A 114203-nucleotide genomic window follows, 5' to 3' on the forward strand; every position below is an offset into this window, starting at 1 on the left:
CGCCTTGCTGGCTTCCTGCGGCTTGTAGCCCAGGGAAATCAGCGCGCTGACCGCGTCATTTTCGGCGGTGGCGACCGGAGCCGCGTCCGGCCCGCCCGGCTGGTTTGGCACCAGGGCGAACATCGCCGGTACCGTTTCCCAGGCCTTGAAGCGGTCCTTGAGTTCCACCAGCAAACGCTCGGCAGTCTTCTTGCCCACGCCCGGCACCTTGGTCAGGGCCGAGGTGTCCTGGGACTGCACGCAACGCACCAGCTCATCGACTTCCAGACTCGACATCAAGGCCAGGGCCAGTTTCGGCCCTACACCATTGAGACGGATCAACTCGCGAAAAAAGTCTCGCTCACGCTTGCCGAAGAAGCCATAGAGTAACTGCGCGTCTTCGCGTACGACTAAATGGGTGTGCAAGGTCAGCGGTTCACCGACCGACGGCAAGCGATACAGCGTGGTCATGGGCACTTCCAGCTCATACCCCAGACCATTTACATCCAGAATCAGGTGCGGCGGCTGTTTCTCAGCCAGTGTGCCGCGCAAGCGTCCAATCACGTTTCAGATCCTTGAGCGTTGGCCAGATCAGTGCTGGCGACTGACGGAACAAGGGTTTTGCGCCGACGACCCAGGCGCAAAACCCCCGCTCCATAAAAAATGATTGTTGATGCTATCAGAGACGCAGGCGCCCGCCACGACTGCGTGCCGCGCCCAGGCCATGCGGCAACAGGCTGGAACGGGTGTGGGCATGGCAAATGGCAATGGCCAGGGCGTCCGAGGCATCGATTTGCGGCTTGCTGGTCAATTTCAACATGTGCATGACCATCATCTGCACCTGCTCTTTATTGGCCGCGCCGGTGCCGGTCACGGCCTGTTTGACCTGGGTGGCGGTGTATTCGGCGATTTCCAGGTTTTCTTCGGCACCGGCAACGATCGCTGCGCCGCGGGCCTGGCCGAGCTTCAACGCAGAGTCGGCGTTGCGCGCCATGAACACCTTTTCAATGCCCATGGTCACCGGCCCGTAGGTCTGGATGACCTCACGCACGCTGCGATAGACGATTTGCAGGCGTTCGTGCAACTCGCCGGAACCGGTGCGGATGCAGCCCGATGCCACGTATACGCAGCCACGGCCGGTATCACATACCACGCCATAACCGGTGATGCGCGAACCGGGGTCGATACCAAGAATTAAAGTCATAACGCCTGCGGGTTCAGAAAAAACACGGTATTCAATACACGAATAACAAATGTGGGAGCGGGCTTGCTCGCGAATACGGTTCCACATTCAGCAACAATGTTGCCTGAAAATCCGCATTCGCGAGCAAGCCCGCTCCCACATTGAATAATAGCTGCCCTTATCCGAGCTGTGCGGCCACTGACTCCGGGATGTCCGCGTTGGAATAAACGTTCTGCACATCATCCAGGTCTTCAAGCATGTCGATCAGCTTGAGCACCTTCTCGGCGCCTTCCAGGTCCAGTTCGGCACTGGTGGTCGGCAGCATCACGATTTCCGCGTCATCACCTTTGAAACCGGCGGCTTCCAGGGCGTTACGCACCGAGTAGAAACCGGCAAACGAAGTGAACACGTCGATGGACCCGTCTTCGTGGGTGACCACGTCATCGGCGTCGGCTTCCATGGCCGCTTCCATCAGCGCGTCTTCATCGACCCCTGGCGCGAACGAGATCTGGCCCTTGCGCTCGAACAGGTAAGCCACCGAACCGTCGGTACCGAGGTTGCCCCCGCATTTGCTGAACGCATGGCGCACAGCCGCGGCGGTACGGTTGCGGTTGTCGGTCATGCACTCGACCATCACCGCCACACCCCCTGGGCCGTAGCCTTCGTAGGTCAGTTCGACCATGTCGTCGGTATCGGCCGCACCGGCACCGCGGGCCACCGCACGGTCGATGATGTCCCGGCTCATATTCGCGCCAAGGGCCTTGTCCAGCGCCAGTCGCAAACGCGGGTTGGAACCCGGATCGCCGCCACCCTGACGGGCAGCGACCGTCAGCTCACGAATCCACTTGGTGAAAATCTTGCCCTTCTTGGCATCCTGACGTTCTTTGCGGTGCTTGATGTTCGCCCACTTGGAATGACCCGCCATATCTCGCTCCGAATTCTCTTTGAAACATTGCCCGCCACGCCATGACGCGCCAGCCGGCAAATAAAAATCTCGACCTGCCTATAAAGAAAGGGCGCATCCGAAGATGCGCCCGCAAGGTCAGCCTTACTCAGCTTTTGGCGTTTCGCGCAGACGAATGTGCAGTTCGCGCAATGCTTTGGCATCGACCAGACCCGGAGCCTGCGTCATGACGCAAGCCGCGCTCTGGGTTTTCGGGAAGGCGATCACTTCGCGGATCGACTGGGCGCCAGTCATCAGCATCACCAGACGGTCCAGACCGAAGGCCAGGCCACCGTGCGGCGGCGCGCCGTATTTCAGGGCGTCGAGCAGGAAGCCGAATTTCTCTTCCTGTTCCGCTTCGCTGATACCCAACAGACGGAACACCGACTGTTGCATTTCCTTGCGGTGGATACGGATCGAACCGCCACCCAGCTCGGTGCCGTTCAGCACCATGTCGTAGGCACGGGACAGCGCGGTTGCCGGGTTGGCTTCCAGCTCTTCCGGGCTGCACTTCGGCGCAGTGAACGGGTGGTGCAAGGCGGTGAAGCTGCCGTCGTCGTTCTCTTCGAACATCGGGAAGTCGACGACCCACATCGGTGCCCACTCGCACGTCAGCAGGTTCAGATCGTTACCGACCTTGATCCGCAGCGCGCCCAGGGCTTCGCTGACGATCTTGGCTTTGTCGGCGCCGAAGAACACGATGTCGCCGTCAACCGCGCCAACGCGATCAAGGATCGTGTTCAGGGCTGCTTCAGGGATATTCTTGACGATAGGCGATTGCAGCCCCTCGACACCCTTGGCGCGCTCGTTGACCTTGATGTACGCCAGGCCCTTGGCACCGTAGATGCCGACGAACTTGGTGTAGTCGTCGATCTTGCTGCGCGGCATGCTCGCCCCGCCTGGTACGCGCAGAGCGGCAACGCGGCTTTTCGGATCGTTGGCCGGGCCACTGAAGACCTTGAATTCAACGTCCTTGAGCTGGTCGGCAACGTCAACCAGTTCCAGCGGGTTACGCAGGTCCGGCTTGTCGGAACCGTAACGGCGCATGGCCTCGTCCCAGGTCATGTGCGGGAATTCGGCGAATTCCACGTCCAGCACTTCCTTGAACAGGTTGCGGATCATGCCTTCGGTAAGGCCGATGATGTCTTTTTCATCGAGGAAGCTGGTTTCGATGTCGATCTGAGTGAATTCAGGCTGACGGTCGGCACGCAGGTCTTCATCGCGGAAGCACTTGGCGATCTGGTAGTAGCGATCGAAGCCGGCCACCATCAGCAGTTGCTTGAACAGCTGCGGCGATTGCGGCAAGGCGAAGAAGCTACCTGCGTGAGTACGGCTCGGCACCAGGTAATCGCGAGCACCTTCCGGGGTGGCGCGAGTCAGGATCGGCGTCTCGACGTCGAGGAAGCCGTTCTCGTCCAGGTAGCGACGAATGCTGGTGGTCATGCGCGAACGCAGGCGCAGCTTCTCGAGCATTTCAGGACGACGCAGGTCGATGAAGCGATAACGCAGGCGGGTTTCTTCGCCGACGTCGGAGAATTCGTTGAGCGGGAACGGCGGGGTTTCCGCTTCGTTCAGCACTTCCAGCTCGTAGCCCAGCACTTCGATCATGCCCGACGCCATGTTGGCGTTGCCGGCACCGGCCGGACGCAGGCGGACCTTACCGGTGACCTTGACCACGTACTCGCTGCGCACACGATCGGCGGCGGCGAAGGTTTCAGCGCGGTCCGGGTCGAACACCACCTGGGCCAGACCGTCACGATCACGGATATCGAGGAAAATCACCCCACCGTGGTCACGGCGACGGTGAACCCATCCGCAAAGGGTAATTTCCTGGCCTTCCAGGCTTTCGTTCAGTTGGCCGCAATAATGGCTGCGCATCATGGTAGTAGTTTCACTTCTCGTAATTCGAAATTCGGTTGGAGACCTTGCCCGTATCCTGCCCCTGTGAAAGGCGCCAGACGATGCAAGAGCTCGCACGTGTCGTTCAACTCAGGTTCCTGACCCTAGTCGGCCTTGTCGCCGCCGGCCAGGTTCTTCTTCGAACCGGTCTTGAAATCGGTTTCGTACCAGCCGTTGCCGCTGAGGCGGAATCCCGGCATGGACAGCATCTTCTTAAGCTCTGGCGCCTGGCAGGCAGGGCAGTCGACCAGCGGTGCTGCGCTGATCTTTTGAATGGCTTCCAACTGATGACCACAGGAAGCACATTGATAGTCGTACATCGGCATGGGGGTTGTCTCGGCGATCAGATTGCTACCGCTCACGCTGGGTTTTGCGGCAAAGAGCGGGATTATATCCATTAAATGCAGCCTGTGCAGCCGTAAGACTGCACAGATCGACACTCGAGCATTCCACTGCCACCGCTAGGCCGTAGCCGGGCAACTTCCTTCCTTCAGGCTATGCACCACACAGACAACCCGTACCAGAGCGCTGAAATTCTTCACCCCGCCGTGCCGCAAATGCACTTCACGGTCCACATGAGACAGCAGCGTACTGACCGAGCAACGATTGACCTTGGCGATTTCGCCCAAAATATCCCAATAGACCTGTTCAAGCCGCAAACAGGTCGCAAAACCATTCAAGCGTACGGACCGGGAAAATGGCTCGGCCAGCCCCATATCGAATTCTCTGACAAATGGATCGATCCTTATATCCTTGGGTAGCCCCCCCCTTGCCTCGCTTTGCCTGCCTTCATTAACCATACCGGTGACACTCCTTTGCCATACCTGGTTTGTATAAGAGCCCTGTTGCGATTCTTATAAAAGCGCAGGCGCAAAGTTATCTCCAGATGACTTTATGACCATCAACGTAGGATAAGCCGACAGCTGAAGACAGATGATGGAGACCGTCCTGGTCAGAACCTTTTCCCACACAACCTGATGCCAAATCATTCAAGCGCGAACGACACCTGACGTGCATCGCCCGCGCTCGAGTCTGTTACTGATCCAGCCGCGCATAAACGGAACACCCTGGATAGCCCGGTGATCCGCGGCGCCCGTGAACCGCCGGACTCCTTGATTTGAGTAGCCTGCAGCTTTGCTGTTAAATAGGCAGTGTGTCGTCGGCCTCTATTTTTCCGGGTGCTGCGCATAGGCTGATAGCGGGTACGTGTCCAACGCCTCTTATTGTTCTGAAGCGAACCGTGCTCCGTCAGCTCTTCCTTGTGATCCGTCTTAACGTGAGTTAATCAAAATGTTGAAAATCGTCCACCTGCTAATGGGCGCAGCAGCCTTGCTGCTGTCCTTCATCCCTAGCCTGCAACCTGAAGCTGTTCCTTACCTGCAACAACCCGATGCGCTGTACCTGGCCTTTTTCGGCCTGCTCAACCTCACCCTTGCACCTGTCATTCCCTACTGGAACAAAGGTACGCGTCATCAATTGCAAAACCTGGTCAGCGCCCTGCTGGTCCTGGCTGTTGTCTTGCAAACCCTGACGCTGATCGCGAAGATGCCTGTCATCGCCGGTCAACCTGCCGTTCTGTTCAGCCTGCTTGCTGCCCTGGTCGCCGTTCTCCTGCACCTGGCCATCAGCTTCTACAAATCGTCACCGGCCGCCGCGTCGCCAAGTTATGACATGAGCAACCGCGATACGGGCACCGTCAAGTGGTTCAACACCTCCAAAGGCTTCGGCTTTATTTCCCGTGACTCCGGCGATGATATTTTCGTGCATTTCCGGGCCATTCGGGGCGAAGGCCATCGTGTCCTGGTCGAAGGCCAGCGCGTTGAGTTCTCCGTCATGAACCGTGACAAGGGCCTGCAAGCCGAAGATGTGATCGCCGCGTTGCCGCGTCGCTGATTCAAGGCTGAAAAAAACCGCGAACAGCCTGGCTGTTCGCGGTTTTTTATTGCGCGTCAATTGAACCCAGCGGGTTCAATAGTGCGGCGGGGGCGCCTCTTCTTCGAAGGATTCGAACTGGCCGACCATTTCCTCCTGGCGCTTGAGCAATGCCGCCATTTGCAATTGCAGGCGTTCAACCGCCCGCTGCTGTGCCGCCAGCACATCATTCAATGCCTGGATGGTGTCATCCTGAAATGCCATCTGGCTCTCCAGATCGGTAACGCGTGCTTCCAGGCTCATGATTCAGCCCTCCAGAAAAAACGTGAAATCATCGGTTAACACCAGACGCAGCCGCTCACGTATTGCCGCGACCTGTTCGGCACTGTAAGGCAACGCCGGGTGCTTGCCCCAGACCGGGGCTGGCCACGCCGCGTCCTCGCGCTTGCGCACAATCACATGCATGTGCAACTGACTGACGACGTTACCCAGGGCCGCGACGTTCAATTTGTCCGCGTCGAACGAGTCCTTGAGCGTTTCCGCCAGCGCAGTCGTTTCCTGCCACAGCTGCTGTTGATCTGCGACATCCAACTGAAATATCTCGCTGATATCCTCGCGGCGTGGCACCAGGATGAACCAGGGATAGTTCGAGTCGTTGGACAACAGCAACCGGCAAAGCGGGAAATCCCCGATCGGTAGCGTGTCTTGTTGAAGTCGTGGATCTAAAGCGAACATCGCGCGCACTCCCGCCTGGTCATTCATTTTCAGCTTAGCGCCCGTCCGGTGGGACGGCGCACCAAGCGACAGGACGGCAGCATACCCGCGATCGGCGCGTGCTTCACGCCGAAACCCATCAAAGCGAGCCCAAGCATGAACAAGCGACCCAAGCTGGGACATTTTTCATCGAGACGCACCAACACGGAACCGGCGCAGACGAAAAAACGCCGAAATGACTGATTAACAACGATGCGTTCGAATTTTCCAGAGGGCGGCACTGTGTGAAATCAGCACAGCGATCAGGATTTTTTGCACCAAAACCGCACAGTGCGTCTACGCTGGATGCGACGGGCATCCGCCGTTTACTCACAGGAGGGGTGAACCGGTAACGTTTTTGGTGGTCGCGTCGACGGCCAAGGTGACGCAACACCATGCAATTCATGGCGTCAAGGCCCGACAAAACAGGCTTGAACCCTAGGTTTCATGAGGTTTTTACCGCGACAGGCAGGCCTTCAGAAAAATATCGCAAGAGATTTCTGATTTGTGCACGCTTGTTGCATTCACACCCTCATCGCCTTTAAAGCGTCCGCTGGAAGCGGAAGCCTTCAAGGCACATAAAAACAGTGGCAGGGTTGCCCGATGGAGATTCAAACGTTTCACCAGGGACTCTTTTTACCGATACTCAAGCCCGGAAAAACGACGCTGAAGTTGTCAATCCACTTGCGTCGGGGTTGTAAATTTGCGACATCTACCCAGCTATTTGCGACAGGGTCGTAAAGAAGCTGAAAGGTGAGGTACGCAAGTATCGCCAACATGGTCGGCGTGATATAAGTTTGCGCCGACACAAAAAGAAAGAGCCGCCCAGATAATAAAACAGGTGGGACGGCAGTACTCTTCTAAAAACCAAAGGAGCAAATCACGATGCGCGTGATGAAGTGGAGCATGATCGCACTGGCAGTTGCAGCAGCAGCCGGTACTCAATTGGCAACGGCCGCACCTTTCGTAGGCGACCAGGCCGAAGCCAAAGGTTTTGTTGAAGACGCAAAATTCGACTTGCTGCTTCGCAACTACTATTTCAACCGTGATAACAAAGACGGCGGCAACGACCAGAAAGACTGGACACAAGGTTTCTGGGGCAACCTGAGCTCCGGTTACACCCAAGGTGTCGTAGGCTTCGGCGTTGATGCGTTCGGTTACCTGGCAGTCAAACTGGACGGTGGCGACGGCACGGGCGGCACGGGCAACATGAGCCGCGACGCAGATGGCCAAGTTAACGATAGCCAAGGCAAAGCCGGCGCAGCCGTCAAGGCGCGCATATCCAAAACCGAGCTGAAATTCGGTGAGATGCAGCCAAGCACTTCGCCAGTGTTCGCTGTTGGTGGTTCCCGTATCCTGCCGCAAACTGCCACCGGTTTCCAACTGCAGAGCAGCGAAATCAAAGACCTTGACCTCGAAGCCGGTCACTTCTACTCGGCAAGCAGCCAGGACAAAAACTCCAGCAAAGGTGGTCTGTGGGCAACCTACGCCAGCGAAGAAGCCAACAAGATCGACTATTTCGGTGGTAAGTACGGCATTACCGAAAACCTGAGCGGATCGCTTTACGGCGCCAAGCTGGAAGACATCTGGAACCAGTACTACGCCAACCTGAACTACACCATCCCGATGGGTGACGATCAGTCGGTTAACCTGGACGGTAACATTTACAACACCACCGATACCGGCGACGCCAAAGCGGGTGATATCAGCAACACCACGTTCTCCCTGGCAGCCGCTTACTCGTTCCTGAAAGCGCACACCATCACCGTCGGCTTCCAAAAGGTCAACGGCGACACTCCGTTCGACTACATCGGTGTGGGCAAAAACAACCGCGGCGGCGACTCGATCTTCCTCGCCAACTCCATCCAGTACTCCGACTTCAACGGTCCTAACGAGAAATCGGCACAAATCCGTTACGACCTGAAAATGGCAGAATACGGCGTTCCTGGTCTGAGCTTCATGACCCGTTACGTAAAAGGTTGGGATATCGACGGCACCAACACTCCAGCAGGCAGCGCTTACGCTGGTTTGTACGGTGAAGACGGCAAGCACAACGAAACCAACTTCGAAGCCAAGTACGTTGTACAGAACGGCCCGGCGAAAGACCTGTCCTTCCGTATCCGTCAGGCATGGCACTTCGCTAACAGCGACCAAGGCGAAGGCGACATTAAAGAGTTCCGCCTGATCGTCGACTACCCGCTGTCGATCTTGTAATCGAAAGCAGTTAGTTTGCGGTAATAAAAAAAAGGCCCATCTTCGGATGGGCCTTTTTTATTGCGACTGCAGTGTGCTTTACGAATCGGGTTCTGTTGAACACCCCGGACCGAAAAGCCAAACATGAACTGAACGGTTCATTACGCCGGCGCGGAGTCCTGAACGACTCGAATGACCCGCTGCGGAAACGGAATATCGATGCCGACGGCTCTCAGACGATCGCGCGATTGTTCGTTGAACATGAACATCACATCCCAGTAGTCCGCGGTCTTCACCCACACCCGCAGGGAAACAGTAATCGAACTGTCGCCCAAAGTGGAAATCACAGCTTGCGGAGCGGGTTCGGCTAATACACGCGGGTCCTTCGCCAGCTCCAGCAGTACTTCACGGGCCTTCTGCAAGTCCGCTTCGTAATCCACGCCCACATCAAACACAACCTTGCGGGTCGGCTGACGGTTAGTGTTGGTGATGATGCCGTTCGACAGATTGCCGTTCGGGATGATGATGGTTTTGTTATCGCCGGTGCGCAGTACAGTATGGAAAATCTGGATGCTATCGACGGTGCCGGCCACACCCTGGGCTTCAATCCAGTCGCCGATGCGGAACGGGCGGAACAACAGAATCAGCACGCCGCCAGCGAAGTTCGCCAGGCTGCCCTGCAAGGCCAGGCCAATGGCCAGACCCGCCGCACCGATGGCGGCAACGAACGAAGTGGTTTCCACGCCGATCATCGAGGCCACGCTGACGATCAGCAGCACCTTGAGGATAATGTTCGCCAGGCTGCTGATGAAGCCTTGCAGCGCCAGGTCGGCGTTACGCAGCGCCAGCAGCCCGCCGAGCTTTTGCGTCACTTTGTTGATCAGCCACCAGCCGATGCCCAGGGTGATGATCGCCAGCAGTACACGACTGCCGTATTCCATGATCATCGGAATCCAGGCTTGGGATGCCTTGACCAGATTGTCCACTTCAGCATTCAAATCCATCTTCTTTCTCCTGATTCCCGGCTACCCGGCACGCGAAAAATGAGCGGCAGAAAAGACCCGCCCCTGGCGGGCTCGATCGTTTCTGCCATCGGGCCTCGGACGCCGAAAACGCCGAGAGGTTCCCGCCTGAACGGTCAGTCGCGGAAGTTGTTGAACTGCAGCGGCATGTCGAAGGTCTTGGCGCGCAGGGCGGCAATGGCTTCTTGCAGGTCGTCACGCTTCTTGCCGGTAATGCGCACCTGCTCACCCTGGATCGCAGCCTGGACCTTGAGCTTGGCGTCCTTGACGTGGGCAACGATCTTCTTCGCCAGCTCCTTGTCGATGCCCTCCTTGAGGACCGCTTCCTGCTTCATCAGCTTGCCAGAGGCATAGGCATCCTTGACTTCAAGGCACTGCACATCGATTTTGCGCTTGACCAGGGCCAGCTTGAGGATCTCAATCATCGCTTCAAGCTGGAAATCGGCCTCGGCGGTCAGGTTGACGGTCAGGTCCTTTTCCTTGAACTCGAAGGTGCCCTTGCCTTTCAGGTCATAACGGCGATCGAGTTCCTTGACGGCGTTCTCGACCGCGTTGGTGACTTCGTGTTTGTCCAGTTCGGATACCACGTCGAACGACGGCATGTAATCTCTCCAATAAAAGGGCGTGCTCGATCACGATGGAGCACGCCTGGCTTGCGGTTAAAATCCGCGCTGATTATAACGGGTCTTTCCCATCATTCACTGCGAGCCTCCCATGCGCGCCTTAAACAGAGCAAAAAGCTGATGTCCACCACCTGGCATGTTCTGGGCGCCGGCAGCCTTGGCACCTTATGGGCGACACGACTGGCGCGAGCCGAGGTGCCGGTCCGGCTGATTGTGCGCGACGCCGCGCGCCTGCAGGCGTACGCCTCGGCGGGCGGGTTGACGCTGGTCGAACACGGTGCAGCGCAATGCTACCCCGTCCCCGCCGAGACGCCCGACAGCGCCGAGCCGATCAATCGACTGCTGGTGGCCTGCAAAGCCTACGACGCCGAGCAAGCCGTGGCCCGGGTGGCACCGCGCCTGGCCCCCGGCGCCGAGCTGATTCTGTTGCAGAACGGTCTTGGCAGTCAGGATGCCGTCGCAGCCCAAGTGCCGCAGGCGCGCTGCATCAGCGCTTCAAGCACCGAAGGGGCCTTTCGCGATGGCGACTGGCGCGTGGTATTCGCCGGGCATGGTTACACCTGGCTGGGGGACGCCGGTCATCCGGTGGCGCCGATCTGGCTGGATGACCTGGACGCCGCCGGCATTCCCCACGAATGGAGCACCGACATCCTGACCCGGCTGTGGCGAAAGCTGGCGCTCAATTGTGCGATCAATCCGTTGACCGTGCTGCACGATTGTCGCAACGGCGGCCTGCAGGACCATCATTGCGAAGTCGCCACCCTCTGCGGCGAACTGACGGAACTGCTCGAGCGTTGCGGCCAACCGGCAGCCGCCGAAGACTTGCAATCGGAAGTCGAACGGGTGATCCACGCCACTGCCGCCAATTATTCGTCGATGTACCAGGACGTCAGCCACCGGCGTCGGACCGAAATCAGCTACCTGTTGGGGCATGCCTGCAAAGTGGCCTCCCGTCATCAGTTGAACCTGCCGCACCTCAATCAACTTCAGCAACGGTTGCGGACCCATCTGCATAGCCTTGGATTGCCCAGCGACTGAGCAGCGGCTACGCTGGCCACTTGTTCCTTTTCAGCGATGAACCTGATGCCACTGCGCCAGCGCCTCGAAAACCTTCCAGTCGGCCAGAAACTGCTGGCCGCCTTGCTGGTGCTGTTGACCACCGTCCTGCTGGTCGCCAACCTGACATTCATCAGCGCCGCGTACTACATTTCTCAGGAAAGCATGGCACCCCAGGCCTTGCAGACCATCGGCCGCCTGGTATCCAACCCGAGCCTGGTGTCCGACGCCCTGAAGTCGCCGCAAAGCGCCGAACGCTTGCTCAACGAGCTCAACAGCTATTCCCCCCTGCGCGCAGCGGCCCTTTATGACGGCAAGGGCGAACGCCTGGCGCAGTTGCAGCATGGCGAAAAGCTGAAGCTGCCGGAGCGCTACCGGCACATCGAATCCTGGCAGGCCACCGAGTTTCGCAGCAATCAAGTGATCACCCTGCCCCGCCCGGGCACTGCGCCGGGGCACCTGCTGCTGGTGGCCAGCAGCGAATTGCCGATGGCGTTCTACACCGGCACCCTGACCGCCAGCCTCGGGATTCTGATCTTCAGCGTGCTGTTGTGGCTGATGATCGCCCGGCAGATCAAACGGCTGATCACCCGGCCGATCCATCAGCTCGAAGAGTTGTCCCGGCAAGTGACCCGGGAGGAGAACTACGCCCTGCGCGCCTCCCGCGGCAACCATGACGAAATCGGCAGCCTGGCCGAGGCCTTCAATACCATGCTCTCGCGCATCGAGGCCAGGGAGCAGCAACTCAAACGCGCTCGGGACGATTCCCAAGCCGCTTATGACCAGGCCCAGGGCCTGGCGGAAGAAACCCGTCATACCAATCGCAAGCTGGAACTGGAAGTCCAGGTGCGCAGCAAGATCGAAAAGAAGCTCACCGGGTTCCAGAACTACCTCAACAGCATTATCGACTCCATGCCCTCGGCATTGATTGCCCTCGATGAACAACTCTATGTCACCCAGTGGAATCAGGAGGCCAGCGCCCTGTCCGGCACGCGCCTGGACGAGGCATTGAACCAGCCGATTTTCCTCGCGTTCGAACCGCTCAAGCCGTTTCTGCCGCAGCTCAAGCAAACCGTCGAACAGCATACGGTGGCCAAGATCGAGCGCGTGACCTGGTTCAAGGACGAAGAACCCAGGCACTACGCCCTGACGTTCTATCCGCTGATGGGCGGCGCCGGGCGTGGTGTGGTGATCCGGATCGACGACATCACCCAGCGCCTGTCCCTGGAAGAAATGATGGTGCAGTCGGAAAAAATGCTCTCGGTTGGCGGTCTCGCCGCCGGCATGGCCCATGAGATCAACAACCCGTTGGGGGCGATCCTGCACAATGTGCAAAACATTCGTCGGCGCCTGTCCCCCGACCTGCCCAAAAACCTTGAACAGGCCGAGCAAATCGGCGTTCAACTGGAGACGGTCAACCAATACCTGCAGGCGCGGGAAGTGCCGCAGTTGCTCGATGGCATTCAACAGGCGGGCGCCCGGGCGGCGAAGATCGTCACCCACATGCTCAGCTTCAGCCGCCGCAGCACCCGGCAGATGGCACCGTGTGATCTGCCGGCGTTGATCGATCAAGCGGTGGAAATTGCCGGAAACGACTTCGACCTGGCGATCGGTTTCGATTTCAAGGGCCAGGCGATCATCCGCCAGTTCGATCCGCAACTCGGCCCGGTACCCGGCACCGCCAACGAACTGGAGCAAGTGCTGCTCAACCTGTTGAAAAACGCCGCCCAAGCGATTCACCAACGCGAAGACGATCGCGAACCGGGGCGGATCATTCTGCGCACCCGGCTGAATCCTCCCTGGGCGGAAATCCAGGTCGAAGACAACGGCATCGGCATGAGCGAGAGCGTGCGCAAGCGTACATTCGAGCCGTTCTTCACCACCAAGGAAATCGGCCAGGGCACCGGCCTTGGCCTGTCGGTTTCGTATTTCATCATCACCAACAACCACAAGGGTCAGATGGAAGTGCAATCGACCCTCGGGCAAGGCACTTGCTTTACCTTGCGCCTACCCTTGGCGGGCACCCCGCTCGTCTCTCAAGAACTCAATCAGCTATCGAGGTAACCATGGGCTTTCGCTTGTCGAAAATTTACACCCGCACCGGCGACAAAGGCGAAACCGGGCTGGGCGACGGCCGCCGCGTGCCCAAGGATCATCCGCGGATCGAGGCGATTGGCGAGGTCGACACCCTGAACAGTCAGGTGGGCGTGCTGTTGGCCGGCTTGGCGGTTGAACGTGTCACATATCCGGGACTGAGCGAGATCATTGAGGTGTTGGCGCCTTGTCAGCATCGGTTGTTCGACTTGGGTGGCGAACTGGCGATGCCGATGTATCAGGCATTGGACCTGGCAGAAATTGAACGGTTGGAAACGGCGATCGATCTGTGGAATGAAGAACTCGGGCCGCTGGAGAACTTCATCTTGCCGGGTGGTTCGGCGTTGATTGCCCAGGCGCATGTCTGCCGCAGCCTGGCGCGCACGGCCGAGCGGCGGTGCCAGCAGTTGAATGCGCTCGAGCCGTTGGCTGGCGTTGGGTTGGCCTATATCAATCGGTTGTCGGATTTGTTGTTTGTGGTGGCGAGGCTGATTGCCAAGCGGCAGGGGGTTGCGGAGATTTTGTGGCAGCCGGCGGTGAAGCCTCAAGATTAATCGGCGCCCTTCAGGCGCCCTTCGCGAGCAAGCCCGCTCCCACAGTCGACCGCGTTCTTCCCTGTGGGAGCGGGCTTACTCGCGAAGAGGCCAGCCGGCTCACCGCAGAATCAAGCTTCTGGCCAGAACGCCCGAATCCCCGCCACACCCTGCGCCCCGGCTTCCCAGGCCTTTTGCTGCTCCGCCGGGCCAACGCCACCGAGCAAAAACACCGGCTTGCTGAAACCCTCGATCATCGCCGAGGCCTGTTCCCAACCCAACGGCTGAGCATCCGGATGGGTCATGGTCGGCTGCACCGGCGACAGGGTCACAAAGTCCACACCCATCTGTTCGGCCAGTGCCAGTTCTTCAGCGTCATGGCAAGATGCCGCCAACCAGCGCGACGCCGGTAGCGGGCGGCCCGCCGCCGCGTACTTGCGCAGTTGCTTTGAGGTGATGTGCCAGCCGGCAGACGGAAAATCGCCCAGCCATTCGAATGGGCCCTTGATCATCAACTGCGCCTTGCCGGCACACAGCCCCGCTGCGTCCACCGCCAGATCGCGGTACTTCGGGTCGTAACCGTTGGGTGCCCGCAACTGGATCAGCCTGATGCCACCGGCAATGGCTTTCTGGATACCGCGCAGCAAGACCGGGGTGTCCAGGTCTTCAGGGGTGATCAGGTACTGCGCCGGCAGTCGTGCCGCCGCAACGATCGGCTGGTTGGCCGCCGGGAACTCGTAGTTCAGCAGGTCACGGTGCGCCACCCACTCCAGAGGCTGCCCCTCGGCCCCGTGAGGCTCGCCGGAAAAGTCCGAGACTTCCCAGACATCCAGCAACACCTGCTTGTCGGGGTAATCGTGCCGGACCTTGATCAACGGCCGCGCCGCATTGACCACAATGCCCAGTTCTTCGTTGAGCTCGCGGGCCAGGGCGATTTCGACGGATTCGTCGTCCTCGACCTTGCCACCCGGAAACTCCCACAGCCCACCCTGATGCTGGGTATCGGCCCGGCGGGCGATGAGGATCTTGCCGCTGCCATCGCGGATGACGGCGGCGGCTACATGGACTCGTTTCACTGCCCGACCTCCTCCAGACCTGCCTTCTGCCAAGCTTTGAAGGCTGGCCATTGGTAGATCGTATTGATGTAGGTTTCGTCCGCCGGGGGCAGCTTCACCTGATAGGTGCGCAGGCGCACGGCGATCGGCGCAAAGAAGGCATCGGCCAGGGTGGCGCCACCAAACAGGAACGGACCGGTGCCGGTCGCGACCGCGCGGCACTCGGCCCACAACGCCAACATGCGCGCGATGTCTGCCTGGACGTCATCCGGTGTCGGCGACAGCGGTGCGTCGTGGCTCAGGTCGAATGGCATGTGATTACGCATCGCGAAGAAACCGCTGTGCATCTGCGCGCATGCCGAACGGGCCTGGGCACGGGCGGCGACGTCCTTGGGCCAGAGGCCGGCGTCGGGGAACTGTTCGGCCAGGTATTCGGCAATCGCCAGGGAATCGGCGAGGGTGCCGTGTGCGGTTTTCAGCAGCGGGACTTTGGCGGTGGGCGAATGCTTGAGCAGGCGCTCACGGGTGTCCGGCTGGTTGAGCTTGATCAGTTCTTCGGTGTAGGGGGCGCCGGTCAGGTCGAGAGCCAGGGCGCCGCGCAGGGACCAGGAGGAATACAGTTTGTCGCCGATGATCAGGTGATAACTCATGTTCAGCGTCCTCGAGCAGGAAAAACTCCTGTAGGAGCTGGCTTGCCAGCAATAGCGGTAGCGGCCTCGACACTTCAATCGCGGCTGAAGACGCCTTCGCCGGCAAGCCGGCTCCTACAGATGATTCAGGTGCGATATTCAGCGTTGATCTTCACGTACTCGTGGGACAAGTCAGTAGTCCAGATGGTTTCGCTGCAATCGCCGCGACCCAGTTCGATCCGGATGGTGATTTCTGCCTGCTGCATCACCGCCGCGCCCTGGGCTTCGGTGTAGGTCGAGGCGCGGGCGCCACGGCTGGCGATGCACACTTCGCCGAGGAACACGTCGATCTTGCTCACGTCCAGGTCAGGTACGCCAGCACGGCCGACAGCGGCCAGGATACGCCCCCAGTTCGGGTCGGAGGCGAACAGCGCGGTCTTGATCAACGGCGAATGGGCCACGGTGTAGCCGACGTCCAGGCACTCCTGATGATTGCCACCACCGTTGACTTCGACGGTGACGAATTTGGTCGCACCTTCGCCGTCGCGAACGATGGCCTGAGCCACGTCCATGCACACTTCGAACACGGCCTGTTTCAGCTTGGCGAACAATTCACCGCTGGCTTCAGTGATTTCCGGCAGCGCAGCCTGACCGGTGGCAATCAGCATGCAGCAATCGTTGGTCGAGGTGTCGCCATCAATGGTAATGCGATTGAACGACTTGTTGGCGCCGTCCAGCAGCAGGTTTTGCAACACCTCGCGTGCGACTTTGGCGTCGGTGGCGATGTAGCCGAGCATGGTCGCCATATTTGGACGGATCATGCCCGCGCCTTTGCTGATACCCGTGACGGTGATGGTCACGCCGTCATGCTCGAACTGGCGACTGGCACCCTTGGGCAGGGTATCGGTGGTCATGATGCCAGTGGCGGCAGCTTCCCAGTTATTCACCGACAGGTCATCGAGTGCGGCTTGCAGCGCGCCTTCGATCTTCTCGACCGGCAGCGGTTCGCCGATCACGCCGGTGGAGTACGGCAGCACCTGGCCCGCATCGACGCCGGTCAGCTCCGCCAGTCTGGCGCAGGTGCGCTCGGCGGCGGCCAGGCCGGGTTCACCGGTGCCGGCGTTGGCATTGCCGGTGTTGGTCAGCAGGTAACGCACCGGGCCTTGCACGCGTTGCTTGGCCAGGATCACAGGCGCTGCGCAAAACGCGTTCAGGGTGAATACGCCCGCCACGGTGGAGCCTTCGGCACAGCGCATGACCACGACATCCTTGCGCCCCGGGCGCTTGATGCCGGCCGAGGCGATACCGAGTTCAAAACCGGCGACCGGGTGCAACGTTGGCAAAGGACCAAGACCAACAGCCATGAATGCGCTCCTTAAATAAGAGGTTGTCTGCACCGCCATGTAATGAACGGTGGTATTAAATGGTAAAACGCCGCGACGGCTGGAGCCGGTCGCGGCGCAGGTATTTCAGCGTATGTAACGGGGTTTACTGGATCTGCCCGTGGCAATGCTTGAATTTCTTGCCCGAACCGCAGTAGCACAGTTCGTTGCGGCCCAGCTTCTGTTCGTTGCGTACCGGCGCGGTGGCGAGGGCGACGTCGACCTCTTCACCGAGCAGTTGCGGCTGCTCAAGACCCGGTGCTTCATCGTGCTGGAACTGCATGCGCGCCGCCAATGCTTCGGCTTCCTGACGCAGGCGCTGCTCTTCTTCGATCGGGTCTTCGCGGCGAACCTGAACGTGGGACAGCACCCGAATCGAATCGCGCTTGATCGAATCCAGCAGCTCGGAGAACAGCGTGAACGACTCGCGCTTGTATTCCTGCTTCGGGTTCTTCTGGGCGTAACCACGCAAGTGGATGCCATGACGCAGGTGATCCATGGTCGACAGGTGGTCTTTCCACAGGTCGTCGAGCACACGCAGCACGATCTGCTTCTCGAAGGTGCGCAGTGCTTCGGCACCGGCCTGGTCTTCTTTCTCGTTATAAGCGGCGATCAGTTCGCTCAGCAGCTTCTCGCGCAGGGTTTCTTCGTAGAGGTGATCATCTTCGTCGAGCCATTGCTGGATCGGCAACGCCACGCCGAAGTCGTTTTGCAGTGCCGCTTCCAGACCGGCCACGTCCCACTGCTCAGGCAGCGATTGCGGTGGAATGTGCGCACTGACCGTCGCGTTGAGCACGTCCTGACGGAAGTCGGCGATGGTTTCGCCGATGTTGTCCGCGGCCAGCAACGTATTACGCATGTGATAGATCACTTTACGTTGTTCGTTGTTGACGTCGTCGAACTCGAGCAGTTGTTTACGAATGTCGAAGTTACGGCCTTCAACCTTGCGCTGGGCCTTCTCGATGGCGTTGGTCACCATGCGGTGCTCGATCGCTTCACCGGACTGCATGCCCAGGGCCTTCATGAAGTTCTTCACCCGGTCCGAGGCGAAGATACGCATCAGGCTGTCTTCCAGCGACAGGTAGAAACGGCTGGAACCGGCGTCACCCTGACGACCGGCACGACCGCGCAGCTGGTTGTCGATGCGGCGCGATTCGTGACGCTCGGAAGCGATCACCTGCAAGCCGCCCGACTCCAGCACTTGCTGGTGACGTTTTTGCCAGTCGGCCTTGATCTGGGCGATCTGCTCCGGCGTTGGATTTTCCAGGGACGCGACTTCCACTTCCCAGTTGCCGCCCAACAGGATGTCGGTACCACGACCGGCCATGTTGGTGGCGATGGTCAGTGCGCCGGGGCGACCGGCCTGGGCGATGATCTCGGCTTCCTTTTCGTGGAACTTGGCGTTCAGGACCTTGTGTTCGATGCCTTCCTTGTCGAGCAGCGTGGACATGTGCTCGGACGTTTCGATGGTTGCAGTACCCACCAGCACCGGACGGCCCTGGGTCATGCATTCCTTGATGTCGTTGATGATCGCCGCGTATTTCTCTTCGGCGGTCAGGAACACCAGGTCGTTGTAGTCTTTACGTGCCAGCGGCTTGTTCGGCGGGATCACCATCACCGACAGACCGTAGATCTGGTGGAATTCGAACGCCTCGGTGTCAGCGGTACCGGTCATGCCGGACAGCTTGTTGTACAGACGGAAGTAGTTCTGGAACGTGGTCGATGCCAGGGTCTGGCTTTCGGCCTGGATGTTCAGGTTTTCCTTGGCTTCGATGGCCTGGTGCAGGCCTTCGGACAGACGGCGACCCGGCATGGTACGACCGGTGTGTTCGTCGACCAGGACAACCTGACCGTCCTGCACGATGTATTCGATGTTGCGATGGAACAGCTTGTGCGCACGCAGACCGGCATAAACGTGAGTCAGCAGGCCCAGGTTGTGTGCCGAGTACAGGCTCTCGCCTTCCGCCAGCAGGCCGACGCGGGTCAGCATGTCTTCGATGAACTGGTGACCGGCTTCGTTGAGTTCGACCTGACGGGTCTTTTCGTCGACGGTGTAGTGCCCAGCCTTGGTGACTTCGCCTTCGACTTCTTCGACGTGCAACTCGAGCTGCGGGATCAGTTTGTTGATCTCGATGTACAGCTTGGAGCTGTCCTCGGCCTGACCGGAAATGATCAGCGGGGTACGGGCTTCGTCGATGAGGATGGAGTCGACTTCGTCGATCACGGCAAAATTGAGTTCACGCTGGAATTTTTCTTCCATGCTGAACGCCATGTTGTCGCGCAGGTAGTCGAAACCGTATTCGTTGTTGGTGCCGTAGGTGATGTCGGCAGCATAAGCGGCGCGCTTCTCTTCCGGCGGCTGGAAAGGTGTCACCACACCGACCGTCATGCCGAGGAACTCGTAGAGCGGACGCATCCAGTTGGCGTCACGGCGGGCCAGGTAGTCGTTCACCGTCACAACGTGCACGCCCTTGCCGGACAGTGCGTTGAGGTAAACGCCCAGGGTTGCCACCAGGGTCTTGCCTTCACCGGTGCGCATTTCCGCGATCATGCCTTCGTGCAAGGTCATGCCGCCGATCAACTGGACATCGAAGTGGCGCATACCCATGACACGCTTGCCGGCTTCGCGGGCGACCGCAAAGGCTTCGGGCAGCAGCTTGTCGAGGGTTTCCCCTTTGGCGATGCGGGCCTTGAACTCGGCTGTCTTGGCACGCAATTGATCGTCCGAAAGGGCCACCATTTGCTCTTCGAAGGCATTGACGAGTTGCACCGTCTTGAGCATGCGTTTGACTTCACGCTCGTTCTTGCTTCCAAAAAGTTTCTTTAACAAAGGCGCAAACATATCGGCAGGATCTTCCACACTAAAGGGATGGAGGGCGGCCCCGTGAGTCGCCCGAGCAGCCCTCATGGCCGCATGCGAACGAGCATTCTACCCGGAAACGGTGGTGAGGAAAGTGGCGTTATTCCACGATGCTGGCACAGCGCTGTGACGGGGCTTACTTAAAATAAGGGCTTTTTGCTGAACTTCAAGCCGTTGACGGCATAAGTTACTCGTTGATTTAATGGGTAAAGCGCTCGCAACGCAATGGGTCGGGCGCATGCGGTGCTTTCTGCTACCATGGCCGCTCTGTTACTTCAGGTGTCTGATCATGGCATTTCGCCCTCTTACGGCCAGAGCACCCGCCGTTCTGCTTCGCGAAGCCAAACCGCTCAAAGCCATCTTTGGCCACGCTCAACGCCTGGGTCATTTACAACGCCTGGTGGAAAGCCAGTTGCAGCCCGCTGCGCGCGAACATTGCCATGTGGCATCGTGGCGCGAAGGCAGTTTGTTGCTGATTGTCACCGACGGTCACTGGGCCACTCGTTTGCGTTATCAGCAAAAGCGTCTGCAGCGGCAATTGCAGCTGTTCGATGAGTTCGCCAGCCTGACGCGGATTCTGTTCAAGGTGCAGCCACCCACGGTCCAGCAAGGCGCGGCCGGTCATACCATCAGATTGTCGACCGATGCGGGCGCGACCATCCAGGCCACGGCCGAGGGGATCACTGATCCGAATCTGCGGGCGGCGCTGGAGCGCCTTGCGGCGCACGCCAAGCCCAAGGTTTAAAACTGCCTCCTACCGGCGTTTGCTGCCGCCGAGCAATGAACCCATCAGCCCGCGTACCAATTGTCGGCCCAACTGATTGGCCGCCTGGCGCATCGCCGATTTCAGCGCCTGCCCTGCCGCCGTGCCGAGGAATTCACCGGCCTTGTCGGTGAAACTGGGCTCTTCGGCTGCCGGTTTACCTGGAGCGGCGTCCGGTTCCGGGGCCAGTCCTTTACGCCCCAACAGCACTTCATACGCCGACTCGCGGTCGATCGGCTTGTCGTAACGCCCCTTGAATGCGGATCCGGCAATCAGCACCGTGCGCTCCGTCTCGGTCAATGGCCCGATCCGCGACTGCGGCGGAGCCACCAGCACCCGCTGGACCATCCCGGGCGTGCCTTTATCCTGCAAAGTGCCGACCAAAGCCTCGCCGATCCCGAGTTCGGTCAGCACCGACAAGGTATCGAACGCCGGGTTCGGCCGAAAGCCCTCCGCCACGGCGCGCAGGGATTTCTGCTCCTTGGCGGTGAACGCGCGCAATCCATGCTGGATCCGCAACCCCAACTGGGCCAGTACGTCATCCGGCAGGTCGCCCGGCGATTGGGTGACGAAATACACGCCCACACCTTTCGAACGAATCAGCCGCACGACCTGCTCCAATCGGTCCTGCAAGGCCTTGGGCGTATCGGCGAACAACAAATGCGCCTCATCGAAAAACAGCGCCAGCAGGGGTTTGTCCGCATCACCGCGTTCCGGCAGTTGCTCGAACAGTTCGGCCAACAGCCACAACAGGAACGTTGCATAGACCTTGGGGGCTTCGTGGACCAGGCGACTGGCATCGAGCAGGTGAATACGCCCGCGACCATCGGCGCCCGGTTGCAGAATATCTTCGAGTTGCAGCCCCGGCTCGCCAAACAGCGCTTCTGCACCCTGTTGCTCCAGGGTCGCCAGACGCCGCAACAGGGCCTGGCTGGAACCCGTGGTCATCAGCGCGGCGTCGTCGCCCAGCAATTCAGGATGATCACGCAGGTGATTGAGCAGCGCCTTCAGATCCTTCAGGTCCAGCAGCAACAGCCCTTCGCGGTCCGCCACCTTGAAGGCGGCATACAGCGCCGACTGCTGGCTGTCGGTCAATTCCAGCAGACTGCCCAGCAGCAGCGGCCCCATTTCACTCAGGGTGGTGCGCAAGGGATGCCCGGACTGACCGTGAATGTCCCACAGGGTGACCGGATACGCCTGGGGTTTGTGGTTCAGCCAAGGCATCCCCGCAATGCGCTCGGCGACCTTGCCTTGGGGCTCACCGGCTGCGCCCAGGCCGCACAGGTCGCCTTTGATATCCGCCGCAAACACCGCCACGCCGGCGTCACTGAACGCTTCGGCCAGGCGTTGCAAGGTGACGGTCTTGCCGGTGCCGGTGGCGCCCGCCACCAGGCCATGACGGTTTGTCAGACGCATGGCCTGGGCAATCGGCTGTCCCGCGAGGTCGGCACCGATAACGAGTTGCAGTGAATCAGGCATTTTGTCACCCCATGATTAAGCTTTGATCCTTCACGGCCGATATAAAAGACTGAAAAGCATCGGTAATTCCCTAAGGAGAGTACGGAAGTATCAGCTTGTTTTCACTGCCGCCCATTGCGCGTTCCTTTATAAAAGCACGCCTTTGGCACCACGACCCTAGCGGAACCCCAAGCCATGAACAAAAACCTGCGTTTCAGCCATAAAATCCTGCTTGCCGCCGCCCTCATTGTCATGGCCGCCTTTGCCTCGTTCACGCTGTACAACGACTATTTACAACGCAACGCCATCCGCGAAGACCTGGACAGCTACCTCAATGAGATGGGGGATGTCACCGCCAACAATATCCAGACCTGGCTGGCCGGTCGTATCCTGTTGATCGACAACCTCGCCCAGAACATCGCGATCAATCCTGAACCGTCCACCGTCACCAGCCTGCTTGAGCAGAAAGCCCTGACGTCGACCTTCATGGCGTCTTACCTGGGCGACGCCACCGGCAGCTTCACCATTCGTCCGGACGCCAGAATGCCCGCCGGTTTCGACCCGCGGGTGCGCCCTTGGTACAAAGGCGCCGAAAGCAGCAGCACAGCGACCCTGACCGAACCTTATATCGATGCGGCCACTGGCCAGACCATCATCTCCATCGCCACCGCCTCGAAAAAAGCCGGGCAAAACGTCGGCGTGGTCGGCGGCGACCTCAGCCTGCAAACCTTGATCGACACCCTCAGCGCCCGCGACTTCGACGGCATGGGCTACGCCTTCCTGGTCAGTTCCGACGGCAAGATCCTGGTGCACCCGGACAAAGCCCTGGTGATGAAGACCCTGAATGAAGCGTATCCGGACAATACCCCGCGTATCAGCCGCGACTTCAGTGAAGTGCAGGTGGACGGCAAGACCCGCATCGTCACGTTCACCCCGATCAAGGGCCTGCCCTCGGTCAACTGGTACATCGGTCTGTCGGTGGACAAGGACAAAGCCTTCTCGATGCTGACCGAGTTCCGCGCCTCGGCGGTCATCGCGACGGTCATCGCCGTGGCCACCATCATTGCCCTGCTGGGCATGCTGATCCGCATCCTGATCCAGCCGCTGCATGTCATGACCCGCGCCATGGCAGACATCGCCGACGGTGAAGGTGACCTGACCAAACGCCTGACCATCCAGAACAACGACGAATTCGGCGTTCTCGGCACCGCGTTCAACCGTTTCGTCGAGCGTATTCACGGCTCGATCCGCGAAGTGTCCTCCGCCACCGGCCAAGTCAACGAAGTGGCGTTGCGCGTGGTGGCGGCCTCGAACTCGTCGATGTTCAACTCCGACCAACAGGCTTCCCGCACCAGCAGCGTCGCCGCGGCCATCAACCAGCTCGGCGCTGCAGCCCAGGAAATCGCGCGCAACGCCGCGCAAGCGTCGAGTCAGGCCAGCGATGCCCGCAGCCTGGCCGAAGATGGCCAGCAAGTGGTGGAGCGTAGCATTGCCGCGATGAATCAGCTGTCGAGCATGCTCAGCGCCTCAAGTACCAACATCGAATCGCTGAACAGCAAAACCGTGAACATCGGGCAGATTCTGGAAGTGATCACCAGCATTTCCCAGCAAACCAACCTGCTGGCGCTTAATGCTGCCATCGAAGCGGCGCGCGCCGGTGAGGCCGGTCGTGGTTTTGCCGTGGTGGCCGATGAGGTCCGCAACCTGGCCCACCGTACGCAGGAATCGGCGCAGCAGGTGCAGACCATGATCGAGGAACTGCAAGTCGGCGCCCGCGAGTCCGTGAGCACCATGAGCGACAGCCAGCGTCACAGCCAGGACAGCGTGGTCATCGCCAACCTGGCGGGTGAGCGCCTGAACAGCGTGACGTTGCGCATTGGCGAGATTGACGGCATGAACCAGTCGGTGGCGACGGCGACCGAGGAACAGACGGCCGTGGTGGAATCAATCAATGTGGACATTACCGAGATCAATACATTGAATCAGGAGGGGGTGGAGAACCTGCAGTCGACGTTGCGCGCGTGTGTCGATCTGGAGCAGCAGGCGGGGCGGCTCAAGCAGTTGGTGGGCAGTTTCCGTATTTAGTGCCTGTTCCGGCCCCTTCGCTGGCAAGCCAGCTCCTACAGGGTTCACGCAAATCCCTTGTAGGAGCTGGCTTGCCAGCGAAAGCGGTCCGTCATACACCGCAAAACCCTCGCCGGCACCCCAGCCGCAAAACCCCAACCGAACAACTATCCTTCATAAAGGTCAACCAAGGGAGAACAACGGACCGGAGGGATGTTCATCGTGCATATCGCTGACATAACCATGTTCTACGCCCCTGCCAGCGGTGGCGTGCGCACTTATCTGGATGCAAAGCACCGTCGCCTGGGCATCAAGCCGGGCATTCGCCACAGTTTACTGATCCCCGGATCGTCCTTGAGCGAACAGGATGGCGTTTTCACCGTTCCGGCACCCGCCCTGCCCTTCGGCAAAGGTTATCGTTTCCCCCTCCGTCTCGCGCCCTGGCGCAATGTCCTGCAGGTTTTGCAGCCCGACCTGATCGAAGTCGGCGACCCTTATCTCACCGCCTGGGCGGCGCTGGATGCCCGCCGGCAACTCGATGTGCCGGTGATCGGTTTTTATCATTCGGACTTGCCGCTGCTGGTCAGCAATCGCATGGGCAACTGGGTCACGACCAATGTCGAAGCCTATGTCAGCAAGCTCTACGGCAACTTCGACCGGGTCCTGGCGCCGAGCCGGGTGATGGCCGACAAGCTGATTGGCCTCGGGGTGAAGAACGTTTTCGTGCAGCCCTTGGGCGTCGACCTGCAAACTTTCCACCCCTCTGCGCGGGACCCGGGCTTGCGGGCCGAATTGGGGATCGATGAAAACACTCATTTGCTGATCTTCGCCGGACGCGGTTCCAAGGAAAAAAACCTGCCGGTCCTGCTCGACTGCATGAAACGACTGGGACGGCGCTATCACCTGCTGCTGGTTGGTTCGTCGATGCCAGCCCTGGTGCCGGATAACGTCACCGTGGTCGATGAATTCTGCCCGGCGGCGCAAGTCGCCCGGCTGATGGCCAGCGCCGATGCGCTGCTGCATGCCGGGGACCAGGAAACCTTCGGCCTGGTGATTCTCGAAGCCATGGCCAGTGGCATTCCGGTGGTGGCCGTGGCGGCAGGGGCTTTTCAGGAAATCGTCACCGATCAATGCGGCCTGCTGTGCCCGCCGAACAATTCCATGGCGATGGCCAACGCCGTACGTGAACTGTTCGGTTCGGGGAGCGCCGTCCTGGGCAAACAGGCCCGCCGCCATGCCGAGCAGCATTACTCCTGGGACACGGTGGTCAACAGCCTGCTGGGGCACTATCACGCCGTGCTCGGCACCCATTGGCCGCTGATTGCCAATGGTTGAGCGCATGAGCCGGCCCAGCCTGTTACTGGTGCTGCACGATGTCGCGCCGCATACCTGGGCCGACTACCAACCCTTTGTCGCTGCCGTCGACGCCTTGGGCGTGGTGCCAATGACCTGGCTGGTGGTGCCCGATTTTCACAAGCACAACCCTCTGGACGCCCATCCGGAATTTCGACGTATGCTCACCGACCGGGTCATCCGTGGTGACGAACTGGCGCTGCACGGCCACTTTCACTGCGATGAAGGCCCCACGCCCAGCACGCCACGAGACTGGTTCATGCGCCGGATCTACACCCACGAAGGCGAGTTCTACAGCCTGTCCCAGGACGCCGCCCTCGCCCGCCTGCGCGCCGGCATCGAGGTGTTCCGCCGTTACGACTGGCCTCTGGCAGGTTTCGTCGCCCCGGCCTGGTTGATGAGTGAAGGCACACGCCAGGCCTTGCGCCAACTGCCGCTGAGCTACACCAGTGACCCGCAACACCTGTACCGCCTGCCGGATTTCTCGGCGGTCGACGCCCCCGGGCTGGTCTGGAGTGCGCGCAGTGCCTGGCGCCGGGGCGTGTCGAAACTGCTCAGCGACCAGCGCGAACTGCGCTGGCGGCAGGCACCGGTGATTCGACTCGGCCTGCACCCGGTGGACATGCGCCATCAATTCTCCCGTAATTACTGGCTGCAGACGCTCAAGCGCCTGCTCGACGAGGGGCGCATGCCGCTGACCAAGGCTCATTGGCTGTCGTTGCGAACCGACCGTGTCGGGCGCGCCGCATGAGTCGCGGGATTCTGCTGCTCGTCGCGCTGCTCGCTGCTGTGCTGATTCCGTCACTGCTGGGCGGTAACGAAACCTGGTCCCGGCTGCAAAAATTTCCGCTGCATTGGCTGCTGATCATGTTCGGCATGATCCTGCTGTGCTGGGTGCTCAATACCTTGCGCTTGCGTCTGTTGCTGGGGGATCAGCGCGACAAGGTCAGCCGGCTCAAAAGCCTCGGGGTGGTCATGGCCGCCGAGTTCGCTTATTGCGCCACGCCCGGCGGCAGCGGTGGACCGCTGACCATCATGGCATTGCTGGCGCGCAATGGCGTGCGTCCGGCCAGGGGCAGCGCCGTGTTCGCCATGGATCAACTGAGCGACCTGCTGTTTTTCCTCTGCGCACTGAGCGGGATTCTGATTTATGCCCTGTTCCAGCACTTGAGCGCACGCATGGAATGGCTGCTGACTGTCAGTGCCGTGTCGATGTTTGGCGGCTTGCTCACCTGTGTGGTGGTGGCGCGCTATCACCGTTTACTGATTCGCCTGAGCGGTCGCCTGCTCGTTCGTCTTAATGTCAAAGGCGCCACACGCCTGCGCTGGGCGCGAAAGCTGCTGCACTTCCTGGCAGCCTTCACGGACACGCTGAAGTTGCCTTCTCAGACATTGATCACGGTGTTTGTCCTGACTTGCCTGCATTGGGTCCTGCGCTATAGCGTGCTGTATCTGGCGTTGCGCGGGCTCGGAGCGGATCTGCAGTGGGCCTGGAGTTTTCTGATCCAGATGCTTTCCCTGAGTGCGGGGCAATTCAGCCTGTTGCCCGGGGGTGCCGGGGCGGCGGAGCTGACCTCAGCGGCGCTGCTGGCGCCGATGGTGGGGAAATCCACTGCGGCGGCGGCGATACTGATCTGGCGGGCGGTGACCTATTACTTCTATTTACTGGTGGGCGGGCCGGTATTTTTGTTGATGCTTGGGCGGCCTCTGTTGAAGAAATTGCTGAAGTTCAAGCAGGCGTGAATTCTGAGGCGCTGTGAAACTGCAAGACCCCATGGCCCCTTCGCCAGCAAGCTGGCTCCTACAGGGATCTCCAGCGCACAGCAAACTCAGGCTCACCCCCGATCAACTGTAGGAGCTGGCTTGCCAGCGAAGGCGGCCCCAAGATCGATACAAGTCTCCCGGGCCCCTTCGCCAGCAAGCTGGCTCCTACAGGGATCTCCAGCGCACAGCAAACTCAGGCTCACCCCCGATCAACTGCAGGAGCTGGCTTGCCAGCGAAGGCGGCCCCAAGATCGATACAAGTCTCCCGGGCCCCTTCGCCAGCAAGCCGGCTCCTACAGGGATCTCCAGCGCACAGCAAACTCAGGCTCACCCCCGATCAACTGCAGGAGCTGGCTTGCCAGCGAAGGCGGCCCCAAGATCGATACAAGTCTCCCGGGCCCCTTCGCCAGCAAGCTGGCTCCTACAGGGATCTCCAGCGCACAGCAAACTCAGGCTCACCCCCGATCAACTGCAGGAGCTGGCTTGCCAGCGAAGGCGGCCCCAAGATCGATACAAGTCTCCCGGGCCCCTTCGCCAGCAAGCCGGCTCCTACAGGGATCTCCAGCGCACAGCAAACTCAGGCTCACCCCCGATCAACTGCAGGAGCTGGCTTGCCAGCGAAGGCGGCCCCAAGATCGATACAAGTCTCCCGGGCCCCTTCGCCAGCAAGCCGGCTCCTACAGGGATCTCCAGCGCACAGCAAACTCAGGCTCACCCCCGATCAACTGCAGGAGCTGGCTTGCCAGCGAAGGCGGCCCCAAGATCGATACAAGTCTCCCGGGCCCCTTCGCCAGCAAGCCGGCTCCTACAGGGATCTCCAGCGCACAGCAAACTCAGGCTCACCCCCGATCAACTGTAGGAGCTGGCTTGCCAGCGAAGGCGGCCTCAAGATCGATACAAGTCTCCCGGGCCCCTTCGCCAGCAAGCTGGCTCCTACAGGGATCTCCAGCGCACAGCAAACTCAGGCTCACCCCCGATCAACTGTAGGAGCTGGCTTGCCAGCGAAGGCGGCCTCAAGATCGATACAAGTCTAAGGCCCTTTCGTCGGCAAGCCAGCGTCTGAATCCGGATTCAAAGCCTTCCACAACTCGGCAGCCCCAGGAAATTCCGTACCATCCTCGGCGCTCAAGTCGTGCGGATCATAACGACTCAAACACCCCTCACCCACCGTGGCTGGCGCTCTTGAAGTAGCTTTATCGAGTGGATTGGCCATAAACATATCCTCAGGTCAAAAACGACAAAGGGCCTGATGCGATTGAACGCCCAGGCCCTTCGAATTTCAACCGCGCCGTATCGCTGTCAGAACACAACGGTCTTGTTGCCGTGCACCAACACCCGATCTTCCAGGTGATAACGCAGGCCCCGGGCCAATACCATCTTCTCGACGTCGCGGCCGAAGCGCACCATGTCTTCGATGCTGTCGCTGTGGCTGACGCGCACCACGTCCTGCTCGATGATCGGACCGGCGTCCAGCTCTTCGGTCACGTAATGGCAAGTAGCGCCGATCAGCTTTACGCCACGCAGGGAGGCCTGGTGATACGGCTTGGCACCGACAAACGACGGCAGGAAGCTGTGGTGAATGTTGATCACCTTATGGGCATATTCGCTGCACAGCGCGGGCGGCAGGATCTGCATGTATCGGGCAAGTACCACCACTTCGGCATCATGCTGTTTGACCAGGCGCGAGACTTCGGCGAATGCCGGCTCTTTATCCTGCGCATTGACCGGTACATGGTAGTAAGGAATACCGTGCCACTCGACCATGCTGCGCAAGTCGTCATGGTTGGAAATCACACAGGAAATTTCGCAATCCAGTTCGTCGCTGTGCCAGCGATGCAGCAAATCGGCCAGGCAGTGAGACTCGCGACTGGCCATCAACACCACACGCTTCTTCTGCGCGGTATCGGTGATGCGCCAGTTCATCGAGAACTCTTCGGCAATGGGTGCAAACGCTTCGCGAAAGGCCTCGATGCCGAAGGGCAGCGAATCGGCACGAATTTCGTGACGCATAAAGAACCAGCCACTGAGATTGTCCGAGTGGTGGCTCGCTTCAGTGATCCAGCCATTGTGTGACGCCAGAAAGTTACTGACTTTAGCAACGATGCCGACGCGGTCCGGGCAAGCAATCACCAGCCGAAAAGTGCGCATGAGGGTCAAACTCCAGAACTTCGCAAAGGTCGCCATTCTAGCGATTGCGCAGCAAAACTGCAGTATTGATGACGTCTCGCGTTGCACGAAGGTCGGCGACACGGGTCCCGGCTGCATCCGTCACCCGCGCGTTGGTGTTCTTATTGCATTCTTCAAGTGTCAAAATGTGACTGTCTGTGATGCCTGGTTGACGATCATTTAACTGCACCTCCAACCTGGACCTGTTCAACAAAACTAAATTAAATAAACTCCGGTTAAATGTTTACTTGATGAAACAGCCTGACTATTATTGCCGCACTGTCACCTAGCACCCTGCGCCCAACATAAGGTAGTCCCCATGTCCTTGATCAACGAATACCGTGCCACCGAAGAAGCAATCAAAGAGCTGCAAGCCCGTTTGAAGAATCTGTCCCAAGACGACAAACTGCAAACCGAGCTGGAATTCGAAGGCAAACTGCGCACCCTGATGGGTGAATACTCCAAGTCCCTGCGCGACATCATCGCGCTGCTGGATCCTGAGTCCAAAACCAAAGCTCCACGCGGTGGCGCAGTAAAAACTACCGGCACCAAACGTGCCCGTAAAGTTAAACAATACAAAAACCCGCACAACGGCGAAGTCATCGAAACCAAAGGTGGCAACCACAAGACTCTGAAAGAGTGGAAAGCCAAGTGGGGCGGTGATGTGGTTGAGGGTTGGGCTACCCTGCTGGGCTAAGCCGTAGCGCTTTGTCAAAGACTCGTCCGCGACAAAAAATAACGCCAGCAGCTGCTGGCGTTTTTTTATGCCTGGCTGTCAAGCCAGCGATATTTTCGTTTTCAAAGACTCAGGCGTTTACGTAATTGCTGAACATAAAGGTGCCATTCATTGAGCACCTCTCGCTGAAACGATGTAGCGGTAGCGCTCAATTGGGCTGAGGCTTCGGCGAAAGTTTCCAGGGTATTGGGCGCCCCCCACTCGGGTGTCGTCAGACGCTTCTGACAGAATATTCGCCAGCGCTGTTGCTCTTCGGAACTCAGCGTATCGGGGAAGTTGCGTGCGCGATATCGAAACAATAATTCCGGCAAGCGTTCATCATCGAAAGGCCAGCGTGCTTGTGCCAAGTGTGCCGGGTCCGCCGCCCGGACTTGCTCACATAGACGCCGATCACGATCACCGATAAAACCATCGTATAACTGTTGCTCGGGATCCTGGCTCGGCGTGAAATCCTCGTGGGTATAAACAGCCTGAACTTTGTCTCGCCAAACTGTTTGTGCGTCAGTTAGTCGCAGCGCGCGCTGCTGGTAGAGCGCCATGTCCAGTCCCAGCCGTTGCTGATCTTCGGGACGAAGCACCGACAGCGGCGCCACCACCGGACATTTATTGATGTGGATGAGCTTGAGCGGTACAGGCAATTCGCCGTCGGCCAGCTCATCGCGACGGGTATATAACCGCTGGCGCAAGGCTTCGGCACTCAGGTCAAGCAACCCCTGGGGATCGAGGTGCAAGTCACAGACAATCAAGGCGTTCTTGTTGCGCGGATGCCAGGCCAGGGGCAATACCACCCCGACATAGTTGCGCGCCGCCGAAAAACGACCGGAGATGTGCACCATCGGCTGCAACAGTCGAACCTGATCCATTACCTTTTGTTTGCTGCGCAATTGAAACAGCCAGTCATATAACTTCGGCTGCTTTTCGCGAATCAGCCGCGCCAGGGCGATCGTGGCGCGAACATCCGACAGCGCTTCATGGGCGTGGCCATGATCGATACCGTTGGCGGCGCTCAGGCGTTCCAGCTTGAGCGTCACCCGCCCCTCGTCATCCGTCGGCCAGACGAGGCCATCGGGGCGCAAGGCGTAAGCCGCACGCACCACATCGATCAGGTCCCAGCGACTGTTGCCGCCTTGCCACTCACGCGCATACGGGTCGAAAAAATTGCGATACAAGCTGTAACGGGTCATCTCGTCGTCGAAACGCAGCGTGTTGTAGCCGGCCCCACAGGTGCCGGGCGCAGCCAGCTGGGCATGCACCCGGGTCATGAAATCGGCTTCGCTCAAGCCTTGCCCGGCCAGTTGGGTCGGCGTGATACCGGTGATCGCGCACGCCGCAGGATGAGGCAGGATGTCATCACTGGGCTGACAGTAAAGATTGACCGGCGCGTCTATTTCATTGAGCTCAAAGTCGGTGCGAATCCCCGCCACTTGCAGCGGACGGTCGCAACGGGGATTGATGCCAGTGGTTTCATAGTCGTACCAGAAGATGGAGGTCACGGGCTATTCCTGAACTGAAGATCGGCGAAGTCTAGGCGTTCACATCCCGCCCCGGCCAGTCATCTTGCCATTCAATCATCTCGGCCGCTCAATCGTGCAATACATAGTTATGTCGTTTCCCCCCGGGAGGCTGCTAGCATCCCATGGACAGAAACTCCCGATCAGGCCACATCATCAGGTTGCCCATGCTCGAGACCACAGCACCGCCAAGGAACGCAACGCTGTCCCCGCCACTGGATACGCGGTACCAGATCGAAACGCCGGAAGGCATCGACTTGCCATTGCGCCCGGCCGGGTTGATGGTGCGTGCGCTGGCGTTCTCCATCGACCTTGGCCTGCGTGGGCTGATCCTTGGCCTGCTGTTGATTGTCCTGGCATTTCTCGGCAAGCTCGGCGCCGGCCTTGGCTCGATCCTGCTGTTTGTGGTGAGCTGGTGGTACATGGTGCTGTTCGAGGTGCTCAATCAGGGCCGCTCGCCAGGCAAGCAGTGGATGGGCCTGCGGGTAGTCCATGACGATGGCACGCCAGTCGGCTGGTCGGCTTCGCTGCTGCGTAACCTGCTGCGCTTTGTCGACATGTTGCCGTTTGGCTATTTCCTTGGGGCCATCAGCTGCCTGCAGCATCCCAACTTCAAGCGCCTCGGCGACCTGGCCGCCGGCACGCTGGTGATCTACCGCGAACAACCGCTCTCCCGCCCCCAGCTACCCGCCGCCGAGCCCCGGCGCCCGGCCTTTGCCCTGGCGCTGCCCGAGCAACGCGCCATCCTCGGGTTTGCCGAACGCCAGGGTGAGCTCTCCCAGGCGCGGGTCACGGAACTGGCAGCCATTCTCGCGCAACCCTTGCAGCTTTCAGCGCCACAGGCGGTGGCCGAGCTCAACGCAATTGCCCGCGGCTTGCTGGGCCCCGCATGAAGCAAAGTCTTTTCGAGAGTCGCCACAAGGCCGAATGGGAGCAGTTTTCCCTGCTGCTGGAAAGGCTGGAACGAAAACAGCCTGCCTCGCGTGTCGCACATTTCCCAAGTGACTATCGTCGTCTCTGCCATCACCTGGCCCTGGCCCGGGAGCGCGGTTACAGCAGTTTCCTGATCGACTCATTGCAGCAACAGGTCCTGCGCGGCCATCAACAGCTTTATCGGCATCGCAGCCGACTGGGTGCCAAGGCGCTGGGTTTCATCCTCGCGGACTTCCCCCGACTGGTGCGTGAGCAGTGGCGCTTCGTGCTCGCCGCCGGCCTGATGTTTTTTGCCAGCCTGATCGGTATCGCCCTGCTGGTGTATCTGTTTCCGGACCTGGTCTACAACCTGATCCCCGCCGAGCAGGTCAGCCAGATGCAGAGCATGTATGACCCCGACGCCGGTCACCTGGGGCGCTCGGCGGAACGGGCGGCCAGTGAAGACTGGGTCATGTTCGGCTACTACATCATGCACAACATCGGTATTGCCTTTCAGACCTTCGCCAGCGGCCTGCTGTTTGGCCTGGGCAGCGCGTTTTTCCTGTTCTACAACGGCTTGATGATTGGCGCGGTGGCCGGACACCTGACGCAAATCGGCTATGGCCAGACCTTCTGGTCATTCGTGATCGGCCACGGTGCCTTCGAACTCAGCGCCATCGCCCTGGCGGGTGCCGCGGGCCTGCAACTGGGCTGGGCATTGATCGCACCGGGGCGCTTGCGCCGCGCCGAAGCCTTGCGCCTGGCGGCGCGCAACAGTGTTTTGCTGATGTGTGGGGTGATGATGTTTCTGCTGATGGCGGCGTTTATCGAAGCCTATTGGTCATCGATGACCGGGGTCGCGCCTTTGCGCAAATTCCTGGTCGGTGCCGTGCTCTGGGTACTGGTGGCGATGTACCTGCTGTTGGCCGGACGGACTCGCCATGCGCCTGAGTGACGCCAGTGTGGTGTTTCGCCCGCGTCCCGGCTGGGAAGCCATGGACCTGGGCGTTCTGCTGAGTCAGCGCCACCGCCGCCTGCTGATGACCAGCTGGGCCATCGTGACCTTGCCGGTCTTCGCCCTGCTCAGCCTGCTGCTATGGGATTCGCCCTCCCTTGCCGTGTTTATTTTCTGGTGGCTGAAACCCGCGTTCGAACGCCTGCCGCTGTTCATTCTGTCCAAAGCCATGTTCGGCGAAACACCGACTTTGAAACAGGCGTTGCGCCAATGGCCGCGCTTGCTCAAGCCGCAACTGCTGGCGAGCCTGACCTGGCGACGCCTGAGCCTGAGCCGCAGTTTCCTGATGCCGGTCATGCAACTCGAAGGCCTCGAGGGTGAAGCGCGGGAGCAGCGTTTGCAGGTGCTGTTGCAGCGTAACGCCGGCGCCGCGAAGTGGCTGACCATCATCGGCGTGCACCTGGAAGGTGCCCTGTGGATTGGGCTGATGGTGCTGTTCTACCTGTTGTTGCCGCAACAGGTCGAACTCGACTGGAGCTGGCAGACATTGATCAGCACGGCCACACAGGACTGGCGCTGGCTGGAACACCTGACCAACTTCTTCTACGCACTGGTGCTGGTGGTCTGGGAACCGGTCTACGTGGCCTGCGGTTTCAGCCTTTACCTGAACCGGCGCACGGTGCTGGAGGCCTGGGATATCGAACTGGCCTTCCGCCGCCTGCGTCAACGCCTGGGCAGCGGCGCCGTCACCCTGATACTGGCGGCGCTGCTGCTGGTGCCATCGGCGCACCCCGCTTGGGCCGCCGAGCCGCTCATTTCACCCGACAGCCCGCGTCTACAGGAGCAGCCGCTGACCAGCCAGGCGTCCCGGGACAGCATCAAGACGATCCTCGACCAGCCGCCGTTCAAGAACAAGGAAACGCTCACGCGCTATCGTTTTGGCGAAGACACCCCGACCGCCCCTCCGAACAGTGACCGCACACCCGACTGGCTGACAGCACTGCTCAACCTGTCGACCTCGCTGATCGAAGCGGTGCTGTGGGGGACAGTGGTCGGCGCCATCGGTTTTTTGCTCTGGCGTTACCGGGACTGGTTGCAGGCCTTCGTCAGTCGTCGCCCGGTGCGGCCGCCTAAAGTCGCGCGACCATTGCCCCGGCAGGCGTTCGGCCTGGACCTCGGCCGCGAAACCCTGCCCGCCGACATCGCCGCCAGCGCCGAACACCTATGGCAGACCGACCCGCGCGAAGCCCTCGGCTTGCTCTATCGCGCCCTGCTCAGCCACTTGCTGCATGACTTCGACATGGCACTGAAGCCCGCCGACACCGAAGGCCAGGTGCTGGAGCGCATCGAACGACTGCAACGCCCTGAGTTGCTGGCCTTCAGCAAGAACCTGACCGGGCACTGGCAAAACATCGCCTACGGGCATCGCCTGCCCCCGGCCTCCGTGCAACAACAGCTCTGTGACGGCTGGCGTGCCCTGTTCGGCCCGGGAGCCGCCCGTTGAATCGACGCTCCGGGATTGCAATCGGCGCCTGCCTCGCCGTGCTACTGGGCGCGCTGAGTCTTTACCTGTACCTGCAGGCGACGCCCTATCAGGAGGTGATCGATCACGGTCCCTCGCCCGAGGCCCTGGCCAATCCTTATCTCGCCGCCGAGCATTTCCTGCGCAAACAGGGCCTGACCGTCAGCCATGCCTACAGCCTCGACATCCTGCCCTCTATCGAACCGCGCCAGCACAGCCTGTTGTTGCTCGGTGACCGGGCCAACATGACCCCGCGCCAGATCGATCAAGTGATGAACTGGACCCGGGCCGGCGGGCGCCTGTTGTTCGTTGCCCAGTCGCTGTGGGATGAAAAACTCGGCCAGAGCAATGACCTGCTGCTCGACCGGGTCCAGTTGCATCAGTTGCTGAGCAAAAACCTCAAGGGCCCGCCACCCGACAGCAGGACCGATCCCTACCCCAAGTTGACCAAGCTGTACCTTGAAGACGAAGACGCGCCGGCTTACGCCAACTTCGACACCGCCTTCCATCTCGAAGACCCGAAAAACCTCGCCCAGGCCTGGGCCAACAGCGCCAAGGCCACCCACATGATGCAGCTCAATCACGGGCTCGGTTCGATCATCGTGGTCACCGACGCCGACCTGTGGAAAACCCCGGCCATCGACCAGTACGACAACGCGTGGCTGCTCTGGTACCTGACCGCGGATACCCAGGTGACCCTGCTGTTCAACACCGATCACGACAACCTGCTGACCTTGCTGCTGCGCTATTTCCCCCAGGCGCTGGTAACGCTGATTGCCCTGATCGGTGTCTGGTTCTGGCACGTCGGGGTGCGGCATGGTCCGGTGCTGGAACCGGCGCCGCGAGCCCGTCGGCAACTCCAGGAACATCTGCGCGCCAGTGCCGATTTTCTGTTCCGGCGCAAGCGTCAGGACAGCCTGCTGCACGCCTTGCAACAAGACATCCTGCGTCGCGTGCGGCGGCGTCATCCCGGCTTTGAACAACTCGGCGTCGCCGAACAATGGCAGGTGCTCGCACGCCTGACCGGCCAATCCACACGCGCTATCAGCCAGGTCATGAGCCCGCGACCGAAGCAACGGCTTTCCAGCGTTGAGTTCAGCCGTCAGGTCGCCTACCTGCAAACCTTGAGGAACGCCTTATGAGTGAACAGATCGAGCCCGACGCCCCGAGCCACGCCGACCAGCAACGCCAGCGTGCCAGTCAGTTGGCCAGGGCGTTGCGTAGCGAATTGCAGAAAGCTGTCTTCGGCCAGGACGAGGTCATCGACGATGTGCTCACGGCCCTGATCGCCGGTGGCCACGTGCTGCTCGAAGGTGTGCCGGGGCTGGGCAAGACCTTGCTGGTACGGGCGCTGGCGCGCTGCTTCGGTGGCGAGTTCGCGCGCATCCAGTTCACCCCGGACCTGATGCCCAGCGATGTCACCGGGCACGCGGTGTACGACCTGCAGACCGAGCAGTTCAAACTGCGCAAGGGGCCGTTGTTCACCAACCTGTTGCTCGCCGACGAAATCAACCGCGCCCCGGCAAAAACCCAGGCGGCGCTGCTCGAAGCCATGCAGGAACGGCAAGTGACCCTCGAAGGCCGCGCCCTGCCCATCGTGCAACCGTTCATGGTGCTGGCCACGCAAAACCCCATCGAACAGGAAGGCACTTACCCGCTGCCGGAAGCCGAACTGGATCGCTTCATGCTCAAGGTCCGCATGGATTACCCCGACGGCGACCAGGAGCTGGACATGGTCCGCCAGGTCTGTCGCTCGACCCGGGCCGACATGCTCGACGTGCAACCGTTGCGCACGGTGTTGCAGGCCAAGGACGTGCTGGCCTTGCAACGCATCGCCAGCGACCTGCCGCTGGACAATCAGGTCCTCGACTACGCCGTACGCCTGGCGCGCACCACCCGCAGCTGGCCCGGACTGACCCTCGGTGCCGGGCCCCGGGCGTCCATCGCATTGGTGCGTTGCGCCCGGGCGCGCGCGCTGTTGCGCGGTGGCGAGTTCGTGATTCCGGATGACATCAAGGGGTGTGCCCTGGCGGTGCTGCGTCATCGCGTACGCCTCGCGCCGGAGCTGGACATCGAAGGGCTCGAGGTCGATGACGTGCTGCGCCAGCTGCTCGATCAAGTGCCGGCACCGCGGTTGTGAAACCCTCGCGCCTGCTGTTGATCTGGCTCGCGATCCTGCTGGTCATCGGCATCGTCCTGGGTACGTTGCGGGCGCTGGACACCGTGATTCCAGCAAGTCTGCCGTCGATCCACTGGGGATTGCTCCTGGCACTCCTGGCCTTGGCGATACTCGATGCCATTCGCCTCAAGCGCCTGCCCTCGCCGCGCATCCAGCGACACATGCCCGGCAGCCTGGCGCTCGGCCGTTGGGGCGACGTGCGACTGGAGGTCGAGCATGACTTTGCCCAGCCACTGGACATTCGGCTCTTCGATCACGTACCCCACGGCCTGAGTTTCGAAAACCTGCCCCTGTCGGTCGAGCTTCAACCCGGCCTGCGCAGCCAGATCGACTATCGCCTGCGCCCGCTCAAGCGCGGCCACTTCAACTTCGAACGCTGCGAAATCAGCCTGCCGAGCCCATTGGGCCTGTGGTCCGACAATCGGCTGCTGAACGTGACCGACGCTACCCGCGTCTACCCCGACTTCGCCCGCCTCTACGGCGGCCAGTTGCTGGCGGTGGACAACTGGCTCAGTCAACTCGGCGTACGCCAGCGCCAACGACGCGGCCTGGGCCTGGAATTTCATCAGCTACGGGAATTTCGCGAAGGCGACAGCCTGCGCCAGATCGACTGGAAAGCCACCGCCCGCCAGCGCACACCGATTGCGCGGGAGTATCAGGACGAGCGTGACCAGCAGATCATGTTCATGCTCGATTGCGGCCGGCGCATGCGCAGTCAGGACGATGAACTGTCGCACTTCGACCATGCACTCAATGCCTGCCTGCTGCTCAGTTACGTCGCCCTGCGCCAGGGTGATGCCGTGGGCCTTTGCACCTTTGCCCATGATCAGCCGCGCTACCTCGCCCCGGTCAAGGGCGCCGGCCAGCTCAACCGGTTGCTCAACCAGGTCTACGACCTCGACAGCGGCCAACGCAGTGCCGACTACCAGGGCGCTGCAACCGAGCTGTTGGCTCGGCAGAAACGCCGGGCACTGGTGGTCGTGGTCACCAACCTGCGGGACGAAGACGACGAAGAACTGCTCACCGCCGTCAAACGCCTGGGCAAGTCACATCGGGTGTTGGTCGCCAGTCTGCGCGAAGACGTGCTCGACCGCTTGCGTCAGACGCCGGTGCAGACCCTTGCCGACGCGTTGACCTATTGCGGCACCGTGGATTTTCTCAATGCCCGGACCGAACTTCATGAGCGATTGAACGCTCATGGGGTGCCGGTGGTGGATACGACCGCTGTCGAGTTGGGTGCCGCGCTGGTGACGCGCTACCTGGAATGGAAAAAGGCCGGGGTGTTTTAGTGGCTGTGGTGCGCAGAACCCGCGTACAGCCTTTAAATATCAGTTGCTTGATCAGACGCCTGGGCGCTGCAGACTTCAGGCCGAGGCCGGCAACGGCTGAAAACTGAAGTACTGCTTCAACGCTTCAATCAGTTGCCCATACTCCGGCGGGGCCTGTTGCAGGCAGAACCCGGCGTCGTAATGGTGGGGGGTGCTGTCTTCATGGCACCACAGGCAGCAGGCATTGAGGTCGATCACCTGATGGCAGCCACCGGCCATGGGAATTTTCAGGCGCAAAGCGAAGTCAGCACCGATCATCATCGGCAACTGGCTGATGAGCATCAGCCCGTCTTCGGAGACGTTACCCAGAAAGCCAATGGGTTTGTCGGTAACGCTGTTGAACACTCGAAGAAAATACGGCAGTTGATGCCGCTCGATACGGCGGTCGGTGAACATGCTGAATTCGCTATGCAAGGCCCTTGAGCAGAGCCGCACCAATGCTTCGGAACGGGCCTTCCATTATAAAGGCGCGCTCTCCCTGATCCTGGTGCGACAGTCCTTGCACCGCTGGCACTGACGCCTGCCGATCACAGGTGTTTCCCCGGTTTGGCAAGGTACCGAAACCGATCTATACGACTATAGCTCACCCCCGCCGCTGATCCAGTCTTCAATCGGGCTGCTACCATCAGAACCGGCTCGGGCGAACGACCTCGGCACTGCGCAGCGGATAATGGCCAAGCGACTGCAAGGTTTCCAACCGGGCGCTCGCGCGAAAGGCATATTCACTCTGCGGGTACGAGGCGATGATGAACTGATAGGTTTGAGCAGCATCAACGAACAGTTTCTGCCGTTCAAGACACAAACCGCGCATCATCGACACTTCCGGCCACACATAAGGCCGCGCCCTGCTTGCGCGTTCGACTTTGGACAGTTCGAGCATCACCTGCTCGCAATTGCCGCGGTCATAGGCGCTGTAGGCGTTATTCAAATGGTGGTTCATCGACCAACGGGTGCAGCCCGTGACACTGAGTACAAGGGCTGCCATGAGCACGAATCGCATGAGGGTTCTCCTGTCTTGAGCCCTGTATCGACCCGTCGTCGGAAATCTTCAGGCTGCCCGTAACTAAAAGTATTCGTTTAAAGAAACAATCGATTAACAAAGTTCTTCAAAAAAAGTAGTGCACATGAACAATGACTACACCTCCAGAGCATAGTAGCCTCACTCAGCGCTTGAACTCAGGAGTCTTTGCATGTCCGTCCGTCGTACCAAAATCGTCGCTACCCTTGGCCCGGCCAGTAACTCGCCGGAAGTTCTCGAACAGCTGATTCTGGCTGGCCTGGACGTCGCCCGTCTGAACTTCTCCCATGGCACCCCCGACGAGCACAAGGCTCGCGCGAAGCTGGTGCGTGACCTGGCAGCCAAGCACGGTCGCTTCGTCGCCCTGCTGGGTGACCTGCAAGGCCCGAAAATCCGTATCGCCAAATTCGCCAACAAGAAGATCGAGCTGAAGATCGGTGATCAATTCACCTTCTCCACCAGCCATCCGTTGACCGAAGGCACTCAAACGATTGTCGGCATCGACTACCCGGACCTGGTCAAGGATTGCGGCGTGGGCGACGAGCTGCTGCTCGACGACGGCCGCGTGGTGATGCGCGTCGACACCGCCACGGCAACCGAACTGCACTGCACCGTGCTGATCGGTGGCCCGCTGTCGGACCACAAAGGCATCAACCGTCGCGGCGGTGGCCTGACTGCACCGGCCCTGACCGAAAAAGACAAGGCCGACATCAAGCTCGCCGCAGAAATGCAGGTCGACTACCTCGCCGTGTCCTTTCCGCGTGACGCCGCCGACATGGAATACGCCCGTCAACTGCGCGACGAAGCCGGCGGTACCGCCTGGCTGGTGGCGAAGATCGAACGCGCCGAAGCCGTGGCCGACGACGAAACCCTTGATGGCCTGATCCAGGCTTCCGACGCGGTCATGGTTGCCCGTGGCGACCTGGGTGTGGAAATCGGCGACGCCGAGCTGGTGGGCATTCAGAAAAAGATCATTCTGCACGCACGCCGCCACAACAAGGCGGTAATCGTGGCGACCCAGATGATGGAGTCGATGATCCAGAACCCGATGCCGACCCGCGCCGAAGTGTCCGACGTAGCCAACGCCGTACTCGACTACACCGACGCCGTGATGCTGTCGGCCGAAAGTGCGGCCGGTCTGTACCCGCTGGAAGCTGTGCAGGCGATGGCGCGCATCTGCATCGGCGCTGAAAAGCACCCGACCGGCAAGACCTCCAGCCACCGCATCGGCAAGGAATTCACCCGCTGCGACGAGAGCATTGCGCTGGCAACCATGTACACCGCCAACCACTTCCCGGGCGTGAAGGCGATCATCGCATTGACCGAAAGCGGCTACACCCCGCTGATCATGTCGCGCATCCGCTCTTCGGTGCCGATCTATGCGTTTTCGCCGCACCGCGAAACCCAGGCGCGCGCAGCGATGTTCCGTGGCGTGTACACCATTCCGTTCGACCCTGCCTCGCTGGAGCCACACGAAGTCAGCCAGAAGGCGATCGATGAGCTGGTCAAGCGCGGCGTCGTGGAGAAAGGCGACTGGGTCATCCTGACCAAGGGCGACAGCTACCACACCACCGGCGGCACCAACGGGATGAAAATCCTGCACGTTGGCGACCCGCAGGTCTGAGTCAGCGATTGCTGCGAAAAAAACCGCCATATCGATGGCGGTTTTTTTTCGTCTGCAAAAAGGCAAGCACCCGAGTTATATAAACGTCAACTGTCAACTCTTACAGTAGATGGATACGCCAAACCGTGACTCACTAGGGGCATGCCAAGATTGATGCTTGGCACCCACAAGAGAAAATCTTTGCCTCTAATGGAGCCACACAGATGAGCACGCAGAATGAAAAACTGTACAGCAGCACAGGTGAACTGGACCCCCACTTCGGTGAAAACGGCTTGGTCCCCATGCCTTCACCTACCCCTGACTATCCAGAGTTCGTTTCACAAGTAACCGCCATCGGCCCAGACAATATGATTTATATTGCGGGACACGCGTCGCAGGGATTGCTCGCCCCCTCGGTCTATACGTTGACCCGACTCAATGACAATGGGTCCATCGACACCAGCTTCGGCAAAGAGGGTCATTTTTATGATTATTTTTACCAGTCTGATCGCTCTTCATTCCATGCCGAACAGATTATTTTCAAAAATGACAGAATCATCCTGACCGGTAGTTTGTTTTACCGGGAAAATGGTTTTTTTATCCATGATAAAGCTGCTGTCCGCTTTCTATCCAACGGCACGCTTGACGAAGAATTTGGAGGAAAAGGGAAGTATATTTTTCACTTCCCTGACACTGATATCGCGGCATCTGCCTACAACGAAGAATGCCTGAAAAATGCCAGATCCAAATACGCAGCGCCCCCCCGTTCCAACCAATTCAAGCCCTATTCGCGGGAAGCTTCCTTGGTCCAGGGCGACAACATCATATTGCTCCATACCACAGGCACCCCTGAACGGACGGACTCGCTCATCATCCGTCTGACCGAGGACGGGGCCCTTGATACAACATTCAATGGCTCGGGTTTTGTCCGTGTCAGCCATGACCAATTTCCCTTCCTCAAACTTTATAGTGTGTCAGTCGACGACACTGGAAATTACATCAGTGCAGGCAGCGTCCGAGCGGATCACAACGAACAACCGGAATCCATTATTCTGGTAAAACACGGAAAAGATGGCAGTCTGGACACCTCCTTTCAGCAGGAAGGATTCTTGCAGATTCACGATGAAGACCCAAACTATGGATTACGACTTATAAAAACCGTAAAACAGCCTAACAATCGCGTTCTGTGCTTAGGTTTCAGGTTCTCTAAAGTTTTCGGTGAGCTTTCCGGGTTTTTGATAAGCCGGGAAGCAGACGGTGCCAGCAACATTCAGTTCAATAGCGGAAAACCTGTATTCACCAATGTAAATTCCTCCACCACCTTCTGTATCAACGTAGACTTTTTGCCCGGCGGAAATTTCTTAACCACTGCACTTGTAGATATAGTATCGCGCGAACGCCATTACGCGGTCGCACGTTTCTTTCACAACGGGGCTATTGACGAGGACTATGGAAATGGCGCCGGCTGGCTTGTTTACAGGGAGGCGAAAAACTTTACCATCGAAGCGTCAACCATAAAAAACAACAAGATCATTTTTGCAGTGAATGATGAACACGACAATATAATTCACCACGCTATTGCACGAGGCTTGATGCCCTGATTACGCGCAGCACTGTGTGAATGGAGGTCATTATCCCGGAAGGTCAAAAGCTCGCTGTCTTCGGCAGCTCCAGTGTCTGAAAGCATAAGGAACCTTTGCCGCCTACTGTCAGACCTGACAGTAGGCGGCAAAGGTCGATGGGTAGCTGCTTGAGCAAAACATCACTTCGGCCCTGCCTCCGACGCCTTCATGGTTGCCCGTGGTGACCTGAGTGTGGAAATCGGCGACGCCGAGCTGGTGGGCATTCAGAAAAAGATCATTCTGCACGCACGCCGCCACAACAAGGCGCTGATCATGTCGCGCGTTCGCTCTTCGGTGCCGATCCAAGCGTTCTCCCCGCACCGCGAAACCCAGGCGCGCGGCCATGTTCCGCAGCGTTTACACCGTACCGTTCGACCCGGCTTCGCTGGAGCCACACGAAGTCAGCCAGAAGGCGATCGATGAGCTGGTCAAGCGCGGCGTCGTGGAGAAAGGCGACTGGGTCATCCTGACCAAGGGCGACAGCTACCACACCACCGGCGGCACCAACGGGATGAAAATCCTGCACGTGGCCGACCCGCAGGTCTGAGTGAGCGATTGCTACGAAAAAAAGGCAAGCACCCGAGTTATATAAACGTCAACTGTCAACTCTTACAGTAGATGGATACGCCAAACCGTGACTCACTAGAGGCCTGCCAAGTTTGATGCTTGGCACCACACGAGAAAATCTTTGCCTCTAATGGAGCCACACAGATGAACACGCAGAACGAACAACTGTACAACAGCGCAGGTGAACTGGACCCCCACTTCGGTGAAAACGGCTTCGTCCCCATGCCTTCACCTACCGCTGACTATTCAGAGTTTGTTTCACGAGTAACCGCCATCGGCCCTGACAATATGATTTATATTGCGGGAGAGGCGTCGCAGGGATTGAACCAATCGCTCTATACGTTGACCCGACTGAATGACAATGGGTCCATCGACACCAGCTTCGGCAAACAGGGCCATTTTTATGATTATTTTTACCAGTCTGATCGCTCTCACTTCTATGCCGAACAAATTATTTTCAAAAATGACAGAATCATCCTGACCGGTAACTTGTATTACCAGGCAAATGGTGTTGTGAACTTTGACAAAGCGGCTGTCCGCTTTCTATCCAACGGCACGCTTGACGAAGAATTTGGAGAAAAAGGGAAGTATATTTTTCACTTCCCTGACACTGATATCGCGGCACCTGCCTACAACGAAGAATGCCTGAAAAATGCCAGATCCAAATCCACAGCGCCCCCCCGTTCCAACCAATTCAAGCCCTATTCCCGGGAAGCTTCCTCGGTCCAGGGCGATCACATCATATTGCTCCACACCCTAGGCACCTTTGAATGGACGGACTCGCTCATCATCCGTCTGACAGAGGACGGGGCCCTTGATACAACATTCAATGGCTCGGGGTTTGTCCGTGTCAGTCATGACAATTTTCCCTTCCTCGAGCTTCAAAGTGTGACAGTCGACGACACTGGAAATTACATCAGTGGAGGCGACGTCCGAGCTGATTATTACGAACAACCGGATTCCATTATTCTGGTAAAACACGGAAAAGACGGCAGTCTGGACACCTCCTTTCAGCAGGAAGGATTCTTGCAGATTCACGATGAAGACCCAAACTATGGATTACGACTTATAAAAACCGTAAAACAGCCTAACAATCGCGTTCTGTGCTTAGGTTTCAGGTTCTCTAAAGTTTTCGGTGAGCTTTCCGGGTTTTTGATAAGCCGGGAAGCAGACGGTGCCAGCAACATTCAGTTCAATAGCGGAAAACCTGTATTCACCAATGTAAATTCCTCCACCACCTTCTGTATCAACGTAGACTTTTTGCCCGGCGGAAATTTCTTAACCACTGCACTTGTAGATATAGTATCGCGCGAACGCCATTACGCGGTCGCACGTTTCTTTCACAACGGGGCTATTGACGAGGACTATGGAAATGGCGCCGGCTGGCTTGTTTACAGGGAGGCGAAAAACTTTACCATCGAAGCGTCAACCATAAAAAACAACAAGATCATTTTTGCAGTGAATGATGAACACGACAATATAATTCACCACGCTATTGCACGAGGCTTGATGCCCTGATTACGCGCAGCACTGTGTGAATGGAGGTCATTATCCCGGAAGGTCAAAAGATCGCAGCCTTCGGCAGCTCCAGTTGCTGAAAGCATAAGGAACCGTTGCCGCCTACTGTCAGACCTGACAGTAGGCGGGACAGGTCGATGGGTAGCTACTTGAGCAAAACCCACCATCTGAGCCGGGGCTTTTTCCATTCTGATCCGGCACGTGCGACGCCTGTCCGGCCCTCATCGCTGGCAAGCGAGCTCCCACAGGGTTTGGGGGTCGCACACAACAAATTTGATCGACAGATAAACCTGTGGCAGCGGGCTTGCCCGCGATAGGGCCGGCACTGCCGCGAAGATCAATGCCTGTTGATAAACCCCGACAACGCCGCAACCGCTTCCGGCGAACGCAGCCGCTGGGTGAACAACGCGCCCTCTTCTTCTATCACTTTGCGCAATTGCTCACGGTCCGGGGCCTTCATCAATTGCTTGCTGATCCGTACCGCTTCCGGTGGCAGGGTCTCGAAACGCAACGCCATCTCCCGCGCCTTGGCCAACGCCGCTTCGCCACTGCCCAGGGCTTCGGTAGCAATGCCCCATGCGGCCGCTTGCTCACCACTGAAACCCTCGCCCAGCAGCAACAATTGCGCCGCTTTGGCCTGGCCCAGCAAACGCGGGAGGATCAGGCTGGAACCGAATTCCGGGCATAACCCGAGATTGACGAAGGGCATGCGCAATTTTGCATCCGCGCTGATGTACACCAAATCGCAATGCAGCAGCATGGTCGTGCCAATGCCCACCGCAGCACCGGCCACGGCGGCAATCACCGGCTTGCGGCATTCGAGCAGGCTGAGCATGAAATGAAACACCGGGCTGTCGAGACTGGTCGGCGGTTGCTGCAGGAAGTCGGCGATGTCGTTGCCGGCGGTGAAGCACTCGGCGGACCCGGTGATCAGCACTGCGTTGATTTCCGGATCGGCATCGGCCTGTTCCAACGCTTCGGCCAGGTGGCTGTACATGGCGCGGGTCAGGGCGTTTTTCTTGTCGGGGCGGTTCAGACGCAAGGTCAGCAGGCCGCGTTCGCGCTCAAGTTGGATGGCATTGGTCATGGTATGTCTCAGCGGTGCGGGCAGGCAAAAATCAATTGTGGCGAGCGAGCTTGCTCGCGCTTGAGTGCGCAGCGCTCACAAGCATTTGGGGGCCGCTGCGCAGCCCAGCGGGAGCAAGCTCCCTCGCCACAGAAACTTTCAAGCCAATTAGAGTCAGCGCTCAACCGCGAGGCAGAAAAACATCGGCCAGCAGTTGATTGCGCGGCAGTCCCGCCAGGTACAGGCGCCGGGCAAAGGCGTCGACACTGTCGGGGGCCCCGCAGAGTAAAGCCTGGGTTTGCCGGGAAACAAGCCTCAGTTGTGCCAAAGCCGCGGGTAACTCGGCCGGGGTCCACAGCTCGACGCTGAGGTTCGCACGATTGGCGGCCATGGCATGCAGGGGTTTGGCCAGATAATGCGCATCGGCATCATGGGCCAGGTGAATCACACGGATCGTACCTTGGTGGTCCTGCCGCAGCGCTTCACGCAAGACGCCGAACAACGGACCCAGCCCGGTACCCGCGGCCATCAGCCACAACGGCCGGGTGTTCCAGTCCACGTCGTAATGCAAGGCCCCGCCGCGCAACTCGCCGAGACGGATCCCATCGCCGATTCTCAATTGGCGGGCCGCATCGCAAAATTCCCCAGGCTGGCGACAGTCGAGGTGAAACTCCAGGAAGCGGTCTTCGTCCGGCAGGCTGGCGAGGGAGTAAGGCCGCGCGACGTTGCCCGCCCACAACACCAGATGCTGCCCGGCGCTGTAGCGCAAAGGACGTTCAGGGGTCAGGCGCAAACGCAACACACTGGCGCTCAACCAATCGACGGCAGCCACTTGGGCCGGTCGCCCATCCTGTTGCGGGTCGAAGGCGTGCACCTGCAAGTCCTCGACTACCTGACACTGGCACGCCAGGCGCCAGCCCTGCTGACGCTGGTCCGCGCTCAAGGCATCGGGCCGGCTATCGCTCGGCAGCCCTTGTACACACTGCACCAGGCAAGCATGACAGCTACCGGCGCGGCAGCTGTAGGGCACTGGCACACCGTTGCGATTCAAGGCATCGAGCAGGTTGCTACCGGCTGCAACAGACCATTGGCGCGCGCCGACCCGTAACTCAGGCATCAACGTTCTCCCCTGCCGCCGACGGCCGCGTGGGTCAACGGCTCATCGAAGTGGCCCGTGAAAAACACCGGCCACAGCGGTAAAGCCAGGGCGCAGGTGCCGGCTTCGAGGGCAAAGCGTTTGAGCAAGAGGCGCTGGATGGCGTTATGGGGCAATCGTTGACTCACCATGGGAGGGGGGTTGTCAGAGTGTCCTACTCTACAGACCGACGGCCACTTTAGTGGGGCGACCGATAAATGACCATTCAATTTTCGGGGTAAAAAACCAACACCAAGCCATGCGCCCTTCCCCCCTGTAGGAGCTGGCTTGCCAGCGAAAGCGGCCTCAAGCCTTGCATCGCCCATGCAGACGCCTTCGCCAGCAAGCCGGCTCCTACAGGGTCCGGCGTTGAGCACCATACCCAGGTACGCAGGTGATCCCTTGTAGGAGCTGGCTTGCCAGCGAAAGCGGCCTCAAGCCTTGCATCGCCCATGCAGACGCCTTCGCCAGCAAGCCGGCTCCTACAGGGTCCGGCGTCGAGCACCATACCCAGGTACGCAGGTGATCCCTTGTAGGAGCTGGCTTGCCAGCGAAAGCGGCCTCAAGCCTTGCATCGCCCATGCAGACGCCTTCGCCAGCAAGCCGGCTCCTACAGGGTCCGGCGTTGAGCACCATACCCAGGTACGCAGGTGATCCCTTGTAGGAGCTGGCTTGCCAGCGAAAGCGGCCTCAAGCCTTGCATCGCCCATGCAGACGCCTTCGCCAGCAAGCCGGCTCCTACAGGGTCCGGCGTCGAGCACCATACCCAGGTACGCAGGTGATCCCTTGTAGGAGCTGGCTTGCCAGCGAAGGCGGCCTCAAGCCTTGCATCGCCCATGCAGACGCCTTCGCCAGCAAGCCGGCTCCTACAGGGTCCGGCGTCGAGCACCATACCCAGGTACGCAGGTGATCCCTTGTAGGAGCTGGCTTGCCAGCGAAAGCGGCCTCAAGCCTTGCATCGCCCATGCAGACGCCTTCGCCAGCAAGCCGGCTCCTACAGGGTCCGGCGTTGAGCACCATACCCAGGTACGCAGGTGATCCCTTGTAGGAGCTGGCTTGCCAGCGAAAGCGGCCTCAAGCCTTGCATCGCCCATGCAGACGCCTTCGCCAGCAAGCCGGCTCCTACAGGGTCCGGCGTCGAGCACCATACCCAGGTACGCAGGTGATCCCTTGTAGGAGCTGGCTTGCCAGCGAAAGCGGCCTCAAGCCTTGCATCGCCCATGCAGACGCCTTCGCCAGCAAGCCGGCTCCTACAGGGTCCGGCGTTGAGCACCATACCCAGGTACGCAGGTGATCCCTTGTAGGAGCTGGCTTGCCAGCGAAAGCGGCCTCAAGCCTTGCATCGCCCATGCAGACGCCTTCGCCAGCAAGCCGGCTCCTACAGGGTCCGGCGTTGAGCACCATACCCAGGTACGCAGGTGATCCCTTGTAGGAGCTGGCTTGCCAGCGAAAGCGGCCTCAAGCCTTGCATCGCCCATGCAGACGCATTCGCCAGCAAGCCGGCTCCTACAGGGGGATGTGTGTGTGTGCGTACCTATGCGACCAACGTTTGACCGACCAGGCGTGTGCAGGCCTGCGAGGCGCGGTATACTGCCGCGCCTTTTTAGCGTCGCGCCAGCTTGCCCGGCGTGCCTTGAAAGGTGCTTGCAACCGACCGATGCACCCAAGCTGCAAGCACCTTATTGAATGTTCCCGTCTTTTAGAGGAGCGCGACTCATGACCGTGATCAAGCAAGACGACCTGATTCAGAGCGTTGCCGACGCCCTGCAGTTCATTTCCTATTACCACCCCGTTGACTTCATCCAGGCGATGCACGAAGCCTACCTGCGCGAAGAATCGCCAGCGGCCCGTGACTCCATGGCCCAAATCCTGATCAACTCGCGCATGTGTGCCACCGGCCACCGCCCGATCTGCCAGGACACCGGCATCGTCACCGTCTTCGTCCGCGTGGGCATGGACGTGCGTTGGGATGGCGCCACCATGAGCCTGGACGACATGATCAACCAAGGCGTGCGCCAGGCTTACAACCTGCCGGAAAACGTCCTGCGTGCCTCGATCCTCGCCGACCCGGCGGGCGCTCGCAAGAATACCAAGGACAACACCCCGGCCGTGATTCACTACTCCATCGTTCCGGGTAACACCGTCGAAGTGGACGTGGCGGCCAAGGGCGGCGGCTCCGAGAACAAGTCGAAAATGGCCATGCTCAACCCGTCCGACTCGATCGTCGACTGGGTTCTGAAGACTGTGCCAACCATGGGCGCCGGCTGGTGCCCACCGGGCATGCTCGGCATCGGTATCGGCGGCACCGCCGAGAAAGCCGCGGTGATGGCCAAGGAAGTGTTGATGGAGTCCATCGACATTCACGAGCTGAAAAAGCGCGGCCCGTCCAACCGTATCGAAGAGATGCGCCTGGAGCTGTTCGAGAAGGTCAACCAGCTGGGCATCGGAGCCCAGGGCTTGGGTGGCCTGACCACCGTGCTCGACGTGAAGATCATGGACTACCCGACCCACGCCGCTTCGTTGCCGGTGTGCATGATCCCCAACTGCGCCGCCACCCGTCACGCGCACTTCGTGCTCGACGGCTCCGGCCCGGCCTCGCTGGAAGCGCCACCGCTGGACGCCTACCCGGAAATCGTCTGGGAAGCCGGCCCGTCGGCCCGTCGCGTCAACCTCGATACCCTGACCCCGGAAGACGTGCAGAGCTGGAAGCCGGGCGAAACCGTCCTGCTCAACGGCAAGATGCTTACCGGTCGCGACGCTGCGCACAAGCGCATGGTCGAGATGCTGAACAAAGGTGAAACCCTGCCGGTGGACCTCAAAGGTCGCTTCATCTACTACGTCGGCCCGGTCGATCCGGTGCGCGAAGAAGTGGTGGGCCCTGCCGGCCCGACTACCGCGACGCGGATGGACAAGTTCACCCGCCAGATCCTCGAGCAAACCGGCCTGCTGGGCATGATCGGCAAATCCGAACGCGGCCCGACCGCGATCGAGGCGATCAAGGACCACAAAGCCGTGTACCTGATGGCTGTCGGCGGCGCGGCTTACCTGGTGGCGCAAGCCATCAAGAAATCCCGCGTGGTGGCTTTCGCCGAACTGGGCATGGAAGCGATCTACGAGTTCGACGTGAAAGACATGCCGGTCACTGTTGCGGTGGATAGCAAGGGTGAGTCGGTGCACATCACCGGTCCTGCCATCTGGCAGAAAAAGATCAGTGAAAGCCTGGCAGTAGAAGTGCAGTAAGCGCTTCGCCTGATCCGGCAAAGGCGACAGGGGTGATCCCTCTGTCGCCTTTTTTGTTGCCTACGCAGCTGTAGGAGCGAGCTCGCTCGCGAAGGACCTGAGAACAACGCGTTCATTCAGGAATAAACGCGTTATCGTTAATGTCCTTCGCGAGCAAGCTCGCGCCTACAAGGGGACATGTTATGGTGCGGCCCCCTGCAATCATTGTGTTATGCCCCGCATGTTCGAGTCTTCCCGCCCCCTGCGCCTGACGCTGTACATCGTTTTTATCCTGGCTGGCGCAGCCCTCGCCGCCGCCTTGGCCATACGCCACGCCGAGCGCCAGGCGCTGGTGGAAGACGCTGCCCGCGCCAATCAGCAATTGGGGTTGTACGCCACGTCCCTGCACACCCTGATCGAACGTTACCGCGCCCTGCCCGCCGTGCTCGCCCTGGACCCACAATTGCGTTCCGCGCTCAAGGGCCCGCTGAGCCCCGAGCAGCAGGATGCGCTGAACCGCAAACTGGAACAGATCAACGGCGCGGCCGAGTCCTCGACCCTGGAACTGCTCGATCACACCGGTCTTGCCATCGCCGCCAGCAATTGGCGCTTGCCCAGCAGTTACGTCGGCCACAACTACGGTTTTCGTCCCTATTTCAGCCAGACCCGCACCCAGGGCACCGGGCGCTTTTATGCGGTGGGGGTGACCAGCGGAATTCCCGGTTACTTCCTGTCCAGTGCGGTCACCGATGACGATGGCCGGTTCCTCGGCGCGATGGTGGTCAAGCTCGAGTTTCCGGAACTGGAGCGCGAATGGAGTCAGGGCAGCGACACGCTGCTGGTCAGTGACGCCCGCGGGATCATTTTCATCGCCAACCAGCCGGGCTGGCGTTATCGCCTGCTGCAACCGCTGAACGACGCCGATCACGCCGAGCTGAAAGCCACCCGCCAATACGACAAGCAACCCCTGACGCTGCTGGACTATCAATCCCTGCACCGTTTCGACGAAGACAGCGACCTGACCCGGGTCGATGGCCCTGACGGCATGGCCGAATACCTGTGGGAATCCCTGCCGCTGGCCGCCGAAGGCTGGACGCTGCACTTGCTGCGCCGCCCGCAAGTGGCCTTCGAAGATGTGCGCAACGCGGCGCTGGCCGCTGCCGGATTATGGCTGACGCTGGTGTTCCTGCTGTTGTTCCTCAACCAGCGCTGGCGCCTGGCAAAAATACGCCAGCGCAGCCGCGAAGAACTCGAACAGCTGGTACAAGAACGTACCCGTGACCTGCGCACGGCGCAGGACGGTCTGGTGCAATCGGCCAAACTCGCCGCCCTCGGCCAGATGTCTGCCGCTTTGGCGCATGAAATCAACCAGCCGCTGACCGCCCAGCGCATGCAGCTGGCTACGCTGAGGCTGCTGCTCGATCACGGCCGCATCGATGATGCCTACACGGCACTCAAACCGGTGGATGACATGCTGACGCGCATGGCCGCCCTCACCGGTCATTTGAAAACCTTTGCCCGCAAAAGCCCCAGCGGTTTGCGCGAACGCCTGGACCTGGCGGCGGTGGTGGACCAATCGCTGCAACTGCTCGACCCCCGCCTGCGCGATGAACAGGTGAGCACGGTATTGCACCTGACGCGGCCCGCCTGGGTGCGGGGCGATGCGATCCGCCTGGAACAGGTGCTGATCAATCTGCTGCGCAACGCCCTCGATGCGATGCAGGATAAACCCTGCAAGCGCCTGGAAATTCGCCTGGAGGCGGACGACCGACTGTGGCGCCTGAGCGTGATCGACAACGGCAGTGGCATCGCCGAGGAAAACCTGACGAAGGTGTTCGATCCGTTCTTCACCACCAAACCGGTGGGCGATGGCCTGGGCATCGGCCTGGCGGTATCCTTCGCCATCGCGCACGAATCGGGCGGACGCCTGAGCGCCGCTAATCACGCCAACGGCGCGGTGTTCACCCTCACCCTGCCGATCGATCCAGAGGCCAACGGCGCATGCTGAATTCAGTGATAGTGGTCGACGATGAAAGCAGCATCCGCGACGCCGTCGAGCAATGGCTGAGCCTGTCGGGTTTCGAGGTGCAGCTGTTCAGCCGTGCCGATGAATGCCTGGCGCAGTTGCCGGAACATTTCCCCGGGGTGATCCTCAGCGACGTGCGCATGCCCGGCATGACCGGGCTGGAACTGCTGGCGCAAGTGCAACGCCGCGATGCCGATCTGCCGGTGATCCTGCTGACCGGCCACGGCGATGTGCCGATGGCGGTCGAAGCGATGCGCGATGGCGCCTACGACTTCCTCGAAAAGCCCTTCAGCCCCGAAACCCTGCTGGGCAGCCTGCGTCGCGCGCTGGACAAGCGCTGGCTGGTCCTGGAAAACCGGGCCCTGCACGAGCAGGCGGACAATCGCGCCAAACTCGATAACACGCTGCTGGGCGTGTCCCGTGGCTTGCAGACCTTGCGCCGGCAAGTGCTGGACCTGGCGGCGCTGCCGGTCAACGTGGTGATCCGCGGTGAAACCGGCAGCGGCAAGGAGCTGGTTGCCCGTTGCCTGCATGATTTCGGGCCACGCGCCGCCAAGCCGTTCGTGGCCTTGAACTGCGCGGCGATCCCCGAGCAGTTGTTCGAGGCCGAGCTGTTCGGTCACGAGAGCGGTGCGTTTACCGGCGCTCAGGGCAAGCGCATCGGCAAGCTCGAATACGCCGATGGCGGCACGCTGTTTCTCGATGAAATTGAAAGCATGCCCCTGGCCCAGCAGGTGAAACTGCTGCGGGTGTTGCAGGAGCAGAAGCTCGAGCGGTTGGGTTCCAATCAGAGTATCCGCGTGGATTTGCGGATCATCGCCGCGACCAAGCCCGACTTGCTGGACGAAGCGCGGGCCGGACGCTTTCGCGAGGATCTGGCCTACCGCTTGAACGTGGCCGAGTTGCGCCTGCCACCGTTGCGCGATCGTCGCGAAGACATTCCGCTGTTGTTCGAGTCCTTTGCGCAAAAGGCCGCCGAGCGTCTGGGGCGCACCTTCCCACCCTTGACCGGGCCGCAGTTGAGCCATCTGCTGAGTCACGACTGGCCGGGCAATGTGCGTGAACTGGCGAACGTCGCCGAGCGTCAGGTGCTGGGACTGGACGAACCGGAACCACCGGCCGTCGATCCCGGGCAGTCGCTGGCGGCGCAGCAGGAAGCGTTTGAAGCGCATTGCCTGCGCGGGGCATTGACCCGGCACAAAGGTGATGTGAAAGCGGTGCTCGAAGAACTGCAACTGCCGCGCCGCACCTTCAATGAAAAGATGCAACGGCATGGGCTGACGCGCGAGATGTTTTTGCAAGACAGCTGAGGCTTGCAGCGCCTGCACCGGCCTCATCGCGGGCAAGCCCGCTCCCACAGGTTTTATGAGCACCACAATCCACTGTAGGAGCGGGCTTGCTCGCGAAGAGGCCGGAACAGGCAGCGCAAATCCAAGATCCCAATAGGCGATTTTCCGCTTGCGCGCCGCTTCCAATGAGCGGAAATCCGCTCATCAAATCCCGCAACCCCCTCTAAACCGGCCCTCTCCCGATTGGCACAGCTCCTGCTATAGCCCCTGCAGGCTGCGCTTGACCGCGCTCCACAAAAACAATTAAACGAAGGATCCTTCAATGGATAACTCCAACACCCTGCCCGCAGGGTCGGCTGCCATTCCAGCCAAAGCAAGAACCACCTCCAGCCGCATCAAGTCGATCTTCAGCGGCTCTGTCGGCAACATGGTCGAGTGGTATGACTGGTACGTCTACGCTGCCTTCTCCCTGTACTTCGCCAAGGCCTTTTTCCCCAAGGGCGACACCACTGCCCAACTGCTGAACACTGCTGCGATCTTCGCCGTGGGCTTCCTGATGCGTCCGATCGGCGGCTGGCTGATGGGCCTGTACGCCGACAAAGTCGGGCGTAAAGCCGCATTGATGGCCTCGGTGTACCTGATGTGCTTCGGCTCGCTGCTGATCGCCCTGAGCCCTGGTTATGAAACCATCGGCATCGGCGCGCCGATCCTGCTGGTGTTTGCCCGTCTGCTGCAGGGCCTGTCGGTCGGTGGCGAATACGGCACCTCGGCAACTTACCTCAGCGAAATGGCGACCAGGGAGCGTCGTGGCTTCTTCTCCAGCTTCCAGTACGTGACCCTGATCTCCGGCCAGCTCATAGCACTGGGCGTGTTGATCGTCCTGCAAAATGTCCTGACCACCGAAGAGCTGTACGCCTGGGGCTGGCGGATCCCGTTCGCCATCGGCGCGCTGTGTGCCGTGGTCGCGCTCTACCTGCGTCGCGGCATGGAAGAAACCGAGTCGTTCACCAAGAAAGAAAAGGCCAAGGAAAGCGCCATGCGCACCTTGATGCGCCACCCGAAGGAACTGATGACCGTGGTCGGCCTGACCATGGGCGGCACCCTGGCGTTCTACACCTACACCACCTACATGCAGAAATACCTGGTGAACACCGTCGGCATGAGCATCTCCGACTCCACCACCATCTCGGCCGCCACGCTGTTCCTGTTCATGTGCCTGCAACCGCTCGTTGGCGGGCTGTCGGATAAAATCGGTCGTCGGCCAATCCTGATTGCCTTCGGCGTCCTGGGGACGCTGTTCACCGTGCCGATCCTCACCACCCTGCACACCGTCACCACCTGGTGGGGCGCGTTCTTCCTGATCATGGCGGCGCTGATCATTGTCAGCGGCTATACCTCGATCAACGCGGTGGTCAAAGCTGAACTGTTCCCGACCGAGATCCGTGCGCTGGGCGTTGGCCTGCCGTACGCACTGACCGTGTCGATCTTCGGCGGTACCGCTGAATACATCGCGCTGTGGTTCAAGAGCATTGGCATGGAAACCGGTTACTACTGGTATGTCACTGCGTGCATTGCCGTGTCGTTGCTGGTGTATGTCACCATGAAAGACACCCGCAAGCATTCGCGGATCGAGACGGACTGATCCTTATATCGAGGGTGGCAGTTCTGGCCCCTTCGCGAGCAGGCTCGCTCCCACAGGGTCTGTGAGTACGCAGATCCATTGTGGGTGCACGGTTCACAGCCCGGCTTCGGCCGGGTTTTTTCATGTCTGGAGGAAAACAAAACCTCAGCATCAGCGCATTCCCCTGCAGGAGCTGGCTTGCCAGCGAAGAGGTCCTTGAGAACGCCACAAGATTCAAGGCCGCTTTCGCTGGCAAGCCAGCGCCTACAGGGGATCGAGTCGACTGGAAATAACGCGCTCGTCCTTGCACTATGGCCCGGTCCGCGAATTAGCCCCAAGGAAACCTCTCCATGCCCGACGACATCCACTTCTACGAACCCGCCAATGGCCACGGCCTGCCCCACGACCCGTTCAATGCGATCGTCGGCCCGCGTCCCATCGGCTGGATTTCTTCACAGGATGCCAATGGCCGCTTGAACCTGGCCCCCTACAGCTTCTTCAACGCCTTCAATTACATTCCGCCGATCATTGGTTTTTCCAGTGTCGGGCGCAAAGACAGCCTGAACAATATCGAACAGACCGGCGAATTCGCCTGGAACCTGGCGACCCGACCACTGGCCGAGCAAGTGAACCAGAGCAGCGCCATGGTCGCGCCTGAGGTCAATGAATTCGAGTTGTCCGGACTGACACCGGCCGCCTCGAAAATCATTCAGGTGCCACGGGTGGCGGAAAGTCCGGTGTCGTTCGAGTGCAAGGTCACCCAGATCATTCAGTTGCAGCGGGCCGACGGAAACGTGGTGCCCAGCTGGCTGATCCTTGGCGAAGTAGTCGCCGTGCATATCGCCAAATGGTTGCTCAAGGACGGGGTGTACGACACCGCCGCGGCAGAACCGATTCTGCGCGGGGGCGGGCCAGCGGATTATTTCCAGCTGGGGCCTGAGGCATTGTTCAAGATGTTCCGCCCGGGGGCGGTCAAGTAATCACCAGATCAGCTCGCCGTCTTCGCCGACACCCTTGAGGCGGGTCAATTCCAGGGCGGCCGCTTCGTCCGCCTCTCTGGCGGTCTTGAACGTCTGGTCTTCCAGCAGTTTGTTGAAGCGCGGGGCGCCCGAGCCACCGATGGCTTTGGTGGCAATGGCCGCGTAGTAACCGCCCTCGCGGGGCACTACGGCCGATACGGCTTCGAAGGTTTCAAAGGCTTTGCGTGCCATGTCGCGGATCCTGGCTAATGGAGAATGGCGCCATTAAACCTTCAACCGGCCAGTTTGTGTACCGGTGCTTGTGCGTGACCCAAGGCCTGGCCCTGCGATACGTCGCTGAAGGTATGGAAATCCAGGCGGTTGACCACCAACTCCTGCACCAACTCGGCGAAGATCGCCATGGCCGGGCTGTTGAAATAGGCGGTCATGGCCTGTTGGCTGATCCAGAAACCGGACACCAGCCACAATTCCGGATCGCATTGCGAATGTTGCAAGGCAAAGCTCAAGCAACCCGGTGCGCTGCGCGAGGGCTCGATCAAGGCGCTCAGGCGTACACCGAGTTCTGCCGAACGCCCGGCGCCGGCGCGGACAAAGGCCATATGACTGACGGGGATCTGCGTAGACATGTTCAACCCTCCCAGGTAGTCGACCGCAGCCGAGGGACGGGCTGCGACAGGATCAAAGGTTAAGTGCGCCGGGGCCATTGCGGTTAGTCGATTCCTGCCGCCCTGTTGCACAATCCTGCGAGGCTTCAAAAAAAACCTGTAACAACCTGTAAATGCGTTCACACCCCTGTAATACGGGATTCAAGCAAGATTCCCTGGGGTTGCCCTGAGGTTGCCTTGTTTTAGAGCCACCGCTAATTCACCCAGTGCAGAATCAGGCAAGCTTGAGGCAGGATGTGTCTACCGCTTCGTCTTGCACAAACTTAAGCTCGGCTCATTACCCACGTCCCACCGAGGATGCCTTGCATGTCGTCGCTCGATCACTTTCAAGCCCCGCTGGACGCCGATATGGAGAAACAGCGCGCGGAACTGGCCGCCATCATCCGCCGCAACACGCAGGAAGATGGCAATTATGCCACTGCCATCGATTCGCTGTTCATGGCCAAACACAGCAAGTCCCATGACTTTGCCCCGGTGCTGGCGCAACCGGCCCTGTGCATCATGGCGCAGGGTCGCAAAGAGGTCAGGCTGGCCGACGAATACTTCAATTACGATCCGCTGAATTACCTGGTGGTCTCGGTTTCGATGCCACTGAGCGGGCGGGTGGTGAATGTCACGTCTGAAGAACCGATCCTCGCGGTGCGACTGGACATTGATCCGGCACAAATCACCGCGCTGATCGCCGACGCCGGCCCCCTCGGCGTCCCTACCCGTCCGACGGGGCGTGGTTTGTACGTCGAACGGCTGGACGCTGCGATGCTCGACGCCGTATTGCGCCTGGCTCGCCTGCTGGATACCCCAAAAGACATCGCCATGCTCGCGCCGCTGATTCGACGGGAGATTCTCTATCGATTGTTGCGCAGCCAACAGGGCCATCGGCTGTATGAAATCGCCATCGCCAACAGCCAGAGCCATCGCATCAGCCAGGCCATCAAATGGCTCAACGGCAATTATGAGCAACCGTTGCGCATCGATGATCTGGCCAAGGAAGTGAACCTGAGCGTATCGACGCTGCATCATCGGTTCAAGGCCATAACGGCGATGAGTCCGTTGCAGTATCAGAAGCAGTTGCGCTTGCAGGAGGCGCGGCGGTTGATGCTGGCCGAAGGGCTGGAAGCGTCGGCGGCGGGGTATCGGGTGGGGTATGAAAGCCCGTCGCAATTCAGCAGGGAGTACAGCCGGTTGTTCGGGGCGCCGCCGTTGCGGGATTTGGCGCGGTTGCGGTTGATGGTTTGAGCCTGCATTTGGGGTGTGGCTGATGGCCCTTCGCTGGCAAGCCAGCTCCTACAGGGGATCCGGGCTCACCACAAATCCCCTGTAGGAGCTGGCTTGCCAGCGAAGAGGCCAGCAAAGACAACCCATTTCTAAAACTGAAATCAGGCGCTGAGAACGCGACACGCCTCAGCCGGCAAGGTCACCGACACCGGATTGCCAATGCTCAACCCAAACCCCTGACACGGCGTGCTCAACGCCGTAAACGACACCCCGGAACACTCCACGGTGGTTTCGATCGTCGCGCCGATATCACGCACGAACGTCACCTTGCCGAGCAACCGATTGCCCGCTGTTGCCTGTGGCTGCGACAGTTGCAGGTCTTCAGGGCGGATCAGCATCCTGACCTTCTCCCCCACCACGATGCTGCTGCAGATCGGCACTTGCAGCGCATCGCCACCCGGCAAGCTCACCCTGCCATTGCCCAGCGCGGTGGCCGGGAAGATGTTGCCCGAGCCGATAAAGTCCGCGACGAACTCATTGGCCGGATGACGGTAGATCTCGATCGGCGTCCCCACTTGCTGCACGCGATGTTCACCCAGCACAACGACGATATCCGCCATGGTCATGGCTTCGCGCTGATCGTGGGTCACCATGATGGTGGTGATGTTCAGGCGCTGTTGCAGCTGGCGGATTTCCACCTGCATGGATTCGCGCAGCTTGGCATCCAGCGCCGACAACGGTTCGTCGAGCAGGAGGATTTTCGGGTGGCTGGCAATCGCCCGGGCAATCGCCACGCGCTGACGCTGACCACCGGAAAGTTTGGCCACCGGGCGATCAATCATTTCCTGCAATTGAATCAGCTCAAGCAACTCCACTACCCGCGCCTGCTGATCAGCCTTGCTGACCCCGCGCAGCTTCAGTGGGTAAGCAATGTTCTCCCCCACGGTCATGTGCGGAAATAGCGCCAGGGATTGAAACACCATGCCGAAATTGCGCTGGTGCGCCGGGGTGTGACCGATGTCTTCACCGTCCAGGCGAATCTCGCCGCCGCTGAGGGTTTCGAGCCCGGCGATCATCCGCAGCAAAGTGGTTTTGCCGCAGCCCGAAGGGCCGAGGAAACACACCAGCTTGCCTTCCGGCAAATGCAGGTTCACATCTTTTACCGCGCAGGCCGAGCCGTAATGTTTCTCGACGTTTTCCAGAATCAGACCAGACATATGAATCACCTCAAGAAATCAGAACGAAACGCCACCTTCACCGACCAGCTTCTCCAACGCCCAGATCAGGACGAAGTCGATCAGCACGATCAGCACGGCAAACGAGAAAACGGTAGGGTCGAGCGAAGACACGGTGCGGCTGTACATCCAGATCGGCACGGTCATGACGTCGATGGTGTAGAGGAAATAGGTCACGGTGAATTCGTTGAACGAGACGATGAACGCCAGCAGCATCCCCGCCAGGATCCCCGACTTCATCAACGGCACCACCACATCGACAATTGCCCGCAGCGGTGAGGCGCCAAGCATCTGCGCGGCCTCCTCGACTTCGCTGCCGATGGAGAGCATCGCGGCGGTGCAGTTCTTCACCACGAACGGCAATGCCAGAATCACGTGGGCAATCACCAGACGCGAAGTCGTCATCTGGAACGGCAGGCTGTCGAATACCAACAGCAACGCCAGCCCCAATACCACCATGGGGAATACCAGGGGCAACGACATCAACTGCAGCGCCACGGCCTTGCCACGGAACTCGCAACGGGTCAGCGCGTAAGCCGCCGGAACCGCGACAATCGTAGCGAAGACCATGGTCAGGCAAGCGACCATCAGGCTGGTGGTCATGGCCTTGCCCAGGCTCAGCACATCGCTGGAGTCCGGCGAGACAAAGGTGTGCCAGGCGGCCTTGTACCATTGCAGGCTGTAGCTGCTCGGCGGGAAGTCGAGGTTCGACGCTCCGCTGAACGACATCACGATCATCGTCAGGATCGGCAACACCGCCAGCAGCAGGATGAAGCCCGACAGGATGCCGGCAAACTTGCCGGTCTCGCCGGGCAGCAGCCCATAACGCTTCTTGGTCAGGGTACTCATTGGGAAGCCTCCAGCATGCGCCGACGACGGCCGGTGATGTATTCGGACAAGGTCATGATCGCGAGCGTAGTGACAATCAACACCACACCGGCAGCGGACGCGGCAGGCCAGTTCATCAGCGGGGCGATCTGGTCATGCACCATCACCGCCAGCATCGGCACGCGTCGGCCACCGAGTAGCAATGGCACCACGAAACTGCTGGCGTTGTAGGCGAACACCAACGTCGCACCGGTGATGATTCCCGGCATGCTCATCGGCAGCACCACCTGGCGGAACACTTGCAAGCGACTGGCGCCCAGGGTGGCGGCAGCTTCTTCGTAGGTACGGGCGACCCCGCGCATGGCGCTGGCAATCGGCAGCACCGCCAGCGGGAAGGCCGTCTGCACCAGGCCCATCAGCACGCCGTTCTGGTTGTACAGCAGCATGATCGGACGCTTGATCAGGCCCAGGCCCATCAGCGCCTGGTTGAGCATGCCGCCGGGCCCCAGGATCACCAGCCAGCCGTAACTTTGCAGCAACAGGTTGACCAACAACGGCAACAGCACCGCCGCGAGGAAGATCCGTCGCACAAAGGGCGAGGTCAGCCGTGACATGGTGTAGGCCACCGGGATCGCCAGCACCACCGCGATCACCGCGCTGATCAGGGCCAGGCGCAGGGTCAGCAGCAAGGATTTGAGGTAATAGGGTTCCAGCAGCTGGGCGTAACTGGCCAGGCTGAACCCGGTCCATTCCGCGCCTTTGGTGCCTACGCTCATGCGCAACACCAGGAGGCTGGCGGCAATCAGCACGCCCAGAAACAGCATCGACGGCGAGAGGAAAATCCAGGCGCGGGTCGTCGGCGAAACGCCCCGGTTGACGCGCGCGGGGGCCACGCTTACCGGGTGAGTCAGAGGTTGGTGTTCCATAGCAGTGGTCTCGTCAATGGAAAGCAGCTGGCAAACACAGCCCTCAAAACCACAACATTTCTAATGTGGGAGCGGGCTTGCTCGCGAAGAGGCCGTGTCAGTCGACATCAATGTTGAATGTCCCACCGCATTTCGCGAGCAAGCCCGCTCCCACATTGGATTTGTGGTGCTTTACGGGCTTGTGTTCGCCACTCGATCAGGAAGAAAAGATTTCCGTGTAGCGACGAATCCATTGGTCATGCACGGAGGCCAGGAAGGCGTTGTCGTGCATGATCGCCTTCTCGGCAATCTGCTCCGGCGTGAGGATGTACGGGCTCTTGCGCGCTTCGGCGGAGATGATCGCCTTGGCGTTGACCGGACCGTTGTAGATGTCTTCGGCCATCTTGCCCTGCACCAGCGGGTCCAGGGAGTGGTTGATGAAGGCGTAGACCAGGTCGGTATCGCCTGGACGATTCTTCGGCATCACCGACAGCATCAGGTCGGTATAGAAGCCTTCCTTCATGCCGAAGGTGGCGCCCAGACCGTAGGCCGGATCGCGGATCTGTTTCGGGAAAAACGCCGGTGCGTACAAGCCGCCCATGTCCAGGGAACCGGTGCGGAACAGCTCGGCGATCTGGTTCGGGTTTTCCCCCAGGGTCACCACGCGATCCTTGAGTTCGGCGAGTTTCTTGAAGCCAGGTTCGATGTTGTGCTCGTCACCACCGGCCAGTTTGGCGGCGATGATGATCAGGTCCATCGCCTCGGTCCAGTTCGGCGGCGGCAGGAAGATGTTCGGTGCCAGGTCGGCGTCCCACATCGCGGCGTAGCTGTCCGGCGCTTCTTTCACGGTGCGGGTGCTGTAGACCAGACTGTTGCACCACAGCAGGTAACCAATGCCGTGGCCACTGGCGCCGGTGCGGTATTTCTCCGGCACGTCGACCAGGTTGGGAATGCGGTTGAGGTCGGGTTTTTCCAGCAGCCCGGCGGCGGCCAGGCCTTCGGCGCCGACGCCGGCCAGGGTAATGACATCGTACTGCGGACGATCACCGGCGGCCTTGAGTTTGGCGACCATTTCCGAGGTGCTGCCGGTGCGGTCGGCGATGACTTTGCAACCGTACTTGTCCTCGAAGGTGGCTGCGATATTGCGCAGTGCGGCCAGGCCGGTGTCGTCAGACCAGGTCAGCAGGCGCAGGGTCTTGCCCTGGAAGCGCGTGTCGCTGGCATTGGCCCGGACGAAGGGCAGGCTCATGGCCGCTGCGGCTACGGACGCCACACCCACGGTTTTGATGAATTGACGTCGGTTCAGATCATGCTCGCCCATGAAGGACTCCCTTTGTTTTTGTAAGTATGAGGTGGGTCGCAACCCTTGCATCCGCGCGGTCGAACCTGCGTAAAGCCCCGGTTTCAAAGGGCAAGGGCGGCGCCGACAGCTTCATCCTGAGGTCGTGCAAAACAGCTGACTATCGATAAAAACTCATTGAAGCCATGACGCCAGTGCATGCCTCCCTGTAGGAGCGAGCTTGCTCGCGATGGACGTTAACGATAACGGGGGCTGGCTGGATAAACGCGGCGCCCTTTCGTCCTTCGCGAGCAAGCTCGCTCCTACAGGGAGGGGCCCTCAGAGCGCCCGAATCACGTGTTTGATTTCCTGAAAGGCCTGCAAGCCCCACGGGCCCAATTCACGGCCAATGCTGCTCTGCTTGTAGCCACCCCAGGCGGTCTGCGGGAAGATCACTTGCGGCGCGTTGATCCACACCAGCCCCGCCTGCAGGGCATTGGCGACCCGATCCGCAGCCTCGGCGTCGCGAGTGACCACGCTGGCCACCAGGCCGAATTGGCTGTCGTTGGCCAAGGCAATCGCCTCGGCTTCGCTGGCGAAACTGCGCACGCAGATCACCGGGCCGAAAATCTCTTCACACCACAGTGCACTGTCCAGGGGCACATCGGTGAAAATCGTCGGCTGCAAAAAATAGCCGCGTGGCAGGTCTGCCGGACGATTGCCGCCGCAAATCAGTTGGGCGCCGGCACTCAAACCGCGATCGATGTGGCCGAGCACACGCTGGTATTGCGCCTGATTGACCAGTGCGCCCATTTCCACGTTCGGGTCGAACGGGTCGGCCACGCGAATGGTCTCGGCGCGGGTTTTCAGTTTCGCCAGAAACTCATCGGCCAGTTCATCGGCGACCAGCACACGGCTGGTGGCGGAACACATCTGCCCGGCGTTGAAAAAACCGCCGCCACAGGCCACTTCCACGGCCAGTTCGATGTCGGCGTCCTTGAGCACCAGCAGCGAGGATTTGCCACCCAGTTCCAGGCTCACGCCCTTCACCGTTTCCGCTGCCCGTTGCATCACTTGCACGCCGACTGCGTTGCTGCCGGTGAAGGAAATTTTGGCAATGCGCGCATCGGCTGACAGCGGCGCACCGACCGCCAGGCCTGTGCCGCAGACCAGGTTGAACACGCCCTTGGGCAGACCCGCCCCGGCGATGATCGCTGCCAGTTCCAGCTCCGGCAGCGGTGTCACTTCGGAAGGCTTGAGCACCACGCAGCAACCGGCGGCCAACGCCGGAGCGAGTTTCCAGGCGGTGGTGACCATCGGGAAATTCCACGGCACGATCAGGCCGACCACTCCGCAGGGTTCGCGGCGCAGGCGGGCGCTGAAATCGTCGGTCGGTAACTCGACTGCGCTGTCCTGTTTCGCGTCGAGGCCTTCGGCCAGCCCGGCGTAATACTCGAACGTGGCGATCACGTCATCGACGTCGATAGCCGCTTCGAACAGCGGCTTGCCGTTGTTGCTCGACTGCAAGAGCATCAACTGCTCGCGACCGGCCTGCACGCCCGCGGCGATGTTGCGCAAAATCGCGCCACGCTCGGCGCCGGTGGTGGTCGACCAGCCCTTGAAGGCTTCGGTCGCCGCGCTGACGGCGTGATCGACGGCGCGTTCATCACCGCCGTTGACGGTGGTCAACAAGGCTTCGGTCGCGGGGTTGATTACCCGCAGATGTTCGTGGCCGGCGGACCATTGGCCATCGATGTACAGGCCATCGAGCGTCGTAGGAAAACTCATTTCGACACCGCCTGCATCCACTGGGTCTGGTCGATTTCGATCAGCGTCGGGCCTTGGCGATCGGCGGCGGCGCGCAACGCACTGCGCAGTTGCTCGACACCGTTGACGGCTTCGGCGGCACACCCCAGCGCCTTGGCCACGCCGATGAAGTCCGGGGTATAGATGTCCACGCCGACCGGCTCGATGGCGCGGTTGACCATGTATTTCTTGATCTCTTCGTAGCCCTGGTTATTCCACAACAGGACAATCACCGGGGTGCGTGCTTCAACGGCGCTGGCCAGTTCCGGCAAGGTGAATTGCAAGCCACCGTCGCCGATCAGGCACACCACCGGAGGCCGGGTACCGTTTTCAGCACTGCCGCCGAGCCAGGCGCCAATCGCTGCCGGCAACGCATAGCCGAGGGTGCCGTAGCCGGTGGATGAGTTGAACCAGCGACGCGGACGTTCCGGGTTGAACGTCAGGTTGCCGGTGTACACCGGTTGGGTCGAGTCGCCGACGAAAACCGCGTCTGGCAACTCGTGCAAGACGGTCTCCAGGAATCGCGTCTGCGCCAGGGTCGGTGCGTCCCAGGTGGCGGCGAGTTCTTCGCGCAAACGTGCAGCACGCACCTGGCCCCAATCGTTGCGGCGTTCGGCCAGCGACTTGTGGGACAACGCGCCCAGCAAGGCGTGGGCCGCATTGCGCGAGTCGGACACCAGCGCCACGTGCGGCGGATAGTTGCGCACGGTCTGGTCCGGATCGATGTCCACCCGCAGCAACTTGCCAGGAATCTCGAAACCACCGGCGAAGGTCACGTCGTAGTCGGTCTCGGCCAGTTCGGTGCCGATCGCCAATACCACGTCGGCCTCGGCGACCAACGCGCGAGTGGCAACCAGACTCTGGGTCGAACCGATCAGCAACGGATGCCTGGATTCGAGCATGCCTTTGGCATTGATGGTCAGGGCCACCGGCGCATCCAGCAGTTCGGCCAGTTCAGTCAGTTCGGCAGCCGCATCGATGGCGCCGCCACCGGCGAGGATCAGTGGACGCCTGGCGCCGGCGAGCAACTCGGTCATGCGGTTGATCGCGCTCGGCGAGGCACCGGCGCGGTCGATGTTCACTGGCAGGCTGGCGAGCAGGTCATCGGCCTCTTCGACCAGCACATCCAACGGGATTTCGATGTGCACCGGACGCGGACGACCGGCCTGGAACAGGGCAAAGGCACGGGCCAGCACACCCGGCAACTCGGATGCGGACATCAGGGTGTGGGAAAACGCCGCCACCCCGCCGACCAGGGCGCTCTGGTTCGGCAGCTCGTGCAGCTTGCCGCGACCGCCGCCCAACTGATTGCGGGTCTGCACGCTGGAGATCACCAGCATCGGGATCGAGTCGGCATAGGCCTGGCCCATGGCGGTGGTGATGTTGGTCATGCCCGGGCCGGTGATGATAAAGCACACGCCCGGCTTGCCGCTGGTGCGCGCATAGCCGTCGGCCATGAAGCCGGCGCCCTGTTCGTGGCGCGGAGTGACGTGGTTGATGCTCGAACGGGCCAGCCCGCGGTACAGCTCCACGGTGTGAACCCCGGGAATGCCGAATACCTGCTCCACCCCATAATCTTCGAGTAACTTGACCAATACTTCGCCGCACGTCGCCATGTCATTGCCCTTCTTGTTCGTTTGAGACGCCGGGCCTGCGCAGTGTTTATGATGAGTCGGCAGGTCCAGGGATGGCCTCATTGGAACGGGCGACACCTAGCCGCAACAATGGATAAAAAGTCATACTAGCCATGACCTCACGTCATACCTTGGATCCCAATGAAACGATTGCCTCCCCTGCCGGCGCTGCACACTTTCCTGATCACCGCGCAGTGCTGCAACTTCACCCGGGCCGCCGAGCAGCTGTACATCACCCAAGGCGCGGTGAGTCGGCAGATCGCCGGGCTGGAAGATCATCTGGGATATGAACTGTTCGTTCGCCAGGCCAGGGGCCTCGATCTCACGGCCGAAGGACGGGAGTGGCTGCCACGGGTCCAGCAGATTTTCGGCTTGATCGACGAGGCGGTGGAGCAGATCGGAGAGAAGCGCGAAACCTTGCAACTCAAGGCCCCGACCTGTGTCATGCGCTGGTTGTTGCCGCGGTTGTTGCAGTGGCAACGGGAACGTCCGGATGTGCCGGTAGAACTGACCACCACGGTCAAGCATGGGGTGGATTTTCATCGCGAACAGTTCGATGCGGCCGTGGTGTACGGCGTGCCACCGGACACCTCACTGGCGTCCCATCGGCTGTTTGACGAACAACTGACGCCGGTCTGCTCCAAGCCGTTGCTCGAAGGTCCGGTGCCGCTGATGACGCCGGAGGATCTGGAGCAGCACATGCTGCTGCACCCGACCCGGGATGAACGGGATTGGAAAGCCTGGCTGGCCACTGCGGATGTTCGCTTGAGCAATGTCGGCAAGGGTCAGCATTTCGAAACGCTGGACCTGGCGATGTCGATGGCGTCCCAGGGGACAGGCGTGGCGATCGGGGATTGGTCGTTGATTGGCGATGACTTGAGTGCCGGGCGGCTGGTCATGCCGTTTGAATTGAAGGTCAAGACGGGGTTGGCGTATTACCTGGTTTTCCCGGAAAAACCCGGGCCTTCGCCGAAGTTGCGTGAGTTGATGGGGTGGTTAGTGGAACAGGCTCAGGCGCGGTGATGCCGGGTACCTGATCGTTCCCACGTTCTGCGTGGGAACGATCAGGTACGGCGGGTTACCACTTCATCTCGCCCTTGGCGACTTTGGCGCTCAGTTCAAGCGAGCTTTCTTCACCCAGCTTCGGGTAGCGTTTTTTCATCGCGCCGATCAGCTCGGCAGCATCCTTTGCCTTGGCGGTTTCTTCGTCGAAGGCCTTGATGTAATCGGCGGTGAACTTCACGGCGGCCAGGGAGCGGGCGCTTTCACCGAGGTAATGACCCGGCACAATGGTTTTCGGCTTCAGGGTTTCGATGGCGTGCAGCGTGGTCAGCCAATCGGCGTGGGACTGCGGCGTCTGGGTGTCGGCCATCCACACGTGGATGTTTTGCGCGACGACCACGCCACCGACCACAGCCTTGATCGACGGAATCCAGACAAAAGTGCGATCCGGCTGCTTGCCCTCAAGCCCCACCACCTGCAATTTCTGCCCTTCGAGCATCAGGCTGTCGCCTTTGAGTACCTGCGGCACGATGGTTTTGGCCGGTACGTCGGCGCCCATTTTCGGCCCCCAGAACGCCAGCTTGCCGTCTACGGTTTTCTGGATGTGGTCCACGGTCGGCTGCGAGGCGAGCACTTTGGCGTTGGGGAATGCGGCGGTCAGGGTGTCGAGGCCGAAGTAGTAATCCGGGTCACCGTGGCTGATGTAGATGGTGGTCAGTTGCTTGCCGCTGGCGCGGATCTTTTCGACCACTTGCTCGGCCTGGGATTTGCCAAATTGGGCATCCACCAAAATCGCGTCTTTCTCGCCGCTGACCAACACCGAGGTCACCGGGAAGATCGCCTTGTCGCCGGGGTTGTAAACGTCCAGGGTCAGGGTCGACGCTGCCGCAGCGTGGGCGGCGAATCCGAGGGTGGCGGTGGCCAGCAAAATGCGCTTGAGAGAGGTGAAACCGATCATCTGTTGCTCCGTTATTGGATGGCGTCGCAGCGCCTACAGGGGACAGAGCTTAGTTGCATGACTCAGTACAAAAAATGCGATGCTGGAACATAGTTTGTTTCTGAAAGCGGGCAAATCATGGATCGTCTACAAGCAATGCGGGTCTTCGTCACGGTGGTCGACCTCGGCAGCCAGTCAGCCGCCGCCGATCACCTGGACCTGTCACGGCCGGTGGTTTCGCGCTATCTGGCGCAGCTGGAGGATTGGGTCGGCGCACGCCTGATGCACCGCACCACGCGCAAGTTGAGCCTGACCGCCGCCGGCAGTGAAATCCTGCCCCGTTGTCGGCAAATGCTCGACCTGTCCACGGACATGCAAGCCGCCGTCAGCGAACCGGACGATGCACCGCGCGGCCTGCTGCGGATCAGCGTCAGCACTTCATTTGGTCAGGCACAACTGGCGGATGCCATGGCCGCTTACGTCAAACGTTACCCCGGCGTCAGCATCGACATGCAGATGCTCGACCGCACGGTGAACCTGGTGGATGAGCGCATTGATTTGGCGATTCGCACCAGCAACGACCTGGACCCGAACCTGATCGCGCGGCGCCTGACGGTCTGCCGCTCCGTGATCTGCGCCTCCCCCGCTTATCTGCTCGAATACCCGACGCCGCTGCGGGTCGAGGATCTGAGCCAGCACAATTGCCTGACCCACTCCTACTTCGGCAAAAGCCTCTGGCATTTCGAGGAGGACGGTGAGCAGGTTTCAGTGCCGGTACAGGGCAACATCAGCGCCAACGAAGCCAGTACCCTGTTGCGCGCGGCGATGGCCGGTGCCGGGGTGGCGATGCTCCCCAGTTATCAGGCCGGCGTGCATATCCACAGCGGCGAACTGATCCGCCTGCTGCCCCACGCCGAACCCCGGCAGATGAATGTTTACGCGGTGTACACCTCACGCAAACACATGCCGGCGACACTGCGCAGCATGCTGGATTTTCTGGTCCTCAGATTTCCGGAAGAGCCTGCGTGGGATATCGGCCTGTAACCAGATCAAATTGTGGGAGCGGGCTTGCTCGCGAAAGCGGTCGATCATTCAACAATGATGGCGACTGACCCACCGCTTTCGCGAGCAAGCCCGCTCCCACAAGGGGACATCAGCGTGCTGAATACCGGGTTACATGCAAATGCCGCTTTGGTGGCAACTCACTGGCACTGACCTATGCTCAAAGTAATACCCAAGGGTATTCGTTCAGAGGTCAGCGCCATGAACATCAGAACAAGAAGGTACCTCGCCATTTTCATTACCTGCGCAGCCACGCTTGCGCTGTACGGCACGGCGGCCTGGCGCGTCGAGCAGTTGCGCCAACTGCCCCGTGAAGCCGCGAGCTGCAACTTCGAGCGCTGCATGCCCCACAACGCGACCCTCAACGCCCTCCGCTGACGAAGGGGATCAGGTCCCGTTGCCCTGATCGGCCTTCAAGCGGTCGCGAAACGCCTTGGGCGAGATTCCCAGCCGGCGGCGGAACAGGCGCGTGAAGTTGGTCGGATCGGAAAACCCCAATACGTCGGACATTTCATAAATGGTCATGCTGGTGTAGGTCAGCAAGCGCTTGGCCTCCAGCAATTGACGTTCGTGCATGATCTGCAACGCCGGTTGCCCCGCCAGCTCACGGCACGTGCCGTTGAGGTGGGACACGGAAATCCCCAGGCGATGCGCCAGGTCCTCGACCTTGACGTGCTGGCGGTAGGTTTCTTCCACCAACTGAATAAAACCGTTGAGGTATTCCCGGGCTCGCTGCGGACGCTGGCTGGCGCAGCGGCGCTCAAGCACCTGACGGCTCACCCACACCATGATCACGCTGACCAGCGAATGCATGAGCATCTCGCGTGCCGGTTGATGGCCGGTGTACTCGTTCTGCAGCGCGGCAAACAGGCTGTTGAGGTACTCGCCGTCCTTGCCCGCCGGATAACTTTCCGCCTGGGCCAGGGCGTTGACCGCATTGCCCAGTTGCGCCTGCAGATGGGCGACCAGCGGTGCGGCGAGGGTGACGACAAACCCTTCGACGTCCTCGGAAAAGCGAAAGCCGTGCACCGACAGCGGTGGCAGGACCTGGATCGCCGGTTCAGTCAGTTGCGTACGTTTGCCTTCGATTTCAAGCTCGGCCTGACCTTTGAATACGAAGAGCAACTGGCATAAATCGGCGTGACGGTGGGGTTTGATTTCCCATTGGTGTTCGCGGCTGCGCTTGGAAATGGTTTCACAGTGCAGCAAGTCCGGGGTCGGCCAGTCCAGGCTTTCACCGTAGAGCTTGAACACTGGAATCGAAGGCAGGTCAGGCTTGTTCATCACTTCAATCCAGGCCTCAGGGGTGGCGGGCGATAATCGCACCGATTGGCAGAATGTACAGGTTCGGGCTCAGTTTTCACCTTCAATTGACGGACCCGCAAGTGAAAAATGCAAGCACTCGACCCATAAATTATCAGCACATCGTCGAGTCGGCACTCCAGTATTGCGTCGACTCGGCAGCAGCTCGAACAACCATCGCAGAAAATGACCGCGGACTTCCGTATGAGGCTATCGAATAGCCTACTACCGACTTACACTGGCGAGCACTTGCCCGCTCGCCTTGCGCCTGGCGGGTGTCAATCACTGCCCGCAGGTTCTACCGTGACCAACCTCAACCAGCCTGATACGCCCAAGCCGGCCATTCGCAGCGTGTTGATCGCCCTGATGCTGGCCATATTTCTCGGCGCGCTGGACCAGACCATCGTCGCCGTTTCAATGCCAGCCATCTCCGCGCAATTCAAGGACGTCAGCCTGTTGGCCTGGGTCATTTCCGGCTACATGGTGGCGATGACCGTTGCAGTGCCGATCTACGGCAAATTGGGCGATCTGTACGGCCGCCGCAAATTGATGCTGTTCGGCATGGGCTTGTTCACGCTGGCTTCGCTGTTTTGCGGCCTGGCCCAGAACATGGAGCATCTGGTGCTGGCGCGGATTGTTCAGGGCATCGGTGCGGGCGGGATGATTTCGGTCAGCCAGGCAATCATCGGCGATATCGTTCCACCCCGGGAACGCGGACGCTATCAGGGCTACTTCAGCAGTATGTACGCGGTGGCCAGCGTCGCCGGTCCGGTGCTCGGTGGCTACCTGACCGAATACCTGTCCTGGCGCTGGGTGTTTCTGATCAATCTGCCGCTGGGCCTGGGCGCGTGGCTGGTGGCCAATCACACATTGGTGGGGCTGCCGGTGCCGCAGCGCAAACCGATCATCGATTACTTCGGCACGTTATTGATGATCATCGGTTTGACCGCCTTGTTGCTGGGCATCACCGAGGTCGGCCAGGGCCATGCCTGGCGCAGTGCCGAAGTAATGGGCCTGCTCGCCTGCTCGGTCGTGGTCCTGGGGTTGTTTGTCTGGCAAGAGCGTCGGGCGCGGGAGCCGTTGCTGCCGATGCACCTGTTCGCCAACCGCAATGCGATCCTGTGCTGGTGCACGATTTTCTTCACCAGTTTCCAGGCGATCTCGCTGATTGTGCTGATGCCACTGCGCTTTCAAAGCGTCACCGGGGCCGGGGCCGACAGCGCCGCACTGCACCTGCTGCCATTGGCCATAGGCTTGCCGATCGGGGCGTATTTCGCCGGGCGCCGAACCTCGGTGACCGGACGTTACAAACCGATGATCCTGACGGGAGCCCTGCTCATGCCGGTTTCGATCCTGGGCATGGCATTCAGTCCGCCCCAGGCCTTTTTGTGGAGCAGCCTGTTCATGTTGCTCTGCGGTATCGCCTCCGGCATGCAGTTCCCGACGTCGTTGGTGGGGACGCAAAACGCGGTGGATCAGCGCGACATCGGAGTGGCCACCAGCACCACCAACCTGTTCCGCTCGCTGGGCGGCGCCGTGGGTGTGGCGTTGATGTCGGCACTGTTGCTGGCGCTGTTGCAGGATTCGGGTTTCGCCCACCTCGCAGGCTCGTCAATAGTCGCCGAGGGCAGTTCGGGGAATGTCTTGCTGGACGGTTTGAACGCTGCACCGGGGGATGCGCAGAATGCCTTGCGGGCGGAGTTGCTGCTGACTTTCCGGCATTTGCTGATGGTCAGTGCGGCGGTGTCGCTGCTGGGGCTGGCCGCGGCGATTGCCATGCCGAACAGGGTGTTGCGGGGGCGGGGGGATAAGGTTCGGTAGATGGAGCCTGGTTCGCCTGTAGGAGCCAGGCTTGCCGGCGAAGAACGATGACGCGGTGCAGCAGATACACCGCGGCGCCTGGTTCGCCCGTAGGAGCCAGGCTTGCCGGCGAAGAACGATGACGCGTATTACAGAGATACCGCGGCGCCTGGTTCGCGGGCAAGCCTCGCTCCTACTGCCGGGCGCGCAGCTGCTGCGCCAGCGTCTGAATCTGCGCCTGCAGGGTGTTGATGTTGCGCGTGACCTGGCCACGGAAGGCGTCGAATTCGGCGGTGGTGGCGCCTTGGGCCGCGCTCGGACGATTGTCCTGCTGGCTCTTGAGGATAAGCATGTCTTGCTCCAGGCGATCGATGGCGGCGCTCGGGTTGCCTTGCTTTTTCAGCGCGACAATGTCGGCGCCGAGGCTTTTCAGCTGAGCGTCAAACTTGCTGGTGTCAGCCGAAGCACTTTTCAGCGCGGCCAATTCACTGTCCAGCGCTTTGACCTGCGCCTGCAATTGCGTGTTGGCGCTCTGATGTTCGGTGTTCTGGGCGGTCAACTGCGCCAGTCGCTTATCCAGCTCGGAGGTTTGCGCAGTCATCTGCGCCAGGCGCTTGTCCAGCTCGGAGGTCTGGCCGACGACACCTTGCTGCTGCTTGCCCTGATCCTGAAGCTTGCTTTCCAGCTGTTTGATCTGCAGTTTCAGGGCTTCGCTGTCGCTGCTGACGTTGGTCTGGCTGGCGACCACCTTGCCGGAAATGTCCTGCAGGCGCCCCGCCGCGTCCTCGCTGATACGGGCGAAGCTTTCCTGAGTCGCCACCAGTTGCTGTTCCATCAGCGAGATTTGCTGAAAGCTCCACCAGGCAAGGCCGGCGAACGCAAAGAACAAGGCGCCGACCAGCGCCCACAACGGGCCGGTGCTAGGACCTTTGACCTTGACCACCGGCGTCGTGCGCGAACGCACCGAGGTGCGAGTGGTGGGCACAAAATCATCGTCGTCGAGGTTGTCGGCTCGCAGGCTCGGTACATCGTCGAAGTCGTCGTTGGCATCGTTACGCATGGACATTGAGTCAACCTTTGTGGAACGCGGTGATGGCTTGATGCGGCGAGTATAACCCCCACTGCCGCACCGATTGACCCTGAACCCCCGGACTCGGTTCATTACCGGCTATTTCAGTGGAGGTCCTGAGCCTTCCACCAGCCACAGAATTCATCCAGTGCTGTCCACAGACTGACCTTTGGATCGTAATCCAGATAGTGCCGCGCCCGGCTGATGTCCAGGGTGAAATTTTTGTTCATGACCTGCATGCCCAGTCGCGACAGTGTTGGCTCGGGACGGCCCGGCCACAGTTTGCACACCCCTTCGTTGAGCGCCGCCACGGTGTAGGCCAGCCCGAAGGAACGGTAGCGGGTGACCTGTGGCACGTCCATCTTGCGCATCACATAATTGACCACATCCCACAACGGCACCGGCGCGCCGTTGCTGATGTTGTAGGCCTTGCCCAAGGCTGAGCCCGTCGCCAGCAGGCTGCTGAGCAACGCTTCATTCAGGTTCTGCACGCTGGTGAAATCCACCTTGTTCAAACCGTTGCCGATGATTGCCAGGCGACCTTTGCGTTGCATGTTCAGCAACCGTGGGAAAATGCTCATGTCGCCGGCACCCGTCACAAAGCGCGGGCGCAAGGCCAGGGTTTCGAGGCCGAACTCCTGGGCACCGAAGACCTTTTGCTCGGCCAGGTATTTGGTCGCCGCGTAGGGATGCCTGAAGCGCTTGGGCACCTGTTCTTCGGTCAGTCCCAGATGGTCGCGGCCATCGAAATAGATCGATGGCGACGACAAGTGCACCAGTCGCCGCACCCGCTGTTTCAGGCAGGCTTCGACCACGTTTTCGGTGACCTGGACGTTGCCTAGATGGAAGTCCTGGTAGCGTCCCCACAACCCGACAGCGCCAGCGCAATGGACCACCGCTTCGACGTCCCGGCACAGATCACGCGCCAGTTGCGGGTCACTCAGGTCGCCCTGAATGAACTCGGCGCCACGGCGCACCAAATGCTCGACACTCTCGGCCCGGCGACCGTTGACCCGCACGTCCAGGCCCTGTTCCAAGGCAAAACGCGCAAAGCGCCCGCCAATGAAACCGCTGGCGCCGGTAACCAGAATCTTCATGAATTGCTCCGAATATTTCGTTTTGCGTAGTGCGTGAGGTCTTGACGCTGGCCGTCAGTCCAACGGCACCAGCCATTGCGTCGATGAGCGCACCAATTGATCGGTGAGCAGGCCCAACAGCTGACCGCCATTGCGCCAATGATGCCAGTACAGCGGTACATCGATCGGCTTATCTGGCAACAGCTCGCGCAGCACGCCTCGTTCCAATTGATCGCGCACCTGCAGCTCCGGCACCAGCCCCCAACCCAGACCCGCCTCAGTGAGGCGGATAAAGCCTTCGGACGATGGACATAAATGGTGTTCGAAACCGCCGTCCACGCCCAGAGAAGCCAGATAGCGATGCTGCAGGAAGTCATCGGGGCCAAATACCAGCGCCGGGGTTCGGGCCAACTGATCGGCCCGCACACCGTCGGGAAAATGCCGGGCAATAAAGGCCGGGCTGGCCAGCGCGCGGTAACGCATCGCCCCCAGCAACACACTGCGCGCGCCAGCCACCGGGCGCTCGCTGGCGCAGACGCAGGCTGCCACCTCGCCTGCGCGCATGCGCTTGAGGCCAACGGTCTGGTCTTCGACCACCAGGTCCAGCAACAAATGATGCTCGGCACAGAAGTCGCCCACCGCCACCGCCCACCAGGTGGCCAGGCTGTCGGCATTCAGGGCGATGCGCAGGCGTTCCGGCAACCCTTCTTCGTCCAGGGCCGGTACCAGGGTCTGCAGATCGCGCTCAAGCAAACGCACTTGCTGCACATGGTTGAGCAGCCGCCGGCCAATGTCCGTCGGCGCCGGTGGCGTCACCCGCACCAACACCGGCTGGCCAACCCGCGCCTCCAACAACTTGATGCGCTGGGAGATCGCCGATTGGGACAACCCCAGCACCTGCGCCGCGCGTTCGAATCCGGCCTGCTCGACCACCGCGGCCAAGGCAGAAAGCAATTTATAGTCGAACATCAGTTTTCCTAATGAGCGATCAGCAATATTGGTTTTTCTTATACAACGATGCACCGCAGAATTGCCAGCAAGCACTTTGAACAAGGACCATCGACATGGCTGGCGAAACATCATTGGCAACCCTGCTGCGCAGCATGAGCCCGCAACTCAACGTCGGCGAATACGTGTTCTGCACCCTGCGCGACGGCAACCTGCCTGCTGGCCTGGAGATCGTCGGCAGTTTTCGCGAACAGGAAGGGCTGACCGTGATTCTCGAACGCGCCCACGCCGAAAAGGCCGGTTTCAGTTTCGACTACCTCGCGGCCTGGATCACCCTGAACGTGCACTCGGCCCTCGCAGCCGTCGGCCTGACCGCCGCGTTCGCCAGCGCATTGGGCCAGGCCGGGATCAGCTGCAACGTGGTCGCCGGCTACTACCACGATCACCTGTTCGTCGGCCTGGCCGATGCCGAGCGGGCCATGCAGGTGCTGCAGGACCTGGCAGCCAACGCGGAGTAAACCTTATGTGGCAAAGCTATGTGAACGGCCTGTTGGTGGCCGCTGGGCTGATCATGGCGATCGGCACCCAGAACGCCTTTGTACTGGCCCAGAGCCTGCGGCGCGAACATCACCTGCCGGTGGCGGCGCTCTGCGTGACGTGCGATGCGTTGCTGGTGGCGGCCGGGGTATTCGGCCTGGCGACGGTGCTGGCGCAGAACCCGACCCTGCTGGCTTTCGCCCGTTGGGGAGGCGCGGCGTTTCTGCTGTGGTACGGCAGCCTGGCGCTGCGTCGGGCCTGCTCGAAACAGAGTCTGCAACAAGGCGAAAACCAGACCGTCCGCTCGCTTCGGGCCGTCATGCTCAGCGCTCTGGCCGTGACCCTGCTCAACCCGCATGTCTATCTGGATACCGTGTTGCTGATCGGCTCCCTCGGTGCCCAGCAAACGGAACCCGGCGCTTATGTGGTGGGGGCGGCAAGTGCGTCGTTGCTGTGGTTTTTCACCTTGGCGCTGGGCGCTGCATGGCTGGCACCGTGGTTGGCGCGGCCGAGCACCTGGCGAATTCTAGACCTGCTGGTGGCCGGGATGATGTTCACCGTAGCGTTCCAGTTAATCAGCGCCGGTTGATTTATTCCAAAAGGCTCTGGAACCTCTATTCCACACAGTTGTTGCGTGGTTATGCCGCACCCCCGGTGCTATGATCCGAACCCTGCGCCGCAAAGAGTACAAACTCCCCGGCGCTAGTTTGGCCGCCCGTGATCGGCCTTGCGCTCACCGCAACTGACCTGATTAGGAGAATCATCATGGCTTTCGAATTGCCGCCGCTGCCGTACGCACACGATGCCCTGCAGCCGCATATTTCCAAGGAAACCCTGGAATATCACCACGACAAGCACCACAACACCTATGTCGTGAACCTGAACAACCTGGTGCCAGGCACCGAGTTCGAAGGCAAGACCCTGGAAGAAATCGTCAAGACTTCCTCGGGCGGTATCTTCAACAACGCCGCTCAGGTCTGGAACCACACCTTCTACTGGAACTGCCTGGCGCCAAACGCCGGCGGTCAGCCAAGCGGTGCACTGGCTGAGGCGATCAACGCTTCCTTCGGTTCGTTCGACAAGTTCAAGGAAGAGTTCAGCAAGACGTCCATCGGTACCTTCGGTTCCGGTTGGGGCTGGCTGGTGAAAAAAGCTGACGGTTCCCTGGGCCTGGCCAGCACCATCGGCGCCGGCAACCCGCTGACCAGCGGTGACACCCCGCTGCTGACCTGCGACGTCTGGGAACACGCCTACTACATCGACTACCGCAACCTGCGTCCGAAGTATGTAGAGGCGTTCTGGAACCTGGTCAACTGGAAGTTCGTGGCTGAGCAGTTTGAAGGCAAAACCTTCACCGCTTAAGATCGATGCCAGTCAGAAAACCCGGCTTTTTAGCCGGGTTTTTTTGTGCCCACTTGTAGGAGCCGGCTTGCTGGCGAACCAGACGACGCGGTGGATCAGAGACACCGCCTTCGCTGGCAAGCCAGCTCCTACAGGGTCTGGGTTAATCCGTAAAATCCAGGTCGGCTTTCGGGCCGCCTTCACCGGCAAGCCGGCGAGGAACGATAATGCGGTTAGCCTGCGGACTACTGCGGATCGATGTTGTCCAGCGCACGGTTCACCGCCAGTTCCGCCAGCATGACGATCTGTGCGATGGCCAGCGCAGTGCTGCGTTGGGGACCGGTCAGGTAGGTGGCGAAATCACTGGTGATGACGTTGGCAGAAGCTAATGATTCGCAGGCGTGGGCGAGGAGGGATTCGGTATCCGTGTCGGGGACGATCATGAAGAGGGTGTTGGGGCTGTAGGGTTTGGTGGTTTCGAAGGGGGGATCGGGAATTAATTTGTCCATTAAAACAATCCTTTTGCAGTGGTGCCACCCATTGCCGTTTCTCACACGGCGAAGTGGTGGCAGCTATGTGCGAGGTGAGAAAACCGGTTATGGACACCCGGCCAGACCGAAGTCTGCCCGCACACAGCCGCCATAACGCATTGACGGCCAGCGGATAAGCTGGCGGCGATTATGCGGTTACTGGCACTGGATGACCATAATTTGCCGGGTTCTCACACCCGATCGCTGAGTATTCAGCGACAGTTAGAGGCTATGGAGTCCGCTTCCGACGGGCAACCTGAAAACTGTGTGGGAAAAGTCTGGCAATTTTGTATTTACTTAAACAGGTAAAAGCGGAACGCGGAGCGTCCCTGACGGCATTCCCGCTCGCAAGCGTGGGAATGATCAATCGGGGCAGCAGGAATTGATTGGTTGGCTATCAGGCCGCCTTCGCTGGCAAGCCAGCTCCTACAAGGGGCCGGGTACATTCGTAAAATCAGGTTGGCTGGCAGGCCGCCTTCGCTGGCAAGCCAGCTCCTACAGGGGTTTCGTGTACATCTGCACAATCAGTGCGGCGGGCAAGCTTCAATGCCGGTCAGTTAAGGCGATTGTAGGAGCGAGCTTGCTCGCGAAGGACTCAAGAACGCCGCGTTTAACCAGTAAACACGCGTTATCGTTAACGACCATCGCGAGCAAGCTCGCTCCTACAGGGGTCCGGGTACACCGGCGCTTCTCACCACTCATCAGGCCGAGCGTTAGCTCGCCTGCAGCCTTTGATCTTGATCCACCCGCCCCTTCGGGAGGCTGAGTGGAGGTGTGCATCCGGGGAGTGGCGCGCAGCGCCGTTCGACGCAGTCGAACACGCTGCATGTAGGTCGTCGCGAAGCAGACCGGAGGGCAGTGTCCCCGGATGGACACCGGAGCGAAGGAACGCCGAGCCTTAGCGAGGGGCCGGACGCCGGGGCGAGCCTTTTTGGGTACTTTTTTGGCGTTTGAAAAAAGTGCCTCGCCGTAAGGGCGAAACCATAGGCGGCCGTTACCGCAGCAACGGATATGTACTCAACCACCAAGAACCTGCTGTCAGGCCGCCAAGAATCAAAAAACCGCACCCCTCGCCAATTTCCCACAATGAAACCAGCACTCCCCTCCTTGCCCCAACGCCACAGCCGTCTAACATCTACCAAAAGGAAAATAAGGCAAAATCCCCCCTCAAGTTGAAGGACTCAACAACCGACACAGTACCTATAGGGAAATTACTCCCGGAAACAGCATTTCGGCCAACCCACAGGCAAATGCACCCTGTGCCGGATTGTCCCTTTGACTGCCATCACCGGATTGCCAATACTCATGGCAACTTGATGCTACCCGCATGGAACAAGGAATGACTCTTTGAAGCTGGAACTCAAGAACAGCTTGTCGGTGAAGTTGCTCCGGGTCGTGCTCCTGTCGGCATTGGTCGTCGGCGTGGTCTTGAGCTGCGCGCAGATCGTTTTCGATGCTTATAAAACCCATCAGGCCGTGGCCAGTGATGCCCAGCGCATCCTCGACATGTTCCGCGACCCCTCGACCCAGGCCGTCTACAGCCTGGACCGGGAAATGGGCATGCAGGTCATCGAAGGCCTGTTCCAGGACGCCGCCGTGCGCCAGGCCTCCATTGGCCATCCCAACGAGGCCATGCTCGCGCAAAAGTCCCGCGAGTTGCAGCAATCCAACAGTCGCTGGCTGACCGACCTGATCCTCGGCAAGGAACGCACCTTCACCACCCAACTGGTGGGTCGCGGCCCCTACAGCGAATATTACGGCGACCTGAGCATCACCCTCGACACCGCGACCTACGGCCAGGGGTTTATCGTCAGTTCGGTGATCATCTTCATTTCCGGGGTATTGCGCGCCCTCGCCATGTCACTGGTGCTGTACCTGGTCTACCACTGGCTACTGACCAAACCGCTGTCGCGCATCATCGAACACCTGACCGAAATCAATCCGGATCGTCCCAGCGCCCACAAGATCCCACAGCTCAAGGGCCACGAGAAAAACGAACTGGGGATCTGGATCAACACCGCCAATCAGTTGCTCGAGTCCATCGAGCGCAACACCCATCTGCGTCACGAGGCGGAAAACAGCCTGCTGCGCATGGCCCAGTACGATTTTCTCACCGGTCTGCCCAACCGTCAGCAATTGCAGCAGCAACTGGACAAAATCCTGGTCGACGCCGGCAAATTGCAACGCCGGGTCGCGGTGCTCTGCGTCGGTCTCGATGATTTCAAGAGCATCAACGAACAGTTCAGCTACCAGACCGGCGACCAACTGCTGCTGGCGCTGGCCGATCGCCTGCGGGCCCACAGCGGTCGTCTCGGCGCCCTCGCCCGCCTGGGTGGCGACCAGTTCGCCCTGGTCCAGGCCGATATCGAACAACCCTATGAAGCGGCGGAGCTGGCCCAAAGCATTCTCGATGACCTGGAAGCGCCGTTCGCCCTCGATCATCAGGAGATCCGCCTGCGCGCCACCATCGGCATCACCCTGTTCCCCGAAGACGGCAACAGCACCGAGAAGCTGCTGCAAAAGGCCGAGCAAACCATGACCCTGGCCAAGACCCGCTCGCGCAATCGGTATCAGTTCTATATCGCCAGTGTCGACACCGAGATGCGGCGCCGTCGCGAACTGGAAAAAGACCTGCGCGACGCCCTGGCCCGTCACCAGTTCTACCTCGTCTACCAACCGCAGATCAGCTACTTCGATCACCGGGTGGTGGGTGTCGAGGCGTTGATTCGCTGGCAGCATCCCGAGCACGGGCTGGTACCGCCGGACCTGTTCATCCCCCTGGCCGAGCAAAACGGCACCATCATCGCCATCGGTGAATGGGTACTGGATCAGTCCTGCAAACAATTGCGCGACTGGCATGACCAGGGGTTCGCCGACCTGCGCATGGCGGTCAACCTGTCCACTGTGCAGCTGCACCACGCCGAGCTGCCACGGGTGGTCAACAACCTGCTGCAGATGTACCGCCTGCCGCCGCGCAGCCTGGAGCTGGAAGTCACCGAAACCGGCCTGATGGAAGACATCAGCACGGCCGCCCAACACCTGCTGAGCCTGCGTCGCTCCGGCGCCCTGATCGCGATCGACGACTTCGGCACCGGTTATTCGTCACTGAGTTATCTGAAAAGCCTGCCGCTGGACAAGATCAAGATCGACAAGAGCTTCGTGCAGGACCTGCTCGACGACGACGACGATGCGACCATCGTCCGGGCCATCATCCAGCTGGGCAAGAGCCTGGGCATGCAGGTGATTGCCGAAGGCGTGGAAACCCCCGAGCAAGAGGCCTATATCATTTCCGAGGGTTGTCATGAAGGCCAGGGCTATCTCTACAGCAAACCCTTGCCTGCGCGGGAGTTGAGCGCTTATCTCAAGCTGGCGCAGCGCAGTAATGCGGCGGGTTTCAAGATTTCCCTGTAGAAGCGAGCTTGCTCGCGAAAAACCCACAGACGACGTGTTCCTCCAGGCAGCACGCGCCATCGTTCACGTCCATCGCGAGCAAGCTCGCTCCTACAGGGGCGCGATGATTGTGTGAATAAGAAATATTTCCAGGTACAACCCTTTACACATAATGCGAAAGATTTGCATTATGTCGCAGTTTTGCGCCTTTATTGCGCCATTCCACCCCCTCTCGAAGCAGGATGTTCGCCATGATTCGTATGCCTCTGGCTACCGCCAGTCTGTTGGCCATCGCTATTTCCCTCGCCGGCTGTGGCGAAGGCAAAGACAAGGCTGCCGCTCCGCAAGCGCCTACGCCAGCCGCCACCATCACGGCTCCGGCTGTTGCGCCGGCTGCTGCGGGTAACGTCGACGAAGCCACTGCCAAAGCCGTTGTCGCGCATTACGCCGACATCGTCTTCGCCGTTTACAGCGATGCCGAATCCACCGCGAAAACCCTGCAAACCGCCGTCGACGCCTTCCTCGCCAAGCCTGACGCCGACACCCTGAAAGCCGCCAAGGCCGCCTGGGTCGCTGCTCGCGTACCTTACCTGCAGAGCGAAGTGTTCCGCTTCGGCAATACCATCATCGACGACTGGGAAGGTCAGGTGAACGCCTGGCCACTGGACGAAGGCCTGATCGATTACGTCGACAAATCCTACGAACACGCACTGGGTAACCCGGGCGCCACGGCCAATATCATCGCCAACACCGAAGTCCAGGTCGGCGAAGACAAGATCGACGTCAAGGACATCACCCCGGAAAAACTCGCCAGCCTGAACGAGCTGGGCGGTTCCGAGGCCAACGTCGCCACCGGTTACCATGCCATCGAATTCCTGCTGTGGGGCCAGGACCTGAACGGCACCGGCCCTGGGGCCGGCAACCGTCCGGCGTCCGACTACCTGGAAGGCACCGGCGCAACCGGCGGTCACAACGAGCGCCGTCGCGCCTACCTGAAGTCCGTGACCCAACTGCTGGTCAGCGACCTGGAAGAGATGGTCGGTAACTGGAAGCCGAACGTGGCCGACAACTACCGCGCCACCCTGGAAGCGGAACCGGCTGAAAGCGGCCTGCGTAAAATGCTGTTCGGCATGGGCAGCCTGTCCCTGGGCGAACTGGCGGGCGAGCGCATGAAAGTTTCCCTGGAAGCCAACTCCCCGGAAGACGAACACGACTGCTTCAGCGACAACACCCATAATTCGCAGTTCTACGATGCCAAGGGCATCCGTAACGTCTACCTGGGCGAATACACCCGCGTCGATGGCACCAAAATGGCCGGCGCCAGCCTGTCGTCCCTGGTGGCCAAGGCCGACCCGGCTGCCGACACCGCACTCAAGGCCGACCTGGCGGCGACCGAAGCGAAGATGCAGGTCATCGTCGATCACGCCAACAAGGGTGAGCACTACGACCAACTGATCGCTGCCGGTAACACGGCTGGCAACCAGATCGTCCGTGACGCTATCGCCTCCCTGGTCAAGCAGACCGGCTCGATCGAAGCGGCTGCCGGCAAACTGGGCATCAGCGACCTGAACCCGGACAATGCCGATCACGAGTTCTGATCAACGCAGGCTGAACAAAAGGCGACCTTCGGGTCGCCTTTTTTGTCCCTGCTGGACACAATCCCCTGTAGGAGCAGCGGTGCGGCGATCCGACTTGCCCGCGATGGCCTCGACGCGGTCTCAAGTCAAACGCGGCCCCACATCAACCAAACGATAATTCCTCTTATTCAATCCCCCCTGCCCTGTTAGACTTTGCGCCCTTGTTTTGCTCGTCTTGCAGGATGTCTGATGCCCTCGCTGCCTCTTCGCTTGTCCGCACTGTTGCTGGCCCTGGGCCTGAGTGCCTGCGATGACGCCCCGAAGTTCACCCAGGCCGAACCCGGTGAAGCCCGGTCCGGTGGCAGCGCGACCGTGCGCAAGACCGATCAGAATGCATTTTCCCTGCCCTCCGCCAACCTGCCGCCCTCCCGGCGCGTGGACTTCAGCGTCGGCAACAGCTTCTTTCGCAACCCGTGGGTGATCGCCCCGTCGACCACCACCGCGCGGGACGGCCTCGGCCCCTTGTTCAACACCAACGCCTGCCAGAACTGCCACATCAAGGACGGCCGCGGTCATCCGCCCGCGCCTGACGCGCCCAATGCCGTGTCGATGCTGGTACGCCTGTCGATTCCCGATACGCCGGCCTACGCCAAGGTCATCGAGCAGCTCGGCGTCGTCCCCGAGCCGGTCTACGGTGGGCAATTCCAGGACATGGCCGTGCCCGGCATCGTCCCGGAAGGCAAGGTGCGGGTCGATTACACGCCGGTATCGGTCCGTTTCAAGGACGGCACCGAAGTCCAATTGCGCAAACCGAGATTGCAGATCACCCAGCTCGGCTACGGACCGATGCATCCCGATACCCGTTTCTCGGCCAGGGTGGCACCGCCGATGATTGGCCTGGGGTTGCTCGAAGCGATTCCCGAAGAGGCGATCCTGGCCAATGCCGAGGCGCAGGCCCGTGAGAAAAATGGCATCGCCGGGCGCCCGAATCGGGTCTGGGATGACGCGCAACAGAAAACCGTGCTCGGGCGCTTTGGCTGGAAGGCCGGGCAACCGAACCTCAACCAGCAGAATGTCCACGCGTTTTCCGGCGACTTGGGCCTCACGACCAGCCTGCGCCCTGTGGATGACTGCACCGACGGGCAGACCGCCTGCAAGCAGGCGCCCAACGGCAATGGTCCAGATGGCGAGCCGGAAGTCAGCGATAACATTCTGCGCCTGGTGTTGTTCTACAGCCGAAACCTCGCGGTGCCGGCGCGCCGCGATGTCGGCGCGCCTGAAGTGCTGGCCGGCAAGAACCTGTTTTTCCAGGCGGGCTGCCAGTCCTGTCACACCCCCAAGTACACCACCGCCGCCAACGCCGCCGAACCTGAACTGGCCAATCAAGTGATTCGCCCGTACAGCGATCTGCTGCTGCATGACATGGGCGACGGCCTGGCCGACAACCGCAGCGAGTTCCAGGCCAGTGGCCGCGACTGGCGCACGCCGCCGCTGTGGGGCATCGGCCTGACGCAGGCGGTCAGTGGCCACACCCAGTTTTTGCATGACGGCCGCGCCCGCAACCTGCTCGAAGCCGTGCTCTGGCATGGCGGCGAAGCCAAGGCGGCGCAGCAACAGGTTTTGTCTTTCGATGCCGGGCAGCGTGCTGCGTTGCTGGCGTTTTTGAATTCCCTTTAATACCTATTCCTCAAGCGGGAGCCCGACATGTTCCGTCCCAAATTGTTGTTCACCAGCCTTGCCGCGTTAGCCCTGGGCGCCTGTTCGCCGCAGGACCCGCAGGCCGTCACCTCGGCGGCCATTGCCAAGTCGGTGATTTTGCCGACCTACACGCGTTGGGTTGAAGCCGACCGCCAACTGGCCGTCAGTGCCTTGGCCTACTGCGAAGGCAAGGCCGACCTCGACACCGCCCGCGCCGACTTCCTGCATGCGCAAAAAGCCTGGGCCGAGCTGCAACCGCTGCTGATCGGGCCGTTGGCCGAAGGCAATCGCGCCTGGCAGGTGCAGTTCTGGCCGGACAAGAAAAACCTGGTGGGCCGTCAGGTCGAGCAACTGGTCACTTCGCAGCCGCAAATCGATGCCGCCGCCCTGGCCAAGTCCAGCGTCGTGGTGCAAGGCCTGTCCGCCTACGAATACATCCTGTTCGACAGCAAGCCTGATGTGGCCAACGCCGAACAGAAAGCCAAGTACTGCCCGCTGCTGATCGCGATTGGCGAGCGTCAGCAGCAACTGGCCGAAGATATTCTCAAAGGCTGGAACAACACCGATGGCATGCTCGCGCAAATGAGCAAGTTCCCGAACCCGCGCTACGCCGATTCCCACGAAGCCATCGCCGACTTGCTGCGGGTGCAAGTCACCGCCCTCGACAGCCTGAAGAAAAAGCTCGGCACGCCGATGGGCCGCCAGACCAAGGGTGTGCCGCAACCGTTCCAGGCCGATGCATGGCGCAGCCAGTCTTCCCTGACGGGCCTGGAAGCCAGCCTCGCCGCCGCCAGGACCGTGTGGGAAGGGGTCGACAACAAAGGCCTGCGCGGCCTGTTGCCGAGCGAGCAGAAACCCTTGGCCGACAAGATCGACGCCGCGTATGCCGCCTCCCTGAATCTGTTCGCCAGCAACCAGCGCTCGCTGACTGAAATGCTCAACGACGATGCCGGTCGCCAGCAACTCAACGATATCTACGACAGCCTCAACGTCGTCCACCGCCTGCACGAAGGCGAACTGGCCAAGGCGCTGGGCATCCAACTGGGCTTCAACGCCAACGACGGTGACTGATGAGGGCAAGTGCCATGCTGCGACGCCAGGCTCTGACGTTAGGTAGTTTGCTGCTGGGAGCCGTGACACTGGGCGGCTGGACGCTGTTCAGGCAAAAGGACAAAAGCCCGTTGCTGCTCTCGGCGCGGGACGATGGCGACGGCAAGCACTACGCCGTCGGTTATCGGCTGGACGGCACCCGGGTGTTCGCCACCCGGGTCGGCCAGCGCTGCCACGACATCATCAATCACCCGACGCTGCCGATGGCATTGTTCGTCGCCCGCCGCCCGGGCACCGAGAGTTACCTGGTCGACCTGCGCGACGGCACGCTGCTGCAAACCGTGGCCTCGCAGCCGAACCGGCACTTCTACGGTCATGCGGTGATTCACCAGAGCGGCGACTGGCTGTACGCCACCGAGAACGACACCGCCGATCCGGGGCGTGGCTTGCTCGGCGTGTACAGGTTCGAAGGTGAACGGCTGGTGCACGGCGGCGAGCTGCCGACCCATGGCATCGGCCCGCATCAGGTATCGTGGATGCCCGATGGCGAAACCCTGGTGGTGGCCAACGGCGGCATTCGTACCGAGGCCGAAAGCCGGGTCGAGATGAACCTCGACGCCATGGAACCGAGCCTGGTGCTGATGCAACGCGATGGCACTTTGTTGAGCAAGGAAACCCTGGCCCAGCCGATGAACAGCGTGCGCCACCTGGGGATCGCCAGCGACGGCACCATCGTCGCCGGCCAGCAGTTCATGGGGCCGTCCCATGAGTCTTCGGAACTGCTGGCGATCAAGCGCCCCGGCCAGCCGTTCGTGGCCTTCCCGGTGCCTGAGCATCAGTTGCAGGCGATGGGGCATTACACCGCCAGCGTCGCGGTCCACAGTGACTTGCGGCTGGTTGCCTTGACCGCGCCACGCGGCAACCGCTTTTTCATCTGGGACATGGACAGTGGCGAAGTACGCCTGGATGCACCTCTGCCCGATTGCGCCGGGGTCGGTGCGGTGGCCGACGGGTTTGTCGTGACCTCGGGCCAGGGACGATGCCGGTACTACGATTGCCGCCAGGCCGATCTGGTTGCCAAACCGCTGGAGCTGCCAGCGGGGCTTTGGGACAACCATCTGCATCTGATGGCGTAACGCTGCGGCTCCTACAAACCACGCCCCCCTTGTAGGAGCGAGCTTGCTCGCGATGGACGTCAACGATAACGCTGGATGCCTGACACCCCGTGGTGTTCTCAGGTTCTTCGCGAGCAAGCTCGCTCCTACAGCGAAGGCAATCTCAAGATCACCGCAACATTCAATGGCCCCTTCGCCAGCAAGCCGGCGCCTACAGGGGGTCGGGGGAACCCGGAAACATCCATTGGAATCAACCGCGCACTCGGAGTAATGTTCCAGACTGTATGCCCTGATTTTCTCCAAGGAAGTGGAAATATGCTGCGTCGCCGCATGTTGATCATGTTGGGTGTTGTTCTGCTGATCGTGCTGGTCCTGGCCGGATACAAAGCCTTCTCCATCTACACGATGATTCAGGGCTTTTCCGCGCCGAAACCGCCGATCAGCGTCGCTGTGGCCACGGCCACCGAACAGCCGTGGCAAGACCGTCTGCCGACCGTCGGCACGCTCAAGGCCCTGCAAGGCGTGGACCTGAGCCTGGAGACCGATGGCACCGTCATCGATTTGCAGTTCGAGTCAGGACAGAAGGTCAAGGCCGGTCAACCCCTCCTGCGACTCGACAGCGCCGTGGAAAGCGCTTTGCTGGAAACGGCAAAGGCCGACCTTGGGCTGGCCCAACTCGATTACGGTCGCGGTAGCCAACTGGTCGGCAGCCAGGCCATTTCCAAAGGCGAATTCGACCGACTTTCAGCGGTACAGAAAAAGAGCAAGGCCACGGTCAATCAACTCAAGGCTGCGCTCGGCAAAAAAAGCATCGTCGCGCCCTTCAGCGGGACCATCGGCATTCGTCAGGTGGACATCGGTGACTATCTCGCCAGCGGCACCATGATTGCCACCCTGCAAGACCTCAGCAGCCTATATGTGGACTTCTTCGTGCCCGAGCAATCGATACCGAAGATCGCCCTTGGCCAACCGGTGCAGATCATCGTCGCGGCCTACCCGACGCAAACCTTCCCCGGCACCATCAGTGCAATCAACCCGAAAGTCGAAAACAGCACGCGCAACGTTCAGGTCCGCGCAACCCTGGCCAACCCCGACGGCAAGCTGCTGCCCGGGATGTTCGCCAGCCTGCAGGTGATGTTGCCTGACCCGCAGCCGCGCATCGTGGTGCCGGAAAGTGCGATCACCTACACCTTGTATGGCAATTCGATCTATGTCGTCGCGCAGAAAAAAGCCGAAGACGGCAGCCTGGAAAAAGACGACAAGGGCCAACCGATCCTGATTGCCGAACGGCGTTTCATTGAAACCGGCGAGCGCCGTGATGGGCAGGTGATGATCACCAAAGGTGTGCAGAACGGCGAAAAAGTGGTCACGGCCGGCCAGATCAAACTGGACAACGGCGCACACATTGCCATCAGCGACGACAAGACTTTAGCCGAGAAGAACAGTCCGCCACGCGCGGACTGATCAAGGAATCCCCATGGCTTTTACCGACCCGTTCATCCGCCGCCCGGTGCTCGCCACCGTGGTCAGCCTGTTGATTGTGCTGCTGGGCTTTCAGGCCTGGAGCAAGTTGCCGCTGCGCCAGTATCCGCAAATGGAAAACGCCCTGATCACGGTGACCACGGCGTACCCCGGGGCCAACGCCGAGACCATCCAGGGCTACATCACCCAACCGATGCAACAGAGCCTGGCCAGCGCCGAGGGCATCGACTACATGACCTCGGTCAGCCGCCAGAACTTCTCGGTGATCTCGATCTACGCGCGCATCGGCGCCAACAGCGACCGCTTGTTCACCGAACTGCTGGCCAAGGCAAACGAGGTGAAGAACCGACTGCCACAGGACGCCGAAGACCCGGTCCTGAGCAAGGAAGCCGCCGATGCCTCGGCGCTGATGTACATCAGTTTCTTCAGCAAGGAGTTGAGCAACCCGCAGATTACCGACTACCTGTCGCGGGTCATCCAGCCAAAACTGGCGACCTTGCCCGGCATGGCCGAAGCCGAGATCCTCGGGAACCAGGTATTCGCCATGCGCCTGTGGCTGGACCCGGTGAAGCTGGCCGGTTTCGGCCTGAGCGCCAGCGACGTCACCGACGCCGTGCGCCAGTACAACTTCCTCTCCGCTGCCGGCGAAGTGAAGGGCGAGTACGTGGTCACCAGCATCAACGCCAACACCGAGCTCAAATCCGCCGAAGCCTTCGCCGCCATCCCGCTCAAGGTCGATGGCGACAGTCGCGTCCTGCTCAGGGATGTCGCGCGGGTGGAAATGGGCGCGGAGAACTACGACTCCATCAGTTCCTTCGGCGGCACCCCCTCGGTGTACATCGGCATCAAGGCCACGCCCGGCGCCAACCCGCTGGATGTGATCAAGGAAGTGCGCAAGATCATGCCGGACCTGGAAGCCCAGCTGCCGCCGAACCTCAAGGGTGAAATCGCCTACGACGCCACGCTGTTCATCCAGGCCTCGATCGACGAAGTGGTAAAAACCCTGTTCGAAGCGGTGCTGATCGTGATTGTGGTGGTGTTCCTGTTCCTCGGGGCGCTGCGCTCGGTGGTGATCCCGGTGGTCACCATTCCGCTGTCGATGATCGGCGTGATGTTCTTCATGCAGATGATGGGTTATTCGATCAACCTGCTGACCCTGCTGGCGATGGTGTTGGCCATCGGCCTGGTGGTGGACGACGCGATCGTGGTGGTGGAAAACATTCACCGACACATCGAAGAGGGCAAGACGCCGCTGGATGCGGCCATCGAAGGCGCCAGGGAAATCGCCATGCCGGTGGTGTCGATGACCATCACCCTGGCCGCGGTCTATGCGCCGATCGGCTTCCTGACGGGGCTGACCGGGGCGCTGTTCAAGGAGTTCGCCCTGACCCTGGCCGGGGCGGTGGTGATCTCGGGAGTCGTCGCCCTGACCCTGTCGCCGATGATGTGCGCCTTCTTGCTGCGCCACGATGAAAACCCCAGCGGCCTGGCCTATCGCCTGGACCTGATTTTCGAAGGCCTCAAGCGCCGTTACCAGCGCCTGCTGCACGGCACGCTCGCCACCCGGCCGGTGGTGCTGGTGTTTGCGGTGATCGTACTGTGCCTGATCCCGGTACTGCTCAAGTTCACCAAGTCGGAACTGGCGCCGGATGAGGATCAGGGCATTATCTTCATGATAGCCAATGCCCCGCAGCCGACCAACCTCGACTACCTGAGCGCCTATACCGACGAGTTCATCACGATCTTCAAGACGTTTCCCGAGTACTACTCCTCGTTCCAGATCAATGGCTTCAACGGCGTGCAATCGGGCATCGGCGGCTTCCTGCTCAAGCCGTGGAACGAGCGCAACCGCACGCAAATGCAGATCCTGCCCGAGGTCCAGAGCAAACTGGAGAGCATTCCCGGGCTACAGGTTTTCGGCTTCAACCTGCCCTCCCTGCCGGGTACTGGCGAGGGCTTGCCGTTTCAGTTCGTCATCAACTCCGCCAACGACTACGAGTCGCTGCTGCAAGTGACTGACCGGGTGAAAAAGCGCGCGCTGGAATCGGGCAAGTTCGCTTTTGTCGACGTCGACCTGGCCTTCGACAAGCCCGAAGTGGTGGTGGATATCGATCGCGCCAAAGCCGCACAGATGGGCGTGTCCATGCAGAACCTGGGCGGTACGCTGGCGACGTTGCTGGGTGAAGCGGAGATCAACCGCTTCACCATCGACGGCCGCAGCTATAAAGTCATCGCGCAGGTCGAGCGACCGTTCCGGGACAACCCCGACTGGCTGAATAACTATTACGTCAAGAATACCCAGGGCGAACTACTGGCCCTGTCGACCCTGATTACCGTGACCGACCGGGCGCGCCCACGGCAATTGAACCAGTTCCAGCAACTCAACTCGGCGATTCTTTCCGGGGTCCCGCTGGTCAGCATGGGCGAAGCCATCGACACCGTACGCCAGATCGCCCAGGAAGAGGCACCGGTGGGTTACGCCTTCGACTACGCCGGCGCATCGCGGCAATACGTCCAGGAAGGCAGTGCGTTGTGGGTCACCTTCGCCCTGGCGCTGGCGATCATTTTCCTGGTACTGGCCGCCCAGTTCGAAAGCTTCCGCGATCCGCTGGTGATCCTGGTCACCGTGCCGCTGTCGATCTGCGGCGCGTTGATTCCGTTGTTCCTGGGCTGGTCGAGCATGAACATCTACACCCAGGTCGGCCTGGTGACCTTGATCGGGTTGATCAGTAAACACGGGATCCTGATCGTCGAATTCGCCAACCAGTTACGCAAGGACAAAGGCCTGGCGCCACGCGAGGCCGTGGAGGAAGCCGCGGCGATTCGACTGCGTCCGGTGTTGATGACGACCGCCGCCATGGTGTTCGGCATGGTGCCGTTGATCTTCGCCACCGGTGCGGGCGCGGTCAGCCGGTTCGACATCGGCATGGTGATCACTACGGGGATGTCGATCGGGACGTTGTTCACGCTGTTTGTGTTGCCGTGCGTGTACACATTATTGGCCAAACCCGACAAACCTGAAGAACACCCGTAACCCCCTGTAGGAGCGAGCTTGCTCGCGATGGATCCAAGAACACCGCGTGTTATCCAGCAAACACGCGTTATCGTTGGCGACCATCGCGAGCAAGCTCGCTCCTACAGGGGTTGGTGCAAGTCTTGAGACACGGTGTCTAGTCCTGAAATAGGTTTACACCTGTTTCACCCCAACGCCCGATGCACCGCATCGGGCGTTTTGTATTTCAAGGACAGGTGCGGGCGTTCCTGGTTGTAGATTAGGATCGCCTCTCTCACCATCTTTTCAGCCTCTGTCAGATCGTTAGGCCGATGAAGCAACAACTCAGTTTTAAGGATGCCGTTGACCCGCTCTGCCAAGGCGTTTTGGTAACAGTCATAGCCATCAGTCATTGAGCACGTTATGCCGTGTCTTGCGTGCAGTTTTTGGTAAAGCGTCGAGCAGTACTGCACTCCACGATCCGAGTGGTGAACCAATCGCTGACTGCTTCGTCGCGTCTTCAACGCCATGCGCAAGGCTTGAGCCACCGAGTCGGCATGCAGACTGCCATGCACGTGATAACCGACAATTTTCCTCGAGAAGACATCCGTCACCAAGCTCAAGTAAGCCGGGTCATCACGTTTGGTGGACAGATAAGTGATATCCGCCACCCAGACCTGCTCCGGGCCGGTGGCAACGATTTGCTGGGGGCCAGGCTTCAGGAGGTTGGGATGGCAGCGGAAGCGGTGATGGCTGTCAGTTGTCTTGTGATAGGCCCGTTTTCTGCGTACCAAATACCGGTGATCGCGCAACACTTCAAACAAGCGATCTCGGCCAACATGCAGTTCCGGCTTGTCATGCTTTGCGTGCATCAGTGAGTGCAGTTTCCGGGTGCCCAGACAGGGTTGCCGCACGCGGATTTCCTGCACAAACTTGATAAGCTTCTGATCCTGCTCGACCCGCGCCCGATAGACCCGATCACGCTTGTAATAGGCCTGTCGACTAATCCCCATAAACTGGCAAGCCCTGCAGACACTCAGGGTTTGGGTTTGCGCAACGACTTGCCTGGCCGCTTTTTTACGATAGATACGCCGTAATCGTTCTTCAGGACATCGACCACGTCTTCGAAGAATTTGGCTTTCTGATTCGCCAACGCCAACTGCTCCTCAAGCTCTTTGATTCTCTGCTCGGGAGTTAATGGCAAAGTAGGCTCGTCCATCGGTCGGACCCTCTGAGCGCGAATGGAAGCGCCTTGACTCCAGTCCTGCCGACCATACTTGCGCAACCAAACCAGCACCGTCGACCGGCCCTGAATCCCGTAGCGCCGTTGAGCCTCTTTATAACTCAACTCGCCTTTTTCTACTTGGTCGACAACCGACAATTTAAAAGTCAGCGTGTAATCTCGCTGACTGCGTTTTTCGCCCGTATCCATTGCACCTTCCTGATAAGAAGCCAGAAGGTGTAAACCTTATTCAGGACGAGTCACGGGAATTAAAAAGGCCTCGCATTTGCGAGGCCTTTTATTTGGGCTTCAATCGGTTCAACTCTTCGGCCTCAGTCCTTGAGAAAGTCCGAACATGAACAGCAATAAATCATGATCGGGTTGGGTGACCACGGTTGCCTTCGCAGCCCGTGGCAATGGACAACGCGCATCCGCGTTCATCGAGCTGAGGACGCGCGGGCGAGGCTGCTCCCAAACCGCCAGCGCCAGGGAAGCAACTGCCAAGGCTCCTATCAAAAATAAACCTCGTGCAATTTCGAGTTTCATTGCTATAAACCCTTGATAGCGCTGCCAAACGCCGTCTCATAAAAGTAGATGAGTTTTTGCCAGTCCGTCGTGCTGAACGACGAGTGGCGGCGCAATTGCTTCATGTCATGGGTGGCGGCGCTACGGGCGGTCAACCGCAGCCGGCACTTCTCCAGGTCGATCAAGGCCACCTCGACCCTGGCCGCATCGCCCTCGCCGGTGACCCGGACGAACACGTGCTTGATGTAAAGGCAGCTGTGCTGCAAACGGCCCTTGTGCATGCGGGCCAGATTCTCGGCCAGATCCTTGAGCACGCGATCATGCACCGCTTCACCGTGACGTTCACGACCGCCGCCGGCGTACCAATGTTCGAGTTCCTCAAAGCCGTCCAGTGACTTGGTCACCAGCAGGGCTCGCCATTTGTGTACCGGGTCGCGCTGCGCACCGCAGAACACAATTTCGGGAACGCGCACGTCGATCTGGCTCAGACCGATCAGTGCATCACGTTCGCGCAATACCGTCGGCCGACCGAACGGATACCGCCAGCTGCGATAAATGTGCCCGGTCTGTCGTTTAGTGTAGAGCAGGTTTCCATCGCTGCCGCGAACGCGCTGCACACCACTTTCTCCACCGCGCCGGACGTTGGGCTCTTCTACCCATTCGCCGCGCAGATTCCAAAAGTAGTCGAAGCGCTCCTGGGGAGCGATTTGCGATCCTGCTGCACATTGCACTGCCATCTGTTACCTCTTGCGTAATACGTAAACTCGCCACATGGCGTAGAGCGGTAAAAAATCCAGTCGTTGCTGGATACGAAAACCCACCTGCTCGAATTCCTTTTCAACTGTAGCAGCCGGTAACACAAAACGATTTTGGTAACTGACCTGCCCACGGGTGCCTTCAAGCCGCTTGCGTTTCCACGCTTTGAAGTTGCCGTCCACCCACACTGAAAGAATCACGCTGTCACGGGTGACGCGCTCGAATTCACGCAAAATGGCCAGTCGATGCTCGGCTTCACCAATGTGGTGGAGTAATCGCATGCAAAAAATGCTGTCGACGGCGTTATTGGGCAACGCGATGTCGAAAGCAGAAGTGTGCAAGGGTTGTACCCGTTTCACCACATCGGCAGGTTGCGCCTGCAAGGCAAGCTTGATCATCGATTCGGAGTTGTCGGCTCCGATGATGGCCCGATTGGCTTTTTCCGCCAGCAATGGCCAGAAACGCCCCGCGCCACAGGGTAAATCGAGGACCAGCCCCGGTTGCCCAACCAGTTTGAGCGCCCGTCGCGCCATTTGCTCATCACGCGAATGCGACAGGCGGCGAGCGAGGCCGGCCTGGTGCTTGCGCAAGTAGTGTTGAGCGTGTTGATCGTCGTACTTTTCGGAAAAATCCAGTGTGATCGGGCCGTCTTCCATCATCAGGTCTCCAGAACATCTGATGAACCCACGATAGGCAGCGCCGTGTCCGCGTCAGGTCATACCCTTGTGAAAAATTCGTCATGTAAAACGTCGAATTATTTCGAGGTTTTACAGGGGGACAGAGATAGCTCTGGGCCATCAGTGAAATACTTGATCAGGATGCGCCCAGGCTCAACTCCACCTGAAAGCGGCAGCCGTTGGGTTCCATGTTCGTCAGACTGACGCTCCAACCCTGGTTTTCGCAAATCCGCTGCACCAACGACAGACCCAGCCCCAGGCCCTCACCGCGTTTCTCGCTGCCCCGCACGAATGGCTCGAACATCGCTTCGCGCTTTTCTTCGGGAATGCCGACGCCACTGTCCTCGACCATGAAACCGGTGGTCGTCAGGGTCAAGCGGATGAACCCTTGATCCGTGTAATGCAGGGCGTTACGCAGCAGGTTGCCCATGACGGCGTGCAGAAGGGTGGCGTTGTAGCGCATGGTTGTCGGCTCCCCCGCTTCGAAAATCAGGCTCAGCCCCTTGGCCTCGATCGGCTCGCGCCACAGATGGAGCAGCCCGTCAGCCACCTGACTCAGAGTTTGTTGCGGCGCCATGCTGGCGTCGTCACGTTGCGCACGGGCCAGCATCAGGAAGGTTTGCACCAGCTCTCGCATCTCTTCGCAGGCTCGGGCGATTCGCTCGACCTGGGCACGACTGCGTTGATCGAGACCGGGATTTTCCAGCAACAACTCACAGGAGCTGGCCAGCACCATCAACGGCGTGCGCAATTCGTGGCTGACGTCACTGGTAAACAAGCGCTCGCGGGACAATGCCTGGCGCAAGCGGCCCAAGGTGGCGTCGAAGGCGACGGCCAGCTCCCCGACTTCATCGGCGGCGTAATCCGGTGCCAACGGTGGCGCCAGCCCCAACAATTGGTCGCGGTGACGGACCTGACGGGCCAGCCGCACCACCGGCGCCATGACCTTGCGGGCCAGTACCCAGCCGAGAAACACCGCCAGCGCCAGGCTCAGCACGAAACCGACCAGGACCACGGCAAACAGCACCCGCTCGCGCTCTTCGAAATCGCTCTGGTCCTGCAACAGCACGTAACGCCGGCCGTCGACGACTTCGACCATCGCGTGGTACGACAGTTGCTCGCGAAACACTTCGTGAAAACCAGGGTTCAGGTGGCGCAGATCCTTGGGCAATTCGAAGTCGCCCGGGCCGCCACTGAAATAGAACAGTTGGTCCGGCTCCGGGCGATGGCTCCAGTCCGACACACTGTCCATCAGCAGCAGGCGTTGCAGATCGCCGCCCAGACCTGCCGAAATGAGTTTCTCTTCCACCAGGTGCACGGTCGCCACAATGCCCATGGCGAAGGCCCCTGCCACCAATGCGCTCATCAGCGCAAAGGCGATGATGATCCGTTGCGCAAGGCTTTGTCTAAACTCCATCACGGCCCTCGGCCAAGCGATAGCCGACACCGTGCACGGTTTGCAGCAAGGGCTTGGCGAACGGCTTGTCGATCACCTGGCGCAATTGGTGGACATGGCTGCGCAGGCTGTCGCTGTCCGGGCAGTCGTCGCCCCACAACGCTTCTTCGAGAATTTCCCGGCGCAACACGTGAGGGCTTTTCTGCATCAGCACGGCCAGCAACTTCAGGCCTACCGGATTGAGTTTCAGCAGCCGCCCTTCGCGGGTGACTTCCAGGGTGTCGAGGTCGTAGCTCAGATCGCCAACCTGCAGGGTGCGGCGACCGCCACCCTGAACCCGACGCATGACTGCTTCGATGCGCGCCGCCAGTTCAGACAGGGCAAAGGGTTTGATCAGGTAATCGTCGGCACCGGACTTGAAGCCTTGCAGGCGGTCGTCCAGTTGATCGCGAGCGGTGAGCATGATCACCGGGGTGTCGCGGCGGGCGTCTTCGCGCAGGCGCTTGCACAGGGTGTAGCCATCGATGCCGGGCAACATGATGTCGAGCACGATCAGGTCGTAATGCTCGGTGGCCGCCAGGTGCAGACCTGACAATCCGTCCTGCGCGCAATCCACGGTATAACCCTTGAGCCCCAGGTAATCGGCCAGATTGGCCAGGATATCGCGGTTGTCTTCAACCAATAGAATTCTCATGGGAACCTCATGCGTACACAGTAACGGCCGTCTTGGCCCGCGCAGCTTAAGGCCAAGCGGGGCTCAGGGCCAGAACTGCGTGCAGTTGCAGATCCTGGCCACGTCCCGGTTAAAGTGCTTAACGACTTTTTCACTGGCGGTTCACAGGCTGACGACAGGAAGATGCCCAGACTCCGCGCGGCTGCGCTTTTCAGAACATTTCACTGACCAAGGAATTGCCATGGTGTCGACCATTGCCCACCCCGCCTCGCGCCCGCTCAATTTCCGGGTGTGCCTGGGTGTCCCTGCCATCGCGGCGATCATTCTGTTACTGCTGGAACTGACGTCCCTGGACATGGACCTGGCCCGGCTGTTCTATGACCCGGTCGCAGGTGATTTCACAGGGCGCCACAGTTACTTCCTCGAAGACATCCTGCACGACCGCGCCAAGCAAGCGGTCATTGCCTTCTCGGTGTTGGCCATCGTCGGTTTTGTCGGCTCTTTTTTCATCGACAGGCTCAAGCCGATCAAACGGGAACTGGGCTGCCTGGTGCTGTCCCTGGCGCTGGCCACCTCCTTTGTCACGCCAGTCAAGGCGCTGACCGCGGTGCAATGCCCGTGGAGCCTTGAACAGTTCGGCGGTCATGAAACCTACAGCGAGCTGCTCAGCCCACGGCCGCCAACCGACAAACCCGGCCGTTGCTGGCCTGGCGGGCATGCCGCGACCGGGTTCACGCTGTTTGCGTTGTTCTTTGTGCTGCGTGACCGTCGTCCGCGCCTGGCGCGCACGGCGTTTGTCTTCGCTTTCGCATTGGGCTCGGTGTTTTCCATCGGCCGGATGATGCAGGGGGCGCATTTCTTTTCGCACAACGTGTGGACGGCGATTTTTTGCTGGCTGATTTGTCTGGGGTCGTATTACTACATCTTGTATCGCCCGGCGGTGAAGGTTGATCGGGTTACCAAGACAGAACCGGTCAGCGCCTGAAACAAAGATCAACATTGTGCGACCGGTGTGACTGTCAAAATCCGGGCCATAAAAAACCCCGCCTGCTTTCGCAGACGGGGCTTTTTTACAGGGGTAAGGCTGGCTTACATCATGCCGCCCATGCCGCCCATACCGCCCATGTCTGGCATGCCGCCGCCAGCTGGAGCGTCGTCCTTGATCTCGGCGATCATGGCTTCGGTGGTGATCATCAGGCTGGCAATCGACGAAGCCGCCTGCAGAGCCGAACGAGTCACTTTAGCCGGGTCCAGGATACCCATTTCGATCATGTCGCCGTATTCGCCGGTCGCAGCGTTGTAACCGTAGTTACCCGAACCCTGCTTGACCTTGTCGACGACTACGCTTGGCTCGTCGCCGGAGTTGGCAACGATCTGGCGCAGTGGCGCTTCAACAGCGCGACGCAGCAACTGGATGCCAACGTTCTGGTCATCGTTGTCGCCTTTGAGCTCGGAGATAGCCTGCAGAGCGCGAACCAGTGCCACGCCGCCGCCAGGTACCACGCCTTCTTCAACGGCTGCACGGGTAGCGTGCAGGGCGTCTTCAACGCGGGCTTTCTTCTCTTTCATTTCTACTTCGGAACCAGCGCCAACCTTGATCACTGCAACGCCGCCGGACAGCTTGGCCAGGCGCTCTTGCAGTTTTTCACGGTCGTAGTCGGACGAAGTATCAGCCACTTGCTGACGGATCTGCAGAACGCGAGCCTGGATGTCAGCCTCAACGCCGGCACCGTCGATCACGGTGGTGTTTTCTTTGGACAGGATCACGCGCTTGGCATTACCCAGGTGTTCCAGGGTAGTGCTTTCCAGGCTCAGGCCGATCTCTTCGGAGATAACGGTACCGCCAGTCAGAACAGCGATGTCCTGCAGCATGGCCTTGCGACGGTCGCCGAAGCCTGGAGCCTTGACGGCTGCGACTTTAACGATGCCACGCATGTTGTTCACAACCAGAGTCGCCAGGGCTTCGCCTTCAACGTCTTCGGCTACGATCAGCAGCGGACGGCCGGCTTTGGCAACGGCTTCCAGTACTGGCAGCATTTCGCGGATGTTCGAGATCTTTTTGTCGACCAGCAGGATCAGCGGACCGTCGAGCTCGGCGGTCATGGTTTCTGGCTTGTTGACGAAGTACGGGGACAGGTAGCCACGGTCGAACTGCATGCCTTCAACAACCGACAGTTCGTTTTCCAGGCCCGAGCCTTCTTCAACGGTGATCACGCCTTCTTTACCGACTTTTTCCATGGCTTCGGCAATGATGTCGCCGATGGAGTTGTCGGAGTTGGCCGAGATGGTGCCGACCTGAGCGATGGCCTTGGTGTCAGCGCAAGGCTTGGACAGGGCTTTGAGCTCTTTGACAATGGCGATGGTCGCTTTGTCGATACCGCGCTTCAGGTCCATCGGGTTCATGCCGGCAGCGACGGCTTTCAGGCCTTCGTTGACGATCGATTGAGCCAGAACGGTAGCGGTGGTGGTGCCGTCGCCTGCGTCATCGTTGGCACGGGAGGCAACGTCTTTGACCAGCTGCGCGCCCATGTTTTCGAAGCGATCTTTCAGCTCGATTTCTTTTGCAACGGACACGCCGTCCTTGGTGATGGTCGGAGCGCCGAAGCTCTTCTCGATGATCACGTTACGGCCTTTAGGGCCCAGGGTCGCTTTTACTGCGTCAGCCAGGACGTTGACACCGGCGAGCATTTTCTTGCGGGCGGAATCGCCGAATTTAACTTCTTTAGCAGCCATGATCGATATTCCTTAAATACTTTGTAGTAGCGGGAAAATGAGCGGGGATTCAGCCTTCGATAACAGCGAGGATTTCGCTCTCGCCGATGACCAGCAGGTCTTCGCCGTCGACTTTCACGGTGTTGCTGCCGGAGTAAGGGCCGAACACAACCTTGTCACCCACTTTCACGGCCAGCGCGCGCACTTCACCGTTTTCCAGTGCTTTGCCCGGGCCTACAGCGAGGACTTCGCCCTGGTTTGGCTTTTCAGCAGCCGAACCTGGCAGGACGATACCGCCAGCGGTTTTCTTTTCTTCTTCGCTGCGACGGACGACGACGCGGTCATGCAGAGGACGAAGCTTCATTGTCGATCTCTCCTAATTGAGGTTTTCATCGGCCGGTGTAGTCCCGGCGGGTTTAACAAATCCGGCGAAGCCGGGTGCGGTTCGGCAAGCGAACCGCGGAAGTCTGTCTGGCGTAATTGCCAGAAACCTTGCGGTGACAGTTACATAAGGGCGGACAAGCCTATTACAAGGGCGGGGGTCAAAAATTTTTCAGGTTGCCGCACCAAAATGAACACGGCACCCGAAGGTGCCGTGTGCTGAAACGATTACTTGGGATCGCGGTGTTCGAACTCGCCTTCGATCACGTCCGGTTCGCGCCCCAGGGGCTGACGCGGAGCCGGGCCGCCACGGGGTTGCAGGTCATCGGCGAAAGCACGCTGGCGTATCGCCTGTTCCTCGGCACGCTGGCGCATTTTATTGGCCAGCAGCCGGCGGGAGATCGGCAGCAGCATGATCAGGCCCAGCACGTCAGTGACGAAGCCCGGCAGGATCAACAGACCGCCGGCCAGGGCCAGCATCAGGCCTTCGAGCATGGTCTGGGCCGGCAGCTCGCCGCGGTTCAGGCTTTCACGGGCACGCAGTGCAGTAGCCAGACCGGCGATACGCAGCACGAACACGCCGAACATCGAGCCGAGAATGACCAGCAGCAGGGCCGGGAAAAACCCGATCGCCCCGCTCACCTTAACGAATACGAACAGCTCCAACACCGGAAACAGTACAAAGAGCAATAAAAAAGGGCGCATCAAATGGTTCCTCAACGCAAGAATGCCTTGCCAGTCTCCCCTAGATGACGTCGCCGTTGCATGAATTCAAGCGTCGGCCACTGTATTTTTCGGCCAATGCTCGGCGTGAGCCAGAAAAACCAAGGCTTCCCGCACTTGTGTCGGCGTATTACATGGCGCCTGGAACGGCAGCCAGTAAAGGCCCTGGCCAATGCGCAGGTGCATGCCCTCGGTGTCGATACCCGCCAGTTGCGCCGGTTCGCTCTTCGGCAAGCCGGCCAGTTCGACGTAGTGGGCGATGGCTTTGGCGTGATCGGCATTCATGTGCTCGACCATGCTCGCCTCGGCCTTGCCGGCGAACGGGTTGGCCAGGGTCAACTGGTCGACCCAGTGAATGGCGCCGAAACCGCCGATGTAACGGTGACGCACAGGCTTGAGTACCCAGAAATCGAAATCGTGGGCCTTGTGGTAGCTCTGCGAATCCGGGAAATAGCGGTAGTAACGCTCAGCCGCTGCTTCGATGGCGACCTCGTCCTCAAGCTTTTCCGCTTCGGCAAGGTAGGTCAGGCGACCAACGGCTTGCACGTCTTCGGCCCCGCGCTCGCCGACGAACAGTGAGCATTTGGGGTCCTTTTGCAGATTGTGGGTGTGCTGGGCGATGCGGCTGATAAGGATCAGCGGCCAACCCTGTCCGTCCAGACAGTACGGAACCACCGAGCCAAACGGGAAACCGGGCATCGCCTTGGAATGCGTCGAGAGCACTCCACGGTATTCCTTGAGAAGCAATTCTCGTGCATTCTTGGCCGCTTCAACGCTCAATTTATGACTCCTTATATAGAATCCGTCAAAAAAACGGACGGGCATCTGGGATAAGTTCCAGCACGCCAGCGGGCAGTTCTCATGTGCAACCAGGCCACATCAGGTGCAGATCGAGAGGCTATCCAGGAGGAAAACCACTCTGACCTGCTATTGGGGCATGCGAATGCAACTCACTGACAAAGTAATCATTATCACGGGCGGTTGCCAGGGTTTAGGTCGCTCCATGGCCGAGTATTTCGCCGGCCTTGGCGCGAAGCTGGCGCTGGTGGACCTGAACCGGGAAAAACTCGACGACGCCGTCGCCGCGTGCCAGGTCAAGGGCGTCGAAGCCCGCGCCTACTTGTGCAACGTCGCCGACGAAGAGCAAGTGACGCACATGGTCGCCCAAGTGGCCGACGATTTTGGTGCGATCCATGGCCTGGTCAACAACGCCGGGATCCTGCGCGACGCTCTGCTGGTCAAGGTCAAGGATGGCGCGATGACCAAAATGAGCCTGGCCCAATGGCAGGCGGTCATCGACGTCAACCTGACCGGCGTGTTCCTGTGCACCCGGGAAGTCGCGGCGAAAATGATCGAGCTGCAGACGGGCGGCACGATCATCAATATTTCGTCGATCTCCCGCGCCGGTAACGTCGGCCAGACCAACTACTCCGCCGCCAAGGCCGGGGTGGCTGCAGCCACCGTGACCTGGGCGAAGGAACTGGCACGCTACGGCATTCGTGTGGCGGGCATTGCACCGGGCTTTATCGAAACCGAAATGACCCTGGGGATGAAACCGGAAGCGCTGGAGAAGATGACGTCCGGGATCCCGCTCAAGCGCATGGGCACGCCGGAGGAGATTGCTCATTCGGCGGCGTATATCTTCGAGAACGACTATTACACCGGGCGGATACTGGAGTTGGATGGCGGGATGCGCATTTAAGACCACCGCAAAATAAATGTGGGAGCGGGCTTGCTCGCGAAAGCGGTGTATCAGTCAACATTAATACTGAATGACACACCGCTTTCGCGAGCAAGCCCGCTCCCACAATTGGACCGCGTTTCTTCAGCGAATCAATCGTCGCTGATGGTGATATTCGGCATTGCCGGCGTCACCGCTTCCTGCAACACAATCCGCGCGCCGACATGACGAGCCAGTTCCTGGTACACCAGCGCAATCGGGCTGTCCGGCTCGGCGATCACTGTCGGCTTGCCGCCATCGGCCTGTTCGCGGATAGCCATTGCCAACGGCAACGAGGCTAACAGTTCGACGCCGTACTGGTTGGCCAGCTTCACCCCTCCGCCCTCACCGAACAGATGCTCGGCATGCCCGCAGTTGGAGCAGATGTGCACGGCCATGTTTTCCACCACGCCCAGCACCGGGATGTTGACCTTGCGGAACATCTCCACACCCTTGCGCGCGTCCAGCAGTGCCAGGTCCTGCGGCGTGGTCACGATCACCGCACCGGCCACCGGGACTTTCTGCGCCAGGGTCAACTGGATGTCGCCGGTGCCAGGGGGCATGTCGATGACCAGGTAATCCAGGTCGCCCCAGGCCGTTTGAGTGACCAGTTGCAACAACGCCCCGGAAACCATCGGCCCGCGCCAGACCATCGGCGTGTTGTCGTCGGTCAGGAACGCCATGGACATCACTTCGACGCCATGGGACTCGATCGGCACGAACCATTTCTGATCCTTGACCTTCGGTCGGGTACCTTCGGGGATACCAAACATGATGCCCTGGCTCGGACCGTAGATGTCCGCGTCGAGAATCCCGACCTTGGCGCCTTCGCGGGCCAGTGCCAGGGCCAGGTTGGCGGCGGTGGTGGATTTGCCCACACCGCCCTTGCCGGACGCCACGGCCACCACGTTCTTGACGTTGGCCAGGCCGGGAATCTGTGCCTGAGCCTTGTGCGCGGCGATCACACTGGTGATCTCGACACGGGCGCTGGTCACGCCGTCGAGCTGTTCGATGGCCATTTGCAGCATTTGCGCCCAGCCACTCTTGAACAGGCCGGCGGCGTAACCCAGCTCCAGCTGGACGCTGACACGATCGCCCTGGAGGTCGATGCTGCGCACGCACCCGGCGCTGACCGGGTCCTGGTTCAGGTAGGGGTCGGTGTATTGGCGAAGGACGGCTTCCACCGCTGCGCGATTGACGGCGCTCATGGGCAACTCCGATAGCAAGACTGGAAAATCAGGCGGGTATCGTACCTGTTCTGATGGTCTGGCGGGATGCCCAAAAAGATCGCGATTTTTGTGGGGGCCCGGCTTGTCGGCGGAGGCGTACTCGGGAATGCCTTCGCCGGCAAGCCTGGCTCCTACAAGATGAAACAGGCTCACGGGGTGAAAAATATGCGCCAGCGCTTTATAGTGGCCGACCTCCGTTTCATCAAGTAGCCGAGCCCCATGTCCGAGCCACGCAAGATCCTCGTCACCAGCGCCCTGCCCTATGCCAATGGTTCGATCCATCTTGGCCACATGCTGGAATACATCCAGACCGATATGTGGGTGCGCTTCCAGAAGCACCGCGGCAATCAATGCATTTATGTCTGCGCCGACGACGCCCACGGTTCGGCCATCATGCTGCGCGCGGAGAAGGAAGGCATCACTCCGGAACAACTGATCGCCAACGTCCAGGCTGAACACAGCGCCGACTTTGCCGAGTTCCTGGTGGACTTCGACAATTTCCACTCCACTCACGCCGAAGAAAACCGTGAGCTGTCGAGCCAGGTCTACCTGAAGCTGCGCGACGCCGGGCACATCGCCACGCGTTCGATCACGCAATACTTCGACCCGGAAAAGAAAATGTTCCTGGCCGACCGCTTCATCAAGGGCACCTGCCCGAAATGCGGCACCGAAGACCAGTATGGCGACAATTGCGAAAAATGCGGTGCGACCTACGCACCGACCGACCTGAAGGATCCGAAGTCGGCGATCTCCGGCGCCACCCCGGTGCTCAAGGATTCCCAGCACTTCTTCTTCAAGCTGCCGGACTTCCAGGAAATGCTGCAGGCCTGGACCCGCAGCGGCACCCTGCAAGAAGCCGTGGCCAACAAGATCGCCGAATGGCTCGATGCCGGCCTGCAACAATGGGACATCTCCCGTGATGCGCCGTACTTCGGTTTCGAGATCCCCGACGAGCCGGGCAAGTACTTCTATGTCTGGCTGGATGCGCCGATCGGCTACATGGCCAGCTTCAAGAACCTGTGCGACCGCAAGCCGGAACTGGACTTCGATGCGTTCTGGAACAAAGACTCCACCGCCGAGCTGTATCACTTCATCGGCAAGGACATCGTCAATTTCCACGCGCTGTTCTGGCCCGCCATGCTCGAAGGCGCCGGGTTCCGTAAACCGACCGGCATCAACGTGCACGGCTACCTGACCGTCAACGGTCAGAAAATGTCCAAGTCCCGCGGCACCTTCATCAAGGCCCGGACCTACCTGGATCACCTGTCGCCGGAATACCTGCGTTACTACTACGCGGCCAAGCTCGGCCGTGGCGTCGACGACCTGGACCTGAACCTCGAAGACTTCGTGCAGAAGGTCAACTCCGACCTGGTCGGTAAAGTCGTCAACATCGCCAGCCGTTGCGCCGGCTTCATCCACAAAGGCAACGCGGGTGTGCTGGTGGCCGGTAACGCCGCGCCGGAACTGACTGAAGCCTTCCTCGCCGCTGCGCCGAGCATTGCCGAAGCCTACGAGGCTCGCGACTTCGCCCGCGCCATGCGCGAGATCATGGGCCTGGCCGACCGCGCCAACGCCTGGATCGCCGACAAGGCGCCGTGGTCGCTGAACAAACAGGAAGGCAAGCAGGAAGAAGTCCAGGCCATCTGTGCCCTGGGCATCAACCTGTTCCGCCAACTGGTGATCTTCCTCAAGCCGGTATTGCCGCTGCTGGCCGCCGACGCCGAGGCGTTCCTCAACGTCGCGCCGCTGACCTGGAACGACCACGCGACCTTGCTCAGCAACCATCAGTTGAACGAGTTCAAGCCGTTGATGACCCGTATCGACCCGGTGAAAGTGCAAGCCATGACCGATGCGTCGAAAGAAGACCTGACCGCCAGCCAGACCGACACCGGCAATGCCGCGCCTGCCGGCAACGGCGAGCTGGCCAAGGATCCGCTGTCGCCGGAGATCGAGTTCGACGCGTTTGCCGCGGTCGACTTGCGCGTCGCGCTGATCGTCAAGGCCGAACACGTGGAAGGTGCCGACAAGCTGCTGCGCCTGACATTGGACATCGGTGACGAGCAACGCAACGTGTTCTCCGGGATCAAGAGCGCTTACCCGGATCCGTCCAAGCTCGATGGTCGCCTGACCATGATGATCGCCAACCTCAAGCCGCGCAAAATGAAGTTCGGCATCTCCGAAGGCATGGTGATGGCCGCCGGTCCCGGCGGTGAAGAAATCTACCTGCTCAGCCCTGACAGCGGCGCCAAGCCAGGTCAGCGCATCAAGTAACACCCTGCGGCAAATCGATCCCACAGTCGTGCCTGGCGCGCCTGTGGGATTTTCATGTCTGGCCCACCCTCCGTCCTTGCCGGATAATGCCTAACCTTGTTAGACAGCTCCATTGGAAAGCCCCCGTTCTTGCCGGCACGATCATGACCGAGATACTGCTTACGCTTATCAGCGCCGCCCTGATCAACAACCTCGTGTTGCACTGGCCGCTGGGCGTCGATCCGCTGCTGGGCAGCGAGCGCCGCCAGGTGCATGCGCTGGGCATTGCGACGACGTGCCTGATGCTGATTGTCGGCCTGTCGAGCTACGCGCTTTATCACTGGCTGCTGGTGCCTTTGGGGCTGACGCCGCTGCGCCTGTTCGTATTTCTGCCACTGAGCGTGCTGTTGATCGCGCCCTTGTTGAAGCTGCTTGCACGGCTGTTTGAGAAGCTCTCGTTCGAAGGCCTCTGGCCGCTGCTGCTGGGTAACGCCGGAGTACTCGGCCTGGCGCTGATCAATGTGCAAAATGACAAGGGATTCTTTCACGCCACAGCCCTGAGCCTCGGCGCCGGGCTGGGTTTCTGGCTGGTGCTGAGTCTGTTCAGCGACCTGCGCCAGCGCACACTCGATAACGATATCCCCCTGCCCTTTCGCGGCCTGCCGATCGATCTGATCGGCGCCGGACTGATCGCAGTGGCTTTTCTCGGATTCAGCGGGCTGATCAAAACATGAGTCTGATTCAACGCATCGACGCCCTCTTGCCGCAGACCCAATGCGGCAAGTGCGGCCACCCCGGATGCAAGCCCTACGCCGAAGGCATCGCCAGCGGCGAGTCGATCAACAAGTGCCCGCCGGGCGGCAGCGAAACCATCGCGGCCCTGGCAGACCTGCTGAAGGTGCCGGTGCTGGAGCTGGACACCAGTCGCGGTGCGGCTCCCGCGCAAATCGCTTACATCCGCGAGGCCGAGTGCATCGGTTGCACCAAATGCATCCAGGCGTGCCCGGTGGACGCCATCGTCGGTGCAGCCAAACTGATGCACACGGTCATCGTCGACGAATGCACCGGTTGCGACCTCTGTGTAGCGCCCTGCCCGGTGGATTGCATCGAGATGCGACCGTTGCCGCTGGCCACGGTAGTGCCGGTGGTCGGCGGCCTGGCGTTCAGTCTTGAACAGCAACAGGCTCGCGCCGCCAAACGCAATCACGCGCGGCGCCGGTTTGAACAGCGCAACGCCCGCTTGCGTCGTGAAGAACAACAGAAACTCGCCGAGCGCCAAGCCCGGGCGCAACGCGCCGTGCCGCAGCACAGTGACGTGGCGCTCGATCCGGTGCAGGCAGCCCTGGAACGCGTGCGCGCGCAAAAGGCCGCCAATGCCGATGCCGCACTGAAAAAGGCCAAGATCGATCTGGCGATGAGCCGCGCGCAACTGAATAAATCGCTCAAGGCTTTCGGGCATCCGCCGACGTTCGATCAGCAATCGCAACTGATCGTGCTGCAACAGCAGTTCGAGGCCGCCGAGCAAGCCCTGGCCAGACTGGAGAGCACTGCTGCACCTGCCCCGGCGCCTGTGGCCCCGGTGAAGAATGCGCAGCTGAATCGGGCGAAGATCCAATTGGCCATGCGCCGCGCCGAACTCAAGAAAGCTCAAGCCAGTGAAGCACCGGCCGAACACATTGCAGCGCTGGAGCGCGCGGTGACTGAAGCCGAGCAGCAGGTGGATGCCCATGCCACTGCCTGAACCGGCCGACGAACGCCTTCAGCAGGCCATGACGCAGGTTTTGCTGGCCACGGTGCCGGGAATGCTGGTGTTGTTCTGGTGGAATGGCTGGGGCGTGTTGATCAACCTGCTGCTGGCGGGAGTGACCGCATTGGCGGTTGAAGCGCTGGTATTGCGGCTGCGCAAGCGCCCCATCAAACCGACCTTGAGCGACTGCAGCGCGCTGGTCAGTGCGACGCTGCTGGCACTGGCCTTGCCGCCTTATTGCCCGTGGTGGCTGACGGTCAGTGCGGTGGCTTTTGCGCTGGTGTTTGGCAAGCACCTGTATGGTGGCGTCGGCAAGAACCCGTTCAACCCGGCGATGCTCGGTTTTGCCCTTGTGCTGGTGGCCTTTCCCCAGCAGATGACCCATTGGCCATCGTCCCATGGCATGGACCTGCTCGGTGGCTTGCGGCAGGTGTTCGGTTTCAGTCCCGGCCAGGCACCGGATGCCTGGGCCCAGGCCACCGCACTGGACAGCCTGCGGATCAACAACAGCCTGACCATGGACGAACTGTTCGCCGATAACCCGGCATTCGGCCGGTTCGGCGGGCGTGGCGTGGAATGGGTCAACCTGGCCTTTTTGGCGGGCGGCGCGTTTCTGCTGCAACGGCGGGTGTTCAGCTGGCACGCGCCGGTCGGCATGCTGGCCAGCCTGTTCGTGATCAGTCTGCTGTGCTGGAACGGCACCGGCTCCGATTCCCATGGCTCACCGCTGTTTCATCTGCTCACTGGCGCGAGCATGCTGGGGGCATTCTTTATTGTCACCGAACCGGTATCCGGCGCCAAAAGCCCCGGAGCCCGTCTGCTGTTTGGCGCGGGCGTGGGGCTGCTGACGTATGTGCTGCGCACCTGGGGCGGCTATCCGGACGGCGTAGCCTTTGCCGTACTGCTGATGAACCTGTGCGTACCGGCGCTGGAGCGGATTGCCGCGGCCAGGCAGGAGCGGGTTGAACCATGAGCCGAGCGTCGAGTGGCGTGATCCTGGTGTTGCTGGCGGGCCTGGGAACAGGCGCGACCTACCTCGTGCAGCTCACTAGCGCGCCGCGCATTGCGGCTGAACAGCGTCTGATCGACAGTCGCCACCTGCTCGACGTGCTGCCCCCTGACAGTTATGACAATCAGCCGCTGGAACAGCCCCTCAGCCTTGCAAGAACAGGCTTGCCAGAAAGCATGCTGCTGGGTGGCTACCGCGCGACCAAGGCCGGCCAACCCAGCGCCGTATTGCTGCGCAGCCAGACCCTGGGCTATGCAGGCTCAATCGAACTGCTGATCGCCATCGGTGCCAATGGCCGGTTGCTGGGCGTCAAAACCCTCAATCAATCGGAAACGCCGGGGCTGGGTGGCAGGATTGCCGACTGGCCCAACGCCTGGCTTCAGGTCTTTGCGGGTAAATCGCAAGCCGAACCTGGCGATGCGGGCTGGGCGCTGAAAAAAGATCAGGGGACATTCGATCAGATCGCTGGCGCGACCATCACTTCAAGAGCGGTGATCAACGCCATTCATGACGCGTTGCGCTACTTTGATCAACACTCGCAACAGCTGCTCGGGAGCAGTGCCCATGAATAACTCATCGCCCCTGCAACACTCGCTGATGCTGGCCCCCCTGATCGGCGCGACGGACTCACTGATGAAGGCGCTGGGCTTGTGGCTGATGTTCATCATGGTAAGCAGTGCCTTTGGCCTGTGCATGGGCGCCTTGCGCGCTCGACTGATTCCGGCGACCCACGTGCTGGCTGGCGTCTTGCTGGCGGCCACGCTGACCAGTTGCGCTGAACTCGGGGCGCAGGCCTGGTCGCTTCAATGGCATCAACAGATGGGCTGGTATGCAGGATTGATCGCCTTGCAATGCGTCGTCATGGACCAGACCGGTTTTTTCCAGCGCACAGGGCGTGATCGCCTGCGCCTGTGCGGCCTGTTCGGTGCGTTACTGATGGGTATGGGTTTTCTGCGAGAGCTGTTGGGCAGCGGCACACTGGGCGGCCACCTGCCGTGGCTGGCTGGCGCCGCGCAACCGGACTGGCAAGGCTGGGTCCTGACCGCCGACGGTGGGGTACGCCTGGCTATCCTGGCGCCCGGTGGATTCATTCTGCTCGGGCTGCTGCTCGCCGCCTGGCAGGCCTGGGCGCACCCGACACCTTCACACTGACTGTCTTCGAGGAAAATCACTGTTCATGAATGCTGCAAAACGTCTGGAAATTTTCCGCAGGTTTCACGAAGACAACCCGGAACCGAAAACCGAACTGGCCTACTCGTCGCCGTTCGAACTGCTGATCGCCGTGATTCTTTCGGCACAGTCGACCGATGTCGGCGTCAACAAGGCCACCGCCAAACTCTATCCGGTGGCCAATACGCCTGCCGCGATTCATGCCTTGGGCGTCGAGGGATTGTCGGAGTACATCAAGACGATCGGACTGTTCAACAGCAAAGCGAAAAATGTGATCGAGACCTGTCGCTTGCTCGTGGAGCGTCATGGCGGCGAAGTGCCGCAAACCCGTGAAGCGCTGGAAGCGCTACCCGGTGTCGGTCGCAAAACGGCCAACGTGGTGCTCAATACGGCATTCCGTCAGCTGACCATGGCCGTGGACACCCATATTTTCCGGGTCAGCAACCGTACCGGGATTGCTCCGGGCAAGAATGTGGTCGAGGTCGAGACGAAACTGATGAAGTTCGTGCCCAGGCAATACCTGCTCGATTCTCATCACTGGCTGATTCTCCACGGTCGCTACGTCTGCCTGGCTCGCAAGCCCCGCTGTGGCAGTTGCCGGATTGAAGACCTGTGCGAATACAAGCACAAGACCTCCGACGATTGAGGCGCTATTAGTTTTTTCGATTTATCGATTGAAAAAATCTTTTTTACCCGCCGCACGAATGTCGATATAAGGAGCGCCAAAGGCAGTCTTAGCCTGGAGTTGACCCTATGAGTACTGGCAAAGAGCAATTGGACGTAGAAGACGACTTCACCCCCGTTGAGGCTGATGACGCCGAGCCAGTGGTTGAAGTGGCAAAGACCAACCTCAGTAAACGCCGCACCATTGACAATCTGCTGGAGGAGCGCCGACTGCAAAAGCAATTGGCCGATTACGATTTTGATCTATGACACCTTGAAAGCCTCCCGAAACGGAGGCTTTTTACCCAGTGCCGCCCCTCTGATAATCGCCTGACGCCTATCGTGTACGTTGCCGCCGTCACACCAGACCATTGCGTTGCGCCAATTCGATCAGATCGACCAGGGAACGCGCATTGAGCTTCAATAACAAGCGCGTCTTGTAAGTGCTGACGGTTTTATTGCTAAGGAACATGCCGTCGGCAATCTCCTTGTTGGTCCTTCCGCGGGCCAATTGCTGCAACACCATCATTTCCCGCCCCGACAGACGATCCACCATATCGGACTCACTGGCATTGCCCATACTGGAACGCACCGTGTGCAGGGCTTGATTCGGAAAATAACTGTAGCCTGACAATACAGCCTTTATCGCGCTGAGCAATTCAGTGAGATCCTGTTGCTTGCAGACATATCCGGCAGCCCCCGACTGCATGCAACGCATGGAGAAATGTCCCGGGGCCTGGGACGTCAATATCAATACTTTTATCGGCATGGCTGCCGATGCCAGACGCGCAATGACTTCCAACCCATCGAGTTTCGGAATGCCAATATCCAGAATGACAATATCGGGCATAAGTTCGCGGGCAAGCTGTAACGCATCCACGCCATTATCTGTTTCTGCAATGACTTCGTAGCCATGACGCTCCATCAGCATACGTACCGCTAGACGAATGACGGGGTGATCATCCACGATCAGCACTTTATTCATGGGCAAGTCCAATTTTGCTGTTCGAATTTTTAGAGCCCGCACAATAGCCTAGTCGTTTCACCCGTGGCATGCCGCCCCCCCCAGCCATCCACAGCAAAAGACATTCCCTACACACAACACAGATTATTCCTACAAAAATTCCTTGAATATTCTGCATCAGAAAACTGGTCAGGCGCTCGACTTGCAATTCTTCATCGTTTTTTTGTATCGATTTGCAACCATAAAATCAACAAAAAGACTCGGACACCGAAAATCCGCCTTGCAACGACGTTTGAACTACCCTGAAAAGTAACCGATATTTTCCGGCCCAGGACGCACATTAATAATGTTGCCCATTCCGTGCCCTCTCATTCATACAGCCAAACAACCACTAGACGCTAATACAATGAAACAGATATACCCGAAACACTAACAAGCAGTTACCATCCCAAGCAGCAGACCAAAACCTCTCCCACAAACCCAAGAGAAAAGACCAACTTCAATGAGAATAAAACATGGAACATATAAAACAGAAGATCACCAACCCCCTGACACTCATCGCGATATTCGCAACGCTGTCGGAAACTTCAGCAGCTGTCTCCCTGCCCTTCCTTGATGATGAAGACCGGGATATCTACGTCTGGTTCTTGATCAGCTTTCCTTTTTATCTGCTGTTTCTTTTCTTTGCCACACTCAACTTCAACTATCGGTCGCTTTACGCGCCTTCCGATTTTGAAAACGGCGAGCACTTCATAAAAGCCATGAGCAAGACGGAGCATCCGGGAAAGCGTGAGTCCAGGACGACCCATAAAAACCCGGCCCGAAGGCAATCGACGATTGATCGCGGCTCCACGCCCCCCCCCGATTACGCACAGGACCCACGTGGGACGGATCTACAGGCCGCGCCGGAGCATTACGTCCGCCTGCCGGAGCGCCTCAAAGACCTGTACATCGTCGATATTCGCGGGATGAGCCAACACATCGAGATGGGCGCCTCGCTGGAAAATATTCGACAAGAACAGGGGAAAGCTGCACATGCCATCGTGTTCATCACCTGCAATGAATCACAGAGGCTGCTGAAAGAGCGCCCATTCAAACCTGCAGGAAACACAAAGAAACACAGTGGTGCTGCGCTCTATCTTGCTTACAATTTGAATTCAAATGGCGTGACGGTCATTGAACAAACGCATCCATTGACACAAGACAGTCAATAGCGATTGAAGACCGGTAGAGGCAGACAGGACAGTCATCAGTACGCGGCAGCGCAATGTCAGGCAGAACACCCCCCTTCAGATCATTGGCCTTGTCAACGACAAGGCCAATGATTCAATGACGCAGGTTGCACTGCGCTATCTGAGGTCTCAGAACAGCTTGCGGCCTTTGTTCGCCGCAATACGCATGCGCAAGGCGTTGAGCTTGATGAAGCCCGCCGCATCGGCCTGGTTGTAAGCGCCGCCATCTTCCTCGAAGGTCGCGATGTTGGCGTCGAACAGCGATTCGTCGGACTTGCGGCCGGTGACGATCACGTTGCCCTTGTACAGCTTCAGGCGCACAACGCCGTTCACATGGGCCTGGGAGGCATCGATCATCTGTTGCAGCATCAGACGCTCAGGGCTCCACCAGTAACCGGTATAGATCAGGCTGGCGTATTTCGGCATCAGCTCATCCTTGAGGTGAGCCACTTCGCGGTCCAGGGTGATCGATTCGATCGCACGGTGGGCGCGCAGCATGATGGTGCCGCCAGGGGTTTCGTAGCAGCCACGGGACTTCATGCCGACGTAGCGGTTCTCGACGATGTCGAGACGGCCGATACCGTGTTCGCCACCGATGCGGTTCAGGGTCGCCAGCACGGTAGCCGGAGTCATTTCGACGCCGTCCAGCGCGACGATATCGCCGTTGCGGTAGGTCAGTTCCAGGTACTGCGCCTTGTCGGGAGCCTTCTCCGGGGAGACGGTCCATTTCCACATGTCTTCTTCGTGCTCGGTCCAGGTGTCTTCCAGCACGCCGCCCTCATAGGAGATGTGCAGCAGGTTGGCATCCATCGAGTACGGGGATTTTTTCTTGCCGTGACGCTCGATCGGGATGTTGTGCTTTTCAGCGTAATCCATCAGCTTTTCACGGGACAGCAGGTCCCATTCGCGCCACGGAGCGATGACCTTCACGCCTGGCTTCAGGGCGTAGGCGCCCAGTTCGAAACGCACCTGGTCGTTACCCTTGCCGGTCGCGCCATGGGAAATGGCGTCAGCGCCGGTTTCGTTGGCGATTTCGATCAGGCGCTTGGCGATCAACGGACGAGCGATGGAAGTACCCAACAGGTACTCGCCTTCGTAAACGGTGTTGGCGCGGAACATCGGGAACACGAAATCACGCACGAACTCTTCGCGCAGATCATCGATGTAGATTTCTTTTACGCCCATGGCCTGAGCCTTGGCGCGGGCCGGCTCGACCTCTTCGCCCTGACCCAGGTCAGCGGTGAAGGTCACGACTTCACAGTTATAAGTATCCTGCAGCCACTTGAGGATCACCGAAGTGTCCAGGCCGCCGGAATACGCCAGAACGACCTTGTTTACGTCCGCCATGCCATCACTCCACGGGGTTTACGGAAAGCCGTCAAGTCTACCGGTCATGCAGAATAATTTACAGAGGCGCGACAGCTTATGACGACAAAGCGACAGATTATGTCAAGCGAGCGACGATCGCCGCGCGTTCAGGACGTCGATGCCGCGCTCGCCGTCGCCGTGGCGCGGGGGGACGGTTTTTCGGTCGGCGCCACCCGCGCGAGCTGGACAATGACCCGACGGTTCTTCGCCCGGTTGGCGGCCGTGGTGTTGGGCGCCAATGGATAACGTTCGCCGTGGAAGCGCAGGGTGATCTGCGACGCTTGAACACCATTGGCCTTGAAGAACTCCATGACCGCCAGGGCCCGGCGCCGCGACAGGTCCCGGTTGGTCAAGCGGTTGCCGCTGTTGTCGGAGTGACCATCGAGCTCGATGTGATTGACCGTCGGGTCGGCCTGCATGAACGCCAGCATCATTTGCAATTGTGCCCTGGCCTGCGCGTCGAGCTCGATGCCCTCGCCGGGGAAGCCGATCCGGGATTGTCTGATCTGCTCGAAATTCTTCGGCAGCAGCTTCGCCACACAGCCCTGGTATTCGTTGAAGGCCTTGTTGAACTTGACCGGCAACAGACGCACTTCCGATACCCGGCCATCGCCCGAATAATGCCGCACCACCGGACTGCGGCCGTCCATCAAGCCACTGATCAAGCGCCCGGCCTGTACGTGCGAACTGTTGAACAGCACATTGCCGCTACCGATTTGCACGGCACCGAGGTTGATGTCGCCACGCCCCGGCTGCCATGGCGCAGCGGCCGCCAGCAAGGTCGCCGAACCGCCGCCGATCATCGCGTTATCAGAGTTGAGCCGAAACGTCGCCTGCTCACCGGCGCGGCGCACGAACTC

At 60.1% G+C, this 114203-nt stretch carries 105 protein-coding genes and 2 pseudogenes (2 of these 107 running past the window's edge); 53 read left to right on the forward strand and 54 right to left on the reverse strand.

Features of this window, described 5'->3' with window-relative positions; all coding sequences use genetic code 11:
• The 6 genes from ruvA to ELQ88_RS27755 all read right to left on the reverse strand — a co-directional run.
• Positions 1-543, reverse strand: partial view of a Holliday junction branch migration protein RuvA gene (gene ruvA / locus ELQ88_RS27730; protein ID WP_064679388.1) — the 5' portion only. Its footprint begins 72 nt before the window's first position; 543 of the gene's 615 nt are visible here — the first part of the coding sequence; it begins with the start codon at positions 541-543; the stop codon falls past the left edge of the window.
• Positions 544-658: 115 nt separating this feature from the next.
• Positions 659-1183: a crossover junction endodeoxyribonuclease RuvC gene (gene ruvC / locus ELQ88_RS27735; RefSeq protein WP_128872288.1), complete on the reverse strand. Its 525-nt coding sequence runs from the start codon at positions 1181-1183 to the stop codon at positions 659-661.
• Positions 1184-1340: 157 nt separating this feature from the next.
• Positions 1341-2087 carry a YebC/PmpR family DNA-binding transcriptional regulator gene (locus ELQ88_RS27740; protein WP_008072427.1) on the reverse strand — a complete coding sequence of 249 codons (747 nt, stop codon included), beginning with the start codon at positions 2085-2087 and terminating at the stop codon, positions 1341-1343.
• Positions 2088-2210: 123 nt separating this feature from the next.
• Complete coding sequence (gene aspS / locus ELQ88_RS27745) at positions 2211-3986, reverse strand: aspartate--tRNA ligase (RefSeq protein WP_128872289.1); 1776 nt, start codon at positions 3984-3986, stop codon at positions 2211-2213.
• Between the two features lie 122 nt (positions 3987-4108).
• Positions 4109-4330 (reverse strand): zinc ribbon domain-containing protein, encoded by a 222-nt coding sequence (locus ELQ88_RS27750; RefSeq protein WP_003209804.1) that lies wholly within the window; start codon positions 4328-4330, stop codon positions 4109-4111.
• Positions 4331-4465: 135 nt separating this feature from the next.
• A complete protein-coding gene (locus tag ELQ88_RS27755; RefSeq protein WP_128872290.1) occupies positions 4466-4804 on the reverse strand; it encodes a ribbon-helix-helix domain-containing protein in 339 nt (112 codons plus the stop codon).
• Between the two features lie 490 nt (positions 4805-5294).
• Between ELQ88_RS27755 and ELQ88_RS35020 the strand changes: the two genes are divergently transcribed.
• The gene (locus ELQ88_RS35020; protein WP_128872292.1) at positions 5295-5897 is read left to right on the forward strand and encodes a cold-shock protein; all 603 of its coding nucleotides are present in this window, start codon (positions 5295-5297) and stop codon (positions 5895-5897) included.
• Positions 5898-5972: 75 nt separating this feature from the next.
• On the opposite strand, the gene ELQ88_RS27765 is transcribed toward ELQ88_RS35020, so the two are convergent.
• From ELQ88_RS27765 to ELQ88_RS34210, 3 genes are all read right to left on the reverse strand, one after another.
• Complete coding sequence (locus ELQ88_RS27765; protein WP_128872293.1) at positions 5973-6179, reverse strand: SlyX family protein; 207 nt, start codon at positions 6177-6179, stop codon at positions 5973-5975.
• 3 nt (positions 6180-6182) lie between these two features.
• Positions 6183-6611 (reverse strand): HIT domain-containing protein, encoded by a 429-nt coding sequence (locus ELQ88_RS27770; RefSeq protein WP_128872323.1) that lies wholly within the window; start codon positions 6609-6611, stop codon positions 6183-6185.
• A 474-nt stretch (positions 6612-7085) separates the two neighbouring features.
• The gene (locus tag ELQ88_RS34210) at positions 7086-7253 is read right to left on the reverse strand and encodes a hypothetical protein (RefSeq protein ID WP_161599990.1); all 168 of its coding nucleotides are present in this window, start codon (positions 7251-7253) and stop codon (positions 7086-7088) included.
• Positions 7254-7514: 261 nt separating this feature from the next.
• Here ELQ88_RS34210 and ELQ88_RS27775 point away from each other — a divergent pair, with 261 nt between their 5' ends.
• Positions 7515-8843: an OprD family porin gene (locus ELQ88_RS27775; RefSeq protein WP_138968923.1), complete on the forward strand. Its 1329-nt coding sequence runs from the start codon at positions 7515-7517 to the stop codon at positions 8841-8843.
• A gap of 140 nt (positions 8844-8983) precedes the next feature.
• Here ELQ88_RS27775 and ELQ88_RS27780 read toward each other — a convergent pair whose 3' ends face one another.
• Together ELQ88_RS27780 and ELQ88_RS27785 are read right to left on the reverse strand one after the other, a co-directional pair.
• The gene (locus tag ELQ88_RS27780) at positions 8984-9826 is read right to left on the reverse strand and encodes a mechanosensitive ion channel family protein (protein WP_138968924.1); all 843 of its coding nucleotides are present in this window, start codon (positions 9824-9826) and stop codon (positions 8984-8986) included.
• 134 nt (positions 9827-9960) lie between these two features.
• On the reverse strand, positions 9961-10446 hold the full coding sequence (locus tag ELQ88_RS27785) for a YajQ family cyclic di-GMP-binding protein (RefSeq protein ID WP_007906601.1): 486 nt from the start codon (positions 10444-10446) through the stop codon (positions 9961-9963).
• A 141-nt stretch (positions 10447-10587) separates the two neighbouring features.
• Between ELQ88_RS27785 and ELQ88_RS27790 the strand changes: the two genes are divergently transcribed.
• Genes ELQ88_RS27790 through ELQ88_RS27800 form a run of 3 tightly spaced genes read left to right on the forward strand, consistent with a single transcriptional unit; the run spans position 10588 to position 14171 of the window.
• Positions 10588-11505, forward strand: a complete 918-nt coding sequence (locus ELQ88_RS27790; protein ID WP_128872296.1) for a putative 2-dehydropantoate 2-reductase — start codon at positions 10588-10590, stop codon at positions 11503-11505.
• A gap of 45 nt (positions 11506-11550) precedes the next feature.
• The gene (locus ELQ88_RS27795) at positions 11551-13587 is read left to right on the forward strand and encodes a HAMP domain-containing sensor histidine kinase (RefSeq protein WP_128872297.1); all 2037 of its coding nucleotides are present in this window, start codon (positions 11551-11553) and stop codon (positions 13585-13587) included.
• A 2-nt stretch (positions 13588-13589) separates the two neighbouring features.
• Entirely contained in the window at positions 13590-14171 is a 582-nt protein-coding gene (locus ELQ88_RS27800) for a cob(I)yrinic acid a,c-diamide adenosyltransferase (RefSeq protein ID WP_138968925.1), read from the forward strand.
• A 110-nt stretch (positions 14172-14281) separates the two neighbouring features.
• Here the strand turns inward: ELQ88_RS27800 and ELQ88_RS27805 are convergent, their stop codons facing one another.
• From ELQ88_RS27805 to secA, 4 genes are all read right to left on the reverse strand, one after another.
• Positions 14282-15226 carry a Nudix family hydrolase gene (locus ELQ88_RS27805; RefSeq protein WP_138968926.1) on the reverse strand — a complete coding sequence of 315 codons (945 nt, stop codon included), beginning with the start codon at positions 15224-15226 and terminating at the stop codon, positions 14282-14284.
• Complete coding sequence (locus ELQ88_RS27810; protein ID WP_128872300.1) at positions 15223-15855, reverse strand: glutathione S-transferase family protein; 633 nt, start codon at positions 15853-15855, stop codon at positions 15223-15225. Before ELQ88_RS27810 ends, ELQ88_RS27805 begins: the two co-directional genes overlap by 4 nt.
• A gap of 125 nt (positions 15856-15980) precedes the next feature.
• Positions 15981-17198, reverse strand: a complete 1218-nt coding sequence (gene argJ / locus ELQ88_RS27815; RefSeq protein ID WP_128872301.1) for a bifunctional glutamate N-acetyltransferase/amino-acid acetyltransferase ArgJ — start codon at positions 17196-17198, stop codon at positions 15981-15983.
• A gap of 124 nt (positions 17199-17322) precedes the next feature.
• Positions 17323-20058: a preprotein translocase subunit SecA gene (secA, locus tag ELQ88_RS27820; protein ID WP_128872302.1), complete on the reverse strand. Its 2736-nt coding sequence runs from the start codon at positions 20056-20058 to the stop codon at positions 17323-17325.
• 307 nt (positions 20059-20365) lie between these two features.
• Between secA and ELQ88_RS27825 the strand changes: the two genes are divergently transcribed.
• Complete coding sequence (locus ELQ88_RS27825) at positions 20366-20821, forward strand: DciA family protein (RefSeq protein WP_128872303.1); 456 nt, start codon at positions 20366-20368, stop codon at positions 20819-20821.
• Between the two features lie 9 nt (positions 20822-20830).
• On the opposite strand, the gene ELQ88_RS27830 is transcribed toward ELQ88_RS27825, so the two are convergent.
• The gene (locus tag ELQ88_RS27830) at positions 20831-22318 is read right to left on the reverse strand and encodes a helicase HerA-like domain-containing protein (protein ID WP_138968927.1); all 1488 of its coding nucleotides are present in this window, start codon (positions 22316-22318) and stop codon (positions 20831-20833) included.
• A gap of 174 nt (positions 22319-22492) precedes the next feature.
• Here ELQ88_RS27830 and ELQ88_RS27835 point away from each other — a divergent pair, with 174 nt between their 5' ends.
• The 4 genes from ELQ88_RS27835 to ELQ88_RS27850 all read left to right on the forward strand — a co-directional run bounded on the left by ELQ88_RS27835 (position 22493) and on the right by ELQ88_RS27850 (position 27457).
• Positions 22493-24382 (forward strand): methyl-accepting chemotaxis protein, encoded by a 1890-nt coding sequence (locus ELQ88_RS27835; protein ID WP_128872305.1) that lies wholly within the window; start codon positions 22493-22495, stop codon positions 24380-24382.
• Between the two features lie 192 nt (positions 24383-24574).
• Positions 24575-25696: a glycosyltransferase family 1 protein gene (locus ELQ88_RS27840; RefSeq protein WP_138968928.1), complete on the forward strand. Its 1122-nt coding sequence runs from the start codon at positions 24575-24577 to the stop codon at positions 25694-25696.
• Positions 25689-26465 (forward strand): DUF2334 domain-containing protein, encoded by a 777-nt coding sequence (locus ELQ88_RS27845; RefSeq protein ID WP_138968929.1) that lies wholly within the window; start codon positions 25689-25691, stop codon positions 26463-26465. Before ELQ88_RS27840 ends, ELQ88_RS27845 begins: the two co-directional genes overlap by 8 nt.
• Positions 26462-27457, forward strand: a complete 996-nt coding sequence (locus ELQ88_RS27850; protein WP_138968930.1) for a lysylphosphatidylglycerol synthase transmembrane domain-containing protein — start codon at positions 26462-26464, stop codon at positions 27455-27457. The genes ELQ88_RS27845 and ELQ88_RS27850 overlap by 4 nt, the downstream gene beginning before the upstream one ends.
• A 1051-nt stretch (positions 27458-28508) precedes the next feature.
• Here ELQ88_RS27850 and ELQ88_RS34855 read toward each other — a convergent pair.
• A complete protein-coding gene (locus ELQ88_RS34855) occupies positions 28509-28691 on the reverse strand; it encodes a hypothetical protein (protein WP_138968931.1) in 183 nt (60 codons plus the stop codon).
• Between the two features lie 86 nt (positions 28692-28777).
• Positions 28778-29626 carry a formyltetrahydrofolate deformylase gene (gene purU, locus ELQ88_RS27860; RefSeq protein WP_138968932.1) on the reverse strand — a complete coding sequence of 283 codons (849 nt, stop codon included), beginning with the start codon at positions 29624-29626 and terminating at the stop codon, positions 28778-28780.
• A 337-nt stretch (positions 29627-29963) separates the two neighbouring features.
• Between purU and mvaT the strand changes: the two genes are divergently transcribed.
• Positions 29964-30341, forward strand: coding sequence for a histone-like nucleoid-structuring protein MvaT (gene mvaT / locus ELQ88_RS27870; RefSeq protein WP_007933316.1), 378 nt, complete (start codon positions 29964-29966; stop codon positions 30339-30341).
• Positions 30342-30442: 101 nt separating this feature from the next.
• On the opposite strand, the gene sbcB is transcribed toward mvaT, so the two are convergent.
• Positions 30443-31873: an exodeoxyribonuclease I gene (gene sbcB / locus ELQ88_RS27875; RefSeq protein WP_138968933.1), complete on the reverse strand. Its 1431-nt coding sequence runs from the start codon at positions 31871-31873 to the stop codon at positions 30443-30445.
• Positions 31874-32058: 185 nt separating this feature from the next.
• Here sbcB and ELQ88_RS27880 point away from each other — a divergent pair, with 185 nt between their 5' ends.
• Genes ELQ88_RS27880 through ELQ88_RS27905 form a run of 6 tightly spaced genes read left to right on the forward strand, consistent with a single transcriptional unit; the run spans position 32059 to position 38748 of the window.
• The gene (locus ELQ88_RS27880) at positions 32059-32784 is read left to right on the forward strand and encodes an RDD family protein (protein WP_128872313.1); all 726 of its coding nucleotides are present in this window, start codon (positions 32059-32061) and stop codon (positions 32782-32784) included.
• Entirely contained in the window at positions 32781-33758 is a 978-nt protein-coding gene (locus ELQ88_RS27885) for a stage II sporulation protein M (RefSeq protein WP_138968934.1), read from the forward strand. The genes ELQ88_RS27880 and ELQ88_RS27885 overlap by 4 nt, the downstream gene beginning before the upstream one ends.
• Positions 33745-35262, forward strand: a complete 1518-nt coding sequence (locus tag ELQ88_RS27890) for a DUF4129 domain-containing protein (RefSeq protein WP_138968935.1) — start codon at positions 33745-33747, stop codon at positions 35260-35262. The genes ELQ88_RS27885 and ELQ88_RS27890 overlap by 14 nt, the downstream gene beginning before the upstream one ends.
• Complete coding sequence (locus ELQ88_RS27895) at positions 35259-36422, forward strand: DUF4350 domain-containing protein (RefSeq protein WP_138968936.1); 1164 nt, start codon at positions 35259-35261, stop codon at positions 36420-36422. The genes ELQ88_RS27890 and ELQ88_RS27895 overlap by 4 nt, the downstream gene beginning before the upstream one ends.
• Positions 36419-37420 carry a MoxR family ATPase gene (locus ELQ88_RS27900; RefSeq protein ID WP_138968937.1) on the forward strand — a complete coding sequence of 334 codons (1002 nt, stop codon included), beginning with the start codon at positions 36419-36421 and terminating at the stop codon, positions 37418-37420. Before ELQ88_RS27895 ends, ELQ88_RS27900 begins: the two co-directional genes overlap by 4 nt.
• Positions 37417-38748 (forward strand): DUF58 domain-containing protein, encoded by a 1332-nt coding sequence (locus ELQ88_RS27905; RefSeq protein WP_138968938.1) that lies wholly within the window; start codon positions 37417-37419, stop codon positions 38746-38748. The genes ELQ88_RS27900 and ELQ88_RS27905 overlap by 4 nt, the downstream gene beginning before the upstream one ends.
• Positions 38749-38823: 75 nt before the next feature.
• On the opposite strand, the gene ELQ88_RS27910 is transcribed toward ELQ88_RS27905, so the two are convergent.
• Together ELQ88_RS27910 and ELQ88_RS27915 are read right to left on the reverse strand one after the other, a co-directional pair.
• Positions 38824-39183: a PilZ domain-containing protein gene (locus ELQ88_RS27910; RefSeq protein ID WP_128872319.1), complete on the reverse strand. Its 360-nt coding sequence runs from the start codon at positions 39181-39183 to the stop codon at positions 38824-38826.
• A gap of 229 nt (positions 39184-39412) precedes the next feature.
• On the reverse strand, positions 39413-39787 hold the full coding sequence (locus ELQ88_RS27915; RefSeq protein WP_128872320.1) for a tetratricopeptide repeat protein: 375 nt from the start codon (positions 39785-39787) through the stop codon (positions 39413-39415).
• 190 nt (positions 39788-39977) lie between these two features.
• On the opposite strand from ELQ88_RS27915, the gene pyk reads away from it, so the two are divergent.
• The 4 genes and pseudogenes from pyk to ELQ88_RS27935 all read left to right on the forward strand — a co-directional run bounded on the left by pyk (position 39978) and on the right by ELQ88_RS27935 (position 45115).
• Entirely contained in the window at positions 39978-41429 is a 1452-nt protein-coding gene (pyk, locus tag ELQ88_RS27920; RefSeq protein WP_128872321.1) for a pyruvate kinase, read from the forward strand.
• 203 nt (positions 41430-41632) lie between these two features.
• Positions 41633-43009 (forward strand): hypothetical protein, encoded by a 1377-nt coding sequence (locus ELQ88_RS27925; RefSeq protein ID WP_138968939.1) that lies wholly within the window; start codon positions 41633-41635, stop codon positions 43007-43009.
• Positions 43010-43183: 174 nt separating this feature from the next.
• Positions 43184-43577, forward strand: a pseudogene (locus tag ELQ88_RS27930) (pyruvate kinase); the annotation flags it as partial.
• 164 nt (positions 43578-43741) lie between these two features.
• Entirely contained in the window at positions 43742-45115 is a 1374-nt protein-coding gene (locus ELQ88_RS27935) for a hypothetical protein (RefSeq protein WP_138968940.1), read from the forward strand.
• A gap of 337 nt (positions 45116-45452) precedes the next feature.
• Here the strand turns inward: ELQ88_RS27935 and ELQ88_RS27940 are convergent, their stop codons facing one another.
• From ELQ88_RS27940 to ELQ88_RS34215, 3 genes are all read right to left on the reverse strand, one after another.
• On the reverse strand, positions 45453-46202 hold the full coding sequence (locus tag ELQ88_RS27940) for an enoyl-CoA hydratase-related protein (RefSeq protein WP_128869577.1): 750 nt from the start codon (positions 46200-46202) through the stop codon (positions 45453-45455).
• Between the two features lie 160 nt (positions 46203-46362).
• Positions 46363-47298: an iron-sulfur-binding ferredoxin reductase gene (locus tag ELQ88_RS27945; RefSeq protein ID WP_138968941.1), complete on the reverse strand. Its 936-nt coding sequence runs from the start codon at positions 47296-47298 to the stop codon at positions 46363-46365.
• The gene (locus ELQ88_RS34215) at positions 47298-47453 is read right to left on the reverse strand and encodes a hypothetical protein (RefSeq protein WP_161599991.1); all 156 of its coding nucleotides are present in this window, start codon (positions 47451-47453) and stop codon (positions 47298-47300) included. The genes ELQ88_RS27945 and ELQ88_RS34215 overlap by 1 nt, the downstream gene beginning before the upstream one ends.
• 1579 nt (positions 47454-49032) lie before the next feature.
• On the opposite strand from ELQ88_RS34215, the gene ELQ88_RS27955 reads away from it, so the two are divergent.
• The 5 genes from ELQ88_RS27955 (at position 49033) to ELQ88_RS27975 (ending at position 56451) form a co-directional block, all read left to right on the forward strand.
• Positions 49033-50556, forward strand: coding sequence for a fumarate hydratase (locus ELQ88_RS27955; protein ID WP_003214142.1), 1524 nt, complete (start codon positions 49033-49035; stop codon positions 50554-50556).
• Positions 50557-50776: 220 nt separating this feature from the next.
• The gene (locus ELQ88_RS27960; protein ID WP_138968942.1) at positions 50777-52543 is read left to right on the forward strand and encodes an ATP-binding protein; all 1767 of its coding nucleotides are present in this window, start codon (positions 50777-50779) and stop codon (positions 52541-52543) included.
• On the forward strand, positions 52537-53871 hold the full coding sequence (locus tag ELQ88_RS27965) for a sigma-54 dependent transcriptional regulator (RefSeq protein ID WP_138968943.1): 1335 nt from the start codon (positions 52537-52539) through the stop codon (positions 53869-53871). Before ELQ88_RS27960 ends, ELQ88_RS27965 begins: the two co-directional genes overlap by 7 nt.
• 301 nt (positions 53872-54172) lie before the next feature.
• Positions 54173-55492, forward strand: coding sequence for an MFS transporter (locus ELQ88_RS27970; RefSeq protein WP_138968944.1), 1320 nt, complete (start codon positions 54173-54175; stop codon positions 55490-55492).
• A 329-nt stretch (positions 55493-55821) separates the two neighbouring features.
• The gene (locus ELQ88_RS27975; protein ID WP_128869573.1) at positions 55822-56451 is read left to right on the forward strand and encodes a flavin reductase family protein; all 630 of its coding nucleotides are present in this window, start codon (positions 55822-55824) and stop codon (positions 56449-56451) included.
• Here the strand turns inward: ELQ88_RS27975 and ELQ88_RS27980 are convergent, their stop codons facing one another.
• Together ELQ88_RS27980 and ELQ88_RS27985 are read right to left on the reverse strand one after the other, a co-directional pair.
• On the reverse strand, positions 56452-56682 hold the full coding sequence (locus ELQ88_RS27980; RefSeq protein ID WP_128869572.1) for a hypothetical protein: 231 nt from the start codon (positions 56680-56682) through the stop codon (positions 56452-56454). It abuts the gene before it with no gap.
• Positions 56683-56723: 41 nt separating this feature from the next.
• Positions 56724-57077, reverse strand: coding sequence for an antibiotic biosynthesis monooxygenase family protein (locus ELQ88_RS27985; RefSeq protein WP_128869571.1), 354 nt, complete (start codon positions 57075-57077; stop codon positions 56724-56726).
• A 345-nt stretch (positions 57078-57422) separates the two neighbouring features.
• On the opposite strand from ELQ88_RS27985, the gene ELQ88_RS27990 reads away from it, so the two are divergent.
• A complete protein-coding gene (locus ELQ88_RS27990) occupies positions 57423-58352 on the forward strand; it encodes an AraC family transcriptional regulator (protein WP_138968945.1) in 930 nt (309 codons plus the stop codon).
• Positions 58353-58492: 140 nt separating this feature from the next.
• Here ELQ88_RS27990 and ELQ88_RS27995 read toward each other — a convergent pair whose 3' ends face one another.
• The 6 genes from ELQ88_RS27995 to ELQ88_RS28020 form a co-directional block, all read right to left on the reverse strand.
• Complete coding sequence (locus ELQ88_RS27995; RefSeq protein WP_138968946.1) at positions 58493-59548, reverse strand: ABC transporter ATP-binding protein; 1056 nt, start codon at positions 59546-59548, stop codon at positions 58493-58495.
• Between the two features lie 18 nt (positions 59549-59566).
• Entirely contained in the window at positions 59567-60415 is an 849-nt protein-coding gene (locus ELQ88_RS28000; RefSeq protein ID WP_128870019.1) for an ABC transporter permease, read from the reverse strand.
• Positions 60412-61320 carry an ABC transporter permease gene (locus tag ELQ88_RS28005; protein ID WP_128870020.1) on the reverse strand — a complete coding sequence of 303 codons (909 nt, stop codon included), beginning with the start codon at positions 61318-61320 and terminating at the stop codon, positions 60412-60414. Before ELQ88_RS28005 ends, ELQ88_RS28000 begins: the two co-directional genes overlap by 4 nt.
• A gap of 196 nt (positions 61321-61516) precedes the next feature.
• The gene (locus ELQ88_RS28010) at positions 61517-62620 is read right to left on the reverse strand and encodes an ABC transporter substrate-binding protein (RefSeq protein WP_128870021.1); all 1104 of its coding nucleotides are present in this window, start codon (positions 62618-62620) and stop codon (positions 61517-61519) included.
• 297 nt (positions 62621-62917) lie between these two features.
• A complete protein-coding gene (locus tag ELQ88_RS28015; protein WP_138968947.1) occupies positions 62918-64366 on the reverse strand; it encodes an aldehyde dehydrogenase family protein in 1449 nt (482 codons plus the stop codon).
• Entirely contained in the window at positions 64363-66000 is a 1638-nt protein-coding gene (locus ELQ88_RS28020) for a 5-guanidino-2-oxopentanoate decarboxylase (protein ID WP_128870023.1), read from the reverse strand. The genes ELQ88_RS28015 and ELQ88_RS28020 overlap by 4 nt, the downstream gene beginning before the upstream one ends.
• Positions 66001-66159: 159 nt before the next feature.
• On the opposite strand from ELQ88_RS28020, the gene ELQ88_RS28025 reads away from it, so the two are divergent.
• Positions 66160-67041, forward strand: a complete 882-nt coding sequence (locus tag ELQ88_RS28025) for a LysR substrate-binding domain-containing protein (RefSeq protein WP_138968948.1) — start codon at positions 66160-66162, stop codon at positions 67039-67041.
• Positions 67042-67096: 55 nt separating this feature from the next.
• Here the strand turns inward: ELQ88_RS28025 and ELQ88_RS28030 are convergent, their stop codons facing one another.
• Positions 67097-67978 (reverse strand): MBL fold metallo-hydrolase, encoded by an 882-nt coding sequence (locus ELQ88_RS28030; protein ID WP_138968949.1) that lies wholly within the window; start codon positions 67976-67978, stop codon positions 67097-67099.
• A 117-nt stretch (positions 67979-68095) separates the two neighbouring features.
• On the opposite strand from ELQ88_RS28030, the gene ELQ88_RS28035 reads away from it, so the two are divergent.
• Positions 68096-69001 (forward strand): LysR family transcriptional regulator, encoded by a 906-nt coding sequence (locus ELQ88_RS28035; RefSeq protein WP_138968950.1) that lies wholly within the window; start codon positions 68096-68098, stop codon positions 68999-69001.
• 10 nt (positions 69002-69011) lie between these two features.
• Here ELQ88_RS28035 and ELQ88_RS34860 read toward each other — a convergent pair.
• Positions 69012-69101: pseudogene (locus tag ELQ88_RS34860) on the reverse strand (metal ABC transporter ATP-binding protein); the annotation flags it as partial.
• A gap of 119 nt (positions 69102-69220) precedes the next feature.
• Here ELQ88_RS34860 and ELQ88_RS34385 point away from each other — a divergent pair.
• A complete protein-coding gene (locus ELQ88_RS34385) occupies positions 69221-69397 on the forward strand; it encodes a hypothetical protein (RefSeq protein WP_178084714.1) in 177 nt (58 codons plus the stop codon).
• A 9-nt stretch (positions 69398-69406) separates the two neighbouring features.
• Here ELQ88_RS34385 and ELQ88_RS28040 read toward each other — a convergent pair whose 3' ends face one another.
• A complete protein-coding gene (locus tag ELQ88_RS28040) occupies positions 69407-70303 on the reverse strand; it encodes a helix-turn-helix domain-containing protein (RefSeq protein WP_138968951.1) in 897 nt (298 codons plus the stop codon).
• Between the two features lie 321 nt (positions 70304-70624).
• Between ELQ88_RS28040 and ELQ88_RS28045 the strand changes: the two genes are divergently transcribed.
• The gene (locus ELQ88_RS28045) at positions 70625-72142 is read left to right on the forward strand and encodes an MDR family MFS transporter (RefSeq protein WP_138968952.1); all 1518 of its coding nucleotides are present in this window, start codon (positions 70625-70627) and stop codon (positions 72140-72142) included.
• A 172-nt stretch (positions 72143-72314) separates the two neighbouring features.
• On the opposite strand, the gene ELQ88_RS28050 is transcribed toward ELQ88_RS28045, so the two are convergent.
• From ELQ88_RS28050 to ELQ88_RS28060, 3 genes are all read right to left on the reverse strand, one after another.
• A complete protein-coding gene (locus ELQ88_RS28050) occupies positions 72315-73187 on the reverse strand; it encodes an ATPase (protein WP_138968953.1) in 873 nt (290 codons plus the stop codon).
• A 107-nt stretch (positions 73188-73294) separates the two neighbouring features.
• Positions 73295-74287 carry an NAD(P)-dependent oxidoreductase gene (locus ELQ88_RS28055; RefSeq protein WP_138968954.1) on the reverse strand — a complete coding sequence of 331 codons (993 nt, stop codon included), beginning with the start codon at positions 74285-74287 and terminating at the stop codon, positions 73295-73297.
• Between the two features lie 54 nt (positions 74288-74341).
• Positions 74342-75235 (reverse strand): LysR family transcriptional regulator ArgP, encoded by an 894-nt coding sequence (locus ELQ88_RS28060; RefSeq protein ID WP_138968955.1) that lies wholly within the window; start codon positions 75233-75235, stop codon positions 74342-74344.
• A 95-nt stretch (positions 75236-75330) separates the two neighbouring features.
• Here ELQ88_RS28060 and ELQ88_RS28065 point away from each other — a divergent pair, with 95 nt between their 5' ends.
• The 3 genes from ELQ88_RS28065 to ELQ88_RS28075 all read left to right on the forward strand — a co-directional run bounded on the left by ELQ88_RS28065 (position 75331) and on the right by ELQ88_RS28075 (position 77113).
• Positions 75331-75732: an ACT domain-containing protein gene (locus ELQ88_RS28065; protein WP_128870031.1), complete on the forward strand. Its 402-nt coding sequence runs from the start codon at positions 75331-75333 to the stop codon at positions 75730-75732.
• A 5-nt stretch (positions 75733-75737) separates the two neighbouring features.
• Positions 75738-76340, forward strand: coding sequence for a LysE/ArgO family amino acid transporter (locus ELQ88_RS28070; protein ID WP_128870032.1), 603 nt, complete (start codon positions 75738-75740; stop codon positions 76338-76340).
• A gap of 176 nt (positions 76341-76516) precedes the next feature.
• Positions 76517-77113 carry a Fe-Mn family superoxide dismutase gene (locus ELQ88_RS28075; protein WP_138968956.1) on the forward strand — a complete coding sequence of 199 codons (597 nt, stop codon included), beginning with the start codon at positions 76517-76519 and terminating at the stop codon, positions 77111-77113.
• A gap of 224 nt (positions 77114-77337) precedes the next feature.
• Here the strand turns inward: ELQ88_RS28075 and ELQ88_RS28080 are convergent, their stop codons facing one another.
• Positions 77338-77601, reverse strand: a complete 264-nt coding sequence (locus ELQ88_RS28080; protein ID WP_138968957.1) for a DUF6124 family protein — start codon at positions 77599-77601, stop codon at positions 77338-77340.
• A gap of 1368 nt (positions 77602-78969) precedes the next feature.
• Between ELQ88_RS28080 and ELQ88_RS28090 the strand changes: the two genes are divergently transcribed.
• The 7 genes from ELQ88_RS28090 (at position 78970) to ELQ88_RS28125 (ending at position 90968) form a co-directional block, all read left to right on the forward strand.
• A complete protein-coding gene (locus ELQ88_RS28090) occupies positions 78970-81033 on the forward strand; it encodes a GGDEF domain-containing phosphodiesterase (RefSeq protein ID WP_138968958.1) in 2064 nt (687 codons plus the stop codon).
• 230 nt (positions 81034-81263) lie between these two features.
• Positions 81264-82610: an imelysin family protein gene (locus ELQ88_RS28095; RefSeq protein ID WP_138968959.1), complete on the forward strand. Its 1347-nt coding sequence runs from the start codon at positions 81264-81266 to the stop codon at positions 82608-82610.
• 228 nt (positions 82611-82838) lie between these two features.
• Positions 82839-84266, forward strand: coding sequence for a di-heme oxidoredictase family protein (locus tag ELQ88_RS28100; RefSeq protein ID WP_138968960.1), 1428 nt, complete (start codon positions 82839-82841; stop codon positions 84264-84266).
• Positions 84267-84293: 27 nt separating this feature from the next.
• Positions 84294-85358: an imelysin family protein gene (locus tag ELQ88_RS28105; protein WP_138968961.1), complete on the forward strand. Its 1065-nt coding sequence runs from the start codon at positions 84294-84296 to the stop codon at positions 85356-85358.
• A 14-nt stretch (positions 85359-85372) separates the two neighbouring features.
• Positions 85373-86473, forward strand: a complete 1101-nt coding sequence (locus tag ELQ88_RS28110) for a DUF1513 domain-containing protein (RefSeq protein WP_128869436.1) — start codon at positions 85373-85375, stop codon at positions 86471-86473.
• Positions 86474-86767: 294 nt separating this feature from the next.
• Complete coding sequence (locus ELQ88_RS28120) at positions 86768-87916, forward strand: efflux RND transporter periplasmic adaptor subunit (protein WP_138968963.1); 1149 nt, start codon at positions 86768-86770, stop codon at positions 87914-87916.
• A 13-nt stretch (positions 87917-87929) separates the two neighbouring features.
• On the forward strand, positions 87930-90968 hold the full coding sequence (locus ELQ88_RS28125) for a multidrug efflux RND transporter permease subunit (RefSeq protein WP_138968964.1): 3039 nt from the start codon (positions 87930-87932) through the stop codon (positions 90966-90968).
• A gap of 164 nt (positions 90969-91132) precedes the next feature.
• Here the strand turns inward: ELQ88_RS28125 and ELQ88_RS28130 are convergent, their stop codons facing one another.
• The 7 genes from ELQ88_RS28130 to colR form a co-directional block, all read right to left on the reverse strand.
• Positions 91133-92059, reverse strand: a complete 927-nt coding sequence (locus tag ELQ88_RS28130) for an IS3 family transposase (RefSeq protein ID WP_346342818.1) — start codon at positions 92057-92059, stop codon at positions 91133-91135.
• Positions 91963-92358 (reverse strand): helix-turn-helix domain-containing protein, encoded by a 396-nt coding sequence (locus ELQ88_RS34865; protein WP_228761568.1) that lies wholly within the window; start codon positions 92356-92358, stop codon positions 91963-91965. Before ELQ88_RS34865 ends, ELQ88_RS28130 begins: the two co-directional genes overlap by 97 nt.
• A 108-nt stretch (positions 92359-92466) precedes the next feature.
• Positions 92467-92694, reverse strand: coding sequence for a hypothetical protein (locus tag ELQ88_RS28135; protein WP_128872607.1), 228 nt, complete (start codon positions 92692-92694; stop codon positions 92467-92469).
• Positions 92695-92696: 2 nt separating this feature from the next.
• The gene (locus ELQ88_RS28140) at positions 92697-93410 is read right to left on the reverse strand and encodes a lipopolysaccharide kinase InaA family protein (RefSeq protein WP_138968965.1); all 714 of its coding nucleotides are present in this window, start codon (positions 93408-93410) and stop codon (positions 92697-92699) included.
• Between the two features lie 3 nt (positions 93411-93413).
• Positions 93414-94085 (reverse strand): class I SAM-dependent methyltransferase, encoded by a 672-nt coding sequence (locus tag ELQ88_RS28145; RefSeq protein WP_138968966.1) that lies wholly within the window; start codon positions 94083-94085, stop codon positions 93414-93416.
• A 157-nt stretch (positions 94086-94242) separates the two neighbouring features.
• Positions 94243-95523: a HAMP domain-containing sensor histidine kinase gene (locus ELQ88_RS28150; RefSeq protein ID WP_138968967.1), complete on the reverse strand. Its 1281-nt coding sequence runs from the start codon at positions 95521-95523 to the stop codon at positions 94243-94245.
• Positions 95513-96196, reverse strand: coding sequence for a two-component system response regulator ColR (gene colR / locus ELQ88_RS28155; RefSeq protein WP_138968968.1), 684 nt, complete (start codon positions 96194-96196; stop codon positions 95513-95515). The genes ELQ88_RS28150 and colR overlap by 11 nt, the downstream gene beginning before the upstream one ends.
• 220 nt (positions 96197-96416) lie before the next feature.
• Between colR and ELQ88_RS28160 the strand changes: the two genes are divergently transcribed.
• On the forward strand, positions 96417-97160 hold the full coding sequence (locus tag ELQ88_RS28160) for a phosphatase PAP2 family protein (RefSeq protein WP_138968969.1): 744 nt from the start codon (positions 96417-96419) through the stop codon (positions 97158-97160).
• A 104-nt stretch (positions 97161-97264) separates the two neighbouring features.
• Here ELQ88_RS28160 and groL read toward each other — a convergent pair whose 3' ends face one another.
• From groL to ELQ88_RS28180, 4 genes are all read right to left on the reverse strand, one after another.
• Positions 97265-98908, reverse strand: a complete 1644-nt coding sequence (groL, locus tag ELQ88_RS28165) for a chaperonin GroEL (RefSeq protein ID WP_027922861.1) — start codon at positions 98906-98908, stop codon at positions 97265-97267.
• Positions 98909-98957: 49 nt separating this feature from the next.
• Positions 98958-99251, reverse strand: coding sequence for a co-chaperone GroES (locus ELQ88_RS28170; RefSeq protein WP_008155545.1), 294 nt, complete (start codon positions 99249-99251; stop codon positions 98958-98960).
• Positions 99252-99496: 245 nt separating this feature from the next.
• Positions 99497-99973 carry an FxsA family protein gene (locus ELQ88_RS28175; protein WP_128872612.1) on the reverse strand — a complete coding sequence of 159 codons (477 nt, stop codon included), beginning with the start codon at positions 99971-99973 and terminating at the stop codon, positions 99497-99499.
• A gap of 66 nt (positions 99974-100039) precedes the next feature.
• Complete coding sequence (locus tag ELQ88_RS28180; RefSeq protein ID WP_138968970.1) at positions 100040-100771, reverse strand: HugZ family protein; 732 nt, start codon at positions 100769-100771, stop codon at positions 100040-100042.
• A 163-nt stretch (positions 100772-100934) separates the two neighbouring features.
• On the opposite strand from ELQ88_RS28180, the gene ELQ88_RS28185 reads away from it, so the two are divergent.
• Positions 100935-101693, forward strand: coding sequence for an SDR family oxidoreductase (locus ELQ88_RS28185; protein WP_138968971.1), 759 nt, complete (start codon positions 100935-100937; stop codon positions 101691-101693).
• A 131-nt stretch (positions 101694-101824) separates the two neighbouring features.
• Here ELQ88_RS28185 and apbC read toward each other — a convergent pair whose 3' ends face one another.
• Positions 101825-102919 (reverse strand): iron-sulfur cluster carrier protein ApbC, encoded by a 1095-nt coding sequence (apbC, locus tag ELQ88_RS28195; protein WP_128872615.1) that lies wholly within the window; start codon positions 102917-102919, stop codon positions 101825-101827.
• A gap of 66 nt (positions 102920-102985) precedes the next feature.
• On the opposite strand from apbC, the gene ELQ88_RS34220 reads away from it, so the two are divergent.
• The 9 genes from ELQ88_RS34220 to ELQ88_RS28235 all read left to right on the forward strand — a co-directional run bounded on the left by ELQ88_RS34220 (position 102986) and on the right by ELQ88_RS28235 (position 110049).
• The gene (locus ELQ88_RS34220) at positions 102986-103150 is read left to right on the forward strand and encodes a hypothetical protein (protein WP_161599992.1); all 165 of its coding nucleotides are present in this window, start codon (positions 102986-102988) and stop codon (positions 103148-103150) included.
• Between the two features lie 9 nt (positions 103151-103159).
• A complete protein-coding gene (gene metG, locus ELQ88_RS28200) occupies positions 103160-105211 on the forward strand; it encodes a methionine--tRNA ligase (RefSeq protein WP_128872616.1) in 2052 nt (683 codons plus the stop codon).
• Between the two features lie 143 nt (positions 105212-105354).
• The gene (locus tag ELQ88_RS28205; protein WP_138968973.1) at positions 105355-105924 is read left to right on the forward strand and encodes an Rnf-Nqr domain containing protein; all 570 of its coding nucleotides are present in this window, start codon (positions 105355-105357) and stop codon (positions 105922-105924) included.
• Positions 105921-106931 (forward strand): electron transport complex subunit RsxB, encoded by a 1011-nt coding sequence (rsxB, locus tag ELQ88_RS28210; RefSeq protein ID WP_138968974.1) that lies wholly within the window; start codon positions 105921-105923, stop codon positions 106929-106931. Before ELQ88_RS28205 ends, rsxB begins: the two co-directional genes overlap by 4 nt.
• Positions 106918-107910: an RnfABCDGE type electron transport complex subunit D gene (locus ELQ88_RS28215; RefSeq protein ID WP_138968975.1), complete on the forward strand. Its 993-nt coding sequence runs from the start codon at positions 106918-106920 to the stop codon at positions 107908-107910. Before rsxB ends, ELQ88_RS28215 begins: the two co-directional genes overlap by 14 nt.
• Positions 107907-108518 carry an RnfABCDGE type electron transport complex subunit G gene (locus tag ELQ88_RS28220; RefSeq protein WP_128872620.1) on the forward strand — a complete coding sequence of 204 codons (612 nt, stop codon included), beginning with the start codon at positions 107907-107909 and terminating at the stop codon, positions 108516-108518. The genes ELQ88_RS28215 and ELQ88_RS28220 overlap by 4 nt, the downstream gene beginning before the upstream one ends.
• Complete coding sequence (locus ELQ88_RS28225) at positions 108511-109098, forward strand: Rnf-Nqr domain containing protein (protein WP_128872621.1); 588 nt, start codon at positions 108511-108513, stop codon at positions 109096-109098. The genes ELQ88_RS28220 and ELQ88_RS28225 overlap by 8 nt, the downstream gene beginning before the upstream one ends.
• A gap of 25 nt (positions 109099-109123) precedes the next feature.
• Entirely contained in the window at positions 109124-109762 is a 639-nt protein-coding gene (nth, locus tag ELQ88_RS28230; protein WP_128872622.1) for an endonuclease III, read from the forward strand.
• 107 nt (positions 109763-109869) lie between these two features.
• On the forward strand, positions 109870-110049 hold the full coding sequence (locus ELQ88_RS28235; protein ID WP_007898493.1) for a hypothetical protein: 180 nt from the start codon (positions 109870-109872) through the stop codon (positions 110047-110049).
• A gap of 88 nt (positions 110050-110137) precedes the next feature.
• Here the strand turns inward: ELQ88_RS28235 and ELQ88_RS28240 are convergent, their stop codons facing one another.
• Positions 110138-110764: a response regulator transcription factor gene (locus ELQ88_RS28240; RefSeq protein WP_128872623.1), complete on the reverse strand. Its 627-nt coding sequence runs from the start codon at positions 110762-110764 to the stop codon at positions 110138-110140.
• 494 nt (positions 110765-111258) lie between these two features.
• Here ELQ88_RS28240 and ELQ88_RS28245 point away from each other — a divergent pair, with 494 nt between their 5' ends.
• On the forward strand, positions 111259-111957 hold the full coding sequence (locus tag ELQ88_RS28245; protein WP_128872624.1) for a hypothetical protein: 699 nt from the start codon (positions 111259-111261) through the stop codon (positions 111955-111957).
• 147 nt (positions 111958-112104) lie between these two features.
• Here ELQ88_RS28245 and ELQ88_RS28250 read toward each other — a convergent pair whose 3' ends face one another.
• Positions 112105-113322 (reverse strand): argininosuccinate synthase, encoded by a 1218-nt coding sequence (locus ELQ88_RS28250; RefSeq protein ID WP_007898502.1) that lies wholly within the window; start codon positions 113320-113322, stop codon positions 112105-112107.
• A 128-nt stretch (positions 113323-113450) separates the two neighbouring features.
• A protein-coding gene (locus ELQ88_RS28255) for an OmpA family protein (RefSeq protein WP_128872625.1) crosses the window boundary here: on the reverse strand, positions 113451-114203 show its 3' portion. Its footprint extends 156 nt past the window's final position; 753 of the gene's 909 nt are visible here — the last part of the coding sequence; its start codon lies off the right edge, out of view; the stop codon is at positions 113451-113453.

The sequence above is a fragment of the Pseudomonas sp. MPC6 genome, from assembly GCF_006094435.1.
Taxonomy (GTDB): Bacteria; Pseudomonadota; Gammaproteobacteria; order Pseudomonadales; family Pseudomonadaceae; genus Aquipseudomonas.

Excerpts from the sequence above, each read along its gene's own strand:
- ELQ88_RS27845 (WP_138968929.1), top strand. The coding sequence starts at position 25,689 with ATGGTTGAGCGCATGAGCCGGCCCAGCCTGTTACTGGTGCTGCACGAT.
- aspS (WP_128872289.1), bottom strand. The coding sequence starts at position 3,986 with ATGATGCGCAGCCATTATTGCGGCCAACTGAACGAAAGCCTGGAAGGC.
- ELQ88_RS27990 (WP_138968945.1), top strand. The coding sequence starts at position 57,423 with ATGTCGTCGCTCGATCACTTTCAAGCCCCGCTGGACGCCGATATGGAG.
- ELQ88_RS28105 (WP_138968961.1), top strand. The coding sequence starts at position 84,294 with ATGTTCCGTCCCAAATTGTTGTTCACCAGCCTTGCCGCGTTAGCCCTG.
- ELQ88_RS27880 (WP_128872313.1), top strand. The coding sequence starts at position 32,059 with ATGCTCGAGACCACAGCACCGCCAAGGAACGCAACGCTGTCCCCGCCA.
- ELQ88_RS28000 (WP_128870019.1), bottom strand. The coding sequence starts at position 60,415 with ATGAGTACCCTGACCAAGAAGCGTTATGGGCTGCTGCCCGGCGAGACC.
- groL (WP_027922861.1), bottom strand. The coding sequence starts at position 98,908 with ATGGCTGCTAAAGAAGTTAAATTCGGCGATTCCGCCCGCAAGAAAATG.
- ELQ88_RS27840 (WP_138968928.1), top strand. The coding sequence starts at position 24,575 with ATGTTCATCGTGCATATCGCTGACATAACCATGTTCTACGCCCCTGCC.
- apbC (WP_128872615.1), bottom strand. The coding sequence starts at position 102,919 with ATGAGCGCCGTCAATCGCGCAGCGGTGGAAGCCGTCCTTCGCCAATAC.
- ELQ88_RS27795 (WP_128872297.1), top strand. The coding sequence starts at position 11,551 with ATGCCACTGCGCCAGCGCCTCGAAAACCTTCCAGTCGGCCAGAAACTG.
- ELQ88_RS28150 (WP_138968967.1), bottom strand. The coding sequence starts at position 95,523 with ATGGAGTTTAGACAAAGCCTTGCGCAACGGATCATCATCGCCTTTGCG.
- rsxB (WP_138968974.1), top strand. The coding sequence starts at position 105,921 with ATGAGTCTGATTCAACGCATCGACGCCCTCTTGCCGCAGACCCAATGC.
- ELQ88_RS28065 (WP_128870031.1), top strand. The coding sequence starts at position 75,331 with ATGGCTGGCGAAACATCATTGGCAACCCTGCTGCGCAGCATGAGCCCG.
- colR (WP_138968968.1), bottom strand. The coding sequence starts at position 96,196 with ATGAGAATTCTATTGGTTGAAGACAACCGCGATATCCTGGCCAATCTG.
- argJ (WP_128872301.1), bottom strand. The coding sequence starts at position 17,198 with ATGGCTGTTGGTCTTGGTCCTTTGCCAACGTTGCACCCGGTCGCCGGT.
- ELQ88_RS28025 (WP_138968948.1), top strand. The coding sequence starts at position 66,160 with ATGAAACGATTGCCTCCCCTGCCGGCGCTGCACACTTTCCTGATCACC.
- ELQ88_RS28240 (WP_128872623.1), bottom strand. The coding sequence starts at position 110,764 with ATGAATAAAGTGCTGATCGTGGATGATCACCCCGTCATTCGTCTAGCG.
- ELQ88_RS27900 (WP_138968937.1), top strand. The coding sequence starts at position 36,419 with ATGAGTGAACAGATCGAGCCCGACGCCCCGAGCCACGCCGACCAGCAA.
- ELQ88_RS34855 (WP_138968931.1), bottom strand. The coding sequence starts at position 28,691 with ATGGCCAATCCACTCGATAAAGCTACTTCAAGAGCGCCAGCCACGGTG.
- nth (WP_128872622.1), top strand. The coding sequence starts at position 109,124 with ATGAATGCTGCAAAACGTCTGGAAATTTTCCGCAGGTTTCACGAAGAC.
- ELQ88_RS28010 (WP_128870021.1), bottom strand. The coding sequence starts at position 62,620 with ATGGGCGAGCATGATCTGAACCGACGTCAATTCATCAAAACCGTGGGT.
- ELQ88_RS27755 (WP_128872290.1), bottom strand. The coding sequence starts at position 4,804 with ATGGTTAATGAAGGCAGGCAAAGCGAGGCAAGGGGGGGGCTACCCAAG.
- ELQ88_RS28055 (WP_138968954.1), bottom strand. The coding sequence starts at position 74,287 with ATGAAGATTCTGGTTACCGGCGCCAGCGGTTTCATTGGCGGGCGCTTT.
- ELQ88_RS35020 (WP_128872292.1), top strand. The coding sequence starts at position 5,295 with ATGTTGAAAATCGTCCACCTGCTAATGGGCGCAGCAGCCTTGCTGCTG.
- ELQ88_RS28220 (WP_128872620.1), top strand. The coding sequence starts at position 107,907 with ATGAGCCGAGCGTCGAGTGGCGTGATCCTGGTGTTGCTGGCGGGCCTG.
- ELQ88_RS27810 (WP_128872300.1), bottom strand. The coding sequence starts at position 15,855 with ATGAGTTATCACCTGATCATCGGCGACAAACTGTATTCCTCCTGGTCC.
- ELQ88_RS28170 (WP_008155545.1), bottom strand. The coding sequence starts at position 99,251 with ATGAAGCTTCGTCCTCTGCATGACCGCGTCGTCGTCCGTCGCAGCGAA.
- ELQ88_RS28225 (WP_128872621.1), top strand. The coding sequence starts at position 108,511 with ATGAATAACTCATCGCCCCTGCAACACTCGCTGATGCTGGCCCCCCTG.
- ELQ88_RS28020 (WP_128870023.1), bottom strand. The coding sequence starts at position 66,000 with ATGGCGACGTGCGGCGAAGTATTGGTCAAGTTACTCGAAGATTATGGG.
- ELQ88_RS27915 (WP_128872320.1), bottom strand. The coding sequence starts at position 39,787 with ATGCGATTCGTGCTCATGGCAGCCCTTGTACTCAGTGTCACGGGCTGC.
- ELQ88_RS28250 (WP_007898502.1), bottom strand. The coding sequence starts at position 113,322 with ATGGCGGACGTAAACAAGGTCGTTCTGGCGTATTCCGGCGGCCTGGAC.
- ELQ88_RS27935 (WP_138968940.1), top strand. The coding sequence starts at position 43,742 with ATGAACACGCAGAACGAACAACTGTACAACAGCGCAGGTGAACTGGAC.
- ELQ88_RS28235 (WP_007898493.1), top strand. The coding sequence starts at position 109,870 with ATGAGTACTGGCAAAGAGCAATTGGACGTAGAAGACGACTTCACCCCC.
- mvaT (WP_007933316.1), top strand. The coding sequence starts at position 29,964 with ATGTCCTTGATCAACGAATACCGTGCCACCGAAGAAGCAATCAAAGAG.
- ELQ88_RS34220 (WP_161599992.1), top strand. The coding sequence starts at position 102,986 with ATGCCCAAAAAGATCGCGATTTTTGTGGGGGCCCGGCTTGTCGGCGGA.
- ELQ88_RS28140 (WP_138968965.1), bottom strand. The coding sequence starts at position 93,410 with ATGGCAGTGCAATGTGCAGCAGGATCGCAAATCGCTCCCCAGGAGCGC.
- ELQ88_RS28215 (WP_138968975.1), top strand. The coding sequence starts at position 106,918 with ATGCCACTGCCTGAACCGGCCGACGAACGCCTTCAGCAGGCCATGACG.
- ELQ88_RS28135 (WP_128872607.1), bottom strand. The coding sequence starts at position 92,694 with ATGAAACTCGAAATTGCACGAGGTTTATTTTTGATAGGAGCCTTGGCA.
- secA (WP_128872302.1), bottom strand. The coding sequence starts at position 20,058 with ATGTTTGCGCCTTTGTTAAAGAAACTTTTTGGAAGCAAGAACGAGCGT.
- ELQ88_RS28095 (WP_138968959.1), top strand. The coding sequence starts at position 81,264 with ATGATTCGTATGCCTCTGGCTACCGCCAGTCTGTTGGCCATCGCTATT.
- ELQ88_RS27800 (WP_138968925.1), top strand. The coding sequence starts at position 13,590 with ATGGGCTTTCGCTTGTCGAAAATTTACACCCGCACCGGCGACAAAGGC.
- ELQ88_RS28030 (WP_138968949.1), bottom strand. The coding sequence starts at position 67,978 with ATGATCGGTTTCACCTCTCTCAAGCGCATTTTGCTGGCCACCGCCACC.
- ELQ88_RS28160 (WP_138968969.1), top strand. The coding sequence starts at position 96,417 with ATGGTGTCGACCATTGCCCACCCCGCCTCGCGCCCGCTCAATTTCCGG.
- ELQ88_RS28145 (WP_138968966.1), bottom strand. The coding sequence starts at position 94,085 with ATGGAAGACGGCCCGATCACACTGGATTTTTCCGAAAAGTACGACGAT.
- ruvC (WP_128872288.1), bottom strand. The coding sequence starts at position 1,183 with ATGACTTTAATTCTTGGTATCGACCCCGGTTCGCGCATCACCGGTTAT.
- ELQ88_RS27825 (WP_128872303.1), top strand. The coding sequence starts at position 20,366 with ATGGCATTTCGCCCTCTTACGGCCAGAGCACCCGCCGTTCTGCTTCGC.
- ELQ88_RS28070 (WP_128870032.1), top strand. The coding sequence starts at position 75,738 with ATGTGGCAAAGCTATGTGAACGGCCTGTTGGTGGCCGCTGGGCTGATC.
- ELQ88_RS28175 (WP_128872612.1), bottom strand. The coding sequence starts at position 99,973 with ATGCGCCCTTTTTTATTGCTCTTTGTACTGTTTCCGGTGTTGGAGCTG.
- ELQ88_RS27765 (WP_128872293.1), bottom strand. The coding sequence starts at position 6,179 with ATGAGCCTGGAAGCACGCGTTACCGATCTGGAGAGCCAGATGGCATTT.
- ELQ88_RS28050 (WP_138968953.1), bottom strand. The coding sequence starts at position 73,187 with ATGTCCATGCGTAACGATGCCAACGACGACTTCGACGATGTACCGAGC.
- ELQ88_RS28060 (WP_138968955.1), bottom strand. The coding sequence starts at position 75,235 with ATGTTCGACTATAAATTGCTTTCTGCCTTGGCCGCGGTGGTCGAGCAG.
- ELQ88_RS28185 (WP_138968971.1), top strand. The coding sequence starts at position 100,935 with ATGCAACTCACTGACAAAGTAATCATTATCACGGGCGGTTGCCAGGGT.
- ELQ88_RS27775 (WP_138968923.1), top strand. The coding sequence starts at position 7,515 with ATGCGCGTGATGAAGTGGAGCATGATCGCACTGGCAGTTGCAGCAGCA.
- metG (WP_128872616.1), top strand. The coding sequence starts at position 103,160 with ATGTCCGAGCCACGCAAGATCCTCGTCACCAGCGCCCTGCCCTATGCC.
- ELQ88_RS27750 (WP_003209804.1), bottom strand. The coding sequence starts at position 4,330 with ATGCCGATGTACGACTATCAATGTGCTTCCTGTGGTCATCAGTTGGAA.
- ELQ88_RS34385 (WP_178084714.1), top strand. The coding sequence starts at position 69,221 with ATGAACATCAGAACAAGAAGGTACCTCGCCATTTTCATTACCTGCGCA.
- ELQ88_RS27890 (WP_138968935.1), top strand. The coding sequence starts at position 33,745 with ATGCGCCTGAGTGACGCCAGTGTGGTGTTTCGCCCGCGTCCCGGCTGG.
- ELQ88_RS27925 (WP_138968939.1), top strand. The coding sequence starts at position 41,633 with ATGAGCACGCAGAATGAAAAACTGTACAGCAGCACAGGTGAACTGGAC.
- ELQ88_RS27850 (WP_138968930.1), top strand. The coding sequence starts at position 26,462 with ATGAGTCGCGGGATTCTGCTGCTCGTCGCGCTGCTCGCTGCTGTGCTG.
- ELQ88_RS27740 (WP_008072427.1), bottom strand. The coding sequence starts at position 2,087 with ATGGCGGGTCATTCCAAGTGGGCGAACATCAAGCACCGCAAAGAACGT.
- ELQ88_RS27885 (WP_138968934.1), top strand. The coding sequence starts at position 32,781 with ATGAAGCAAAGTCTTTTCGAGAGTCGCCACAAGGCCGAATGGGAGCAG.
- ELQ88_RS27910 (WP_128872319.1), bottom strand. The coding sequence starts at position 39,183 with ATGTTCACCGACCGCCGTATCGAGCGGCATCAACTGCCGTATTTTCTT.
- ELQ88_RS28075 (WP_138968956.1), top strand. The coding sequence starts at position 76,517 with ATGGCTTTCGAATTGCCGCCGCTGCCGTACGCACACGATGCCCTGCAG.
- ELQ88_RS28040 (WP_138968951.1), bottom strand. The coding sequence starts at position 70,303 with ATGAACAAGCCTGACCTGCCTTCGATTCCAGTGTTCAAGCTCTACGGT.
- ELQ88_RS27960 (WP_138968942.1), top strand. The coding sequence starts at position 50,777 with ATGTTCGAGTCTTCCCGCCCCCTGCGCCTGACGCTGTACATCGTTTTT.
- ELQ88_RS27945 (WP_138968941.1), bottom strand. The coding sequence starts at position 47,298 with ATGCCTGAGTTACGGGTCGGCGCGCGCCAATGGTCTGTTGCAGCCGGT.
- ELQ88_RS27770 (WP_128872323.1), bottom strand. The coding sequence starts at position 6,611 with ATGTTCGCTTTAGATCCACGACTTCAACAAGACACGCTACCGATCGGG.
- ELQ88_RS27785 (WP_007906601.1), bottom strand. The coding sequence starts at position 10,446 with ATGCCGTCGTTCGACGTGGTATCCGAACTGGACAAACACGAAGTCACC.
- ELQ88_RS28005 (WP_128870020.1), bottom strand. The coding sequence starts at position 61,320 with ATGGAACACCAACCTCTGACTCACCCGGTAAGCGTGGCCCCCGCGCGC.
- ELQ88_RS27830 (WP_138968927.1), bottom strand. The coding sequence starts at position 22,318 with ATGCCTGATTCACTGCAACTCGTTATCGGTGCCGACCTCGCGGGACAG.
- ELQ88_RS28100 (WP_138968960.1), top strand. The coding sequence starts at position 82,839 with ATGCCCTCGCTGCCTCTTCGCTTGTCCGCACTGTTGCTGGCCCTGGGC.
- ELQ88_RS28110 (WP_128869436.1), top strand. The coding sequence starts at position 85,373 with ATGCTGCGACGCCAGGCTCTGACGTTAGGTAGTTTGCTGCTGGGAGCC.
- ELQ88_RS28015 (WP_138968947.1), bottom strand. The coding sequence starts at position 64,366 with ATGAGTTTTCCTACGACGCTCGATGGCCTGTACATCGATGGCCAATGG.
- ELQ88_RS28120 (WP_138968963.1), top strand. The coding sequence starts at position 86,768 with ATGCTGCGTCGCCGCATGTTGATCATGTTGGGTGTTGTTCTGCTGATC.
- ELQ88_RS27835 (WP_128872305.1), top strand. The coding sequence starts at position 22,493 with ATGAACAAAAACCTGCGTTTCAGCCATAAAATCCTGCTTGCCGCCGCC.
- ELQ88_RS27995 (WP_138968946.1), bottom strand. The coding sequence starts at position 59,548 with ATGTCTGGTCTGATTCTGGAAAACGTCGAGAAACATTACGGCTCGGCC.
- ELQ88_RS27970 (WP_138968944.1), top strand. The coding sequence starts at position 54,173 with ATGGATAACTCCAACACCCTGCCCGCAGGGTCGGCTGCCATTCCAGCC.
- ELQ88_RS27790 (WP_128872296.1), top strand. The coding sequence starts at position 10,588 with ATGTCCACCACCTGGCATGTTCTGGGCGCCGGCAGCCTTGGCACCTTA.
- ELQ88_RS27965 (WP_138968943.1), top strand. The coding sequence starts at position 52,537 with ATGCTGAATTCAGTGATAGTGGTCGACGATGAAAGCAGCATCCGCGAC.
- ELQ88_RS28080 (WP_138968957.1), bottom strand. The coding sequence starts at position 77,601 with ATGGACAAATTAATTCCCGATCCCCCCTTCGAAACCACCAAACCCTAC.
- ELQ88_RS28205 (WP_138968973.1), top strand. The coding sequence starts at position 105,355 with ATGACCGAGATACTGCTTACGCTTATCAGCGCCGCCCTGATCAACAAC.
- ELQ88_RS34865 (WP_228761568.1), bottom strand. The coding sequence starts at position 92,358 with ATGGATACGGGCGAAAAACGCAGTCAGCGAGATTACACGCTGACTTTT.
- purU (WP_138968932.1), bottom strand. The coding sequence starts at position 29,626 with ATGCGCACTTTTCGGCTGGTGATTGCTTGCCCGGACCGCGTCGGCATC.
- ELQ88_RS27975 (WP_128869573.1), top strand. The coding sequence starts at position 55,822 with ATGCCCGACGACATCCACTTCTACGAACCCGCCAATGGCCACGGCCTG.
- pyk (WP_128872321.1), top strand. The coding sequence starts at position 39,978 with ATGTCCGTCCGTCGTACCAAAATCGTCGCTACCCTTGGCCCGGCCAGT.
- ELQ88_RS27980 (WP_128869572.1), bottom strand. The coding sequence starts at position 56,682 with ATGGCACGCAAAGCCTTTGAAACCTTCGAAGCCGTATCGGCCGTAGTG.
- ELQ88_RS27780 (WP_138968924.1), bottom strand. The coding sequence starts at position 9,826 with ATGGATTTGAATGCTGAAGTGGACAATCTGGTCAAGGCATCCCAAGCC.
- ELQ88_RS28125 (WP_138968964.1), top strand. The coding sequence starts at position 87,930 with ATGGCTTTTACCGACCCGTTCATCCGCCGCCCGGTGCTCGCCACCGTG.
- ELQ88_RS27940 (WP_128869577.1), bottom strand. The coding sequence starts at position 46,202 with ATGACCAATGCCATCCAACTTGAGCGCGAACGCGGCCTGCTGACCTTG.
- ELQ88_RS27985 (WP_128869571.1), bottom strand. The coding sequence starts at position 57,077 with ATGTCTACGCAGATCCCCGTCAGTCATATGGCCTTTGTCCGCGCCGGC.
- ELQ88_RS28035 (WP_138968950.1), top strand. The coding sequence starts at position 68,096 with ATGGATCGTCTACAAGCAATGCGGGTCTTCGTCACGGTGGTCGACCTC.
- ELQ88_RS28245 (WP_128872624.1), top strand. The coding sequence starts at position 111,259 with ATGGAACATATAAAACAGAAGATCACCAACCCCCTGACACTCATCGCG.
- ELQ88_RS27955 (WP_003214142.1), top strand. The coding sequence starts at position 49,033 with ATGACCGTGATCAAGCAAGACGACCTGATTCAGAGCGTTGCCGACGCC.